This window comes from Streptomyces sp. NPDC001868 (assembly GCF_040297125.1).
Classification (GTDB): domain Bacteria; phylum Actinomycetota; class Actinomycetes; order Streptomycetales; family Streptomycetaceae; genus Streptomyces.
The window spans coordinates 1-113,738 of record NZ_JBEOYO010000022.1 but is presented as its reverse complement, the minus strand read 5'-3'; the positions used below and the strand labels follow the sequence as shown (position 1 = coordinate 113,738).

The window sequence follows — 113,738 nt, the reverse complement described above, 5'->3', positions numbered from 1 at the left end:
CACCGTCGGCCGTCCCCCTGCGGGCATCGCATCCCCTCTCGGTCTGAACCACCCCAACTCTAGGGGCCGCGCGACTCCCTCAGAAAGCAAAAACTGCATGCATGAGGTTGATTCAGTTGCAGAAAACTCAAATTGAGCCCTAGCCTCATCGTGCACGCACCGCTACTGGGCGTGAACTTGGCTGTATGTCAGGGGGTTTATTCGTCATGCCCGCACTCACCCCGCGTCGCGACTCCTTCCGCATCCCCAAGCGCAGAAGACACGTCCCCGAAGCCCGAGCCCACGTGCGGCGGATCCTCAAGGACTGGGCCCTTGACGCCGAACTCGCCCACGACATCGCCACCGTGGCGACGGAACTGGTCACCAACGCCGTCCGGCACTGCCGGGTGACGCTCGCCGAGGTCGAGGTGGTCGTGTCGGTCCGGGGCTGCGGCGTACTGGTGGAGGTGTCGGACCCGGACAAGGGGAAGGCGCCGGCGCTACGGCCGGACCCGGACCCCGAGCAGGGCGGCGGACGCGGCCTCGTGCTGGTGGCAGCCCTCGCCGAGCGGTGGGGCCATGAGTCGCGGCCGTTCACGAAGTGCGTGTGGGCCTACTTCGTCATTCCGGAGAGGCCGTGCTGAGCCCGTACCGGGGGCGATGGCGGCGTTGGGCGGCGCGGGCGGCACGGTACCGGGCCACGTACGGCCGGTGGTTGCCGTTCCCGCGCAGCGAACCCTGCTGGGAACCACCGCCGAAACCCGACCACGTAGACGACGAGGCGGCTGAGCGAGACCTCGTACGGGCGTACGTCACGGCGTACCTGGGTGAGAGGCGTACGGCGTGAGTGACGAACCGGGGCGGCCGGACGGCACCGTACCCCCCGACCCGGTCATGGCGACGTTCAGCGAGTGGCTGGACCATGCCGTGGCCTGCAAGGACGCCTGTCGCAGGGAGGGCGTTTCGTGCCTGCACTCGATGCGGCTGGCCAGACGGCACCGCGCGGCGAGGAAGGCGGCGGGCGCGGCACGGCGGAACCCCTCCGACTGAGCCGGGGACAGGGCCGCACGAGTTCCCGCGCGACCAGCACGGGCGGTGCGTAAGAGGCGCCCTGCTACGCGGTGGGGGCGTCGAGCTCGACGGGCGGGGCCTGGGCGGCGAGCGCCTTGAGGGGACCGCCGCTGAGCCGGCAGACCGTCCACTCCTCCAGGAGTTCCACCCCGAGCGACTTGTAGAAGTCGATCGTCGGCTCGTTCCAGGCAAGGACCCACCACTCGAAGCGCTCGTAACCGCTCCGCTCGCAGAGCGCGGCGAGGGCGGCGAGCAGGGCCTTGCCGTGTCCGGCGCCGCGCGCGTCCGGGCGTACGTAGAGGTCCTCCAGGTGCATGCCGCGCGTGCCGGTCCAGGTCGAGAACCGCGGGAACCACAGGGCGTAACCCACGGTCCCGGCCGTGTCGTCGTCCTCGGCGATCAGCGCGTACGCCGCCGGACGCTCACCGAACAGCGCTTCGCGAAGCTGCTCGTCTGTGGCTCGGGCCTGCTCGACGGCCTTCTCATAAGCGGCCAGTTCGCGGATCATCGCGCCGATCTCGGCGACGTCGTTCAGGGTGGCGGCACGGATCATGCGGGGATCATGTGACACCGCGCCGAGCCGTGTCCACCGAGAAAGTCCTTTGAGGGACCGCCCGGTGTCGGAGAGGCTTCGGGCATGGAGTTCTTCTGCTACCACCGAGACCGTCCCAACTCCCTTGCTTTGCGGGAGGAGTTGACGGAGGCGCACTGGTCGTACATGGACGGGTACGAGAAGGAGCTGATCGCGCGCGGCCCGGCCTTCGCGGAGGACGGCGAGACGCCCACCGGGAGCGTGCACATCGTCGACCTGCCGGACGCCACCGCGGCACGTGCCTTCGCCTTCGACGAGCCCAACTACCAGGCCGGCGCGTTCCGGGACGTCCTGCTGCGCCGGTGGCGCAATCTGCTGGGCCGCACGATGTGGGAGTTCCCGGGCGGGCGGAGCGGCGACCCCCGCTATCTGGTGCTCGGCCTGGCCCCCGACACGGGCGCGGGTACGGGGGACGCCGCCGACCTCGTCGTACCGGCCGCCTGGCGGGACGAGCTGATCGCGTACGGCCCGCTGCTGTCCGACGACGGCACGGCCTGGCTGGGCACGGCGGCCCTGCTCCGCGCCCCGGACCGGGCCACGGCCCGCACCGTACTGGCCGCGCACCGGTACGCCGATGTCGAGGTGCACGAATGGGAGTTCGGCGGGCGGCGGTGACACGGGGAGGGCGAGACGCCCCCACCCGACATCAAGTCGCCCATGAACCAAATAATCCGTTGACAACAAAGTGTTTGCATCACACGATGAACGTATGACGTCACCCACGGACCCCTTCACACCCCCGAGCGCGGACGAGGCGCGGGCACAACGCGTCTACACGTCCCTGTTCCGCATCGCCGAGCGGCACGCGGCCACGGACGGGCAGCGTCGCCGCCAGGTCCACCCCCATGTCCTCGGCCCGCACGAGGCGATCAGGCTGGTCTCGTTCCTGCTCAGCGGCGCCGCCCTCCTCGACGACGGTGAAGCCGAGGTCGACCGCGCCGACATCACCGCCGCCCTGACCCTGATCCCCCTCGCGCGCGGCGAGATGGACGAACTGGAGCTCGGCCTCCTCGACATGGCCCGGGGCCGCGGCATGACCTGGCCGGAGATCGCCTTCGGCCTCGGCCTCCAGACCCCCCAGGCGGCACGGCAGCGCCACGAACGCCTGACGAGCCGGACGGAGAGAACGGACGGGCAGTAGCGTCGCCTTCGGGGTCGGCCACAGCACCAGGAAGAAACGCCTATTCACGAAAGGGAAACCTGACCCAGCCCTTCCGCCGGCGATATCTCCTTTAAAGAGGGCCCGGCCTGCCGTTGGCGACGGTCTCGGTCTCGGCCTTGTCAGCGCTGGTGAGCGGGGCCACCGCGAGCACGACCGCCAGTGCCACGAACAAGCCGAATACGACCTTACGCATGTGCTTCTCCTTGCCGAAAGGGAACATTGGCCAGACCGGCCACCACCCCTGCTCCGATCTTCCGAACCGAGGTGACGTCGGACTGATCAAGTGACGTCGTCAACTATCACATGACAGAACAGAGCTGTCGTCGAATCAGGAATACATGACGCCTGCCGATCGATAACCCGTTTTCTATGGCAGCAGGTTGGAGAGCGAAAGGGAGGCTGTCCGTGGGCAGGGCTCCGGCGCAGTCGCGTGATGTCCGGTTCGACGGGCCGTCACTCTGCCGGGGCCGAGCGAGGATCAGAGCCAGATGCGGACGGCTTCCAGGTTGCGGGTCTCACCTGTGGTACCCAGGGTGATGATGGCATCGGATTGCGGGGCCAACCAGCCGATGTTCTGGACGTGGGCCCGACCCTTCACCGCTCCGGAGCTCACGCCGATCATCATGGCTTCCATGGGGCGGGCCTGGCCCACGGTTCCCACCCGGACCGCGCCGCCGTCGTTCGCGCAGTCCGCCTCGGCCTGCCAGCCGACATTGCGCAGATGGGCGTTGACGCAGAACCCGCCCGCTCCGCCCACCGCCACGTCCAGGGCTTCTATCGCCCTGTTCTGCCCCTCCGTCCCTGCCACACCTCCGTTGCAGACCACTGCCTGCCAGCCGAGACCGGCCACGTGAGCGCTGTAGCACACCGAGCGAGCGGCGGCCGTCGTCTTCCCTCGCTTGGCCATCTCGGCCTTGAGGGCTTCGGCCAGTGACACGTCCTTGCCATACCTCGTGGACCCGTCTGCCTGCTGTTCGCCGTCGGGCACGGCTCGGGTGATCGTCGTGGTTCCCGTCTGTGTGGGCTCGGCGGCCTGAGCCATGGGCGCGGTGAACGCGGCGGCCGTCAGGGCAGCCGCGCCGGCCAGTGATGCGAGCTTGTACACGTCCTGTTCCCCTCGTTGTCTTCCATCGGATCGACCAATCGCGGCGGACGACGCCCCGGATACGGTCGAGCGCCCGGTGCTCCAGTAGTGCGTCGCTCGATTCCGGCGGGAACCGGTGCTGCGGAAACCGTCTCTGACTTTCTGACGGAGGCGCTGTTTTCGGTGGGCCATCGGACTGATCACCTGGCCGCCCGTCGACTATCACACGGTCGACTCAGGAATGTCATCGAATCCGGAGCGCATGATGCCTGGTGATCGATAAGGCGCCTGTTATGGCAGCGAGTTGGAGAGTGAAAGGGAGGCTTCTCCGTGGGGGCATCCATATCGAAGGAACCGAGCATTCATCAGCTTCGGCTCTATCTCACGCTGAGTGAGGAACTCCATTTCGGGCGTGCTGCCGCGCGCCTGTTCATCACGCAGCCGGCGCTGAGTCAGCAGATCAGAGAGCTGGAGAAACGTTTGGGGGTGCGCGTGGTGGAGCGCACGAGCCGGACGATCACTCTCACCGAGGCAGGGCAGGCGTTGCTCTGCGAAGCCCGGGCGGCGGTCGCGGCCGTCGACCGGCTGCGGCGCGTCGCCGACGCACAGCTGCGGCAGACATCAGGACGGCTCGTCGTGGGAACCATGGGAGCCGAGGCGTCCATGGCGCACACCCGTGCCGTACTCGGCCTGCTGCGAGACCGTCACCCCGGGACGACCGTGCGACTGGTCAACCTCGGCTTCGTCGATCACATGGCCGCGCTGGCCCAGCAGGAGGCCGACGTGGTCTTCCTCCGCCCTCCGGTGACGGACGACATCGAACTGCACCACCTGGCCACCGAGCCACGAGTGGCCTGCCTCTCCGCCGGGCATCCCCTGGCGGCCCTGCCGCGGCTCACGCTGGCTCAGCTCTCCGGCGTCCCCGTGGTCGACATGCCCGAGCAGGTTCCGCGGCTGTGGTGGGACTTCTGGGCGGTCGTTCCCCGCCCCGACGGCAGCCGCGTTCGCTACGGGCCGGTCGTCACCGACATGGAATCACTGCTGCACACGGTGGCCGCCGGGGAAGCGATGTGCTTCCTGCCGGCAGCCGCCCGCGAGTACTTTCCACGACCGGGCATCAGATACATCGACGTCGTCGATCTCGTCCCCTCCACCTCCGCCCTCGCCTGGTTGCGGCGAAGACGTTCCGAATTCACCATCAGAGCCATTCGGCAAGCCGCGCAAGAAGCCACGAGCCGCGGTTTCGTCGAAGCCGTATGACGTCGGTCGACGCCATATGACGCGAGGGAGGCGGACGTACCGCCTCGCCGCGTATGTGGCAGTGTCCGGAGTGCGGTCATGGCCGCGGGGAAGCCCCAGGCGCTCCGGAAGGTTCCTGTCCCTTCCCGACCCGGAAGGCAACCGGTCCTGCGTCGAGGGGCAACGGGCCGCGTCGGGACCGCCGTAGAGAGCCCCGCGTCCCTCAAGGTGGAGCTTGGCAACGGCCGGCGACCGCCGTCGCTCCCACGGGGCGACCGGAGATCACCTTGAGTCTCGGCCGAACATCTCGTCGCGGTGGACGCGCCAGCGGCCCATCATCGCCTCGACCTCGGACTCGATGAACTCGAAGAAGGCGAGGGTCTCGGAGAGGCGGCGCCCCGCCGGGGTGTCGGCGCCCAGGCTGGTGACGCCCTCGCGCAGCGCCTCCTCCCAACGCTTGATGATGGCCTCGCGGTTGGTGAGGGCCTCGTACCACTGGTCGCTGTGGACGCGGTAGCGCTCGCGGCGCGAACCGGGCTCGCGTTCGCGTGACACCAGGTGCACCTGGGCGAGATAGCGGACCGCGCCGGAGACGGCCGCGGGGCTGATCCGCAGCTGTTCGCCCAGCTCGACGGAGGTCAGCGCGCCGGTGTCGGAGGCCAGCAGCGCGGCGAAGACCCGGGCCGGCATACGCGGCACCCCGGCCTCCACGAGCTGCGCCGCGAAGCCCTCGACGAAACGGGAGACCGACTCGGGGTCACGCCCCACGGCTTCCGCCCCGGCCTTCGCTGCGGCTTCCGCTCCGGCCGCCGTCGCGGCTTCCGCTTCGGCCTTCGAATCCGCCATCCCTGGTCAGCTCCCTCGCCATCCCCTTGATAGTCCCTGGTCAGACACCACTGGCCAGCCTACCCGCGATTCACACCCTTCCTTAACTTCACAAATTTCTGAAGTAAGCGTACGTTCGGAAACATGACGAAGGCCATCACCGTCTCCGGGCTGCACAAGTCCTTCGGACGGACCCATGCGCTGGACGGCCTCGACCTGACCGTCGAGACCGGCGAGGTCCACGGCTTCCTCGGCCCCAACGGCGCCGGGAAGTCCACCACCATCCGCGTCCTGCTCGGCCTGCTGCGCGCCGACTCGGGTGCCGCGCAGGTGCTGGGCCGCGACCCGTGGACGGACGCGGTGGAGGTGCACCGCCGGATCGCGTACGTCCCCGGCGACGTGACCCTGTGGCGGAACCTGTCCGGCGGCGAGGTCATCGACCTCTACGGACGGCTGCGGGGCGGGCTGGACACCGGGCGCCGCGCGGAGTTGATCGAGCGCTTCGAACTTGACCCCACCAAGAAGGGCCGCACCTACTCGAAGGGCAACCGCCAGAAGGTCGCCCTCGTCGCCGCCTTCGCCTCCGACGTGGACCTCCTCATCCTGGACGAACCGACCTCGGGCCTGGACCCGCTCATGGAGGAGGTCTTCCAGCGCTGCGTACGGGAGGAGCGCGACCGGGGCCGTACGGTGCTGCTGTCGTCCCACATCCTCAGCGAGGTCGAGGAGCTGTGCGACCGGGTGAGCATCATCCGCAAGGGTGTCACCGTCGAGAGCGGCTCCCTCGCCGACCTGCGCCATCTGACCCGGACCACCGTCACCGCCGAACTCGCCGGCCCGCCGAACGGTCTCACCCGTCTCCCCGGCGTCCACGACCTCGACGTCCAGGGCCACCGCGTCCACCTCCAGGTCGACACCGACAAACTCAACGCCGTACTCCGCTCCCTGACCGAGTCCGGCGTACGGTCCCTGACGTCGACGCCGCCGACGCTGGAGGAACTGTTCCTGCGGCACTACCAGGCGGAGAAGGCAGGAGAGGCAGGGGACGCGGGAGAGGCAGCTGGGGTGGTCGCGCGATGACCGCCGGGACGGCCGCCGAGACGGTCGACCCGTTCGCCGTACGGTCCGGTGGGGCGCGTCAACTGGCCGGTACGGGAACGCTGTTGAGGTTCGCCCTGCGCCGCGACCGGGTGATGGTGCCGGTCTGGGTCGCGGTGACCGGGCTGATGGTCCTCTCCATGCCGAACAGCCTGAAGAGCCTGTACGGCACCGCCGCCGAACGCGCCGACCTCATGCGCCAGATGACCACCAACTCGTCCCTGCGCGCCCTGGTCGGCCCCGTCTTCGACGACTCCCTCGGCGCCCTGACCGCCTGGCGCGTCGGCGTCTACGCCGGTCTCCTCGCCGCCGTCATGAGCCTCCTCGTCGTCATCCGCCACACCCGCGACGAGGAGGAGAGCGGCCGGCAGGAACTGGTCGCGTCGGGGATGGTGGGGCGCCGGGCGTCCTTGACCGCCGCCCTGCTCACGGCGGCCGTCGCGAACGGCGGACTGGCGCTCCTCGTCGCCCTCGGGCTGGCCGGGCAGGGGGCGGCGGGCGCGCTGGCCTTCGGGCTGGGGATCGCGGGCGTCGGGATGGTGTTCGCGACGATGGCGGCTGTCGTGGCGCAACTGACGGAGAGCGCGCGGCTGGCGCGGGGGCTGACTGCGGGGGTGCTGGGCGGGGCGTTCGTGCTGCGGGCGGCGGGTGACGCTTCCGCGAACGAAGGTTCGTCTTTTTTGACGTGGGTGTCGCCGCTGGGGTGGCTGGAAAACGAGCGTTCGTTCGCGGATGAGCGGTGGTGGGTGCTGCTGCTGTTCGTGGCGGCGACGGCCCTTCAGGGCGCGGTGGCCTACGCACTCGCCGGGCGGCGGGACGTCGGCATGAGCTTCCTGCCGACCCGGCCGGGACCGGCGGCCGGACGGCTGGCCACGGCCGGTGCGCTGGCCTGGCGGTTGCAACGCGGCGGTGTCCTCGGCTGGAGCATCGGCTTCTTCCTCACCGGGCTCGTCTACGGCGGACTGACCGAGGGCACGGCCGAGTTCGTCGGCGACAACGAGGGCGCCCGGGAGATCTTCGAACGCATGGGAGGCCAGTCCGGTCTGACCAACGCCTTCCTCGCCTCCATGATCGGCATGCTCGGTCTGATCGCCGCGCTGTACATCGTCGGCTCGGTGCTGCGCCTGCACGGCGAGGAGACCTCCGGGCGCGCCGAACCCCTCCTCGCCAACGCGGTGGGCCGACTGCGCTGGGCCGCCGGACACCTGGCCGTCGCCTTCGGCGGAACCGTATGGATCATGCTCCTCGCCGGCCTCGGTTTCGCCCTCGGCTACGGCAAGGAGGCCGGTCCCATCCTGGGCGCCTGTCTCGTCCAGGTCGCCGGGGTGTGGGTGATCGGCGGCGCCGCCGTCCTGCTCCACGGGTTCGCGCCCCGAGCGGCACCGGCGGCCTGGGGCCTCGCCGGCGCCGTCCTCCTCATCGGCTGGATCGGGCCCGCCCTCGACGCCCCTCAGGCCTTCCTCGACCTCTCCCCCTTCGGCCACCTCCCGAAGCTGCCGGGCGGCGAGATGGAGTGGACACCGGTGCTGGTACTGGCCGGGCTCGCGGTGGTGCTCGTGGCGGGAGGTCTGGCGGGGCTGCGGCGGCGGGATCTGAGCAGCTGAGGGCCGGGCGCCCGGGAGAACCACGGCCGACCGGGGCGCGTCCCTTCTCTCATGTCCGCCATGGATCAACCGGAGCAGCCCGAAGCAGCGGGGCGAGCGGGACAATCGGCGCCAGGGGAACTGGGGACGCGAGGGGGCCGGGGGGTGAATCGGCAGAGTGCCTTGGGATGTGGGGGATGTGCGCTGTCCGCGGTGGGCATGCTGGCCGCGACACTCGCCTGGAGCACCTCGGACCGCACGCGCCGCCATCTACGGGGCGGCTTCGAGGGCGAGGACATGGACTACACCGTCCTCGCCACCGAACTCCCCTTCGTCGCCCTGGCCGGAGCCGCCCTCCCGGCCGCCGTCTGCCTGGTGATCGCACTGCTGGCCCGGCGACGGAGGTCAGGATCAGGATCGGGATCGGGCGGTGGGGGCTTCTCAGATCTCGACGGATAGGCCGTCCAGGCCCCGGATCACGAAGTTGGGCTTCCGGGTCGGCTCGGTGGTGAGGGCGAGGGTCGGGGCCTTCTCCAGGAGGGCCGTCATCGAGGCCGCCAGTTCGATACGGGCGAGGGGCGCGCCGATGCAGTAGTGGATGCCCGCGCTGAAGGAGATGTGCGGGTTCTCCTTGCGGGTGAGGTCCAGCTTTCCGGGGTCGGTGAACACGGCCGGGTCATGGTTCGCCGAGCCGAACAGCATCGCGATCTCCGCGCCCCGGGGAACCGTCGTCCCGTCGATCTCGATGTCGTCCAGCACCCACCGCTCGAACAGCTGCAACGGTGTGTCGTACCGCATCAGCTCCTCCACCGCCCCCGGCACCAGCGAGTGGTCCGCACGCAGGGCCGCCAGCTGGTCCGGGTTCCGGAACAGCGCCCACCAGCCGTTCACCGTGGCGTTCACCGTCGCCTCGTGGCCCGCGTTCAGCAGGAGCACACAGGTCGAGATCATCTCCTGCTCGGTGAGACGGTCGCCCTCGTCGTACGCGGCGATCAGGCCCGAGATCAGGTCCTCGCCCGGCTCCGCCCTACGGTGCGCGATCAGACCCCGGAGATACTCCGAGAACTCCACCGACGCCCGCACCGCCCGCTTCGCCGTCTCCTCCGACGGGCTCAGCTCGTACATCCCGCAGATGTCCGCCGACCAGGGCCTCAGCTGCGCCCGGTCCGACTCGGGGACACCCAGCATCTCGGCGATCACCGCCACCGGCAGCGGCTCCGCGACATCCGTCAGCAGGTCACCGCCGCCGGCCTCGACCAGCCCGCCCACCAGCTCTCCGGCCAGCTCCTCCACATACGGCTTCAACCGCTCCACCGTGCGCGGCGTGAACGCCTTCGACACCAGCCGCCGGATCCGCGTGTGGTCCGGGGGCTCCAGGTCGAGCATCCCGTGGTCGTTCAGCGTGTGGAACGGCTCGTGCTCCGCCGGCGGCGCCCCGCGACCGAAGTCCTCGTGCGTGAACCTGTGCTGGTACGTCCGCCCGAGCCGCCGGTCCCGCAGCAACGCCGAGACGTCCGCGTGGTGCGCGACGAGCCACTGGTTCGTCGGCTCGAAGTACCGCACCCTGCCCTTGGCCCGCAGCTCCGCGTACGCCGGGTACGGGTCGGCCACGAAGTCGGGGTCCCACGGGTCGAAAGCGAGGTCGGAAGCAGCTGCCATGACCGGACGCTAACCCGCGGGAGGGTCGGCTGACCAGGGGGATCACCCTATGACCGGCCTCGTCAGCCCGGCGTCACCAGTCTCGCCTCGTAGGCGAACACCGCCGCCTGGGTGCGGTCGCGCAGGCCCAGCTTGACCAGGACCCGGCTCACATGGGTCTTGATCGTGGACTCGGCCACCACCAGACGCCCGGCTATCTCCGAGTTCGACAGGCCCTGGGCGATGAGGACCAGGACCTCCGTCTCACGGTCGGTGAGTTCGCCGTATGCCAGCTGGGTGGCCGCCGAGGGGCGGGGGGACTGGGCCAGCTTGGAGAACTCCGTGATCAGCCGCTTGGTGACGGACGGGGCGAGCAGTGCCTCTCCGGCGGCCACCACCCTTACCCCGTCGGCCAGTTGGCGGGCGGAGGCGTCCTTGAGGAGGAACCCGGAGGCTCCGGCGCGCAGCGCCTGGTACACATACTCGTCCAGGTCGAACGTGGTCAGCACCAGCACCTTCGCCCCGCCGTCCGACGCCACGATCTCCCGGGTGGCCTCGATGCCGTTCAGCTCGGGCATCCGGATGTCCATCAGGACGACGTCCGGCGACAGCTCCCGGACCCGGTCGACCGCGTCCCGGCCGTTCACCGCCTCGCCGACCACCTCGATGTCCGGCATCGCGCCGAGCAGTACGGAGAAGCCCTCGCGGACCATCATCTGGTCGTCGGCGATCAGCACACGGATCGTCATGCGTCGGCCTCGCTCGCGCCGGCCACCGGCAGGAACACCGTCACCTCGTAGCCTCCGTCCTCCGTCTCGCCCGTCGTCATCTCGCCGTTCAGCATCGTGACCCGCTCGCGCATGCCGGTGAGGCCGTGGCCCGTGCCGTGGGTGGACTTCACCAGGCTGATCTCCGGCGAGGGGCCGTTGACTATGCGCAGGCCCAGCCCGCCCAGGACATAGCCGATCTCCACGCGGGCCGTCGCGCCCGGAGCATGCCGCAGGGTGTTGCTGAGGGCCTCCTGCACGATGCGGTACGCCGACAGCTCCACTCCCTGCGGGAGTTCACGGACCGCTCCGGTGACCACCTTGTCGACCGTGAGGCCCGCCTCCCGCACATTGGCGAGCAGACCGTCGAGGTCGGCGAGGGTGGGCTGCGGGGCGTCCGGGGCCTCGTAGTCCTCGGCGCGGACCACGCCGAGGACGCGGCGCAGCTCGGTGAGCGCGGCCACCGCGTTCTCCCGGATCGTGGCGAAGGCCTGCTCCAGCTCCGGCGGCGTGTTCTCCACGCGGTAGGGCGCGGCCTCGGCCTGGATGGCGACCACCGACATGTGGTGGGCGACCACGTCGTGCAGCTCACGGGCGATCGTGGTGCGCTCCTCCAGGAGGGTGCGCTTGGAACGCTCGTGGGCCGTCACCGTCTGCTGGGCGGTCACCTCGCGCTGGGCCGTGCGGCGTATGGTCAGGGCGGAGACGGCCAGCAAGGACATGGCGGAGACGACGAGCAGCGGGACCGTGTTGTTCGCCGCGTAGTGGTTGTTGCCGAGGGTGCCCTCCAGGAACGCCCCGTACACCGCGGTCAGGCCCCACATCCAGGCGGCTATGCGCGGCCGCGTGCGCAGGGCCACGACCGTCATCACCACGAGGTGGGCCGCGAAGCTGCCGGCCGTCCACGGCCAGTCCTCCCACAGACCGCTGCCCATCGCGGTCAACGGAGCCGCGATCATGGACACCCAGAAGGCCGCCACGGGTCTGATCATGGTCAGCAGGACCGGAATCAGTGCGAAGGCGGCAGCCACCAGCGCGGTGAGCCCGCTTCCGTCGCTGGCGGAGGCGGCGATGGCCATCGAGAGCAGGCCGGCCGCCACCACGGCCGCGTGCGGCGCCCAGGCCACGTACTCGCGCCGGCGACCGGAGAGCCTGCTGGTGAACGGGCCGTCCATCTTCATCGGCGCCATCGGCCGGTAGGCGAACCCGTCGTGGAACAGGTCCTGGCGCAGCCTGTGCCATGCGTCCATCGCCACGCGGAACTCCGGGCTGCTCGGCTTGCCCCCGCCGCGCAAGGGCATCGTCTGGGTCTGGGTCGTCTCGGTCACGTTGAAAACGGTAGGCGGAGGGCGAGCTCGACGTCGTCACCAGTGAGGAGGGTCTGTCCGGGTCCGTCTCAGGTACTACGGGTACGAGTGCGGGTAGTGCCTGGTCTGCGTCCGTGCCTGTGCCTGTGGCTGTGCCTGTGCTTGTGGCCGTGGCCTTCGGCGGCGGCCGTTCAGTAACCCGTGGGGCGGACCAGGCCCGATTCGTAGGCGAAGACGGCCGCCTGGGTGCGGTCGCGCAGGCCCAGTTTGACCAGGATGCGGCCCACATGGGTCTTCACGGTCTGTTCGGCGACGACGAGGCGTTGGGCGATCTCGGCGTTGGACAGGCCCTGGGCGATCAGGGTGAGGACCTCGGTCTCCCGCTCGGTCAGGTCACCGACGCGGTCCTTGAGAGGGGCGCGGGGTGTGGTGCCGAGGCGGGAGAACTCGGCGATGAGACGGCGGGTGATACCGGGCGCCAGCAGGGCGTCGCCCGCCGCGACGACCCGTACCGCCTCGGCGAGTTGGTCGGCGGAGGCGTCCTTGAGGAGGAACCCGGACGCGCCGGCGCGCAGCGCCTCGTACACGTACTCGTCGAGATCGAAGGTGGTGAGGACGAGGACTCTGATGTGGGGGTGCTCGGTGGTGATGCGCCGGGTGGCCTCGATGCCGCCCAGCTCGGGCATGCGGATGTCCATCAGGACGACGTCCGGGGCGAGTTCGGTGACCTTGTCGATGGCGTCGAGGCCGTGCACCGCCTGGGCGACGACGTCGATGTCGGGCTGGGTGTTGAGCAGCACCGAGAAGCCCTGGCGGACCATCTGCTGGTCGTCGGCGATCAGTACGCGGATGGTGCTGCTCGTCATGGAGTCGTTTCTCCTGTCGTGTCCGGTGCGAGCGCCGAGGGCTCGCCGCCGGGGTCGCCGTCGCGGGGAAGGAAGGCCACGACGGCGAAGCCGCCGTGGGAGGTCTCGGTCGCCATGAGGGTGCCACCGAGCATCGCGGCGCGCTCACGCATACCGAGGAGACCATGGCCGGCGCCGGGGGACGGTGGGGCCCGGTGGGCGGGGCGGGAGTTGATCACCCGTACCTGCAGGCCGCGTGGGAAATGGGTCAGCTCCACCCGAACGGTCGACCCGGGCGCGTGCCGCAGGGCGTTGCTGAGGGCCTCCTGCACTATCCGGTACGCCGACAGCTCCACGCCCGGTGGCAGCGGGGTCGCCTCGCCGTGGATCTCGGTGACGACCGCCAGGCCGGCCGCGCGGGTGTTGTCGATGAGCGCGTCGAGCCGGTCCAGGGTGGGCTGCGGCGCGTGCGGGGCAGTGCCCTCGGCGACGGCCGCCATGCCGTGCGGGTCGTCGGGGCCGCCGTCCGGTGGGTTCTCCGAGCGCAGGACGCCGAGGACGCGGCGGAGTTCGGTGAGGGCCTCCAGCGCGTTCTGCCGGATGCCGTGGAGGTTCTCCTTCAGCTCCTCGGAGGGGTTCTCCACCAGGTGCGGGGCGACCTGGGCCTGGATCGAGATCACCGACATGTGGTGCGCGACCACGTCGTGCAGTTCGCGCGCGATACGGCTGCGCTCCTCCAGGAGGGTGCGGCGGGCGCGCTCCTCGGCGGTGATGCTGGTCTGCTCGACGAGTTGGGTACGGGCCTCGCGGCGCCCGCGCATGGCACTGCCGAGGAGAACGGCACCGACGAACAGGGCGAGGGCCAGCGGGGTCGTCGACGCGTACTCGTGGGAGCCGGCGAGGCCCTGGAGGGCGAAGGTGCCCAACGTGGTCAGCACCAGCACCTCGATCACCACGCGGTTGGGCAGGCGCAACGCGAGGAGGAAGAGGATGATCGCGTGGGCCACCAGCCCCATCGGGCTCCAGGGCCACGGCACGTCGTTGTCGATCGTGCCGTGGGGAAGCGGGGTGCCGAGGCCGGCCGTGACGTCGGTGGCGTCCAAGCGCTGGGAACGGGAGCCGGCATCGGTCTGCTCGGTGAAGAGCTGGGCCCGGACGCCGAGGGCCACCACGGTGGTGACGACCATGGAGCCCCACCACGCCGGTACCGGCCACCAGAGAGCGAGCGCCACGGCCGCCGCCTGCGCGAGCGAGCACAACAGCGTGTACTCCCCGCCCAGTTGATAGCGGTCGTCCATCTGGTCGATGTTGCCGAGCATGGTGACGAACGCGAGGACGACCACCAGGCCGTGCGGAAGTCGGCGCAGCCGGGCGGAGGGTGGCAACGGGTGGGCCTTGGCGCTCCACAGGTCCTCGCGCAGCAGCCGTAGCCCGCCGGTCAGCCGCTTCTCCACCGCACTCATCCGCAACACCCTAGGCATGGCGCACCGCTTGGGCCGGGGTGTTCCGCGGTTGGGGGGGTGGTTCGGGGCTGTCCCGCCCGGGAGGTCCCGCGCGGGCGGCGGTTCTCGTAGCCGTGGAACGCCGAGCGGCAGAGCAGGAGGGCGAGAGTGAAGACCGGGAGCCAGGCGAGGCGGGCCGCCACCCAGGTCAGGTTGTCGGGGAGGGTGTGCAGGCCGGGGAGGCGGCCCGCCGTCAGGCCGGTGGCGGTCGTCGCCATCATCGCCGTCTGGTGCCACAGGAACACGGTCATCGCCGAGAGGTTGACGACGGCCACCGCCGCCCAGGCCAGGGGCCGACGGCGCAAAGCGCGGCGGAGGGGGGCGCGCAGCAGGAGGGCCAGGCCGCACTGGGCCAGGCCGAAGGTGACGGCGGCCAGGGTGGGTGGGTTCAGGTTGGAGACCTGGGCGCCGGGAACGCCGACCATCGACGCCGGGTAGCCGGCCCAGAGGATCAGGGCCGCCGTGGCCGCCGTGCCGGACACCAGCAGGGTCCAGCCCGCGCGCGGGCGTTCCAGTTCGCCTCGGGTCCAGGCCGCGCCCAGGGTGTACGGGACCAGCCAGCCCGCCGCCAGGTTGATCCAGCCGAGGCTCTGGGGGCCGCCGAGGCCGAAGCGGATGAGGTCCACGTGGAGGACCACGGCCAGGGACCAGAGCGGGTTGAGGCGGGTCAGCAGGGGTGTGGCCGCCGTCAGGGCCGCGAAGACCAGGAGGAACCACAGCGGGGACAGGGCCAGTTTCAGCAGGGTGTGGACCGTGTCCACGCGGGTGCCGGTGGCCAGGAGGGTGAGCGTGATCGCCGTCCAGAGGGTCAGGAGGGCGGCGACCGGGAGGAACAGGCGGGTCAGGCGGGTGCGGAGCCAGTGGGTGTACGGGGTGCCGTGGGCCTGGGCCGAGGTGTGGCTCTTCGTGGCCACGTGGCCGCCGACCAGGAAGAAGACGGCGAGGGTCTGGAAGAGCCAGGAGATGGGGGCCAGGTGGGGCATGTACTGGAGGGGGCTGGTGGTGTGGAGGGTGTTGCCGTCCGCGACGAGGGCGGTGACCAGCCAGTGGCCCAGGATTATGCCGAGTATGGCGAGGGCGCGGAGGGCGTCCACGGCGCGGTCCCGGTGGGGTGGGGTGGCGGTGTGGATGTGGTGGGCGGCTTGGCGGATGGCTTGCAGGGGCGTTCGGAGGGGCCTTCGGGGGGCGGTGGCTAGAGGGGATCGGGGGCGGTCGGGTGGTGTGGGGCGTGCGGGTCGTCGGGGTGGTGTGAGTGGTGCGGGTGGTGTGAGTGGTGCGGGTGCGTTGGGGTGCGCCCCGCCTTCGGCCGGGTTTGGGTTCCCGCCCGCACCGCCCGTGCGGGAATCGTTGTCGGGTGCGGGTGGCCCCTTTGGGGGTTGAGCGCCGTCGGCGGCTGCGGCTTCTACTCCGTTGACCGCTGCGGGTCGTGGGCAGCCAGTGGCCGTCGGCGTCGGTACGCCGTGGTCACGCATGGGTTACCTCCAGCGGGGTGCCTTCGGCTATGTGGGCCAGGTTTTTGAGGGAGGTGGAGTGGGGGGTGAAGTAGTCGCTGTGGCCGGCGGGGCCCGCGGTGAAGACGTGGGCGCCGAAGGAGGGGGATGTGGGGTCGGGGCCGAAGCCGAGGGTGGCGCCGAAGAGGTCGGCCCGGGTGTGGGGGACCATGCCGATCCAGTCGTCCGTGCCCCGGGCCGCCCATACGCGTGCCGAGGTGTGCAGGGCGGCCGCGCTGTCCGCGCCTGTGCCCGGGCTGCCGATCAGGGCCAGGTCGTCGATGTCGTCGAGATCTGTGGCGGCGCGGGCGCAGACGACCGAGCCGTAGGAGTGGCAGAGGAGCGCGATGCCGGTGGAGTCGCCCACCAGGCCCCGTAGTTCACGGATGAACCCGCGCAGGTGCGGGGCCGCCCTGTCGGCTCGGGTGGGGGTGAGGACCGTCGTGCTGACGGTGCCGGGCGTTTCGTAGCCGAGCCAGGCGATCACCGCTGTGTCCGGGCCCGTGCGGTCGTACAGGGCCTGCGCGGCTCTGTGGAAGCGGTCGTAGGTGTCCAGGCTGGTGTCCGAGCCCGGGACCAGAACCGCTATGTGGTCGGCCTTCAGCAGATCGCCCAGCACTTCCACGGCCCGGCCGGGGCCTCGGCCGTCGAACGTCAGGAGCTGCCGGGCGGGCGCCGCCAGCCGACGGTCGGTCGCGGCTCGGCTCCGGTCGCCGTGGGCCTCCGCCATACGGGCCGCCTCCGCGGCGTTCGCCCGGTTGGCCTCGTAAGTCGACCGGAGTGTCGTCGGGGTCGGCGGGGCGAGCGATGCCGGGGACGGAGCCGGGATCCGGGGCCTGGCCGCGGCGGAGAGGGGGGCTATCAGTGCCGTCGCCACCAGGAGGGCGAGGAGTGTGCGGCGCAGGCGGGACGGCCAGAGGGTTCGGAACGAGGAGGTTCGGAACGGAGAGGTGCGGAACCGGGAGGTTCGGACCCCTGTGGTGGGGGTGCGGGAGGGGCGGGGTTCCGTGGGTGGGCGGAGGTCTGCCTCCGGCCATGTCGTGACCCCCATGTCATCCGCCCCTTCCCATTCGGGCCGCCCGTCCATCGGGCCGCGCTGGGAAGGAAGTTATGGATCGGGGGGCCTCGTCGGCGTCCCGCCAGGGAGCTCACCTGGGAGGTAGCTCTCAGGTACTACGGGTATCAGCGGGGGCGTGAAGGAGGGAGTGCGAGAGGGAGGGATGAGAGGGAGGGGGTGGGGCCAGGTCTTGGCCCCGGTGAGCCCCGTTCCGCTCCGTTCACCAGGCCAGTTGCGCGATTTCCTCTACCACCACCGCGCACGCGTCCGCCGCCGGGTCGATGAGGGGGAAGTGGCCCACGTCCTCCAGCAGGGTCAGGCCCACGACCTCGCCCGCCTTGGCCGCGGCGTCGGCGTACGCCTCGGCGACGGCCTGGGGGACGACGATGTCGGAGCGGCCCTGTACGAGGGTGGTGGCGATGCCGGTCGGGAGGAGGAGCGCGGGGTCCGCGTACGGGCGGCGGTCGGTGAACTTGTCCTGGCCGCCCAGGAGTTGGGTGGTCGCGCCGCCGCAGACGTCCAGTTTCTCGGCCACGGCGAAGTCGGCGATGGGGGCCAGGGCGACGACGCCTCGCAGGGGGGCGGGGCGGGGGGTGCGCCACGGGGTGTCGGGCGGGAGTACGTGGCGGGCTGCGGCCCACAGCGCGAGGTGGCCGCCGGCGGAGTGGCCGGTGAGGACCGTGCGGCGGGGGTCGGCCTGGGGCAGGGCCCGGCGTACGAGGTCCGGCAGGGCGTCGAGGGCGGCGGCGATGTCGTCGAACGTCTCCGGCCAGCGGCCCGCGGTCGGGGTGGGGGTGCCGGTGGGGCCGGTCTGGGCGGGGAGGGAGCTTCCCCTTCGGTACTCGACGTTGGCCACCGCGAAGCCGTGGCGGGTGAGGAAGTCGGCGAAGGGGGTGATGTGGTGGCGGTCGTACGGGGCTCGCCAGGCGCCGCCGTGCAGGACTACGACCAAGGGGGCGGTGGCTGTGGCCGTGTCGGGCTCGGGTGCGGCTGCGGGCGTGCCTGTGGCTGTGGCTGTGCCCGCGTCTTCGTTCGCCTCGGGGGTGCGGGGGGCGTAGAAGTCGATCACCTGGTCGGGGTGGTCGCCGTACGCGGCCGTGGTGTGGGGGGCGACCGGCGGGTGTGAGAAGGCGGATGCCTCTTCGGCGGCATCGCGGGCTGCGGCGTCGTCGTCCGGCATGCGGCAACCTCTCGGGTGAAACGGATTTGGAAGGGTTTGGGTGGGCGGGTGCCTGGGAATAGGGCGCCTGCCGTTGGCGGGGACGGTATCAGGCCGGTGACGTGCGGCGACACGCGGATGTGACGCCGGGTCAGGGGGTGGGCCGGGTAGCGGGGTGGGGTGGCTGGGTGGGGGTGGGGCGGGGTGGACGTGGAGCCGTCCGCTGGGGCTGGGCGAGGTGGAAGCGGAGCCGTCCGCTGGGGCTGGGCTCGGGCGGAGTTTCGCTCACCGGCGCTTGCCGGGTGCCGCCTGCGCCCACCCGTGCCGCCCCAGCGGCACGATTGCCCGCAGTTGGGGCGGAAGGGGGGTGGGCAGTCGCCCGGCAGCGCGGTTGCCCGCAGCTGGGGTGAGGGGGGCAGCCGTCCGGCAGTGCGGTTGCCCTCGACTGTCGAGGGCGGCCCATGGATGTGTCGGGGCGCCGTAGGCGTCGTACGGCGCCCCGTTCGCCGGTGCGGCTGTCCGTGGGGGGCGGGGGCCTTTCCGGCAGGGTCTAACCCAGTGCCCCCACCGTCTCCCCCAGTACCCGGGCCGCTCGTTCCGCGTCCGTGAAGCTGACGTAGAGGGGGGTGAAGCCGAAGCGGAGGACGTCGGGGTGGCGGAAGTCGCCTATGACGCCCTGGTGGATGAGGCGTTTCATGATGTCGCCGGCGTCGTCGCAGCGCAGGGCGACCTGGCTGCCGCGTTCGGCGTGGGCGGTCGGGGTGAGGGACTCGACGCGGCCTTCGGGGACGTACGCCGCTACGCAGCGCAGGAAGAAGTCCGTCAGGGCGAGGGACTTGGCGCGGACCGACTCGATCGTCACCCCGACCCCGGACCCGACCCGGGCCCCGGCTTCCTCGGCGGTGCCGCCTCCCCTCCCCCCGTGCCATACGTCGAGTGCCGCCTCCAGGGCCAGCATCGACAGGATGTCGGGGGTGCCGACTCGGCCGCGTGGTGCGCCTGTGGCCGGTTCGTACGACGGGTCCATGGCGAAGGGGGTGGCGTGGGAGGTCCAGCCGGGGAGGGGGGAGTCGAAGCGGGGCTGGAGGTCTTGGCGGACGTAGAGGTAGGCCGGGGAGCCCGGGCCGCCGTTGAGGTACTTGTACGTGCAGCCGACCGCCAGGTCCACGCCGTGTGCGTCGAGGCCGACCGGGAGGGCGCCCGCGCTGTGGCAGAGGTCCCAGACGGCGTAGGCGCCGGCCTCGTGGATCGCCGCCGTCAGGGCCGGGAGGTCGTGGAGGCGGCCGGTGCGGTAGTCGACGTGGTTGAGGAGCACGGCGGCCGTACGGTCGCCGAGGGCGGCCGGGACCTCCGCCGGGGTCACCGGACGCAGGGTGCGGCCGGTCATACGGGCCGCCGACTCGGCGATGTAGCCGTCCGTGGGGAACGTCGTCGCGTCGACCAGGATCTCGTCGCGGCGGCCGCCACCGTCGCCGTCCGCCATGCGTACCGCCGCCACGACCGCCTTGAAGACGTTGACGCTCGTGGAGTCCCCGACGACGATCTGGCCGGGCGCCGCGCCCACCAGCGGGGCGATGCGGTCGCCGATCCGCTCGGGCGCGGTCCACCAGCCGCTCTCGTCCCAGGAACGGATGCGCAGCTCGCCCCACTCGCGGTACACGACGTCCGCGAGCCGGCCGGGGACCGACACCGGGAGGGCGCCGAGCGAGTTGCCGTCGAGGTACACGGCGTCGTCGAGGACGAAGCGGGCGCGCAGGCCTGACAGTTCGTCGGCCGCGTCCAACTCCCTTGCCAGGGAGGTCAGTTCAGTGCCGAGTGCGGTGGGTTCAGACATGGGAGCGCGCCGTCCACAGTTCGGGGAAGACGTTCTTGCGGGCGCGCTTCTCCAGCCAGGCCACACCGGCGGAGCCGCCCGTGCCGGCCTTGGAGCCCATCGCGCGGCGGGTGGCGACAAGGTGGTCGTTGCGCCAGCGCCAGACGAGTTCGGCGACGTCGGTCAACGCCTCGCCGAGGCGGGCGAGTTCGTGGTCCGGGTCGCCGGAGTACAGCTCGGTCCACACCTGCTCGACCTCGGGGGACGGCTCGTAGCGCTGGGAGACGTCACGCTCGACGACGGAGTCGGGGATCGCGTGGCCGCGGCGGGCCAGGAGCCTCAGCACCTCGTCGTAGAGGCTCGGCTCGTGCAGCGCCTTCTCCAGTTCGGCGTGGACGCGGGGGGCGCCCCGGTGCGGGACGAGCATGGAGGCGGACTTCTCGCCGAGCAGGAACTCCATCCGCCGGTACATCGCCGACTGGAAGCCGGAGCCCTCGCCGAGGGCGGCCCGGTAGGAGTTGAACTGGCCGGGAGTGAGCTGGCCGAGGGGCTTCCAGGAGGCGTTCAGCGCCTCCAGTTCGCGTACGGAACGCTTCAGCGCGTCCTTCGCGGTCGCCACGTCGTCGCCTCGGACCGCGTTGGTCGCGGTCTCCCACTCGTGCACGATGACGGTGAACCACAGCTCCATGACCTGGGTCGTCACCAGGAAGACCATCTCTCCGGGGTCGTCGGAGAGGGGGTGCTGGAGGTGGGTGAGGACGTCCGCCTGGACGTAGTCCTCGTACGGGGTCGTTCCCTGGAAGTCGAGATGCGGGGTCTCGGGCTCCGAAGCCTCGTGGGGCTGAGCCGGATGGGACATCGCTGTCTCCTGCTGTGTACTCCGGGTAGCGGTCCGCCCCTGCCGATTCCGACACGGGGGCCCCGGTCCCCACCCGCATGTTCGGCCATACCCTCCGGTATCGCAAGGTCCGCCTGGTCACACCGGCGGCGCACCGAGTGGTCGCACCGGCTGGTAGCACCAGACGGACCTGTACGAACGTCCCTTCGATCAGCTGAGCGTCTGCGCCGCCGTCGGGGAGGAGTCCTTCAGGAACTGGGAGCAGCGCTCGTACTCCTCCTGCTCGCCGATGTCTCCCGCGGCGCGGGCGAGGGCGTGCAGGGCGCGCAGGAAGCCGCGGTTCGGCTCGTGCTCCCAGGGGACCGGGCCGTGGCCCTTCCAGCCGTTGCGGCGCAGGGAGTCCAGGCCGCGGTGGTAGCCCGTGCGGGCGTAGGCGTACGACTCCACGACGCTGCCTCGCTCGTAGGCCTCGTCGGCGAGTTGGGCCCAGGCGAGGGAGGAGGTGGGGTACTTGGCGGCGACGTCGGTGGGGGCGGTGCCGTTCGCGAGGAGTTCGCGGGGTTCCGGGTCGTCGGGGAGGTGTGTCGGGGGTGGGCCGCCGAGGAGGTTCTCGTGAATCGTCATGGGTTCCAGTCTGGCCCATGTGGGGGGTTGGGGCGGTCGGGTGGGGTGGGGATTCGTGGGGGCGGGGGTTGACGGGCTTTTTTCGCCCCCGCCGCCCCTACCCGTCCCATCCACCAGGGGCTGCGCCCCTTCGACCCCCTGGGTGGGGAGGGGTGGGTGGGTCAGTGCGGGTTCGGTGGGGGCTTGTCGCGCAGTTCCCCGCGCCCCTGAAAGATTCAGGCCCCTGCGGGCCTGAAATGCGCGGGGCGCAGCCCCGGCATTTCAGGGGCGCGGGGAACTGCGCGAGAAGCCCCACCGGACCCGCACCCGCCAACGCACCCTGCTACTCCCTCGCCGTCTCCCCCTCCAGCGGCGGAGCCGTCACGCAGGCGTGGGTGCGGCATTCGGGGTGGAGGCAGTCGGGGGCGGGGCGGCGGACCGTGGTGTAGGCGAGAGCGGAGGCGGCGAGGAGGGCGAGGGCGCAGGCGAGCATGGCGGTGTCGAAGGCGCTGTCGAACTGGGTGGGCGAGCGGTACGCCTCGGGGCCCATCCCCGCGATGAGCGGCAGCGCCGCCACGGCCAGGAGGCCCGCCGCTCGGGCGGCGGCGTTGTTGATGCCGCTGGCCAGGCCCGCGTGGTCGGTGGTGACGGAGGCGAGGACCGTGGCGGTCAGGGGTGCCACGAGGGTGACCATGCCCAGGCCCATGACCAGGAGGGCCGGGAGCACATCGGTGACGTACGAGGCGTCGGGGCCCACGCGGAGCATCAGCAGAACGCCCCCGGTGCACAGCAGGGGGCCGACGGTCAGGGGGACGCGGGGGCCGATGCGTTCGCCGAGGGCGCCCGCGCGGGCCGAGAGGAGCAGCATCAGCGCCGTGATGGGGAGGAGGGCCGTACCGGCGCCGAGGGCCGAGTAGCCGGAGACCACCTGGAGCTGGAGGGCGGCCAGGAAGAAGAAGCCGCTGAAGGCCGCGTACACGAACAGGGTGACGATGTTGACCGCCGTGAACTGGCGGGACGCGAAGATCCCCGGCGGCATCATGGGGTCGGGGCGGTGGCGCTCGACCTGGACGAAGGCGACGGCCGTCGCCACGCCGGCGATCGCGGTGACGACCACCGCGACCGTGCCCGCTCTGGCCTCGATCAGCGCGTACGTGATGAACGCGAGGGACGCGGCGCCGAGCACCGCGCCCAGGATGTCGAAGCCCCGGTCGTGGCTGCGGCCGTCCGCCGACTCAGGTACGTGGCGGGCGGCGATGGGGACGCAGAGAAGGGCCAGGGGGACGTTCAGGAGGAAGACCCAGCGCCAGCCGGGGCCGTCGACCAGCCAGCCGCCGAGGAAGGGGCCGACGGCCGCTCCTACGCCGCCGAAGCCGGACCAGAGGCCCACCGCCCTCGCCCGGTCGTCGGGGTGGAACGACGCCTGGATCAGGGCGAGGGAGCCGGGGGTGAGGAGGGCGCCGCCGACGCCCTGCAGGGCTCGGGCGGCGATCAGTACGCCACCGTTCGGGGCAATGCCGCACAGGAGTGAGGCCGCGGCGAACCACACCACGCCCACGACGAACACCTTGCGGCGGCCGAAGCGGTCGCCCAGGGCGCCGCCGAGGAGGATCAGGCCGGCGAGGGTGAGGGTGTAGGCGTTGACGATCCACTGGAGGCTCGCGAGGTCGGCGTCGAGGTCCAGGCCGATGCGGGGGAGGGCGACGTTGACGACCGTCGAGTCCAGCATCGCCATGCTGGAGCCGAGCACCGTGGTGAGCAGGATCCACTTGCCCTGGGGCGAGGCGAGGCGTACGTCGGCCATGGACGGATCATCCCGCGCCGGGGGCGATCGGGCCAGGTGTGCGGAGTACTGATGACCGTGGGGCGCGTGGGGCCGCCCCGACGCGCTCGGCGAGCCCGAGGCCGCAGGCGTCCCAGCGCAGTCGCGCGACCCGGCGCTTACGGGGTGCCGCCCGCGCCCACCCGTGCCGCCCCTAGCGACACGACTGCCCGCAGTCGAGTGGGGACAGGGGCAGCGCGCCCACAGACACGACTGCCCGCAGTCACGACTGCCCGCAGCCGAACAGTGGCGGCTGCGGGCAGTTGCGGTGGTGCGGCCAAGCCGACCAGGTCGGCAGGGCCGGCCGGGACGGCCGGGGCGGTTACTTGATCTTCGTGCCCGCCGAGCGGAGGTTGCCGCAGGCCTCGACGACGCGGGCGGCCATGGAGGCCTCCGCGAGCTTGCCCCAGGTGCGGGGGTCGTAGGTCTTCTTGTTGCCGACCTCGCCGTCGACCTTCAGGACGCCGTCGTAGTTCTGGAACATGTGGGCGGCGACGGGGCGCGTGAAGGCGTACTGGGTGTCGGTGTCGATGTTCATCTTGACGACGCCGTTCTCCAGGGCCGTGCGGATCTCGTCCTCCGTCGAACCCGAGCCGCCGTGGAAGACGAAGTCGAACGGGGACTCCTTGCCGAAGCGGGCGGCGACGCCCTCGTTCAGCTGCTTCAGGAGGTCGGGGCGCAGGACGACGTTGCCCGGCTTGTACACACCGTGGACGTTGCCGAAGGACGCGGCCAGCAGGTAGCGGCCCTTCTCGCCCAGGCCCAGCGCCTCGGCGGTGCGGATCGCGTCGTCGACCGTCGTGTAGAGGGAGTCGTTGATCTCGTGGGAGACGCCGTCCTCCTCGCCACCGGTCGGGGTGATCTCGACCTCCAGGATGATCTTCGCGGCGGCGGCGCGGGCGAGGAGTTCCTGGGCGATGGAGAGGTTGTCGGCGAGGGTCTCGGCCGAGCCGTCCCACATGTGGGACTGGAAGAGCGGGTTCCGGCCGGCCTTGACGCGCTCCTCGGAGACCGCGATCAGCGGACGTACGTAGCCGTCCAGCTTGTCCTTCGGGCAGTGGTCCGTGTGGAGGGCGACCGTGACGGGGTACTTCTCGGCCACGATGTGCGCGAACTCGGCCAGGGCGACGGAGCCCGTCACCATGTCCTTGCTGTACTGGCCGCCCAGGAACTCGGCACCGCCGGTCGAGATCTGGACGATGCCGTCGCTCTCCGCCTCCGCGAAGCCCCGCAGCGCGGCGTGCAGCGTCTGGGTCGAGGTCACATTGATGGCCGGGTAGGCGAACTTGCCTGCCTTCGCCCGGTCGAGCATCTCGTTGTAGACCTCGGGGGTTGCGATGGGCATGGTCCGCTCCTTGTATGTGCGGGTGGCGTTGTGCTTACGAGCCCTGACCTAGGGTTGCGACATCATCGTCGGCCCCATCCTTCCAGACGGGACCCGATGCTCCGGCCAGGGTGTCCGGAACTGTTCGGTAACCCCTGACCTTGGTGTTTCCGCCCGGCGAGTCGACCTCAGTCGAGGCCCAGCTCGTCCTTCGAGAACGCGAAGCGGTACGGGACCCCGGCGCCCTGCTCGATCTTCTCGGCGGCGCCGGTCGCCCGGTCGACGATGGTGACGACGGCGACGACCTCGGCCCCGGCCTCGCGCACGGCCTCGACGGCGGTCAGCGGGGAGCCGCCGGTGGTGGACGTGTCCTCGACGACGAGGACCCGGCGGCCCGCGATCTCCGGCCCCTCGACCCGACGCTGCATCCCGTGCGCCTTGGCCGCCTTGCGGACGACGAACGCGTCCAGGCGGCGGCCCCGCGCGGCGGCGGCGTGCAGCATCGCGCCGGCGACCGGGTCGGCGCCCATCGTGAGACCGCCGACCGCGTCGAAGTCGAGGTCGGCGGTCAGGTCGAGCAGTACCTGCCCGACGAGCGGGGCGGCCTCGCCGTCGAGGGTGACGCGGCGCAGGTCGACGTAGTAGTCCGCCTCCAGACCCGACGACAGGGTCACCTTGCCGTGCACCACGGCCTTGTCCTTGATCTGCCGCAGCAGAGATCCACGTACGTCCACGTCAGTCATGGCAGCCAGCTTAAGGGGGCCCTTATGTCCGCTTACAGGCGACGCCAGCTCCAGGTCGTGGTCGCCTCCAGCGGGTCGATGGGGGTGACGAGGCGGGGGTGGGTGTTGAGGCCGTTGGGCGGCCCGGTCTGCGGCTCCACGCACACGGCCTCGGCCTGCTCGTCGTAGATCACGACCCACTCCTCCCGCGAGGCCACCTTCAGCTCCAGCCGTTCCGGCCAGGTGAGGGTGACGTCGACACCGTCGGGCATGCCGAAGCAGTCGTCCCAGGGGCCGGGCCCGGGGTTGAGGCGCTTGCCGGTGGGGAGATGGTCCGCGCCGCGCTCCTCCTGCCAGACGGGCGTGAAGTCGATCCGTACGTCCTCGCTGTCACCGTCACCGTCGCCGACGCCGACGCCCGCCAGCTTCCGGTTGAACCAGGGGTGCCAGCCGATCTGGGCCGGGAAGGAGGAGTCGTACGCCTCCACGGACATGGTGAGGGTGAGGGTGTCCGGGGTGAGGGTGACGACCTGGGTGACGCGGCCGGGGTAGGGCCAGGGCTCGACGAGGTCGTACGTGAGGACGGCCTCGGTGGCGCTGTGGCTCGCGACGCGCCAGGCTCCCTCGCGGGCCGTGCCGTGGATGGCGTTGGGCGGGGCGTTGAGGGGCATCTGCTGTACGGCGAGGCCGCTGAGGAAGCGGCCGTCGCGGATGCGGCCGCACCACGGCACCATCGGGAAGCAGCCGAAGCGCTCGCCCTGCCGCAGCAGTTCGACCCCACCGACCCGCAGGCCCGCCACCCGGCCGCCGTTCCCCGGCGCCAGCGCCACCTCCGCGTCACCCGCGGCCAACGTGATCTCTTCGCTACTCACCCCTCGACCCTACTGGGCCCACGGATCGGGGAGTTGCCGCCCCGCGCCTCGGGGCCGGCGCCCGCGGCGCGGTGCCGTCAGCGGCGTTTGCGCAGGGCGCGGCTCACGATGATGGCGGAGGCGACGGCGAGGGCCGCCGCCGGGGCCGCCCAGCGCAGGGCGGCGCTCGCGGAGACTGCCTCGGGGGCGGGGACGGGGGCGTACCGGCCGCGTGGCGGCGCGTGGTCGACCTCCTCCGCGCTACGGCCGATCATCGTCCGCCGCGCGTGCGCGGCCTCCGCCGGCGGCTCCCCTCCGGCCACGAAGTCCCCCTCGGTGAAGGGGTCCAGCGCGGAGGGCGGGACGTCGGTGTCGAAGACGGGGGTGGGGGGTTCGTCCTCGATGGGGGCGGCGGGCTCGGCATCGGCGGGGGTGGGCGGCTCGTCCTCGGCGGGGGCGGCTTCGGAAACCTCGGTCTCGGAAACCTCGGCCTCGGAAACCTTGGCTGCGGAGCCTTCACGCTCCGGCTCCGGCTCGGACTCCGATTCCGATTCCGGTTCCGGCGTCGCCCCCAGGTTCTCCGCGAACTTCCCCAGCAGTCGTGTCACCGCCGAGGAGACCGAGTCGGCCGGGAGTTCGGTGATGCGGCCGTCGGCGGTGGCGGTGCCGGCGCAGGTGAGGGTGGTGCCCTCCGTGGCCGGGGTGAGGCGGAGGGCGAGACCGAGTTTCACGGTGCCGGTGCCCCGGACCTCGGCGGCGTCGCCCTCGACGGTGTACGAACCGTCGTCCTGGGCGGTGACGCGGAGGGTGCCGCGGTAGGTGATGGTGTGGCCGGCGACGCGTACCTTCAGCCGGCCGGCGACGGGTGGGGTGCCCGCGTCCTGCTGGAGCCCGGGGACCGCTCGGGCCACCCGCTCGGGGTCGGACAGCGCCTCCCGGAGGCGGCCGACGGGAACCGGAACGAACACCTCATGCTCCATGGAAACCGAGCCTACCCAGGTGGCAGCGCCCCGCACCCGTACATACGCGATATCGCTCGTATTCCGCCCCACGCGGTCCCACGCGCCTCAGCCGCCTCACCCACCTCACCCCCTCACCCGCCCCCGGCGGCTCAGTCGGTGTATCTCGGGTGCACCAGTGTCGACGGTCGCAGGCCCGGTACGCGGTCGGTGGCGTCGAGGCGGGCGGCGTCGGTGCCGAGGTCCGGGGGAGGGCGTCGGCCGGCGTCGGGGCGGGTCGCGAGGACGAAGCCCCAGTCGTGGGGGGCGCGGGAGGTGTGGGCCGTGCGGTCGGGGCCGGTGACGAAGCCGGGGTCGGCGGCGGCGACCCGGTAGGGCGTGGTGCGCAGGCCGGTGGCGCGGACGGTGGCGTCGACCGTCCAGAAGACCTGCCGCCGGGACGCCACCGGGCCCGCGTGCACGACGATGCGGCCGTCGCGGGCCAGGACCGCGCGGGCCAGGCCGTAGAACTCCTGCGAGTAGAGCTTGGTGCTCGCCGTGATGCCGGGGTCGGGGAGGTCCGAGATCACGACGTCGTACGTACGGGCCGGGCGCGCGCCGCGCAGCCAGGCGAAGGAGTCCTCCGTGAAGACGCGGACGCGGTCGTCGTCGTGGGCGTGGCCGTTGAGGGCGGAGAGGGCGGGGTCCGTGCGGGCCAGCCGCACCACGCCCGGGTCGATCTCGACGATGTCCACCGCGCGTACGCCGTCGTGGCGGAGCACTTCGCGGGCGGCGAGGCCGTCGCCGCCGCCGAGGACGAGGACGCGGGCGTGCGGGCCGGCGTCCATGGCGGGGTGGACGAGGGCACGGTGGTAGCGGTGTTCGTCGGGGCCGCTGATGCGCAGGCGGCCGTCGAGGTAGAGGGAGAGCGGGCTGCCGTCCCGGCCACCGGTGAGGACGACCTCCTGGACACCGGTCTGCATCGCGACCCGTACGTCCTTGCCGTAGACCGCGCGCCGGGCGGCGCGTTCGAAGTCGTCGACGTGTACGGCGGCGGTGGCGAGGAGGCCGAGGACGCCGAGGTTGGTGATCACCAGCAGCCGGCGGGCGCGGCGGCTGAGGTCGTGGCGGAACAGGCCGAGGACGAGGGCGCCGCCGACGAGGGCGTTGACCGTGCCGGTGAGCAGGGCGCCGGTCAACTGGCCGAGCCAGGGCAGCAGGAGGAAGGGGAAGGCGAGGCCGCCGACCAGGGCGCCCACGTAGTCGGCGGCGAACAGGTCGGCGACCGCGCCGCCCGCGTCCTGGCGGCGGATGCGCTGGATCAGCTCCATCAGCAGGGGGACCTCGGCGCCGATGAGCAGGCCGATGGCCAGGGAGAACGCGACGAGGAGGTAGCGGGAGCCGTTCGCCCACATGCCGCCCCAGTCGCCGGTCCAGGCGAACGCCGCGTACAGCGCGAGGGCGCTACTGCCGCCGACCAGGGCGAGGGCGGCCTCGATGGCGCCGAAGCCGAGGGCGGCGTGGGGGCGGAGGCGTTTGGCGGCGAGGGAGCCGAGGCCCATGGCGAAGACCATGACGGAGAGGACGACCGAGGCCTGGGTGACGGAGTCGCCGATCAAGTACGCGGCGAGGGCGACGAGTTCGAGTTCGTACACGAGTCCGCAGGCGGCGCAGACGAAGACGCCGGCGAGGACGAGGAAGCGGCCGATTCCCGGGCGGACCGGTAACCACGCCTGGGCGCCCGGGCTTCCGGGGCCGCGCCAGGGGGGAGGGGCGCCGGGGGGTGCGGGGGCGTGCGGTTCGATCACTCCTCGCACGCTACCGTCACGGTCGCGCTCCGCTGGGTCACCCACACGGGTGGTCTGCGACGCTGGGCCGGGTGCCTAATAGCTCGGGAGTTCGGGTGCGTTGGCGGGTGCGGGTGCGTCGTGGTTGCTCGCGCAGTTCCCCGCGCCCCTGAAAAGCAGGGGCTGCGCCCCGTGCTTTTCACCCCGCAGCCCCGCCGCCCTTCAGGCCCGCGGGGCCGTGGTCCTTCAGGCCCGCAGGGGCCTGAATCCTTTAGGGGCGCGGGGAACTGCGCGAGAAGCCCCACGCACCCGCACCCGCCGAACCACCCGAACCCCCGAGCTACTAGGCGCTCTTCACAACGTCACCGACACTCTGACCCCAACCCTCGTTCTCGTGGCGACCAGTTGCCCGTCCTGGGGGTACGCGTGCCAGGTGCGCCAATGCACTTGGCCCTCGTGCCGCTGCGCGAGCATCGCCGTGAAGGCGTGGGGGCTGCCGGGGAAGACGCCGGCGAGACCCTGCGGGTGGTCGGAGACGAGGGCGAGGAGTTCCTGGGCGCGGCCGGCGAAGGACCCGGGGGACAGCACCTCGACGCGGGCGGCGAATTCGTACTCCCAGTCGCCCACACGTTTGGCCACGCCGAGGGGAAGGGGCGTGCTGGACCCCGGGATGCACGCGACCGTCTCCGAACAGTGGCTGCCCCGCTCCTCCTCAAGGAGCACCTGGTGGGACGCGCCGAGCAGTCTCAACTGCAGTTTCGCCCCGGTGAGTTCGAGGTCGAGCGTGGCGAGCGCGGGCAGCGGTTCGCGCCCCAGGGCCCAGGCGAGGTCTGCCGCGCGCGTGTCGGTGTAGGCGGTGTTCAGGGTCGTGAGCATGGGTCGGCTCCGCAGCGACGCAACGAGAAGAGGAGTGGGTCCGGCGCGCACCCCGGTCGGCACCGGGAGATGGGTCCGGTCAGCCAGGTCGGGTGAGGACGACGTCCCAGTCGGTCCGGTCAGCCGTGTCAGGCCTGCCGGGAGGGACGTCCGGGGGCTGCGTTGGCGATTTATAGGGAATCATGAACTGTGGCGCCACCACAGCGTTTTTACCCAACTTGACGTGCTTTCCATCCCCCCGAGGGCAGCCCAGCTCAACTGTTCAACCAGGCGTACGCCCCATCGGCCGACGCGCTCCCCGCGCGCCCACCGGCCCGGGCGCGCGAACCCCCGGGAGCGCCCACCGGACAACCGGGCCCACCCGGCGTACTCAGGCGTGAACAGCAACCCCACCCATGCGCTCGCCCATTCGTGGAGCGGACGTGCGACGGACAGGGTGCGGGCCGTGGCATGTCCGTGGCGCGGGCCCGCTCCTTCGGGCCATCGAGGCGCCTGCCCCGTCCGCGCGGCCCTACACACACCGCACACGCGAGCGCCCGCCGGGAGGTTCGTCCCGGCGGGCGCTCGTGTCGTGGAGCTCGGCTGCCCCGTGTCAGCTGCCTCCACCGCATCCGCCCCCGCCACCGCAGGAGGACCCGCCGCCGCACGACGAGCTGCTGCTGCCGCACGACGACGAGCTGCCGCTGCCGCAGGACGAGCCACCGCCCCCGGACGACGAGCCCCGGTCGTCGTTCGACGAGGAGTGCGACGACCCCGTGTCGCCGACGCCCGCCGCTCCGAGCACCCACCAGCTGTTGTCGGAGCCGCTGTTGTCGGAGTTGCTGCCGCCCCGGGTGCTCCGGTGCGCGCTGCCGCCCCGGCCGGACGACTGACGGCGCCGTGCCGCCGCCCGCGCCGCGTTCGCCCTGCTGCGGCTGACGGACACGACGATCACCGTCACCACGAAGAGCACCGCCAGGATGATGCCGATCACCGCGATCGCGTTCATGGCGTCACCCTCCCCTCTTTCTTCCGAGTCCCCCGAAGCGGCCCCCCGTGGGCGCCTCGCTCACTTACGTGTCGCGGGGATGCCCCCGCCGCCGACCGCTCAAAGCAGAGTTGAGCAAGTCCAGAGCTTGTGTCTCACACGGTCATCCGCTGCCGCCTCCGCAGGAGGAAGAGGACGAGGAGGCCGAGGAGGAGGACGAGCCGCCTCCGCAGAGCGACCCTCCGCCTCCGCAGGACGCCCCTCCACCGCCGCTGCCGCACGACGACGAGTCGCCATAGCCAGAGCCATGGCCGTCACCGCGCCCGTCACCGCGCCCGTGGCCGTCGCCCTCGGGCCACGGCGCCCGTGCCGCGTTCGCCCACCAGCTGTCAGTCCCCTCCACCGCCACCGCAGCCACCGCCGCAGGAGGACCCGCCCCCGCACGACGAGCCACGGTCCCCGTGCGACGACCCGCCGTCCGCCCACCAGCTACGACGCCGCCCCCCGCGCCCGGAGCTCCTGACCACTCCGATCACGATGGCCACGCCGATGACGACGAGCACCAGGACAACGCCGAGTTCCACCACGCCCATCCGTCCCATGTCGCTCTCCCCTCTCCCTCTTCCTCTCCGAACCGCGCCCGGTCAGCTTCCGCCACCGCAGCCGCCACCGCCGCCGCAGGAGGACCCGCCGCCGCAGGACGAGCTGCCCCCGCACGCGGTTCCGCCGCCCCCGTGCGACGACCCGCCGTCCGCCCACCAGCTGCGCGAGCGGCGACGGGCCTGCCGCGAGCCGCGGCTGAGCCCCGACAGAATGCTGACCAGTGCGACCACGCCTATGAAGATGAGGAAGACCTCCATGACGGCACCTGCCTTTCGTTCCCCCCGTTGCAGGCCCCCCGTGGGCCGTGCGTGACGTGGGGATGCCCTGCCGTCTCACCGGCCAAAGCGGAGTTGAGGAAGTCCAGAGGTTCGGCGCAGGATGACGGCCATGACCTCCAGCTCAAGCCCCGCCCCCACCCCTCGCCCCGCGCTCAACCGGCGGCTCGCCGAGTTCGGGACGACGATCTTCGCCGAGATGTCGGCGCTCGCCCTGCGGACCGGGTCGATCAACCTGGGCCAGGGTTTCCCGGACACCGACGGCCCCGAGGAGATCCGCGAGGCCGCCGTACGGGCGCTGCGCGACGGCCGGGGCAACCAGTACCCGCCCGGCCCCGGCGTCCCCGAGCTGCGCACCGCGATCGTCGACCACCAGCGGCGGCGGTACGGGCTGACGTTCGACCCGGACACGGAGGTGCTGGTCACGGCGGGGGCCACGGAGGCCATCGCGGCCGCGCTGCTGGGGCTGCTGGAGCCCGGCGACGAGGTCGTCGCCCTGGAGCCGTACTACGACTCGTACGCGGCCTGTATCGCGATGGCGGGCGGGACGCGCGTACCGGTGACGCTACGGCCGTCCGAGGGATTCCGTGACGGAGTCGCGGACCGGCGTTTCCGGCTGGACCTCGACGAGCTGCGGGCCGCCGTCACCGACCGGACGCGGCTGCTGCTGATCAACACGCCGCACAACCCGACCGGCACCGTCCTCACCCGTGAGGAGCTGACGGCGATCGCCGAGCTGGCCGTGGAACGGGATCTGCTGGTGGTGACGGACGAGGTGTACGAGCACCTGGTCTTCGACGACGCCGAGCACCTGCCGCTGGCGTCCTTCCCCGGGATGCGGGAGCGGACCGTCACCATCGGGTCCGCGGGCAAGACGTTCTCGTTCACGGGGTGGAAGGTGGGCTGGGTGACGGCCGCGCCCGAGCTGGTGACGGCGGTGCGCTCGGCGAAGCAGTACCTCACCTATGTGGCGTCCGGGCCGTTCCAGTACGCCGTCGCCGAGGCGCTCGCGCTGCCGGACAGCTACTTCGACGGGTTCCGCGCGGACATGCGGGCCAAGCGGGACGTGCTGGCGGCGGGGCTGGCGGACGCCGGGTTCGAGGTGTTCCGGACGGCGGGCACGTACTTCATCACCACCGACATCCGTCCCCTCGGCGAGAGCGACGGCTTCGCCTTCTGCCGCGCGCTGCCCGAGCGGGCGGGCGTGGTGGCCATCCCGAACGCCGTGTTCTACGACCACCGCGAGGCCGGCGCGCCGTTCGTACGGTTCGCGTTCTGCAAGCGGGCGGAGGTGCTGGAGGAGGCGGCGAAGCGGCTGAAGGCGGCGTTCTGAGGCCGCTGCCGCTCGGCGTGGCCACCGGGGGCGGATGACCGCCGGTGGCCACGGAGGGGTGCGAGGGGGTGCCGGGGGGCGGTGCGGGGCGGTTACGCGTCGCCCTTGTCGCCCGTGGCGCCCCCGTCGCCCTCGTCGTCCTTGGGCTTGTCGGCCTCGTCGACGTCCTCGGCCAGGCCGAGCTGCTCGACGAGCCACTTGTCGAACTCGATGGCGGCGCGCACCCAGCTGACCGTCGACGAGACGAAGTGCTCCAGGCTGACGCCGGTGCCGATCAGCAGCTGGGCCTCGCCGATGAGGCGGACCGTGCCGTCGTCGTGGGTGTGGCTGTAGACCTTGGGCCACAGGGTGCGGCGGTTCCAGTCGTCGATGGTCTCCAGCAGCTGGGGCTTCTCGTCGATCTGGTGCGGGCGGTCGTAGAACGTGCGCACCGAGAAGACCTGCTGGTCACCCTCGCCACGGAACATGAAGTACGTACGGAATTCCTCCCACGGCGCCGCGAGGTCACCCTCGTCGTCGACGACGTACTTCAGCTCCATCTGGTCCAGGAGCTGCTTCACGAGGTCCTGATCCGGAACGACGGGGCCCGCCGGCCCTTGGGGCTGCGGCTCGGGCTGGCCCCCGAAGTTCGGAATCGAGGACGGGTCGATGCTCACCGTGATTTTCCCTTCGTACGGATTCCGCCATCCTCCCCCATGCGGGGCGGGGGGTGGCAACCCCCGCCCCGCGTGGTTCGTCGCCCTTGGCCGGATCCTCCGGGGGATTCAGCTACGAGCGTGGGCGGGAACCTTTCGGGTACCCCCGATCACGGCGTCTGCGCGCGGTGGGGCGGCCGGGCGCGGGAGAGCTCGGGGGTTCGGGTGCGTTGGCGGGTGCGGGTCCGTCGTGGTTGCTCGCGCAGTTCCCCGCGCCCCTGAAAAGCATGGGGCTGCGCCCCCTGCTTCTCAGGCCCGCAGGGGCCTGATCTTTTAGGGGCGCGGGGAACTGCGCGGCCAGCCCCCACGCACCCGCACCCGAAGTCACAGCCTCTTGCCGGAGGCCTCCGTCGGGGCGGGCCCCACGATCAGGCCCTCGGCCTCTCCGAACGTGTCCACCCGGACCGTGTCGCCGTCCTTGATCTCGCCGGAGAGGATCTCCTTGGCGAGGCGGTCGCCGATGGCGGTCTGGACGAGGCGGCGCAGGGGGCGCGCGCCGTAGGCCGGGTCGTTGCCCTCGTCGGCGAGCCAGGCCAGGGCCTCGGGGGTGATCTCCAGGGTGAGGCGGCGCTCGGCGAGCCGCTTGGCGAGCCGGTCGATCTGGAGCTTGGCGATGCGCTCCAGCTCCGCCTTGTCCAGCGCGGAGAAGACCACCAGGTCGTCCAGGCGGTTCAGGAACTCCGGCTTGAAGGAGGCCCGCACCACGTCCATGACCTGCCGCTTCTTCTCCTCCTCGGTGGTGACCGGGTCGACCAGGTACTGGCTGCCCAGGTTCGAGGTGAGGATCAGGATCGTGTTGCGGAAGTCGACCGTACGGCCCTGTCCGTCGGTGAGCCGGCCGTCGTCCAACACCTGGAGGAGGATGTCGAAGACCTCCGGGTGCGCCTTCTCCACCTCGTCCAGCAACACCACCGAGTAGGGACGACGTCGCACGGACTCCGTCAGCTGGCCGCCCTCCTCGTAGCCGATGTATCCGGGGGGCGCGCCGACGAGCCGGGCCACGCTGTGCTTCTCGCTGTACTCCGACATGTCGATGCGGATCATGGCCCGCTCGTCGTCGAAGAGGAAGTCGGCCAACGCCTTCGCGAGCTCCGTCTTGCCGACGCCCGTCGGGCCCAGGAAGACGAAGGAGCCGGTGGGGCGGTCCGGGTCGGCGATGCCCGCGCGGGAGCGTCGTACGGCGTCGCTGACCGCCCGTACGGCCTGGGTCTGGCCGATGAGGCGGCGGCCCAGCTCGTCCTCCATGCGGAGCAGCTTCTGGGTCTCGCCCTCCAGGAGGCGGCCCGCGGGGATGCCGGTCCAGGAGGCGACGACGTCGGCGATGTCGTCGGCGCCGACCTCGTCCTTGACCATGGTGTTCTTGGACGCGGCGGCCTCCTCCTCGGCCTCGGAGGCCTCCTCCAGCGCCCGCTCCAGTGTGGGGATCTCGCCGTAGAGGAGCTTGGAGGCGGTGTCGAAGTCGCCGTCGCGCTGGGCGCGTTCGGCCTGGCCGCGCAGCTCGTCGAGCTTCTCCTTGAGTTCACCGACGGCGTTGAGGGACTGCTTCTCCTTCTCCCAGCGGGCGGTGAGGCCCCGCAGCTCCTCCTCCTTGTCGGCGAGGTCGCGGCGCAGCTTCTCCAGGCGCTCGCGGGAGGCGGCGTCGGTCTCCTTGACGAGGGCCATCTCCTCCATGCGGAGCCGGTCCACGGACCGCTGGAGCTCGTCGATCTCGACGGGCGAGGAGTCGATCTCCATACGGAGCCGGGAGGCGGACTCGTCGACGAGGTCGATGGCCTTGTCGGGCAGGAAGCGGGAGGTGATGTACCGGTCGGAGAGGGTGGCGGCGGCGACCAGCGCCGCGTCCGCGATCACGACCTTGTGGTGGGCCTCGTAGCGGCCCTTGAGTCCGCGCAGGATCGCGATGGTGTCCTCGACGGTCGGCTCGGCGACCAGCACCTGCTGGAAGCGGCGCTCCAGCGCCGGGTCCTTCTCGATGCGCTCGCGGTACTCGTCGAGGGTGGTGGCGCCCACCATGCGCAGCTCGCCGCGGGCCAGCATCGGCTTCAGCATGTTGCCGGCGTCCATCGCGGAGTCGCCGCCGGCGCCCGCGCCGACGACCGTGTGCAGCTCGTCGATGAAGGTGATGATCTGGCCGTCGGAGTCCTTGATCTCCGCGAGGACCGTCTTCAGCCGCTCCTCGAACTCGCCCCGGTACTTCGCCCCGGCGACCATGGCGCCGAGGTCGAGCGAGACCAGCCGCTTGTTCTTGAGGGACTCCGGGACGTCGCCCTTGACGATCCGCTGGGCGAGCCCTTCGACGACGGCGGTCTTGCCGACACCCGGCTCACCGATCAGCACCGGGTTGTTCTTGGTCCGGCGGGACAGCACCTGCACCACGCGCCGAATTTCCTGGTCCCGGCCGATGACGGGATCGAGCTTCCCCTCCCGCGCGGCGGCGGTGAAGTCGGTCCCGAACTTCTCCAGGGCCTTGTACTGCCCCTCCGGATCGGCTGTGGTCACCCGGCGTCCTCCCCTTGCCTTCTGGAACGCCTCCTGCAACTTCCTGGCGTCCGCCCCCTGCCGGGAGAGTACGTCCCCGGCCTGGCCGCCCTTCTCGGCGATGCCGATCAGGAGGTGCTCGGTGGAGACGTACTCGTCGCCCAGCTCCTTCGCCTTGGCCTGGGCCTCGGCGACCACGCTCAGCAGCTCGCGGTTGGGCTGGGGCGGCGACACGGTGGCGCCGGTCACGCTGGGCAGGCCGGCCAGGATCCTCTCCGCGCCGGCGCGGACGGCGGCCTGGTCGGCGTCGACCGCGGCGAGCAGATCGGTGATGTTCTCGTTGTCCTGGCCCTGGAGCAGAGCCAGCAGCAGGTGGGCGGGGGTGAAGTCGGCGTGTCCCTCGGACACGGCCCGGTTGCTGGCCGCGTTGATCGCGTCCCGGCTCCTGTTGGTCAGCTCGGCGTCCACGTTCGCGTTTCCCTCCTTGCGTTCAGCCCTTGCGTCGGCCGTTGCGTCAGCCGTACGTCAGCCGTCGGTAACAGTGACTTTGGCAACGTGCACAAAGTTGAGTCTATTCCACTCAAGGTGGCGTCGGGAGGCTTCCCGGAGACCCGGGGACCGGGTAACCCGATTCCCCGCTAGATTCCAGGACCGTGAGCACCTATCGAGTGGACCCCGGAGCCCCCGACGCCGCGTACCTCGCCTTCTGGCGGGAGCGCCACCTCTGCACCCTGACCACCCTGCGCGCCGACGGCAGCCCCCATGTGGTGCCCGTCGGAGTCACATACGATCCCGAGGCCCGTCTCGCTCGGGTGATCACCCGTACGGGGAGCGCGAAGGCACGCCATGTGCGCGCCGCGGGGGACGCGGGCGCCCGGGTCGCGGTGTGCCAGCTGGAGGGCCCGCGCTGGGCCACGCTGGAGGGGCTCGCCCGGATCCACGAGGACCGGGAGCGGGTCGCGGAGGCGGAGCGGCGGTACGCGGAGCGCTACGGCAGACAGCCGCGGCCCAATCCGCTGCGCGTCGTGATCGAGATCGAACTGACGGGGGCGCTGGGGCGCGGCTGACGGGCGAGGGGGCCGGGCCGACGAAGGCCGAGGGGAGTCAATGCGGGCTGACGGTGACCGTCCGCTTCCGGTTGACCTTTTTTCAGACAGATGAGCGGGCGGGTCGGCCCGTGCCGATACCGGTGGACATCGGGAAATGTCCCCGTAAACCTGCAGCGGCGTCACCGTGTTCAGGTCACGGTGACGCCGCTGCCGGGGGGAAGCGCCTGAGCGATTTGAAACGACGGGGGAATCGCTTCAGGCACTGCGGGGGGTGGCTGATACGGCCGTGGAGGCCGGGGTCTCCGGCTCGGCGAGCCGGTGGTCGCGCTGGTCGAGATTGACGAAGACCATCCCGTACCGAACGGCACACCGCACTGGCTGCGGCGCGCCGCGCGGTCGCCGCAGACACCGGTACGCCCGGATGTCCTCGTCCTCGTCCCGGGTCACCACCACCGGTTCGCCGAACACGGTCACCATCAACGAGTCACCGCTGTGGGGGATGGCGGTGGCCAGGTCGATGAAGTGCCAACCGGAGCGGTAGGCGGTGGCCATCTCGCGCCGGAAAGAACGGTCGTCGGGAGGAGTGGTCATCGGTCAGCCCCAGCTACTGTCGGCCGGCAGCGCGGGCGTCACACCCCAGCTGCTGTCGTGTTCGTCGCTGGCAGCAGCGGAAATGTGCACCGAACCCCGGCTACCGTCGGTCCGGTCATCACCCTTCGCACCAGCAAGGCCACTCAGAGTCCCGAAGGCCACAACGGCGGAGAAGGCGGCGACAAGCACCGAGCGAAGCATTCTGTTACGCATAGTCGGCTTCGTCCTCACTTGAAGGTCCCCTCTTCCCCCGTCGAATACGACGATGGCGCATTCGGGCACGTCATGGCCACACAATCGATGCATCATGTTCCTGCATGTTCAGGACCCTGGGGGGTGGAGATTTGGTGATAAGTGGGACTAATACGACACATCCCCATGCGGTGACCGAACTGTGCGAGGAGGGCAGTCGTGTCTACGCCGCCGCCCTGCGGACAGGTCGCATCGCCCGTGCGGAGGTCGGGTCCGCCCCCTGCCTGGTGGAGTTCGGTCTGCTGCATCCTGACCTCGACGACGCGAGCTGGCTGCGTCCGGTACCCCCGTCGGTCGCCCTGGCTCAGCGGCTCAACCCGATCGAGCAGGAAATCACCGATCGAAGACAACTCTCCATTCAACTGGCCAATGTGTTCGAGCCGTTCATGGCCATGAGCGCCCAGGCCACCGCGGCCGACCATGCGATCACGGTGCTGGAGGGGCTCGACCGCATCAACGCGGCGCTCGATCTGGCCACGGTCCAGTGCCAGGTGGAGATGCTCACGGTGCAGCCGAGCGGCCGCCGCCTCGAGCACATTCTCAAGCAGGGCCTGGAACGCGACAGGGCCCTGACCGACCGGGGAGTGCGGATCCGGACCCTTTACCAGCACACGGCTCGGTACAGCCCCGAGACACAGGCGTACGTCGATCAGTTCTCCAACGACAAGGTGGAGTACCGCACCATCGATGAACTCGTCGAGCGGCTGATCATCTGCGACGAGACCGTGGCGTTCATCCCGACGCGCGATGACCGGCAGGTGGCACTGGAGCTTCGCCATCCCGGCCTCGTCCGCTATCTGATCAAGGTGTTCGAGTTCATGTGGGGGCGCTCGGTCCCCCTGAACGCCGGTGCCCGCTACGAGACGGCCCCCGACGGCATCACGGAGATCCAGCACTCCATCGCCAAGCTCCTCGTCGAAGGCCACGTCGACGAGGCCATAGCGCGCCGCCTCGGCATGAACGTCCGCACGTGCCGCGCCCACATCGCCAAGCTGGCCACGGCGCTGGGCAGCGGCAGCAGGGCTCAGCTGGGCTACCTCATCGCCCAGTCGGGGATGCTGGAGCAGGAGAGCTGACGGTCGGGGGAAGGGAGCCGCAGGTGACCGCGGACGCCCACGGGCACGGCCCCGACCAACTGGGCCGGGCCGGCACCGAGTCGTACGCGCGGGCGCTGAAGGAGGGGGACGTACCCGCCGAGGACGCCGCAGCGGCACCGTGCCTGATCGCAGCGGTCCACATCGCCAAGCTCGCCGCGCTGCCGGGCAGTGGGAGCAGGGCGCAGTTGGGCTGTCTCATCGGGCGGTCGGGGATTCTGGAGCGGGAACCGGGACCGTAGGGGAGGGCAGGGCGGGGAGGTCGTCCGGTGGGGTGGCGCGGGGCGGGCCGTCGAGGCCGGCCTCGGCGATGCGGACGCCCAGCTGCGTACGGCTGGCCGCGCCGAGCCGTTCGGAGAGGCGGGCGATGTGGGCCCGGCAGGTGCGGACGCTGATGCCGAGGCGCTCGGCGACGACGGCGTCCTGGTGCCCCTCCGCCAGCAGTGCCGCGATGGACCGCTCCCGGTGGGTGATGCCCGCGACCCCGGTCGAGGGGAGGGACACGGCCAGGGGGACGGCGAGCCGCCAGAGCCGTTCGAAGACGGTGACCAGGTACTCCACCAGCGCCGGGTGACGGATCTCCAGGGCCATGGTCCGGTCGGGGTTCGCGGGGATGAAGGCCACCGTGCGGTCGAAGACGATGAGGCGCTCCACGACCTCGTCCAGGGTGCGGGCCTCCGCCGACTCCCCCATCATCTCCATGTAGTTGTGCAGGCCCTGCCCGTGCCGGGCCACATGCGTGTACAGGTCCCGCATCCGCACACCCCGCCGGCACATCGCCAGCGCCCGGTGCAGTCCCTCGCGCAGCTCGTCCTCGCGCCGGATGCCGCCCGGCTGCACGGTCAGCACCTCGGTCGTACAGCGGTCGGTGGCCTCGTCGATCGCCGCCCGGATCCGGGCCAGCCCGTCGAGCACCCGGATCGCCGTGCTCTCCGCCGGATGCGGCGCCCGGGAGCTGCCGAGCCCGGCATACCACTCGACGGCGTCGACCGCCGCGCCCATCCGGGCCTGACTGGCGCTGACCTCCGCGTGGACGCCGCGCAGCAGCCGCGTCATGACCTCTTGCGGGGAGGTGGGCACCAGCCAGCCCATGTCGTCGGGGTCGGGGTGCAGCAGGGCGAGTTCGAGCAGGCAGGGCACGGCGTCGGCGTCCGCGCGCGGGACGCGGCCCCGCCGTACGGCTCTGGAGTACACGCGGTCCCCTGCGGCGCAGAGCCGGTCGGCACCGTGTGGGTGTTCCTCGGTCGCGTACCCGGCCATCACCCAATTCACCCCCGGTTCCAGCCTCTTCGGAGCGCAACTATGCGCGGCCCGCACCGGCACCGCAACACGGCTCCGCCATGTTTCCGTCCCGATGACTCCCGCTTCGCCCGCCTTTCTCCACCCCTCAGGCAGTGCGCTCTGCAACAAGCTGAAGTCGGCGCGGACGGCGGGCGCGCGGACGGCGGGCGCCCGCACCCGTCACGGGGCGGGACTCCCGGGGCGGATACGGCACCGTCGGACACCGTCTGGACGGGGAACCGTCGACTCCCCCGCCCGGCCGTACTTCAAACCCTCCGTTTCCGCAGGTCGCGATCGCCCCCGCAAGGCGCCGGAAACGCACCGGTGATCGGTGTGTTACGCAGCGCACTTACCGTCGGGCCATGGCGGACATATTTGACGCGTACGCGTTGGCCGACGCGTGGGACGAGATGTTTGAGCGGCCGGGTGAGGTCAGGACCGCCTATGAGCCGGTACTGGCGGCGCTCCAGCCCATCGAGCCGGGTGAACTGCGCTTCAGGGCCGACCAGATGGCCCGCGCGTTCACCGACCGGGGTGTGACGTACGCCTTCGCGGGCGAGGAGAGACCCTGGCCGCTGGACCTGGTGCCGCGCATCCTGGACGCCCTGGAGTGGGATCTCATCCAGCGCGGGGTGGCCCAGCGGGTACGGGCGCTGGAGGCGTACCTCGCGGACGCGTACGGGCCGTGCCGGGCCTTCGAGGACGGGGTCGTGCCCTGGCGCCTGCTCCTCAACTCGCCCCACTTCCACCGCGCCGCGCACGGGGTGGAGCCGCCGGGCGGGGTCCGTATCCATGTCGCCGGCATCGACCTCGTGCGGGACGAGGTGGGTGACTTCCGGGTGCTGGAGGACAACGTCCGGGTGCCGTCCGGGGTGTCGTACGTCATCGAGAACCGGCGTGCCATGACCCGGGTGTTCCCCTCCCTCTTCGCCGAGCAGCACGTGGTGCCGGTGGACGGGTACGCGCAGAAGCTGCTCGCCGCGCTACGGGCCGCCGCGCCCGGCGGCATCGGCGACCCGCGCGTCGTCGTGCTCACCCCCGGCCCCAGCAACGCCGCCTACTTCGAACACGCCCTGCTGGCCCGGCTGATGGGTGTGCAGCTGGTCGAGGGGCACGACCTGGTGTGCCGGGGCAACCGGGTGTGGATGCGGACGACACGCGGCGAGATGCCCGTCCACGTCGTATACCGGCGCCTCGACGACGACTTCCTCGATCCGCTCCACTTCCGGCCCGACTCGGTGATCGGCTGCCCGGGAATCATGGGCGCCGCGATGGCGGGGAACGTGACGCTCGCCAACGCGGTGGGCAACGGCATCGCGGACGACAAGCTGCTGTACACGTACGTCCCGGATCTCATCCGCTACTACCTCTCCGAAGAACCGATTCTCCCGAATGTCGAGTCCTTCCGGCCCGACGAACCCGGGCAGTTGGAGGCCGTCCTCGACCAGATCGACCAGCTGGTGATCAAGCCGGTCGACGGGGCCGGCGGGCAGGGCATCGTCATCGGGCCGAAGGCCGACCGGGAGACGCTGGAGCGCACCCGGGAGGCGGTGGCGGCCGATCCGCGCGGCTGGATCGCGCAGCGGCCGGTGGCGCTGTCCACCTCCCCCACCCTCGCGGGCGAACGGATGGCCCCGCGCCACATCGACCTGCGGCCCTTCGCCGTGAACGACGGCAGCGGGGTGTGGGTGCTGCCCGGCGGACTGACCCGGGTCGCCCTCCAGGAGGGCAACCTCATCGTCAACTCCAGCCAGGGCGGCGGCTCCAAGGACACCTGGGTACTCGCCGAGGGGCCCGCCGAGCAGCGGTACGAGGAGCCCGGCGGCCCGCTGCCGGAGAAGGCACCGCGCCAGCTCGGACCCGACGGCACCCGCACGGTCGTACAGGAAGGGGCGCAGCAGCAGTGAACGACGTGATCCTCTCCCGGATAGCCGAGGCCCTGACCTGGACGGGCCGCTACGTGGAGCGGGCCGACGCCACCGGCCGCATCCTCGACGCCTACCTGCACCGCCTCCTCGAAGACCCCTGGCGCGACGAGGACGCGGCCTGCCGCTCGCTGTACGCGATCCTCGGCGTCGACGCGGGCGACCAGCACTGCGACATGCAGCAGGTGCTGGACCAGCTGGCCTTCGACGCCCGCTCGACGGGGTCGATCGAGGGCGCGCTCGGGGCGGCCCGGCTCAACGCCCGCAGCGCCCGCGAGGCCGTCTCCTCCGAGATGTGGGAGTGCCTCAACTCCACCTGGCACGCGCTCGCCGACCAGCGCACGGCCGCGCGCCGCACGGGCGGCCCGTACGCCTATCTGGAGCTCGTACGCCGGCGCGCGGCCCTCTTCTTCGGGCTCGCGGACTCCACCATGAGCCGGGACGACAGCTGGCGTTTCGTGGTGCTGGGCCGCAGCCTGGAGCGGGTGGACATGACCGTACGGCTGCTGTCGGTACGGGTGCTGGACGCGGCGCACGCGCCCGACTGGCCGACCCTGCTGAGCGCGAGCGGCGCCGACGAGGCGTACGCGCGGGTGTACGGCGGCTTCGGCGACAGCCCCAGGGTCGCCGAGTTCCTGCTCCTGGACCGGGACTTCCCGCGCTCGGCGCTGCACGCGCTGACCACGGCGGAGGAGTGCCTGGCCGCGCTCGGCCGCCCCCGCCAGGACCCGGCCCGCCGGCCGATCGGCGCCCTGCGCACCCATCTCGAATACCTCGACTCCGAGTCCCTGGAAGCCGGACTGCCCACGCTGCTGCGCGATCTGCAGCAGGCGTGCATGGCCTCGGCGGAGGCGGTCGCCGAGAAGTTCTTCCCGTACCAAGGCCCCGTCGAGTGGGCCCAGGAAGGCGCGTGAGCAGTCCCATGACACCCCTGACACCCCCGATCCCCGTCGCGAAGGCGACCCGGCGCCTACGCATCCGGCACACCACCCGCGTCGCGTACGCGCAGCCCGCGGCCTCGTCCCACAACGAGGTCCGGATGACCCCGCTGACGCTCCCGGGCCAGACGACCCTGGACGCCCGCGTCCTGGTGAACCCGTCCACCCCCACCTGGTCGTACTGGGACTACTGGGGCACCCAGGTCACCGGCTTCGACCTGATCGAGCCCCACTCCGACCTGACGATCACCGCGACCAGCCTGGTGGAGACGGCTCCGCCGGAGCCGCCCCCGGCCGCCCCGGACTGGGCGGACGTCCACCGCGCGACCGCCGACTCCCGCCTCCTGGAGTACCTGGGCGCGACCGGCCGTACGACGCTGCCGGCCGCGCTCCTCGACCGGGCCCGGGAGGCGTCCGCCGGGCTCGATGTGCACGGGACGGCGGTCGCGGTGTCGTCGATGGTCGCCGACCATGTCGCGTACGTGCCGGGCGCGACCGGCGTCCACACCAGCGCGGCGGAGGCGTGGGACCAGGGCGCCGGCGTCTGCCAGGACATCGCCCACCTCACCCTCGGCATGCTCCGCGGCCTCGGTCTGCCCGCCCGCTATGTCTCCGGCTACCTCCACCCCGAACGCGAGGCCGAACTCCACCGCCCCGTCGCCGGCCAGAGCCACGCCTGGATCGAGTACTGGGCCGGCGACTGGACCGGCTACGACCCCACCAACCGCGTCCCCGCCGACGAGTCCCACGTCGTCGTCGGCCGAGGCCGCGACTACGACGACGTGACCCCGCACAAGGGCATCTACCGGGGGGTGGCCGGGGGGCCGCCGGAGGTGACGATCGAGTTCACGCGGGTGGGCTGAGGGATCGGGACGGACGTCGGGCCGAGAAAGCCGAGAAAGCCGAGAAAGGCGGGGCCGTGCCGCTCGCGCGGTACGGCCCCGAGGGGTTGCGGGATGGCCGAGGGCTGGTCCGGCCAGAGGACCGTGGGACAGGCGGGGGCTGGGGTCGGCTAGTTCAGCTTGGCCGCGGCGCAGGCGGACTTGAAGGACGAGGTGCAGATCTGCTTGACGGTGTAGATGCCGTCGGCGACGACCGTGTCCTCGATGTTGGCCTTGGTCAGCGCGACCGGGGGCACCAGCTGGGCCGGGATCTTCTTGGTGGTCGGGGAGTCGACGCTGTCCTTGGCGAGAGCGTCGAACTCGATGGAGCGGCCCTGGACCTTGGCGACGGCCATCTCGGCGGCGGCGCTCGCCTGCAGCGGGAACGACTTGTACACGGTCATGTACTGATCGCCCACGAGGATGCGCTGCACGGCGTCCAGGTCGGCGTCCTGCCCGGTGACCGGCGGCACCTTGGAGACACCGGCGGTCTTCAGCACGTCGATGACGGCACCGGCGATACCGTCGTTCGCGGCGTAGACGGCGTCGATGTTGTCGACGCCGAGCTTCTCGACGGCCTGCTCCATGTTCGCCTTGGCGACGACCGGGTCCCAGTCCTTGGTGTCGAACGACTCGGAGATCGTCACCTTGTCCTGGAGCTCGGAGAGCGCGCCGTCCTTGAACATGGCGGCGTTCGGGTCGGCGGGGGACCCGTTCATCATGACGATCTTGTTGGCGGCGCTGTCGCCCAGGTCCTCCACCAGCGAGCGGCCCTGCACCTGGCCGACCAGCTCGTTGTCGAAGGAGACATAGCCGTCGATCGGGCCCTCGGCCAGCCGGTCGTAGGCGATGACCGGGATGCCCGCGTCGTCCGCCGTCTGCACGGCGGGCGCGATCTTCTTGGAGTCCACGGCGTCGACGATGATGATGTCGACCTTGTCGGCCACCATCTGTTCCAGCTGGGTGTTCTGGGTCTCCGGGTCCTTCTCCGCGTTGGCGTACTTGGTGACGCCCTTGTTGTCCGTGAGCTCGGCGATCTTCTTCTTGATGTTCGGGTAGTCGAACTGCTCGTACCGCTTGGTGTCCTTGTCGGGGAACAGCACGCCCACCGTGATGTCGTCACCCTTCGTAGGGCTCGCCTCCGCGCTGTCGCCGACGTCCACGACCCCGCAGGCGGCGAGGGAGACGGCCGCGGCCGAGGCGGCGAGGGCGGTGGCGGTACGGCGCAGAGCGGTGGTGCGACGACGTATACGAATGCCGGGGATATTGCGAGGGGTGTTGCTGGTGGTACGGGCGTTCACATCAAGGGCCTTCCGGGCGTGGGTGCAGCAACTGCGACCCAGGTGGCTGAAAGCCAACGCGGTGATCACCTCAGCGTCAAGGACTAATCACTTAACGAGATGACAACAGCCTTGTGTGGTCTCGGTGTGAAGAGGGTAAAGCAAAGGGCCCCCGCTGTCGCCGCTCGGCCTTCACGTGACACGAGCCAACGGCTGCCGCCGAACACCGTCCGTGACCAACGGGCGCCGTGCCGCCGGGTGTTGGGGAGGTGGGCGGGTTTCTGGCGGTGTCTGGCGGTGGTGGCCGGGGGCGGCTGGGCGGGGTCGCCGAGGGTGGCAGTGGGCGGCAGGTCAGGGGGGTGACCGCCGCCTCGCCCAGCGGCGCCCTCGGGCGGCTTTCGACGAGGGCGGCCGGGTCGGCGGGGGTCGGGGGTGTCTCCGTACGCGGGGTGCCGGCCTTCTGGTTCGGTCGGTGGGAGGGGTGGGGGTGGGTGGTGGACCTCACGTGTGGGGGGCGACTGACGGGGACGGCCAGGGGGGCGGGCGAGGGGGCAGCCGGGGTGGGCGGAAGGGTGCCTGTGGTGCCGGTGGTGCCGGTGGTGCCGGTGGTGCCGGTGGTGCCGGTGGTGCCGGTGGTGCCGGTGGTGTCAGCCGCCCGCCGTGGGCCGTCCGCCACCGCTGTCTGCCACCCGCCACCCGCCGTCTGCCGTCCGCCACCACCGTCTGCCGTCTGCCGTCCGCTATCTGCCGCGCCGGTGGGGGTCGGGGGTGCTCGGCCCCGGCGGAGGGGTTGCCCGGCCGGGGGCGGGGCGCGGTCCCTGTGCCTGGCTCTGTGTCTGTCCCCGTGTCTGTCCCTGCCCCGGGATCTGTCGTGGGGTCTGTGGCGGGGGCTGTGACGGTGTCTGTGGCGAGGTGGTGGGCCCGCTGGAGCGTGGGGTGCTGCGGGAGCGTGCGGCTGCGGCCGAGGGGGACGGTGAGGGGGACGCAGAGGCGGAGGGCGACGCCGAGGGGGCTGTCGGTGGTGAGGGCGAGGTCGCGGTGGGGGGCAGCTGGGCCGCCGCGGTCGGGGTCAGCAGGGGGCGGGCCTGGTCCTCGATGCGGGTGAGGCGGCCCGGCCACTCGGGGCCCAGTGTCCGGGCGGTCTCGCGCAGACGCAGCTGGGTGGTGACGAAGGAGTCGCTCTCGACCGGCGTCCAGGGGCGGGCGCGCTCCGTGGCGAGGGCCCGGCGCAGGTCGGGCGGGCCGGTCCAGTGGCCGGTGTCGTCGAGGGAGTTGCTGTAGCGGGGCTTGCTCTCGCCCCGGCGGTAGACGCTCACGAGGTCGGCGAGGGCGCCCCGGTCGACGCGGTCGGCGAGTTCGAGGATGCCGGCGTAGGACTCGTCGGCGTTGGACTGCACGGTCAGCCGCCCCTGGCCCCGGTCGGCGAGCTGCTCGAAGTACCGGTTGACGATGCCCTGGTCGCTCATCGCCTGTGGCACGCCCATGAACAGGGCCTCGACACGGGCGCCGGAGTCCCGGTAGGCCCGCATCTTCTCCTCCACGGCCGCCGCGTTCTGCGAGGTCTCCTGGATGATCGCGTGCAGCCCGTGCTCACGGACGTACGCCTCCGCCTGCGCCATCCAGGCCCGTCCGTCGGCCCGGGTGTAGGCGGCCATCAGGGTGTCGTCCTCGGCCATCAGCCGGGCGTACGCGGGGTGGTAGGGCTTGTAGAGGTCGCTGTCGACGTCCGCGAAGCCGCCGTGCCGGTCGAGCACCCCGGCCACCATTTCGGTGACCCGGCTCTTGCCGGCGCCGGGCTGGCCGATCAGGAAGACCACGGTGGGCGTCTCCTGCCCGAAGCGGCCCTCCAGGAGGTCGGGGACGATCCGCTCGCGGAAGATCCGCCGGTTCTCGACGTCGGAGAGACGGTGCCGCTCGACCTCGGCGGGGTCGATGACACGGGAGGGGCCGGGGGCGCTGACAGGGGCGGGTGGGGTGGGCGCGTGCGCGGGTGCGGTGGGCCCGGGTGGAGCCGGGCGGGGCTGGTGTTCGGCCGGGTCGGTCATGTGAGGTCCGCCAGGACCTCACGGGCGAGCCGGGCGTAGTGCGCGCGGGCCTCGGCGATCTGCTCCCGGTCGGCCGAGCGCAGCCGCTCGCGCTCCTTCGCCAGCCGCCCCTGCGCGGCGCGCGCGGCCCCGATGACGGCGGCGTCGGGGGCGTCCTTGGCCTCCTCCGCCGCGATCAGCGCGCTGTAGGCGCCGACCGCGCCGTTCACGGCCTCGATGGCCGCCTCGTACGCCGCGGTCTCCTCGTTCGACCAGTCGTGCGACTCCAGATCATGGGTCACCGAGATGCCGCTGCCGCGCGCGACGTTCCGCGGAGCACCCTGCGCGGTGTCCTGTGGAGCGTCATGTGGAGCGCCCTGCGGAATGTTCCGTGGAGCGCCGTATGGGTCGCCCTGCGGGGTGTCCCGTGCGGTCATGTGTCCCTCCGGTGTCCCGGTTCCAGTGGTCATTGTGGGGGACGGTGGAGGAGGGGAACGGGGTTCCCGCGAAGTCGGGAGGCCGGCGGCGTGAGGGGCCGGCGGCTCAGCCCCCGGTCGCCCACGTCCGCAGCAGGGCCTCCCGCTCCTCGCGTCGCGGGGTTCCCCCGGCGGCGTGGGCGCGGCCCCACTCCGCGAGGGTGTCGACCTCCGCCGTACCCGCCACCAGGCGCTCCAGCAGGGCGACGGAGAGGTCGTACTCGGACTGGACGTAGCCGCCGAGGGAGGCGGCCAGCTGTGCGTTCAGTTCGACGGTCCTGTCGGCGGTCTCCAGGTGCACCTCGAACGCGGCAGCGGCATCACCGCCCCCCGCGACGGCGCTGAGGGCGAGGTCGACGGCCGTGGTGGCGAGCAGTCGGGCGCCGGACCGGATCCGTACGTACCGCACGGCGACCGACCGGATCTCCGACCAGCCCCACACGGCGCTCTGTTCGGTCCCGAGCCCCTCCACCCAGTCCCGCGTCAGACGCACCCCACACCCGTACCCCTCCGGCCGCGCCCCGACGTACACCCCACCGTCCTCGGCGATCCAGAACAGCCCGACCATGGCCATGAGTGCCTCCCCAACCGGCGACCTACGCGTTTCCCCTGGTGAGACGCGGCACGAACGCCGATGGTTCAGCGGCCCAGCGCCGTCCGCGGGGTCATCCCGTGCCGGACGCGCAGGCGCCGTATCTCCCACAGGGGAGAGGGGAGGGCGAGACGATCTCGCCGCGCAGTGCCTCGACCATGAGCCGGGGCACCCCCCTTTCCAGAGCGATGAGAACGGCACGGCCGATCAGGAGGCTCTCCAGTTTGTCGAGAAGGGGATGGGGGCGGGATGGGATGGGATCAAGGACGTCGAGTCGCCTTCGGCTTTCGCTCCATGCTCACCGAACAACCTGCTCGCACCGATTCCGCCTTCACCGGTTCCCTAAAGCGTGGTGTGAGAATGTGAGTTACTTGATCAGTCGTGAAGGGGAGCCGGGATGAGCGGCCAGATGCAGCTAGCCGACGCTTACGACATCGTGTACTCGGCGGCGGCACGGATGATGTGGATGCAGAAGAGCCGTGTATGGCGCCTGGAGAGCCCCGGGGGCGGGTGGCCGGAGGAACGCCGGGAGGCGTGGCGGGAGTTGGAGGCGGCACTGACCGTCTCCGAGGGGCCCGCGCCACAGGCCGGCGAACCGTCCGACCCCGTACGTCATTTGATCTCCCGTCGGGCCGCGGGCCCTGTCGACCGGCCGATCACCTTCGCGGAGGCGGTCGCCGAGTGGACGGCCCGGATGGTCGAGGATCCGGGTCCTTACGAGTCCCGGACGGAGCCCTATCCGGACGACTACCTGGTGCCGGGGCAGGCGGTGGTCGTTCCGGAGAGCCACATGGTGGTGCTGACGGGCCCGCTCGATGACTTGGTCCACCGACTGGCGCCGGGGCGGCCGCCGGTGACGATCACCGGGGACACGGCGGAGTTGAGTCGCCTTCTGCACAACGCGGCCGACGAACTGCGGGAGGCGACCGGCGCGGCCGTGCCGACCCCGCAGCCGGTCGGTACGGTCAGCGTGGCGCGGGTGCCGCACCGACCCTCCGATGTCGACGACTTGCAGGCACGATACGAAGCCATGTCCCGGGCGGCCTGGCGGGCGTCGGAGAACATTCCCACCGTGGAGGAAATGCGGGAATCCATGGATTTCGCGGTGAATCCCGAAATGGCCAAAGCCGCCCAGGTGCTTCAGAGCCTCCTGGCCGGAAGGTCCGGTGAGTTCTGGCGGGAACGGCACGAGTTGATCGATCCGCGCGTGCACTCGGTCGCAGGAGTGGACTGGCCTGAGGGCCGACCGGTTGCCGAGCCGGTCGCGGCGGAGGCCGACGGTTTCGCCCACAGTGTGGCGCTGGGGCGGAAGCCGAGGCCTCCACAGCCCGGCGAGCGCCGCGTCTTCCGCGAGAAGGGAAACCCGGATCACGTCGTCATCTCCGCCGTTCGCGCGGGAATCCTGGCGGAGATTCTGGACGAGTACTCCGCGAGAGTCCACCCGGGCGCCCAGTCCGGCTGGATGCACTTCTCCGCCTACGACCTGACGGACTTCATCTCCGAGGGAATCGGCCGCGAGTTGCGAGAAACCTACGGCTTCTGACACGGACAACGTGATGGCTGAGGAATTCGGGGGAACCGATGTCTGAAGAGCGGTACAACATTCTCGTCGTGTCCGACAACAGCGGCAGAGGCGAAGGGGGTGCGGAGGTATTCAATCAGGAGTTGTCCGAGGCTCTCGCTCGTCGGCACAATGTCACGCTGTTCACGGCCAACTCCCAAATGCCCCAGCATGACGGCATACAGAGGGTGGTGCAGACAGACCCGCCCCTGATCGATCCCGGGCCCGAGGCCGAAGGCGAACCGAAGCCGATGGAGCGGCGGGACTGGCTGACACAGCTCGCCGGCCAGGACCCGGAGCAATACGGACTGGAAGACCCGGCGACCAGGCCGTACGACATCATCATCGGGCACTCGCGCTTCTCCGGGCCGGCCGCTGCCGGGCTGCGCGAGAACTGGTACCAGGACGCACGTCTGGTGCACTTCCTGCATACAAGCCCCGAGCGACTTCCGTTCGTGAGGGACCTGACTCCCGAAGAGGCTGAAGCCAAGGCGGCCAGGGACTCCGCGATCGAACGTGGTCTGATGGAGCGTTCGGACGTGGTGGCCGGAGTCGGCCCGCTCCTGGCAGAGGCGAGCAGGGACCTTTCCGCGCAGGGCGTGAGTATGCCGCACTCCCACGAATTCGTTCCGGGCACCAAGATCTACGACCCGGTCCAGCACGACCCCGCACCGGACAGGCTGAACCTCTTGGTCATGGGGAGGGTGAACGACCCCCTCAAGGGTGTGAGGGACGCCGCAGAGGCAGTGGCCCAACTGAATGCGGCGGGTGTTCCCGTCCATCTCACCGTCCGCGGTGTTCCGGACGATGTGCTGGAACACGAGACGGCGCAGCTCATGAAGTTCAGCGGTGGAAACGTCACGGTGAAGGGCCGTACGAGCAATCTGGACGAGCTCAACGAAGACATCAGAGCCGCCCACGCGATGATCATGCCCTCGAAGCACGAGGGCTTCGGCATGGTGGCGTCCGAGGGCTTGGGCCACGGCGTCCCGGTTCTGGTCAACGAGGAGAGCGGCGCCGCGCGGTTCCTCCAGGATCCCGATCGGTTCCCGCCGGAGATCGGCGGGGCGTGCGTCGTGGCCGAGCCGACGGATGGCAGTACCCGTGCCGACACGTGGATGAAGGCGATCGCCAGACTGAGCCAGGACCTCCCCCAGCGCCAGGCCGGCGCACTCCGCATACGCGAGATCTTGCAGCAGTACACCTGGGAGCACGCCGCCGAGGCCACCGTCCAGGCCGCGATGGAGCAGACACCTCTGCCGCAGCGGGACCCCAGGAATCTGCTCACCGCGCAGGAGCGGGACCTGGTCCGCACCGTACAGGGGCCGAACGGGCAGTTGCTCAGGCCCGACGCGCCGGAACAGGCGCCGCCGACGCCGGAGCGGCCGGGCCCCGAGATCGGTGCGTGGCGTGACGGGCCCGGGCAGGAGAATCAGCCACCCGGGGCTCCCACGCCCGTGTGGCAGGCGGGCCTGGCACAGAACCGGACCGGCGTCGAGAGCCCCCGAGGCGCCGCCCCGCCGGACAGCCAGGTGCCCCTGTGGCAGGTGGGCCTGCCACAGCAGCAGGCCGGCGTCGAGAGCCCCCGAGGCGCCGCTCCGTCCGACAGCCAGACCCCCTTGTGGCAGGTGGGCGTGTCCCAGGATCCGCCCGCCCCGGCCCGCGGTACGGGAGAGAGCGAACCGGGACGAACAGGCGGAGCGCAGCAGGCGCCGCCCGACCTCTCGGGTCCCCGGGGCGGCGGAATCGAGGTATGAGAGGCACGACAGGTGAGGCCGGGGCAGCATGACCGCCCCGCCCCGCCCTCACCCGTAGCCGGGCGGCGGATCTTCAGGGCACGCATGGTCGGACGAAACGGTCCGGGCCGGGAACACCAGGTCGGCGTTCCCGGCCCGGACCGCTCGGCGCGCACCGGAGTCGTGCTCAGCGCGCCCCGGGGTCGTACTTGCGCAGTGACTCCTGGACCTCGCGGGCGTGCGGGCCCTCCCACCACGGGATGGTCTCGACGAGGACCGGCTTGGTGCCGGAGGCGAGGACGAGGGCGCGGCCCGGGGGCATGGCGCCGAGGTCGGAGACGCCGAGGACGCGTTGGCGGCTGACGGACTCGCTGACCGTGCGGTTGCCGCTCCAGCCACCGAACTCCGACTCACGGCTCGCCTGGTACTCGCGCTGGTCGTACTCGCCGGCCAGCTCGCTGAGGTCGCCCAGGAAGCGGGTGTCGGAGACGCCGCCGCCGTAGACCCGGATGTTCGCGGCGGACCACAGCTTCTCCATGCCGCGCTCGCCCCACACCTCGATGCCCTGGGCCCAGGACTGGAGGATGGTCATGAGGATGATGCCGCGCGAGCCGTAGTGGGAGTACAGGTCGGGCAGGGTGCGCCAGCGGCAGACGTTCGCGGCCTCGTCGAGGACGCCGACGAGCGGGAGTGCGAGACGGCCGCCGCGCTGCGTGGTGGCGTACTCCTCGGCCGCCTCGACGACGGCGACGGTGAGCGCGGTGACGAGCGGTCCGGCGGAGTCCCGGCCCTCGCGGGAGAGGGAGTACAGGGTGCCGCCGGTGCGGACGAACGCGTGCGGGTCGAACTCGGGCGCGTTCGGGTCGGCGGGCGGGGTCACCCAGCGGTTGACCTCGGGGTTGATCAGGCAGGACGCCATCTGCTGGGCGACGCCGTAGATGCCGCTGCGCTGCTTGTCGGGGGCGGTGAGGACACCGTTGAGGCCGTCGGCGGCCATGGTGTGCCCGGAGCCGCGCAGGATCCGCTCCGGGGTGTCGTCCTTGGGGTTGGACAGCCAGGTGTAGATCTGCGTGATCGGCATCTTGCCGCAGGCGGCGGCGAGGAGGAGGTTGGCGAGCAGGTCCTGGCCGGCCGGGTCGAAGAAGGCGTCCGTGGAGGCGTTGGCGTCCCGCGATCCGCTGGCGAAGTGGTCGGCCATCTTGCGGGCCTTGGCGACATCGGTGACGTACGACAGCGGGTTCCACCACCAGCTGGGTGTCTCGGCGGCGACCTGCTGCGGGTCGAAGACCCAGACGGGGCCGCGGGCGGAGCGGGGGCCCCGGGTGGAGTCGACGATGTCCCGTTTGTTGGAGGTGACGAGGACGGCGCCGGGTCCGTCGAGGATGGCGGGGACGGCCCGGCGGGTCGTCTTTCCGGTCCTGGGGCCCCAGATGTCGACGTGCATGTCCTCGTACGAACCGAACAGCGGCTGGCGGCCCTTGACGGACCGTCCGATGAAGACGCCCGGGGTCTGCGCCTTCACCCCGAGCCGCTCGGCCGTGGCCGCCGCGCCCTTCATCGTCAGCTTGCCCAACTCCTCACCCTTGGCGAGGTGTTGGGCCGCCCCGTCCACCTTGGGCTTCTTCCTGAACCGCTGGACCACCCGGTACGCGCCGGTCCCCAGGATGCCGAGCACTACGGCCTCAGCTGCGGCGACGGCACTGGCCGGGGAGCCCGGCCAGCTGTAGTCGCCCTTGACCAGGTCGACGACGAACGTCAGCGGGTTCGACGCCGGGGCCGGCGCGTCCGCGAACGGCGCGCCGATCTTCGCCGCGAGCCAGGCCCCGACGACACCCAGGAGCACGATCGCGACCACGATGACGATCTCGATCGTCCAGTCGTCCTCGGCGCGGGGCTTCTTCTGCTGTTCTGCGGTCACCCGCGGGTCCGTCCTTTCTGGGGGTGGGGGTCGGGGCTGCGGTCGCCCCGGCGCCTGCGGCGTCTACGGCTTCTCTTCCGCGACTACTGCCTGTCTTCCGGGGCGAAGACGAAGAGGTCCGTCTGCGCCAGCACCGCGTAGCCGTCAGTCGTGAACTGGAGGGGTTCGGCGTCCGCGGTCAGGTTGGCGACAGGATCCGGGGCGAGGTCGGAGGCCAGGACCTTCTTGGTCTTCAGCTCCAACGCGGTGATCCCCATGGTGTCGACGGAGGCGTAGAGGACGCCCCCGGCGGTCAGCCCCAGGGGCGTGATGATGTGCTCGTCCTCCTCCTGCCGCCACAGCTCGGCGCCCGTCTCCGTGTTCCAGGCGACCGCACCGCCACCGAACTGGGTGACCACGGTGCCGCCGTCCGGCGACAGGACGGTGCTGCCCCAGCCACGGGACTTCTGGTCGAGATCCTGCGCCGGCCCTTCGGCGATCAGCCGACCGGTCCTGAGTTCGACGACGGTCAGGATCTCGTCGTCCGCGTCGTCGCCCGGCTGCTCCCAGGCGAGGATGCCCTTGTCGTCGGTGAGCGGGAGGAGTCGCACCTTCAGATCGTCGGAGTCCTCGACATCGGTGAGGGCGGCCGGGCGGTCGACATCCTCCAGGTTCCACAGTTCCTTGCCGGTGAGGCGGTCGCTGACGGACAGCCGGCTGCCGCTCCCGTCGACCACGGACCAGGTCGAGACGGCGCGGTAGCCGAACCCGGCACCCAGCGGCGCCTGATCGAGGCCGCGGTCGCGGACCTCGACGGGGGCACCGCCGCCGATGGGGGTGTACGTGTCGCTCTTGTACGCCTCCTTCGTCAGCAGATGGCCCGCCTCGACGGTCAGAACGGAGCCGTCCTCACCGCTGAGGGTGGAGCTGCCCAGTTCCTTCCCGGACGGCGCGTACATGGTGTACGTCGTGGTGATCGAGGCCTTCTTCAGACCGTCGCCCTCGACCACGTCACCGGAGACGACCAGGAGGGCCGGGGAGCCGTCCTTCCACTCGGAGATCTGCATGAACTGGTCCAGGGAACGGTCGCGACCGCCCTGCCACTCGGCCGGGACCGTGACATCGACGGTCCGGCGGACCTCGCCGGTCGCCGGGTCGTAGAGGCGGGCTCGGAAGCGGCTCTCCGTCGCCTCCGCCTGGGACGACTCCGACAGGTCCTCCGTCAGGACCACGGCGTCCCCGAGCACACAGGTCTGCGCGTCGAAGTTGACGACCTCGGTGGCGGCGGCCTCGGCCGGGTCGTCGGCGCAACCCTTGAGACCTCGGCCGTTCACACTCCATGCCGGTTCCGCGGACAGGCCGGGCAGTTCGGCGCCCTCGTAGGCCGGGCCCGTCCCCTTCTTCGCGGAGGAGGACGCCTTGGGCTTCGCCTCGCCGGTGGCGTCCGCGTCCTCCGGATCGGTGTTCCCGCCACAGGCGGTGACGAGCCCGAGGGACAGGATCGTCCCGGCGACAAGGAACGTACGGGTCTTCGTCAACTTGCCGGCTCCGTGGGGTCCTTGATGTCTGTGCGGGGATGCGTACGGCTTGTACGGAGTGCGCCTCACGCGTCCTCCGTACCGGTCTTGCCGTCGCCCTCGACCACGTTGGTGCCGGCCGGGATCGGCACGCGGTAGACGCCGGTGATCTCGTCCTGGACGTCCCAGGTGCTGAAGGAGACGGACTTGCCGGGACGCGGCGCGTGGATGATCTTCTTGGTCTTCGGATCCCAGACGATGCCCACATGCCCGGAGAAGCCGCCGCCCTCGGGCCGGAAGAAGATCAGGTCACCGGGCTGTGCCTCGGACAGCGACACCTCGTACTTGCGGAGCCGGGGTTCCTGATCACGGGTCGTGGCACCGATGTTGATCTTCCCGTCGCTGGCCATGTAGTACGCCCACTGCGTGAGGCTGGAGCAGTCGAAGCTGGTCGGGTTCCGGCCCTGGAGGCGCGGCGCGCCGTACACGTACGGGACGCCGATGCCGCGCTGCGCCCAGCCGAGGACCGCCCGGATCACCGGGTCGTCGGAGTCGGGGAGGACACCGGAGGCTCCTGCGCCGTCGGGGGCGACGGCGGCGCCGCCGTTGTCCTCGGCGCACTCCTCGTACTGCGCGTTCCGGCCCTCGCTGCCGCTGTCCCCGGGGACGGTGCCGTAGTCGGGGTTGGCGGTGACCCGGCCCGCCATCCACGCCGCGGGGTCGACCATGCCGGGGCCCTGGTCCTGGCCGCCGACGAACGGGTTGTCGACGCCCGGGACGAGGACCTCCCAGTGCAGATGTGGCCCGGTGACGTTGCCGGTCGCGCCGACCGTGCCGATCTGATCACCGCGCTTGACGGACTGACCGGCGGACACCTTGATCGAGGTCTGGTGCGCGAAGAGCGTGATCACGCCGCCTGCGTGCTGCAGCTTCGTCATGTTCCCGTACGACCCGCCGGGGCCCGCGGCCACGACCTTGCCGTCGGCCGGGGCGTAGATCGGGGTGCCGCTGGAGGCCACCAGGTCGAGGCCGGTGTGGTAGCCGAGGCTCCACATGTTGCCCTGCTTGTGGTATGGCGTACCCATTTGGTACGTGCCCTGCTTCATGGGCCACTGCCAGTCCTTGCCACCGGGGATGGGCTTGGCGACAGGGAGGGCGAGGGTCGTCGTGTCGGTGGAGTACGCGGCCAGCGACATCGCGGTGGTGGTGTCGTCGCCCGCGTCGTCCAGCGGCGGTGTCGACCAGGAGCGGGCCGGGGTCGCGGCGATGCTGAGGGCCCGGCTGGGCTGGGCGCTGTTGCCGACCGGCTCCGGGATGTCCGACTGCTTGCCCAGGGTGGGGAAGTCCGGGTTCTTCTCGATCGTCTCCTTCAGATGGGCGTACCAGCGCTTGATGAGGTCCTTGTCGCCGGTCAGCACCCCTCGGTAGCGGGCGGACTGGGTGAGGACGACGCGCGGGTAGATGCTGTTGGAGGAGGACGAACCGGAGTAGATCTGCAGGGCCTTGAAGGGCTGGGTCTCCGCCTTCTTGGCGTGCAGGAAGTTGGCCGCGGCGTAGGCCGCGTCGTCGATGTTGTACAGGTCCTTCTTGCCGTCGCCGTTGCCGTCGTCCCCGTAGTCCGTCCAGGCCGGCTTGCCGAACTGCAGGATGCCCATGTAGCCGAGGGAGTTGGCACCGCCGGGAGCGGCCGAGGGGTCCTGGCCGTACTTGGTCTCCTGGTACATCTGCCCGGCGATCATCGTCCAGTCGAGGCCGTCGTAGCGTGCGGCTGCGCGCATGGAGGCGAGGATCATCTTCGGCGGGATCTCGTTGCGCGCGGTCGTGCTCGGCATGTACATCTTGCCCGCCGGCATCACCGGGTTGGTGGCCGCCGCGTCGTCGGTGTTGCCGGCCTCGGCGTTGTCGGCGTAGTCGTCACAGGCCGCCGCGGCGGCTCCCGCGCCCATCCCGCCGAGGAGCGACCCCAGCAGGACCAGGACGAGGGTGCCGATCCCGGCCAGGGGCAGGAAACCGACACCGGCGGCTATCCACAGCCACTTCTTGTTGTTCTTCTTCTTGTCGCCGCCGCCCGAGCCGTTCTTGGCCTGGGCCACCGCCTTGGCCGCCTTGGCGACCTTCGCCGCCTTGGCGGCGGCGGCCAGTACCGCCGGAGCAACCATCGCGCGTCACGCCCCCGAGTCGTCGGAGGCGCCCACGTCACCGAGCCCGAAGATGTCGAATCCCGAGACGACCCACTTGCCGTTGACCTCTTGAACGCTCACCAGCCACTGATTCGACTCGGTGGTGGTCTCGCCGCCCTCGGTGCGCGTGGCCTTCACCGCGACCAGGCTGGAGATGGAACGGCCGCTGTCGCGCACCAGGTCGTCCGAGATCACCGCGTCGCGCTCCACGACGGCGGTGCCCTTGGACGTGCACTGCCCGGCCTGGCAGGTGGCCCACGCCTTGCCGGTGGGCAGCGCGGTCAGCTCCTTCATCCGCGCGTCGTTCACGGTGAGTTCCAGGAGCGGGGCCCGCCAGGCCGCCGACTCGGCCGTGTGGTCGTAGGTGTTGATGCCGGCCATGTACCGCGTCATGATCTCGTGGGCCTCGGTGGCTTCGGCGACCGAGACGATCGGGACGGTCGCCGCGTTTCCGCCCCCGTCCTCGGTGTCCTCGTCGGCGTCGGAGGTCTCCTGTCCGCCTGAACCCGTCCCGCCGCTCTGACTCGCGGTGGAGGCCGCGGAGCCACCGTTCTCGTCGCTTCCGCCGGCTCCGTCGTCTCCGTCGAACACCGTGAAGACAGTGAGGACGGCGATCAGGAGAACACCGAGCACTCCCAGGGCCAGCAGCCCCGTGCGCTTGTTCTCCTCAGGCAACTCCACGCTCTCGCGCCTCCCTTGTGGTGAGCCGGTACGGCGGTCGACGGGTGACCGGGACACGGTAGGGGGAGGTGTGGTGCGGAGAGTCGGGGGAATTCCCGGCGGGAAAGGTGCGGGGCGACATCGGGAAAGAGCGGGACATCCGGGCGGAGGCCCGAACGGACGCGCCCGCCTCTGCGGACACCCCGTATCACTCCTCCTCGGCGGGCCGGGCCCACATCACGGCGGTTCCGTGGGCGAGGTAACCGGGCGCTCTCCGATGGGCCAGGTCACCGGGCACATCGAGACGCCCGGCACTCCGTCGACGCCGAGGGCATGCGCGTCCGTCCGCCCGGATGCGCTGTGCGTGCTCTGCGGCTTCCTACTTGGCCCCGTGCTCCGAGTGGTTCACCGCGCCCGTCCTCGCGTACGGGTCGACGTGCCGTACCCGTCACACGTGCCGTACCTGTCGCACGTGTCCACGGCCCTCATTCCGGCCGCGGATCCACCGGCAGCGGATCGAAGGGGTACGCCGTATGCCCGTCCTTGGGCGAACACGCCGCGAACGGGCCCGAGTCGGCGTCCATCAGCACCCTCAGATGTGGGTCGGCATGGTGCAGCCACCACGTCGACATGCCGAGCGCCGGGTCTTGGCGCAGGTGCTCCCAGGCCAGCCAGAGCGCGGAGAGCCGGGCGCCGGCCTCGGGGTGCTCCCACCACCGGGGGCACCAGGTCGCCGACGAGCCGTTGACCCGGCGGCGGACCATCTGGGCGAGATAGTCGGAGACGAAGACGTAGACGTCCGCGAAGTAGAACTCCGGCTGCTCGGACGGGACTTCGGTACCGCTCATCGCTCCACTCCTACGGGCTGCCGGTTCGGGGACCGGGGGCGGTGGTCGGTCAGGTCAGGACGATGCCGAGGAGCAGCAGGACGACCACCACCGCGCCCATCACGATCCGGGCCGTCGGATCCTCGCGTTCCCACAGATCGTGGACGAGGGCCCAGCCGGTCAGCCGGGCGGCACGGCCACCGTGGAGGCCGGGGGCCTGACCCTGCTGGTCCTCATCGACGCCCTCGCCGCCCTCGGGGAGCGCCCCCGTCTCGGGGTCGGCGTCGAAACCGACCGGGAGGCCCTGCTGCTCCTGGGCCACCAGGACCATCTGCTCCAGGAGTTCGGGAATCGTGTGCGGGGTGAGGGGATAGGTGAAAGTCCCGTACGGCGTCTCCACGCACAACCGTGCCTGCCAGGGATTGCCGGGTTCGTAGCCGTCGACCCAGGCATGGTCGGCCTGGAAGACCTGCGGGGCCTGCGGGACCTGGGGAGCCGGTACTGCGGCGGAAACCGGAGCCTCGACGGGAGCGGGAGCCGGGACCGCGGCGGGGACCGGGGCAGGCGCCTGCTCGGCCGGCGGGGTCTGCTCGGTCGGCCAGGCCTGCTGGACCGGCGGCGTCCGCTGGACCGGTGCGGGCTGCTGGGGAGCACCCCAGGTGCGCGGGTCGGGCTGGGGTTGCTGCTGCGGGTGCCCGCTCTGGTCGGTCAACTCTCGTCCTTCGCCGGGTCCGTCGGGTGCAGGGTGTTCCGGGCATCGTGCGTACGGCGGACGTGCCCCGCGCATTGTGGGCCCAAGGCGGGTCAGGACAGCGAGCCCACTTTCCCGGCGTGTCCCTGACACATTTCCCGGCCGGTTTCCCGAAACCGGCCTCAACGGGAATCCCCGGTCTCCCGGCGAGGAAAGTGGCGGCGGTCCCGTGACAGGTCTTTGTCACACTGCCAACGCACCTGGCTGGGCCAGGGCCCGTCGTGCGGCGCGGTCGTGACCCGCCCAGGCGGACGGGGAACCGACTCGCTGGAGTAACCGACTCGATGACAGACCACAACAGCCCTGCTGGCGCGGTCGGCGGAGGCCAGCCTTCCGGGCAGCCAGGGTCCTTCGGTCCTCCCCAACAGCCCCAGCAACCGCAGCAGCAGGCGTGGCAGGCGCAGGGCCAAGGGCAGCACCCCGCTGCCCCGCACCAGGCCCAGTCGCCGGCCCCGCAGTCCTCGCACCCCCAGCCACAGCAGCTTCCCTCCGACGCGGCCCGCGCCCAGGTCGCCGCCGCCTGGGTGCGCAACACGCCCCAGGCCGGACAGGCCGCCGTACCGGCGCTCCCGCCTCGCGAGACGCGCCCCGCGAGTGAGTCGAAGAAGGAGAAGCGCGAGCGGGAGCGGGCGGCCCGCAAGGCCGCGTACGAGCAGAAGAAGGCGGCGAAGGAGCAGCGCAAGAAGGGCGGTTCGGCGCCGGCCCCCGCCACGGCCGCCCACTCCGCGCCCCCGGCCGCCGGCACCCCGGTCGCGTCCCCCGGCACCGCCGCCGCGCCCCAGGCTCCAGCTCCCGCCGGCTCCGCATTCACGCACGGGACCCGGCCCACCGGCACGGCAGGCACCCCCGTCTCGGCCCGGCCCACCCCGGCGGGCGGGCCCGCCGCCTCCGCCCAGGGCGCCGCCAGGCCCACCCCCGCCCGCGACTTCGGCGTCCCCAAGCCCGGCGGCCGTGTCCCCGCCGGTGGCCGCAAGACGCATGTCGCCCTCCGCGCCACCCTGTTGATCACCACCTGTGTGTTCGCGTTGGGCTCCTGCGGTGTGATGGGGCTGGTGATCGGCAAGTCGTCGACGCCCGCGACCGCCGGGCTCGACCCCGCCGACGCGGCCAAGTACCGGCTCACCGAGTTCCCGACCCGGCAGGCGGCGACCTTCGCCGAGCAGTACGCGATGCTGTGCATGACGTACTCCCCGGAGACCGCCTCCACGCGCCGTGACGACCTCGCGCGCTACGCCTCCGCCGGCGTCGACGGCGAGTGCGGCTGGGACGGCAAGGGGACGAGCAAGGCCGTCTCCGCAACCTGGGACGGTACCGCCGAGACACTGTCCGAGTACGGCGACCACGGCCGCTACCTGGGCGTCCAGGTCCGCAGCGAGGGCGGCAAGCTGACGACCCTCACCGTGCCCGTCTATGTGAAGGACCTCGCGACCGGCGAGGGCATGCGCGTCGCGGGCGACGTCGGCCAGATGCCGCTGCCGCCCCGCGCGGATGTGCCGCCGGTCGACCAGGACGCCGAGGTCGTCGACGACACCCTGTCCGACCAGCTGCGGGAGCAGGTGCTGCCGGGCTACTTCGAGGCATGGGGCGCGTCCGACACCACGGCTATGGCCCGCTTCACCACGTCCGACGCCACACAGGCCGCGACCACCGGTCTGTCCGGCGAACTGTCCGACCCCACCGTCAGCGAGGTCGACGCGCTGGTGCCGCCGAAGGTCCAGGGCACCGACCCGTACACCTACGCCGACGGGCAGGCCGTACAGCTCCGGGTGGTGGTCGCGTGGACCGACCCGGCGGGCGGGGCCGTGAACCGCTCGTACCGGATGACCGTGGTGAGCACGGCGCAGGGCTGGTTCATCAAGGACGTCCGCGGCGGTGTGCTGGACGCGGAGGGCGGCCGGGCCGACACCGACGAGGAGACCGCCGCGCCCGGTGAGGAGGACGCCGAGTCCGACGAGGGCGACGCGGTCACTCCGTCCCAGTCCCCGTCCACCTCCAAGTCCCCCCAGTCACCGAAGGACAAGCAGTCCTCGAAGGACAAGCAGTCCGACAAGTCCTGAGCCAAGTAACTGAGCGGGACCCCGGCGTCCGTCTTCACCACGCTCTTCACCACGCTTTTCACTTTTGATCGAGAGGAACCACCCGTGTACCTGGCAGCCACCCTGGATTCGATGTTCGGAGAGATCCAGGACATCCTCACCAATGTGGGCACGATGGTCGCCGTCATCGCCCTCCTCGTCCTCGGCATCCGCATGCTGCTGTCGATGAAGCGCGGCGACGGTATGCGCGAGGCCTTCCAGGGCTTCGGCATGATCGCGCTCGCCGCCCTCATCATCGGTGGTGCCAGCGGCCTCGCCGGTGTGCTCATCGACCTCGGCAGCCAGATCGGCGGCGGCGAGGGCGGCCAGGGCAACTGACGACTGACGACTCATCGGACGCCTGAGGAACGAGGGGAGTCAGCCGCGATGGCCCAGGAGGCCCCGGAGCCGCTGGTCGCGTACGACCACACCGATCTGGTCAACCGCCCCAAGCGGATCTGGAACTGGGGCAACATCCCGCTGCCCGGACTGCTGCTGCCCGCGCTGGGCGCGGCTTTCGGCTTCGGCCTGGTCTGGCTCATCGCGCTGTTCACGCTGTCGGCGTTCCTGCCGTTCCTCGGCATGTCGATGTGGACGTCGATCCTCTACTTCGGGCCGCCGTTCGCCGTCTACTTCGTCTGGGGCCGGCCCCTGCCCTCGGCGCTCACCCTCAGCCAGCAACTGGTGGTGTGGACCGACTGGTGGTTCCAGCCCAAGCGGCTGCAGGGGCTCTCCGCCGACCAGGAACCGGAGGAACTGCACTGGCAGGTCATCCTCTGGAACCCCGGTTCACCCCGCTGGCAGGAGCGTTACGAGACCGCGCGCCGGACCGCGGCCGAACGCGGCAGCGCGTTCTCCGCACACCGCTGAACCACCGTTCGGCCCGGCAGCGGCCGTCCCGACGGTCCACCACCGCAGCAACACCGCCCCACCGCCAACCGACCTCGATTTACCGCAGGTGACTCCTCCATGTTCATGATGATCCTTCTGGGCGGGGCGGCCGCCTTCTTCGTGGTCGCCATGATCATGGCCGCCTCGTCGGGCAAGAAGCAGGGCCAGGGCGGGGGCGGCACTCGCTCGTCCTCGTCCCGCTCCAAGCCGTCCGGCTCCTCGGCCTCCGCCCGCCGCGAGGACCTCCGCCTCCCGTACCGCTACGCCGACGACATGATCTTCGTCCACGGCGACTCGGTGTGGACGGGCCTCGTCCTGCCCACCGCCATCGACGAGTACCTGAACGCCGCCGAACTGCAGGCGATGGCCGAGGGTCCGCCCCGCGGTCTGCTCAACCTCGCCCGCGGCGACCGCAACGTCGAGTGCCACTACCGCAAGGTGTACCAGCCGATCACGGCGCTGACCTGGGCCGAGGACCTCAACGCGATCGCCTGGGACCCGACCGACAACTACAAGGCGTACAACCTGCGCAAGGCCGAGTACCAGGAGCGCATCGGCGCCAAGCGGGAGCGCAACATCCTGCTGGTGAAGCTGGGTTCGGTGAAGCGCACCGGCGGCGGTACGGGCGTGATGTCCCAGGACGACGAGCCGCACGACGACGCCGGGCTGCTCAGCGGCGTGAGTGGTGCCGCCGACCAGGTCGCCGCCGCCGCGACGGGCGTCGCTGACGAGTACCTGTCCCCGTCCGTGGTCGCGGAGTGGACGCAGGTGGCGTCCGAGGTACACGAGAGCCTGGAGAACCTCCGCGGCACCCCCCTCACCCGCGAAGAGCTCGTCTGGCTGATCCGCAAGCCGCTCCACGGCGACCTGCCCGTCCCGCCCGAGCCGGTGCTCGGCTCGCGCGCCTGGGGCCCCAACGCCTTCGACCTGGTCGTCGACTTCTCCGGCGAGAACCGCAAGACGCACATCGTCCTCAATCAGTACGACGAGGTCACCGGCGAACAGCAGACCAGCTACACCACCACCCTGGTCGCCGCCAACTGGCCGGCGGAGACCCGCTTCCGCCAGTCGACGGCGTGGGCGCGGTACGCGGCCCAGCACGTGGAGTTCCCCGTCGAGATCGACATGCGGTTCACGCTCATCCCGTACCTGAAGTTCAAGGACCGCGCCGACAAGATCCGCGGCAACCTCGTCGACGAGATGAACGACATGGCCAACTCGGGCCGCAGCCCCGACACCAAGCTGGCCACCCAGGTCACCCGCGCCCAGGAGCTCGTCGACGACATCGAGGAACACAAGATGCCGGGGATGGAGGCGCAGATCCGCTTCACCATCTCGGCTCCGGACGTCAAGGAACTGGAGCGCCGCCGCCGGGTCCTGGAGATGCAGTTCAAGCAGGACCTGAAGGTCACCCTGCTGCGTCCGACCCGTCAGCAGTGGCGTCTGCTCCAGTCCCAGCTCCCGGGTGACGCGCCCAAGCTCCCCATCGCCCCGTACATCCGCCTCCAGGAGGTCGAGCAGCTCGGCGCCGGACTGCCCACCGCCGGAACGGAGTTGGGCGACAACCCCGAGCAGCGCTCCGGCAAGCGTCTCGGCTGGGTGGGCAACCTGGTCGGCTGGGCGGGCAAGATGCCGGTCCACTACTCGCTGCACGTGGGCCCGGCCCGCAACGACGGCGGTGGCCTCGCCATCGTCGGCGCGTCCGGCGGTGGCAAGTCCTCCCTGGCCCTGCAGAAGTTCTACGAGGAGTCGGAGTCGGGCGTCCGCTGCCTGGTCATCGACCCCAAGACCGACTTCGCCCAGCTCTGCTACTACCTGGCCTTCGGCTCCCAGGTGAACGACCCGGAGTTCGCCGGCGACGCGGAGACGGGTCTCCTGGGCACCCCGGCCAGCAAGTTCCAGCCGGTCAACCCGGAGTTCTGGGCGGAGACCGAGGTCGTCGACCTCCTCAAGGGTCAGGCGGGCGTCCTGGACCCCTGGGTCATCGCCCGTGACGTCCCGGCGGGCCGTCTGCTGGCCGAGTCCATGCTGCGCGGCTTCCTCGGCGACGAGGACTACCAGCGCGTACGCCTCCCCGTCATCGAGGGGATGGCCACGGTCATCGGCCGCTACAACTCCGCGATCCGCCAGGCGGTCGACCAGGGCCTGACGGCCCGCGACGCCGACGCGCAGGTGCCGCGGCCGACGCTGTGGCAGGTGGTCGACGAGGTCGTGGCGGCGTACGACCACGCCATCGCGACGAACGACCGGGAGGCGGCGAAGGACCTGAAGCTCGCGCAGATGCTCCTCACCGAGCTGCGCACGCTCCCCTACGCCCGTCTCGCCTTCGCCGAGCGTCCGCAGCCGCTCTCCGCGATGCGCAAGCGCCGTACGGTCATCACCCTGCGCGGCTTCCAGTCTCCCGCGGCCTCCGACCCGCGCAGCTGGAACCCGGCGGAACGCCTCGCGGCGACGGCCCTGATGGCGGTCGTGGAACTGGGCAGCCAGATGCTCGACGTCGGCTACGAGAAGAACCCGGTCACGGGCGAGATCGGCCTGCGCCCCAAGGCGCTGTTCGTGGACGAGGCGTACGTCGTCACTGCCACGGAGTCGGGCCGCGACCTGATGCGCCGAGCCCTGAAGCAGGGCCGCTCGTATCTCGCGGTCACTGTCCTGATCACCCAGCAGGCCATCGACCTCGTCCAGATCGAGGACTCCGAGGCCCGCAGCGGTGGCGCCAACCAGATCCACACGGTCTTCGCCTTCAAGCAGAAGTCCGCGCAGGAGGCGTCCCTGGTGGCCCCGCTGCTCGGCCGCCCCGAGAACGACCCCAAGGTCATCGCCGCCCTCCAGGAGCTCCGCACCGGTGTCTGCCTCCAGCGGGACGCCGACAAACGCGTCGGCACGGTCGCCGTCGACCTCGTCTTCAAGGAGATCCTCGCGGCGACGGACACCAACGGCACGACCCGCCCCGCCCGGCAGGGCATCAACCCGCCGCTGAGCGTGTGGGACTGGACGTTCCTGCAGGAGATGAAGGAGGACCCGGCACGGCCGGCCGCCCCGGAGACGGCCGCTGTGTGACCTCGCCCTCCCGGGCTTGCCGATCCCCCCACCCGATGCCCCACAGGCGAAGAAGGACCATGCGAATCAAACGAGCACTCACCATCGGCGCCCTCCTCCTCGTGTCGGCGTCGGTCACCGCATGCGACGGCGACGACGACAAGAGCAAGGCCTCCGAGAAGGCGAGCGCCGAGGCGGGCAACAAGGAGGGCGGCGGGAAGACGAGCGGCGGCGAGGCGAGCGGCGGTCTGCCTTCGGCTTCGGACATGGCGTCCATCGAGTACTTCCTCAACCAGCACGCCGCTTGCCTGGACCTGCAGACGGGCAAGGAGTACGACGCTTCCACCCAGGCGGAGAGGTATTCCGCCTGGCTCGAGGAGGACCAGTCGACCGACCCCGTCTGGGCGATCAAGGACCGTGCCGTCTGCATGGACCAGTACGACCACCCCAACACACTGCTGCTGATATCGGACATGAAGCAGTTCCAGACGACCATGAAGGACAAGGGCTACAGCGGCATCCTCATCGGCAAGGACTTCGCGGTGTATCCGCAGGACGACCAGACAGCCCTGGCACTGAGGACGTCCGGCCTCAACTACCTGGCGTGCGATCCCGAGTTCAAGGTCCCCAGTGGCTACGAGCAGAAGCCCGCGCAGGTCGACGGATGTGTAGTGACCACTTACATCCCCACCGACGTCTGATCCGCTCCGAAGGACTTCTCATGCTGACCCTCAGCCGGCCCCGCGCCGACCGCCCGGCACGGCGCCGGCCGAGGCGCCCCCTCCTCAAAACGCTGATCAATGCCGGTGTCGCGGCTCGCGCCGCACTGTTCGTGGCACTCGGCGTGATCGCGCTCTCGCTCTCCACGCCACAGTCGGCGAACGCCATCTTCGACACCTGTGACTGGACGTCCGACAGCATCAACCAAAAGGCCGACATGCCGGGCGCCGCGGAGAACATCTTCCCCTCGGTGCAGCAGTGGAGCGGCAAGCGTGAGCTCGTCTCCGGCGCCGTACGTCTGCCGGGCGACCCGGGGGACTACACCGTCTACGAACTCGGCGCCATGCGGGGTCTCAACTGGGCCTCGACCCAGCAGAGTCAGGACCAGGCGAAGCAGGGCGAGCGCGGCGAGAACGCGGACGACGACGACTGCAGCGTCCAGAACGAGATCTACAACTCCATCGCCCAGATGGTGTTCGACCTCAGCAAGTTCATCACCCGCGCCTCCATCAGCATCAAGGAGATCTCCTCCAACCCCAGCCCTCTCGCCGCGCTGTACGAGGGCACCGTCGAGGGCAAGAACAGTGTCGTCGACCGCCTGAACAGGAACGTGTTCCAGGTGGCCGTGCCCACCATGATCCTGCTCACCGGGATCTGGGTGTTCGGCAAGTGGCGCAAGGGCGATATGCGTGAGGTCTGGGCGGGTGTGGGATGGGCCGCGTTCGTCGTGATCGCGGTGTCGGCGTTCCTCGTCGACAACAACTACACGCGCGTGGTCGAGACCGCCGACTCCGGAATCGCCCAAGGAAACGCCGCATTGACCGAGGCGGTACTGGGCGGCGCGGTGGACGAGATCGATCCGCCGTGCGACCTGGCCGCCAACGCTCCGCAGCGCGGCATGCGGATATCCAGCTGCGCCATGTACGACACCCTGGCGTTCCGCCCATGGGCCATCGGCCAGTTCGGCGATCCGGGCAAGAAGCGCATGGAGTACAAGGGTTCCGACACATGTGATTTCGGAAACAAGGCGCGGTGCACCGATCTGCGGGCCAAGCAGGTCAACGTCCAGTCGGTGACCAACTTCGACTACTACAAGGACTGGTCGGGGGTGGAGGGCGGTGTCATGAAGCACAAGGAGAACCAGTACGGGGAGCTGCGCAACTACATCGCCAAGAACGAGAAGTCCCGCGTGTACGAGCAGTGGAGCGGTCACAAACCCGGTAACCGCATCACCATGGGGATCTACGCGCTCATCGCCTCCCTCATCGTCGGCATCATGGTGGTCGTGCTCAGCGCGCTGACGCTGCTGTGGCACTCGGTCACGCTCATCATGATCATCCTGCTGCCGCTCGTCGCGATCATCTCGATCCACCCGACCCAGCAGAAGCTGCTCAGGGGCTGGTGGCAGACCTTCGTGCACAGCTTCGTCCTGCGCGCCGGATTCGGTGTGATCCTGACCATCCTGCTGCTCTTCTACCAGCTGATCCTGCCGCTGTCGGTCCCGCTGGGCATGCAACTGCTGATGCTGTTGCTGGTCACGATCTCCGTCGTCATGCTGCTGAAGAACCTGCTGTCCGGGAAGTTCTCGCCGCAGGTCGCGGGCGCGGACGATGCCCTGGGTGTCGGGGACGCGGCCTCGGCGAGCAGCCTCAAGCTGGCCGACAAGACAGCCGGTGTGATGAAGCCCAAGGATGGTGCCGCCGGCCGGGTCACCGGACGTGTCGCGGGCGGCGCCGCCAGGCGCTTCGACGACAAGGTCCTCGGAGGAAAGCTGCAGAAGGGCGGCTATCTGGAGATGGGCCAGCGCGAAAAGAACAGGACCGCGTACGAGAGCGCCCAGACGACGCACGAGAGCTACAAGAAACTCGACAAGAAGAAGGAGACGGACCCCGGGACGAGGAAGGAAGACGGACCAAGGACGAAGGTGGAGGAGGGATCCGGTACCCGGAGCAGCGGTCGAGTCAGCGCAGCGACCTCGTCCAACCGGACAGGTGACTCCTCCGGCCAGGCACAGCCACAGCCACAACCGCAGTCACGGCCAGTGACTCCGCGGCCTGCGGCTTCCGAACCCACCGCGCCCGTAGCCCAGCCGTCCGTCCCACAGCCGTCCGTCCCACAGCCGTCCGTCCCACGGCCGCCCTCCGCGCCCCAGCAGCCCACACCCCCGAGGGACCCCCGTGGCCCGAGCGGTCGCGTCTAGCAAGCCGCAGCCGACCATCTGACGCACCGCCCCACCCCGAGGAGCCGCCCATGCCCGCCCTGACCGCCGACCGCACCCCCGACCAGTTGGTCGGGGACATGCAGCGGCTCATCGGCGGGGACCGGCCCACGGTGTGGGCGGGCGTCCCCGAGGGCGCGGACAAGCGCGCCCACTGGTGTGCGGGCTTCGGTGGGCGCCCGCTGTGGTTCGAGGCAGGGCCGCGGATACGTACGGCCCCGGGAAGCCGCCCGCATCCGGCCTCGACCGCGCCGGGGCAGCCAGGGACCCGGGTCGAGCACACGGATCCGTACGGGAACGGCACGTGGGACGCCCTGCCCCGCGTCACCCCGCCGACGAAGCAGGTCGCCGCCCTTGACGGGTACGACACTCCCGCGGCGCCCCCGCAGACCCGCCCCGCCGTCGCGCAGTCGCGCGATGCGGGCATGGAGGCGTGACCCGACCCATGAGCCACACCCCGCTCCCTCCCCGTCCCGAGGCCAGTGCCACCCGACAGGCTCGGACATCCGCCACCGGCACCACCTCCAGGACGCAGTCCCTCCTCCGTCTCCTCCACCAGGACAGGAACGACCCCTGGGCCGTCCGCATGCTCCCCCGCATCGTGTTCGGCCTGGCCGCCGCCTACACCCTGTTCATGATCGCCTCGCAGAGCGGCTCGTCCTTCGTGATGGTCTGCGCGGTGCTGCTCCTCGGCGGAGCCGTCTGGCTGCTCCGCCGCCGCGCCCAACTCCTCCTCGCCCTCGCCTCGACCATCCTCGCCACCGCCTTCACCGGCTACTTCTCGGCGGTGGGTGACGCGGCGCGGATGAGTACCAACGCGGCCGTGACCGGGACAGCCGCGTTCGGATACTGGGCGCTGGCCGGAATGGCGCTGCTGGGTGCGTGGATGGTCAAGGAGCATCCGGGGAGGCGCGGCGTGACCGTCGTGATCGCCGATGTGATCCTGGTCATCGGAGCGGCCGCCGGCATGTTCGTCCCGGAGGCGGGCGTGCCGATCGGATTCGTGGGAGTGCTCGGCGTCCTGGCAGTACGCGGCGCATCCGCGAAGACCATGACGGCCCGGGTCAGAAAGGCCCTCGGGGCCCTCGGGCGGCTGCGTCGGCGCGACACCCGCAAAACGGCGGACAGTTGAGGCTCTTGTGAATGGTTCGTCGCGTCACTGTTCGTTTCCGGCCAGTACTTTGCACATGCGTTGCATGGGTTTGACAATTTGTTCTAGAGTCCCCCGCGATCACAGATCATCACGGGGGATATTACTCATGCGTATGGCAAGCCATACGACGCTGGCCAGGCTGCCCGCCCGACCTGCCCGCAAGGCGGTCGACCGGGACGCCCACATACCCGACGCGGCGCTGCCGTGCCGGCGTAGGCCGGACGTCTTCCAGCACCCGCTTCTGGACAACTCGGAGCACCCTCACGGAACTTACGGCCTGGACACTACGACGGCCACCGCCGCCGGCGTCTCCCCCGACCAGCGCCGCCAGCACCTCGTCCTCCTCCGCACCGCGCGCGACCTGTGCGCCTCCTGCCCGCTCTGGGCGGAATGTCTGCAGGACGCCGTCGCGTACGCGGAACCGTACGGCTACACGGCGGCCACCACCCGGGAGGACCGGCGCGCGCTGCGCCGCATGCTCGACATCGGCGACGAGAACGGCGACCTGCCGGCCCACGCCGCCGTCCGCTTCGACTCCGGCTCCGTACCCCGGCGCTTGACCCGCCTGAGGTCCCGCGCCGACGAGTCGTCGGCGACGCACTCCGGAAACCGGCGCACGACCGCACCGGATCTTCCCGAACTGGAGCGGATCCTCGACGCGTTCGACCAGCTCCAGGGCCAACTGGCCCATGATCAACGCCTGTTGAGGGAACGTCCGCCGCGCGCCGCGTTGACATCGCTGTTGCAATCGCACACCACCACACAGCCGACTCACAGACAGACGCCCCCTCAGGGCGGGCCGTCGCACACATCCGGACCGTCTAACGGCAGGAGCGAGGAACCCATGGCAGCGGCCGAGGCCGGGCAACGGATCACCTTCTCGTACGAGGATCCCGCCCTGGCCGTACGGCAGGCCGTGCTAGGCCCGCTGGTGCGCTCCGCACTGCCCGCGCTCACCAGCCTCGAACAGCTCGTCGCCCTGCTGACGTGCATGCCCGGCGGCGCGGACACGGCCCCCGAATCCCCGCGGAACCTTCCGGCCGTACGGGAGGCCGTCGAGTCGCTGCTCCCGGACGGCGCCGACGCCCCCGAGGACGCGGACGGCGCCCCTCTCCCTCCCCGGCGCCCCCTCACCGGTTCCGTCTCCGTCGAACTCGCCACCACCGACCCGGTGGCCGCCCTGCGCCGCGACTTCCTGGAGCCGCTGCTGCGCGAACTGGCCGCCACCCTCGCGAACATAGAGAAGGTCGCGACCATGCTCGCGGCCACGTCGGACGACACCGACGACACCTCGCTGGAGACGATCCGCACGGCCCTGCGCGAGCTCCACGACCGCCTCCCGCACCCGGCGGCCGCCCCCACGCCCCACCCGGCGGCACACCCCCTGCACGGCGCCCACCCGGCCGTCGGGACGGGAGCGGGACCCGCCCGCCGTACGCCCTCCGCCCCCAGCATCCGCGCCGCCGTCGAGAAGGCGGTCGCCGGCTTCCCCGGCGCCTTCTCCGCCCGCGACGTGCTCCGCGCGCTCCCCGCTGGCGTCTACGGCGACCCGTCGAAGACCATCAGCAACGTCCTGTCGGCACTGGTCAAGTCGGGCCGCCTGCAACGCCTCTCACGCGGCACGTACGCTCGCGTCCTGGACGTGCTCGACGTCGAGAACATCGACGTCGAGGACATCGACGTCGACCGCTCCCTCCTCCCCGAGCGGGGAGAGGCGAAGAGCGCCTGAGCCGGAAGGAACCCCAGCCCCCGATGACCGAACCGACGCCGTACCCGAGCCAGAGTCCCACGTCCCCGCCCGCCGCCAACCCCGGCGCGGCGGACGCCCAGGTGCACGTCTTCTCCCCCAACGCCGGCCTCATCGACGGCGTCCCGGTCACCGCGCCGCCGTACGGCGACATCCAGGACGTCGTCCTGGCGATCCTCCAGCAACGCGCCCAACAACTCGGCGCCCCCACCCCGGCCACCATCACCGACAACCGCTACGGCGGCGCGATCCGCCTCCTGATCCACCCGAACGGGACGACGGAGCAGCTGGACTGAGGCCAGGACGTCGGACGATCACCGGGGCGGGAATCAGCTCGCCCTGGCCTCCAGCGCCTCCAAGCTCTGAGCACCTTCCTCGGTACCGGAAACCGCCCCTGCCTTGGGATCCTCTTCGGCGCCGACCCAGTGCCGAAGGGCCTGCAGTGGGGTGAGCCCGTTCGCCTTGGCCCACCTCAGGCGCCGCGTCCACTCCAGATCCGCAACGAGCGCTGCGCGCCCGGCCGCCCCACGCGCGACGAACCCCGCCGCGTCGTCGGTGACCGCTGCCCACAGGTAGCCGATCTGCACGCCATCCAGCTGAACCGGGACGAACCGAACCTCCGACTGAGTCTTCCAAGGGAATTCGTCGGGTGCCGAAACAGTCCGGAACTGCGGGTCCTCCGACATCGGTCCTCGACTCATCACTGTTCTCCTTGTTCCTTCGACGTGGGCAGGATCGCCCCGTACACATGCCACCGACCGTCGTCGCCTGGCGGATCCACCTGGGAGACTTCGTATTCGAGGCCACGCCCCAGGAGCAACTCACGTTCCGGGAAGTACGCGAGCTGTTCCATATACATGGCGGGCGTTCCTTCAGGGACCTCCAGATGGAGCACGATATCCTTCTCCGAGTTGAAGGTGGCATCGGAGCCCAAAGCCGTGGAAAAGAAGGCGGGGTCGGTCTGCGTGGACCCCTCAAGCTTGCTCACCGGTCGGTCGAACGCTTCCGGGCCTGTCTCGCGAAGCACCATGACCGATTCTGGGAGCGGCCTCAGTTCCATCGCCTCGTCAATGCGGGAAATGCTCTCCTCGACCTCGGCCGTACTGTCGGCGTAACCGCGCAGCGCCCCGTTGATCTCCTTGTAGTCAGGCGGCCCCGGGTCTCCCGGGCCCTTTTCGTCGGAATATCCACGTAGGGCTTCGTACTGCTCCGGCGTCAGCTGCTCGTAAGCCTCCTTCCACGTTTCTCTCCCGTACTCTGCTCCCTCTTCATTGCTGGAGAACTCGCGGGGAGAAGTAGCTTCCCGAGCAGTGTCGGCGGAATCGGTGGCCTCGAAAGGATCACCGGATTCGGCGGAGTCGGCAGGCTCCACAGCTTCCAGAGGCTCGGCCTCCTCTGTCCTGTCTTCCGCGCGCTCGACGGCATCAGTGCCGTCGAAGGCATCCACCTCGTCTCGCGACTCGGCCCCATCCTGCTGCTCGTACGCCCTCGTAGGCTCATCCGGCTCATCCGGCTCATCCGGCTCATCCGGCTCATCCGGCTCCTCGGGCTCTTCCGACTCCTCGGGTCCTTCCGACTCCTCGGGTCCTTCCGGCTCCTCGGGTCCTTCCGGCTCCACAGGTTCATCGGGCTCCCGTGTGAGATCCCCGCGGTGCCGCACTTCTGAGTCCATGGCCAGATCGGCGGCGGTCGTGTCCGGTCTCGTCTCGGTCGCGTGCAGTTCGCTCATGTCTCGACTCCCGTGGACGGCGTGGACGTGACGGGCTTGCGTGGCCTTCGTCGGAAGCAGGAGAGAGCACGGGAGAAGCTCGTGGCCCACTCCTCCGACGGATCCACGCTCCCCACGACCCGCTCCAGCACGGACGGTGTGGACCGGCCGTGGTAGTACTCCCGCGTCTTCGTCCCCTTCCGCGCCCTGAACCGAGGCTCCCCCACCGGGCACGGATCCTGCCCGTCGAGCTGCCCGCGCATCATCGCGGCCACATGCTCGGCCAGCGCTTCCGGGGCCGACGGCGCGCCGACCCGGCTGTGGACCGCGCGGTCGACGGCCTGGCCGATGGCGCAGTGCAGGAGGCGGCGGTCGTGATCGTTGGACAGGTGCGGGTCGAGGGCCTTCCGCATCGCCTCGCCCGGCAAGGGCGTAGTCCACCCCAGCAGATGCGCCGCCACAGCCATCTCCGCCCACAACGCGATCCGCAACTCCGGCTGGTCCATCAGCCGTTGTGCCCTGCGCAGGTCCCGCAGGGTGCATGGCTCCGGAGTGCAGCAGGGGCCGCACGCCCGACTGCGATCGCCCGTCAGCGCGGCCGCCGATGCCGCCCGTATCTCCCCCGCGTCCTCGCGGTCCGTTCCATCACGCATGCGGACAAGCAGCGGGTAGTCCATACCGTCCGTGAAGACGGCGGCCTCTCCCGGCCGCAGGGTGACCAGGTACTCGGACTGGGCCGCCGTGATGTTCATGGTCGCGCCGACCGCCTCGCGGTCGTCCTGGGCGGGGAGTCGGTGGACGACCTTGGCGGCGGTGTTCTTGATGACGTCGGGGAGGAGCTTGGAGGGGATCTGGTCGGCGATGATCAGGCCCTCGCCGTACGCCCGGATCTCGGCCAGCAGACCGGCGAACATCTCCACCGCGTGGGCGCTCGCGCCGCCCTCCTCCGCGCGGCGGAGCAGCCGGTGTGCCTCCTCGAAGACGCTCAAGTGCCGCAAGGGGAAGGACAGTCGGCGGGTCACGCGCTGTTCCATGCGCAGGTACTCGACGAGGCGGATGAGGATCGTGCCCATCAGGAACGCCTTGTCCTTGTCGTCGCCGACGTCCTCGATCTCGAAGACGACGTTGCGGCGAAGGAGTTCACCGAAGTCGAGCGGGCGACCGCCCTCCAGGAAGCGGCCGGTCGTGCCGAGCCGCAGGCTGGCGAGGCGGATCTTGATGAAGCCCTGGACGTTGTCGGCGACCTCTTTGCCGTAGCCGATGTCGGTCACGACCTTGAGGGCCGTGTGCTCCAGGTCCTCCAGGGTGGGGTAGCGCGGCTCGGTGCCGGGGACGAGCGGTTCGCCGAGGGTGAGGTCCCAGCCCAGGTCCTCGTAGCAGCGGGTCAGCGCGGCACTCAGCACCTGCGGGAACGGTTCCTGGGGGTCGAAGGAGGCGAGGAAGAGGGCGCGCACCATGTCGAGATGCGTCTGGAGGGGGAAGCGCTCGCCGCTCGCGTACGCCGAGGGCTCCAGGGGGTTCAGGCCGGCCGGGAGCGCGTCGGGGTCGCCGGGTTTGATGACGACGACCTCGCTCGTGTCGCCGAGCCGCGCCGACATGAACCGGTACTCAGCCTTGGCCGGCTCCACCACCAGCCACGGGATGCCCGCATGGGTCGCCGCCTCCAGCAGGCCGCGCACGGTCTGGGACTTGCCGCCGCCGGTCGCCCCGCACACGAAGGTGTGCCGGTTGAGGGTGGAGCGGGTCAGTTCCAGGTCACCCACGGGGCTGCGGTTGCGGTCGAGCACCGAACCGAGCCGGACCGGAGACGGGGTGTCGGCTGTGACTGGTCGGCCGGTGGTCTCGGGGGTGACATCGAACTCCGGGCGCAGCGCGAACCGTACGCCCGGTATCTCCTGCGCGGGCGGCCGCGCCAGGGATGCCAGCAGGTCGGATCCGGCGTGGAAGGGATACGAATCAGGGGCGGGAAGAACTCCGCCGAGCGCCGTGGGCAGGTCCCCGACCCGCCCGGTCGGCCGGAGCGCGTAGGGCAGCCCCTCCAGGTCCGCCGACGCGCAGACGAGCGCGGCGACGCGGGTCGCGTCCTCCGACGTACGGCCGCCCGCCAGCAGGCGTATTCGCCACAGTCCGGTGGCCACCGCCTTGGCCAGGTCCTTGTGCCGTCGCTCCAGCCGGGCCGCAGCGATGGCGTACTCGGGCGAACCGTCCGCCTTTGACATGGCGCGGCGCTGTTCGTCGGCGATGTCGCCGGTGAGGTCGTCGAGTTCGGTGGCGGGCACCGGTTCGGCGAACACCATCCAGGCGAAGGGCTCCTGCCACACCGCGAGGAGGCAGTCCTCCAGGCTGGGCCGCTGCCGTGCGGCGCCGGTCCCGGTGGCGTTCGGTTCCGCGTCGACGAGCAGCCCGTCGGTCACACCGGCGACGGCGCTCCAGTACGGGAAGTCGGCGAACAGGGATGCCGCGGTTCCCGTCGGCTGGGCCAGCCCACGTGCGCCGGCGGGGAGTCGTAGCAGAGTGGTGCCGCCATCCGCGTCCGCGCGACCGCCGAGCAAAGTGCTCCCCCCGACCACCACGTCGATGGGCCGGTCCGCCGCCCGGCGTGCCCAACCGACGAACACCGCTCCGCCCGCCGGATCGTCGGGGCGCCGTGCGTGATGCGCGGAGACCAGGGCGGCGAGCCGTTGGGCGTGCAGGTCGTCGCCGGGACCGCCCGGCCGGTCGTCCGTGAGGCGTTGGCGCGGGACCTCGCGCAGCAGACATGCCTCCATGCCGACGAAGCGCTGCCATGTGCCGCCGTACGGCGTGGTGTCCATGGGGTTCAGACCGCTCCTGCTCGCCGGCCGACGTCGCCGTCGGCCGAAGGGGACTGGATTGCGTGACAGCGATTCCGAGCCGGGCTCACAAGATGCGGACAGGCGGGCCCTTTGCCGTACGGCTCACAGGTGTTGCCAGGAATGGCCGCTCCACCGACTTCACTCTGGCGAACGGGCGAACCACCCCAGATGCCGGAGATGTCCGACAGAGTGAAGAAAGGGGCGTCATCCTTCAGTTGACCAGAATCGTGCGCAAGCAGTGCGGTTGGCAACGTCTCCCCCGTTGTCGATCTTGCGCCTACACCCTAGGGCCGGTCGGGTCCCAGGCCAAGCCTTGCAACTGTGACTTCGTTTCCCGTGGTTCCAACTAGACTCGAAGGGCGAATTCGTGCAGCATGTTTCGGCTGCGAATCAATGACTGGCTGCCGCTTCGGCGGTCACGGGGGCGAGTTCAATCACCAGAGGCGTACGTGCTGCCGCCCTCGGGACGGTCATTTCTCAACTGTCCATATGTGGCTGCCTCTTCGGCACACATTCTCCCCAGGGCGGACCCCTTACGTGACCCATCCTGTCGATCCGCACCAACCGGGCCAGCCGCACCATCCGGGCCCGCCGGTCGGCCCCGGCCACACTCCCCACGGCCAGCCGCACCAGATGCCGCCCGCGTACCCGACTCCCGGTGCGCCCCCGACCGTGCCGCCGTACGGTGCCCCGGTCCAGCCTCCGCAGGCGTACGCGCAGGGACCCGCCCAGCCGCCTCCGGGGCAGCCGCCCTACCAGCCGGTTCCACCCCAGCAGTTCGCGCCGCCGCCGCAGTATCCGCAACAGCAGCATCCCCAGCAGCACTACCCGGCGCCCCCACAGGCGCCTCAACCCCCCTACGCCACGCCTCAGATGCCGCCTCAGGCCCCCCACCACCCGCTGTACGCGGCTCCGCAGGCCCCGGCGTACGCCCAGCCGCAGGCGCCCTACGCGCCGCCCACACAACCCACACAGCCCCAACAGGGCTACCCGCCGCCCCCTCAGCCGCAGTCAGCCCTTCCGCAGACGACGCAGTACGCGCAGTACGCACCGCCTCCCGCCGCCCCCACCGCCGCCATCGGTGCCGCGAACGCCCCTGCGTACGCCCCGCCGGGGACCCCCGAGGTCCGCCGGGGTGCCGACTCCTCGTCCGTGACCACCCTGCTGCTCAACATCCCCCTCTTCCTGGGCAGCCTGCTGGTGATGATCCTGATATCGCTGTCCATGCCGAGCGGCGTGGACGTGGCGTTCGTCGTCGCCTGGCTGGCATCGGGTGCCCTGGTGTTCAACCGCCCGACCGAACGGGGCCTCGCGAAGCTGTACTTCAAGATGCGCGAGCCCCTGGCCAGCGAACTCGCCGTGCTCCAGCCGCTCTGGGACGAGGTGACCCAGCGGGCCGGCGTCGACGGGTCCAAGTACGACCTGTGGATGGAGGACACAGACGAGCTCAACGCCTCGGCCGCGGCGGGCCACATCGTCGGTGTGACGCGCGGTGCCATGCGCAACCTCCCGCCCCAGCATCTGGCAGCCGTACTCGCCCACGAGCTGGGCCACCACGTCGGCGGCCACGCGTGGGCCGGACTGCTCGGCCACTGGTACGCCCTGCCCGCCCGGCTCGTCATGAGTGCCCTGAGGCTGGTGATCCGCGTCATCGCCGCGATCTCCGAGTTTCTCGCGGGGCTCTTCGTGCTGTTCCTCGGCGTACTGGCCATCGGTCTGCTGTTCACCTTCCCGGCCGCGCTCGCCCTCTACGCCGTACCGTTCCTGCTCGCCTGGTCCGGGCGTCAGAGCGAACTGCGGGCCGACCGGTTCGCGGGCCTGATCGGCTACGGCCCCCTCCTGGTCACCGTGTTCACCGCGTGGCACGCGGAGGGGGCCGACGACGCCCGCCGAAAGCAGCGAACGATGGCACGCCTCATGTCCACGCACCCGCCGTTCCACAAGCGCATACGCGCGATCGAGACCTTCGTCGCCTGACCGGCCTGGAGCCCTCCCATGACGATCGAGAACACCGAGGCCGGGCCGCTCGGCCCGTATCTGAGACTCTTCGACCCCGGCCAGCGCGTCGGTTGGGTCTACCGCGACCCGGAGTCGCTGCGTCAGCCCTTCGTCGAAGCCGAGCCACAACGCCAGGAGCTGGACGGCAGCTACGAGAACCGCATACAGGCCGCCCGACTGGACCGCAAGGATCGCATCAGCTCCGCGCTGAGGATCGGTACCACCGTCGCGGTGGTCTTCTACCTGCTGAGCCTCCTCTTCACGGTGATGCTCACCATCGGTGGTGTCATCGTCGGCATCCTGGTGGTACGTGCCCTCTATGCCTCGGTGCGGCTCTCCGTCGCCACCCGTGCCCGCACCGCCCAGGAGAAGGCGCTGGAGGAAAGGTTCCAGCACGACTGGCAGTCATGGCACCAGCGCTGGACTCATCACGAGGCACAGCAGACGCAGTGGGTCTCCGGCCTGGACGCCTGGGGCGCGCTGCCTTTCGGAGCGGACACCCGGCGGCTGGACGTCTTCGGCGGCAGCCAGCGTGGGCGCGAGGGCTTCCTCACGGTGTTCGGTGCCTCGACACTGCGCGAACGGCCGCTGATCGTGCTGGACCTGACCCAGGCCATGGTGTGCCGCGAGTTGTCCGTGCTCGCCGAGGCGGGCGGCGTGCCCGTGGACGTGCAACTGCTGCCCAGCCGTATGACGGAGAGCGGCATCGTGGGCGGGCTCGCGCCCCACGAACTGGTGCAGGCCCTGGTCGAGGCCATGCACGGGGACAGCCCCGAGTCGGACCGGGCCGAGCGTGCCGTGTACACCCGGATCCTCACCCAACTGTGCGGCGCGTTGGGCTCAGATGTGTCCCTGGCGCGGCTCGGTGCCGGGTTGCGGGTCCTGGTGGGTGAGGCCGACGACGCCAAGGCGCTGAGCAGGGAGGAGCGCAACCGCATCGCGGACGATCTGTTCAGCGACAAGAACAAGGACCAGATCCGGGACAGCCTCTTCCGGCTGGCCTCCTTCGTGCACCCGCTGGAGCAGCTGGGAACGGCCCGCGAGGGGCGCGGACCCGGCTATCTGACATGCGTCGCCCTCGACTTCGGGGCGGGTTCGGCGAGTACGGAGCTGCTGGCCGACCTCGCCGTGCAGAGCGTGATGCGGCGGCTCTCCTCCTTCCAGGAGGAGGCCCCGTGCGTCGTCGTGATGCTCGGCGACCAGGGCCTCCAGCGACGCCACCTCGAACAACTGGCCCAGCTCTGCGAACGGCGGGGCGCCCAACTCACGCTGGTGCACTCGCATCTGAGGGAAGCCGGCGAGGAACTCATCGGCGGCGGAACGGTCGCCTTCATGCGGCTCGGCAACCACCAGGAAGCCACGGTCGCCGCCGACTTCCTGGGCCGCCACCACTCCTTCGTCCTGCACTCGCTGACGGACACCGAGGGCCGGACCGTCAACACGTCCGTCGCCAAGACGATCGGCTCCTCCACCAGCCGCGGCACCACCACCAGCCACTCGGAGACGTACGGCCGGAACTGGGGCAGCAGCAGCTCCACGACCTACCAGGGCTGGTTCAACCCGCTCTCGACATCGGACTCCACCAACTCGGGCGGCAGCTACAGCGAGACGTACGGCACCTCCACGAGCGTCACCCACACCACGAACGAGTCCACCACTCACACGACCGGCGACAGTGACAGCACGAGCCTGGCGACCGGGCGGCAGCGCGTCTACGAGTACGCCCTCGAACCCACCCAGCTCCAGTCGCTCGCCGAGTTCAACCTGCTGGTGGTGGAACGGCAGCCCGGCGGTGCCGTGCAGGTGCACGCCGCCGACTGCAACCCCAACGTCGTCTTGCTGGACCGGGTGAGCACGCAGCCGTTGCCCCGCTTCGACACCCTGCCGCACCACACCCCCGCCGCCGCCATCACCGCCGAGCAGGCGCCTCCGGAGCCCCAGCAGCAGTACTACCCGCCGGTGCAGCAGCCCGAGGCACCGCAACAGCCGTACGCCGGAGCGCCCCAGCAGCCGTACGCCACCGCTCCTCAGGCCATGCCGCCCCATCAGCCGTATGCCCAGGCCCCGGCCCCCCAGTGGTCGTCGTCACCTGGTCAGGCGGCAGACCCCCGCGCCTGGGGCATGCCCCAGCAGCCGGCCCCGCCGCAGCAGCCCCCGAGCGGCTGGACCCAGGGGCCGCCGCCGAACTGGCCGGGCCGGCAGTAGCCGCGGATTCGCGACGGACACAGCAACCCAGGAGACGAGGCGCGTTCCATGGCCCACCTGATCGCCGGCCGCAGCCCACGGCAGGTGCTCGACGAGCTGCTCGCGCTCAAGATCATCGGCTGGCCGGGGCGCTGGTCCGCGATGCCGGAGGACGAGGAAGACCTGAAGCAGTGGTACGGGGGCCTCAGCTGGGAGCCTCTCTGGCACCAAAACCCCCTGCAGTACGTGCGTACGGCGCCCGGCGGACGCTTTCGCTTCCTCCGGCACGGGAAGGCCAGACAGCCGGTCACGTCCATCAGTTCGACCGTCTGGGCGGTCCGCGGGGAGACGCTCGACGAGAACCCACGACTGCGCGATGTGGCCTTCGAGCGTTCGCAGGCCTACGCGGACGCCATCACCGCGGAGTTGGGAACGCCTTCGCGGCAGGGCGCACTGGACTCCCGCGACTTCCCCGTGGTGCCGCGGCACGCTCCCCGAGGCGGCGCACCACGACCCCAACGCCTGGCGCTGTGGCACCTCGACGGCCCGGGATCACCGCTGATCGAACTCACCGTGTCGCTCGGCATGGGCTCCGAGGAACGGGCTTGTCTCGCGAGCATGCGGATCGAACTGCACTGCCACCGCGCAGAGGATCACCGTTGACACAGTCTTCGAAAAACGTCTGCGAGAAAGGTCTTCGAGAAAGGTGACAGGTAGTGGCGGCCGCGAGAAGTAGCCGGACTCCCACCCAACTGGCCGACGACATCCGGGCACTCGAGCGGGTGCACTGGCCCACGGTGTGGGCGGGACCGCCCGCTCCGGGCCGTCCGCTGGAGGACTGGTGCGCCCAGTTCGGCTGGAAGCCGCGGTCCGCCGAGTGGGTTCTGGATGTCACCGGTTCCACCGGGCAGGGCATGGTGCTCTACCCCGTCCAGGAGCGTGGCTGGGCGCCGGTGCAGCTCGTCAGCTGGACCCCTTGGGGGCTGAGCGCCGACAACACCTCCGAGAACGACGCCGTCCTCGACCGGGCGGCCGACGCCTGGAGCGCCTACGAAGCGGCCCTCCGGCCCCTCCTCGGTGAACCGGAGTACTCGGGCGCCTGGGACGACCCGGACTTCCCCGAGCCCTGGCACGAGCACCACTGGCTCATGCCCCGCGATCTTCGGCTGGAGGACATGAGCCCGTACCGGATCACGATCTGGCGGGAGCGCCATCCCGAGGACCGCGTCACCGTGCTCAAGGTGAACCTGGGCACCGCACTCGAACCGGGCGAACTGCGAAGGCCTTTGATCAACATCAACTGCCGCCCGCCCGAGATCTGATCCGCACGACATCGCGGCGCCGTGGTCAGATGGCGCGGGGTGTGGCCGGGCGCCAGATCCGCAGGTCGAGCTGTGCGGCTTCGCCTTCGTAACCCCGCTCCAAGAATCCGCCTTGCATGAAGAGCCCGATGGCGGGAGCGGGCTCGCCCGCCGAGGGCCATATCGCCACGCAGTGGGTGTCGATCTTGAAGTACAGGCCCTGGCTCCGGCTCTTCCACTCTTTCGGGTACCCCGATCCGTAGGGGTGACCGCAGTACCCGGGTTCGCCCAGGATCTCGGTGGCGGCCGCCACGCAGTCCGTCCACAGGGCGTCCGCGGGGTCGAGCACGTTCCTGTGGTGGCGCGAGGAGGGCCTGGAGCTGATCCTCCAGAGCTTGGCCTCCAGCCAGTTCACGCGTGCGGGGTATCGGAGCACCGGAGGCAGCCACAAGGGGAGGCCCTCCCGCGTGGTGACGGAGACGCATTCGGACCTGTCGATGCCTGACACGGTCCAGTCGAGTCGCCGCGCCCAGCGCTCCAGTTCGTCGACCGAGGCGAATGCCCGGTTCCACTGGTGGGCGCCGAAGATCGCGTCCCAGTCCCAGGTCGAGACCGCTCTCAGCTGTGTGGCCACGTCCTGCCAGGTCGTGTCGGGCTTGTCCACCGGGTCCGGATCGCCGAAGAATCGCCGGGTCCCTGGGGCTTCTCCCTTGGTGGTGACGTGGATGACCTTCTCCACCTCTGCGTCGCTGTCGTCCAGGACGATGCGTGCGGGGTCGTGCAGGTTCAGGTCGACAGAGTGTCCGCCGTAGGCGTCGGCGTAAACCTTGAGGGCGATCACGGCGGACCCGGGCTCCGACGGATTCCACACGGCCAACCGGTAAGGGTTGTACCGCCGCCGCTTGTCAGGGGATCCGCCCCTCCTGCCGAAGCTGACGGGAAACCCGGCGTCGTCCCAGGCGCCGTCCCATGTCGGCGCGCCGAGAACACTCCGAGCGGCCGCCAGGTACTCGCCCCACGCCGTGGCCGCCTCAGCCGCTTCCCTGTCGTGCACCCCCCTGTGCCGGTCTGGATCGCCGCCGGTCCAGAGTCGGTGGGAGGCCCGGGCGTAATCCTGCGAATGGGACGCCGCGGTCTCCAGGTGATGCCGCTTCCCGGTGCGCGTCTGCACTGTTATCGGCCCCCAGTCGTTGGTGCGCCACCGGAAGTCGATCACCTTCCAGTCGAACTGGGCGAGCCACGCGGGGTCGGGCTCGTAGCCTCCGCCCGCTCCTGGCCAGACCTTCCGCCAGTCGACTTCGGTCAGCACGGCGAGCTCCGTCGCCAACTCCTGCGGTGTCGTGTGGACCTTTGGGCCGGATACCGGCTCGCTGTTCACAACCGACAAGGAAATCAACTCCCTCGGTACGGAGGCCGAACTTCGACGACCGATCCTCACGCTCGCCGACCCCCGTCGCCATTATCGTCTCTATGACGATAAAGTCTAGATCATGTACAGCCCGGAACCGCAAGCACCGTCCGGCCCCTGCCGGGTGACGGATGACCAACTGGTTCAGCATGCGGCGGACCTGGCCGTCGGCTGGGTCTCCGCCGGCCCCCTCCTTGTCCAGGGACCGACAGGACCGAGGGTGGCAGTTGGTCGCTCTGCAGCACTCCGGCTCCGGACACATGGAGATGCACGCCTGGGAAGCAGTCGAGACCTGGGAAGTTCGACTGGCCGAGACGCTCGCGACGGCCGACGACTCCGGCGAAGGCCGCGCCCGAATCGGCAGGGCGAAGGGTGAGGCGGCTTCCCAGATGCGCGACATGCTCCTCGCCGGCATCCGCACAGCGGAACACCTCAACCCCCAACGGGAGGAAGCACGCCGCGCCGACCCCCGCGCCGACCTACGCCGCTTCATCAGTCGCAACGAATGAACTTGGAACGGGCTCCCAGACCGAGCCGACACCCGCCGATGCGAGGGGCAGGCTCAGCTGTCACGCGCCGCAGGGCAGGGGGAATCCCGGGCCGGCCTGACAGCACCGACACACGAGAAACAGACGCAGACGCACACATGCCGACGATCGCCGCACCCCGCGACCAACACGCCGCCGCCCAGGCGGTGCTGGGCACGCCCGTCTGGGCGGGGGGCTGGGGCACCGACGGCTCCCGGAGGCCCCTGGCCGCGCGTACCGGCGCGACGAGGAACTGGCCGCCTCGGCGCGTGGATGGCCCGGCACCGGGCTGATTGTCAGGGCCACTCACGCCTGCCTGGCGTCGTCACCAGAACCGGCCGCCGATCTGGCGCCACGCCGGCGACTTGCCGTTCTCGTAGGGCTCGATCACGCCATCCTCACCCCCGGTGTCACCCCAGTAGCGAAGATGACCGTGGAACTCATGGTCCGCACCACCCACCCCCGCCGACAAGCCCCGAAGTCGCTCGTCGACCTCGAACGACTCGACCCCGGGATCGCTCACACGCAAGTACTTGATGGCCCACGGACGCCCCTGGTCGTCAGTGCCCGCGTCAGCGTCCGGAACGAGCACCCAGTGGGCCCGGGTGACCAGTTCGGCCAGCTCCGGCTCGTCCAGTCCGTACGGCGCGACCTGGAACCCTCCCGGGAAAGCGTCCTGGTCGATCAGTTCCCACAGTTGTGCGAGGGGGACTGGTGGGCGCAGTTCGATGGTCCCCGCGACGTAGAAGTCAAAGGCCATCGGTGCTCCCTTCGTTGAGGCATTTCGGTGGTGTCGGTCGGAATCCCTGCCCCGTCCGCCCGGGCTACTGGCTTCGGCTGATGAAGGCACGCAGCTCGGCGCGGGGGTCGATGGAGTTGATCCAGGTCCTGTTGAGCTGTTCAGCCGAGCGGGTGCCGGAGAGAAGCATGTCGCGCATCTGCGAGACCGCCTCGCTCCTCGCCACAGCGACGCGGCCGCGCGCCTCCTCGGAGTCGTCATCGGCCGCCAGTACCTGAACCAGATGTTGCTCCCAGGCCCCGACGCGGCGCCAGGCGTGCATCTCGCCCTGCGCGGACCCGGCGTACTGCAGACCGACCAGATCCCATCCTTGGTTCTGCGACAAGGGGGTGCCGGCGGAGACCCAGCTCGTGGCCATTTCCGCTGCCAGCTGGGCCAGTTCCTCGTCGGTCGTCTCCGAGGCCTGAGCGGTGGGTCGTGAAGGCACATGGTTCACGATCTCGAGATTATCGTCGATACGACGATAATGGCAAGGTGCGATTTTCTGCGCCCGCACGGCGCCACGCCTCCCTCAAGCGGCACGCACCCCGGCGGCCTCTCGGCACGACGACCGGACAGCGCACCCGGTTCGCACCTGTGGCAGTTGGGCGTATCCCAGGGCCACACAAGCCGCCTGCAGCAACCACAGCAACTGCCGCCGGGCCACCAGCATCCGGAGCCAGGGCTCGGCATGGGCGGCTGACGGACCAAGGCCGCCTTCTGCGGTGAGCGCGGTCGGCCCTGGTTCAGGCCCGCTTCGGCCCCGTGGCCGTCTCTCCGATCACGAACCCCTTGGCCGGGCCCTCGGGAATGACGACCTCGGTGCCGTAGGGGACGCGATGAACGTCCTCCCAGTCGGCCTTGTCGGGGCGAGGCCCGGTGAAGAGCGTGACGGCGCCCTCGCCGTCGCAGTCGTCGATGGTGACGTACACCGGGATACCTGCGCGGGCGTACTCGCGCCGCGTGCGCGGCGAGCCGCAGCCGTCCCACCCCCCTTCTTCACCCGGTCCCGGTCTATCTGGTGCAACAACGCCAACTGGGCGAGTACGACGCCCTGTTCGACCGCCTCGCGGAAATGGCCCTCGCCCCTGTCGACGTATCGTTGGCCCGAAGCACGCTCCGTGAAGGACTCGCTGGCCCTCATCCAGCATGTGCTCTACACCCTCTGAGGAGGCACGGATGCCCGAACTGACCTGGCAGAAGTCGTCGTACAGCGGCGGGCCGGAAGGCAACCGCCTCTACGTAGCCACCGCCCCCGACGGCACCCTCCGCCTCCGCGAGAGCGACACCCCCCACATCACCCTCGGGACCGACCCCCACGGCCTGTCGCAGCTCCTCCTGCACATCAGGTCCAGGGCGACCTGAGCCGTTCCCTCCGTGGCGTGCGGCCCCACGGCCGCACAAGCCTTCTCAACATCCGGGACGCTCCCACATTCAACAACCCATGGCTTATCCTCACGCCTACGCGCACAACTCCCCCTCCAGCCCCACCTGCGTTGTAGCGCCCCTCCTCCCCCATGCCGACACCGTTCGTACCGTCCCCATGGGCCGCCGAAAGGGCCGCAACCATGACCGAGGGTTCCTCTGCCCGGCGGGCAAGAGCGATCAGACTCCGCCGCAGACGTGGCCGCACGCGCACCACAGCCCTCGCCACCGCGCTCACCGCCGCCACCGGCACCGTCTACGCGCTGACCGCCGAAGCGGCCTCGACCTGCGCTTCCCCCACCTTCAAGCGGCAGATGTACGCGAACACCACCTTCTCCGGTACGCCGAAGAAGACGGACTGCGACGCGACGATCAGCGAGAACTGGGGGACGGCGGCGCCCGCCAAGAAGCTGCCGAAGGACGGATTCGCCGTCCGCTGGACCCTCACCCGGGACTTCGGCTCCGGCGGCCCCTTCACCCTCACCGCCACCGCCCGCGACGGCATCCGCGTCCACGTGGACGGCGAACGCGAGGTGAACATCTGGAAGAACGTCTCCTCCACCCAGCGGAAGACCGTCGACATCACCCTCCCGCCCGGCGAGCACACCCTCCGCGTCGACTACGTGAACTGGACCGGCGCCGCCGACATCACCTTCACCTACACCCCCCGCACTCCCACGCGACACCCGCGCACCCACCACCCGTACAGCCATCACCCGTACAACCAAATCCCCATTCCAGCAGTCTGATCGTCGGCGGCGACGTCCCCGGCCGCCGACGATCAGAGACACACGCTTCCAGCACCCCAGGACCCCAGGACCCCCGAGGACCTCAGTGACCCCACCCAGACGTACGACGGCCGCCACCGCGGCCGTCGTCGTGCTCGCGACCGCCGGCGGTCTGCTCGCCGCGACCGTCGCCCCCGCGTCCGCAGCCGTGACGTGCGCCTCGCCCGTCTTCAAGCGGCAGTTCTTCGCCAACACCTCCTTCTCCGGCACCCCGAAGAAGACGGACTGCGACAGCGCCGTGGACGAGAACTGGAAGACGGGCGCCCCGGCGTCCGGCCTGCCGAAGGACAACTTCGGTGTCCGCTGGTCCGTGACCCGCGACTTCGGCTCCGGCGGCCCCTTCGCGTTCTCCGTCTCCGGCCTGGACGGCATCCGCGTCTACCTCGACGGCAAGCGGAAGATCGACCTCTGGAAGAACGGCACGACGGCCGTCTCCAAGACCGTCAACCTGACGATCCCGTCCGGCAAGCACACCATCCGCGTCGACCACGTCCACTGGACCGGTTCCGCCAAGGTCAAGTTCACCTACACGCCCCGTACCTCGGCCGACATCGACAAGGTCAAGCCGCTCGCCCCCGCCGGCTTCACGGCCGCCTACTCCGACACCACCCAGCAGGCCCGGCTGAGCTGGCGGAAGAACGCCGAGGCGGACCTGGCCGGATACCGGGTGTACCGGCGTGTGGCAGGCACCGCCACCGGCTGGCAGATCCTGCGCACCCTCGGTGCCACCACCACCTCGTACACCGACACCCCTGCCGCGACCGGGGAGACGTACGAGTACCTGGTCAGGGCGTACGACAAGGCCGGCAACCACTCCGCCGAGACCTCGACCGCCTCCGTGACCAGCGTCGCCGTCGTCACGCCGACCGGCCTCACCGCCACCGGCACCGACACCGGGATCAACCTGACCTGGGACGCCGTGCCCGGGGCGGTGAAGTATCGGGTGGTCCGGTCGTATTCCTCGATCGACGGGGGCCCCAGCAGCTGGCAACCCACCGGCAACTCCCTGACCGACACCGGTGTGACCCGATCCGCCCGGCACGAGTACCGGGTCGCCGCGATCGACGCGAGCGGCCGGGTCACCGCCTACAGCACGGCCAAGGCCGCCCGCCGTCTGGTGGCCGCGCCCACCATCGGCAAGGCGTTCCCGGGCGCCCGTGCGGTCACCGTGACCTGGGACGCGGACTCCAGGACCGGCGGCTCCTACATGGGCTACCGCGTCTACCGCGCCACGGGCACGAGCACCACATGGGTCGAGGTGACCGACCGCTGCCGCTGGACCGAGCGCGACCTCGCCGACGGCACCGACCAGTACCTGTGCACCGACTCGTCCGCGGCCATCAGGACCTCCTACCGCTACGCCGTCAGCGGCTTCGACAGCAACGACAAGGAGGGCCCGCGCAGCGGCGAGGTGGCGGCCACCACCGGCAGCGACAAGCAGGCGCCCGCGGCTCCGGCGTCCGTGACCGCGACCGTCGAGGACTGGGGCACGACCCTGACCTGGTCGCAGGTGGCCGACGCCGATCTCGACGAGTACACCGTGTGGCGGGGCACGACCGTCGACGGCGTCTGCACGGGTACCGAGAGGCTCGACTCCACCCGCGTCACCGAGACGACGTGGCGGGACGTCGATGTCGCGGACGGTGAGAACCTCTGCTACGTCGTCCGCCCGGTCGACTTCGCCGAGAACCTCGGCGCGGGCACCACGGTCCAGGTCACCGAGCACGATCTGCGGCCCACCGTGGAAACGCCGGCCGGGGCCACGCACGCGGCCTACGCGTCGCTCTCCGCCCTCGGCAATGTGCAGGTGAGCGGCTGGTCGCCCGCGGGCACCGAGGACTACGCGTCCTTCCGGGCCGCCCGCTGGAACCCGGGGACCGCCACGTTCGACGCGCTGCCGGACTCCGAACCGCTCCACGACGAGAACGTCCCGACCGGCACCTCCCTGTGGTACCAGGTCGTCGGCGTCCGCGAGGACGGGAGCACCTCACTGCCGGTACTGGTGAGCGTGGCCGTACCACCGGCCTCCTGACGGAACGCCGAAGGGCCCGGAGGGTTCGACATGAACCTCCGGGCCCTCACGCGTACTTGGGCCGGTCAGTCGGCGGACGTCTGCCGCCCCTTCGGCCGCCACACCACCAACGCGCTGCTCTGCTGCATCTCCTGATACGGAACCAGATCGCGCCGGTACGAGGCGTGGACCGCGGCCTCGCGCTGGCGCATGGTCGCGGCGGCGCCGTCGAGGGCGGCCTCCATCTCGGCGACCCTCGACTGGAGGGCGGCGACCTGGTTCTCCAGCTCGATGATGCGCTTGATGCCGGCCAGGTTGATGCCCTCGTCCTGCGACAACTGCTGGACGGTACGCAGCAGTTCGATGTCACGGGCCGAGTAGCGACGGCCGCGCCCGGCGGTGCGGTCCGGGGAGACCAGGCCGAGACGGTCGTACTGACGCAGGGTCTGCGGGTGCAGACCGGAGAGCTGGGCGGCCACCGAGATGACGTACACCGGTGTCTCTTCCGTCAGCTCATAAGGGTTTCGACGGCGGCCGTCCATCACATTCATGCTCCCTTCGCGGCCTGGAACAGCTCCGCCCGCGGGTCCTCGCCCGCGGTCGCCTCGCGATACGCCTCCAGCGCGTCACGAGCCTTCCCCGACAGGTCCTTCGGGACACTCACCTCGACGGTGATCAGCAGGTCCCCACGGGTGCCGTCCTTGCGGAAGGCGCCCTTGCCCCGGGCCCGCATCGTACGGCCGTTGGGGGTGCCCGGGGGCAGTTTCAGGGTGACCGGCGGTCCGCCCAGGGTCGGGACCCGGACCTCGCCGCCGAGCGCCGCCTCGGTGAAGGTCACCGGGACGGTCACCGTGAGGTTGTCGTCCTTGCGGCCGAACACCGGGTGCGGGTCGACATGCACGACCACGTACAGGTCGCCTGCCGGGCCGCCCCGTTCACCGGGCGCGCCCTTGCCGCGCAGCCGGATCCGCTGGCCGTCGGAGACGCCCGCCGGGATCCTGACCTGCATGGTGCGGGACGACTTGGCGCGGCCCGACCCCTTGCAGATGTCGCAGGGGTCCTCGGCGATCAGGCCCCGGCCCTTGCAGTCCGGGCAGGGGTCGGTCAGGGAGAAGCCGCCGCCGGAGCCCCGCGCGACCTGGCCGGTGCCGACGCACGTCGGGCACACCCGGGGGGTGCCGTTGGCGTCGCCGGTGCCCGAACAGGCCTTGCAGGGCGACTGCGAGGACATCCTGAGCGGTACGGTCGCGCCCTCGATGGCCTCGGTGAAGCTCAGCGTGACCTCGGACTCGATGTCCTGACCGCGCCGGGGCTGCACCCGTGTGGTGCCGGAGCTGCCCCGGTTGAACAGGCCGCCGAAGACATCGCCGATGCCCCCGCCGAAGCCGCCCGCCTGTCCCCCGCCCTGGGCGCCGCCTCCGAAGAGGTCGCCCAGGTCGAAGTTGAACGAGCCGCCGCCGGCGCCGGGCCCCGGGCGGAAGCCGCCGTTGCCGAAGAGGGCGCGGGCCTCGTCGTACTCCTTGCGCTTCTTGGGGTCACCGAGGATGTCGTTGGCCTCGGAGATCTCCTTGAAGCGCTCCTCGGCCCTGGTGTTCCCCTTGTTGGCGTCCGGGTGGAACTCGCGGGCGAGCTTGCGGTACGCCTTCTTGATCTCGGCCTCGGTGGCGTCCTTGGGGACGCCGAGGACCTTGTAGTAGTCCTTCTCGATGAAGTCCTTGGTACTCATCCGCGACGTCCCTCCTTCCACTCACCGTGCATGCCGCTCGCGCCTGTGGCGTCAGCCCTCGTCCGGGCCACCGCTCTCCTTGTCGTCGGCACCGGAGGCGCCCTCCGCGGTCTCCGAGGAGTCCGCCTTGGCGGCCTGCGCCCCCGGCTGGGGCTCGGCCACGGCCACCCGCGCGGGGCGGATGGTGCGCTCGCCGATGCGATACCCCGGCTGGAGAATCGCCACGCACGTCGTCTCGGTGACGTCGGGCGCGTAGCTGTGCATCAGGGCCTCGTGGATCGTCGGGTCGAAGGGCTCGCCCTCCTTGCCGAACTGCATGAGTCCCATCTTCGCCGCGACGGTCTCCAGCGATTCGGCGACGGACTTGAAGCCGCCGACGAGTTCGCTGTGTTCACGTGCGCGGCCGATGTCGTCGAGCACGGGCAGGAGCTCGGTCAGGAGGTTCGCGATGGCGATCTCCTTGACCGTGATCCGGTCGCGCTCGACCCGGCGGCGGTAGTTCTGGTACTCGGCCTGGAGCCGCTGGAGGTCCGTCGTGCGCTCACCGAGCGCCGTACGCACCTGGTCCAGCTGTGCCGTCAGACCGGCCACCTGGGCCGTCGCTGCCGCGTCCCCGGCCGGGGCCGCCCCCTCCTGGGGGGCGGCCTTCGGCTCGGCGTCGTCAGAGCCGGAGGGGACGTCGGGCTGCTGCGGCTGACCTTGCGGCTGCTGCTCGTCGAAGCCCGGGGTCTCCTCCGTCACGCGGCACCGTCCTTGCGCTCACGGTCCTCGTCGACGATCTCGGCGTCGACGACGTCGTCGTCCGCCTTGGCGTCACCGGCACCGGCCTCGGGGCCACCCGCCGCCTGCGCGGCCTGGGCGTCCGCGTACAGGGCCTGGCCGAGCTTCTGCGAGACGGCGGCGACCTTCTCGGTGGCCGTACGGATCTCGGCGGTGTCCTCGCCCTTGAGCGCGGCCTTCAGCTCCTCGACGGAGGCCTCGACCTCGGTCTTGATGTCGCCGGGGACCTTGTCCTCGTTGTCCTTGAGGAACTTCTCGGTCTGGTAGACGAGCTGCTCGCCCTGGTTGCGGGACTCGGCGGCCTCGCGGCGGGCGTGGTCCTCCTCCGCGTACTTCTCGGCCTCCTGGCGCATGCGGTCGACCTCGTCCTTCGGCAGCGAGGAGCCGCCGGTGACGGTCATCTTCTGCTCCTTGCCCGTGCCGAGGTCCTTCGCGGTCACGTGCATGATGCCGTTGGCGTCGATGTCGAAGGCGACCTCGATCTGCGGGACACCGCGCGGGGCCGGCGGCAGACCGGTCAGCTCGAACATCCCGAGCTTCTTGTTGTACGCCGCGATCTCGCGCTCGCCCTGGTAGACCTGGATCTGCACGGAGGGCTGGTTGTCCTCGGCGGTGGTGAAGATCTCGGACCGCTTGGTCGGGATCGTCGTGTTCCGCTCGATGAGCTTGGTCATGATGCCGCCCTTGGTCTCGATACCGAGGGACAGCGGGGTCACGTCAAGGAGCAGGACGTCCTTGACCTCGCCCTTGAGGACACCGGCCTGGAGGGCGGCGCCGATGGCGACGACCTCGTCCGGGTTCACACCCTTGTTGGCCTCGTTGCCGCCGGTCAGCTCCTTGACGAGCTCGGCGACGGCGGGCATACGGGTGGAACCGCCGACGAGAACGACGTGGTCGATCTCGGAGAGGGCGATGCCGGCGTCCTTGATGACGTTGTGGAACGGCGTCTTGCAGCGCTCCAGCAGGTCGGCCGTCAGCTGCTGGAACTGGGCCCGGGTGAGCTTCTCGTCCAGGTGCAGCGGGCCCTCGGCGGACGCCGTGATGTAGGGCAGGTTGATCGAGGTCTCGGTGGACGAGGACAGCTCGATCTTGGCCTTCTCGGCGGCCTCGCGCAGACGCTGCAGGGCCATCTTGTCCTTGGCGAGGTCCACGCCGTGGCCGGCGCGGAACTGCTGCACCAGGTAGTCGACGACACGCTGGTCCCAGTCGTCACCACCGAGGTGGTTGTCGCCGTTGGTGGCCTTCACCTCGACGACGCCGTCACCGATCTCCAGGAGCGACACGTCGAAGGTGCCGCCACCGAGGTCGAAGACGAGGATCGTCTGGTCGTCCTTGTCCAGGCCGTAGGCGAGGGCGGCGGCGGTGGGCTCGTTGACGATGCGCAGGACGTTCAGGCCCGCGATCTCACCGGCCTCCTTCGTCGCCTGCCGCTCGGAGTCGTTGAAGTACGCCGGGACGGTGATGACCGCGTCCGCGACCTTCTCGCCCAGGTAGGCCTCGGCGTCGCGCTTCAGCTTCTGCAGGATGAAGGCGCTCATCTGCTGCGGGTTGAAGTGCTTCCCGTCGAGCTCGATCTTCCAGTCCGTGCCCATGTGACGCTTGACGGACCGGATCGTCCGGTCCACGTTCGTGACCGCCTGGCGCTTGGCGACCTCGCCGACGAGCACCTCGCCGTTCTTGGCGAAGGCGACGACGGACGGCGTGGTCCTGGCGCCCTCTGCGTTGGTGATGACGGTGGGCTCGCCGCCTTCAAGAACGCTGACGACGGAGTTAGTCGTGCCCAGGTCGATGCCGACCGCACGTGCCATTTCAATTCCTCCAGCAATGACTTGAGTGGAACGGACTCAAGTGTGCACGACACCCACCGATGGGTCAACAGACCTGAGTCGAGGAGGCTCAAGTCTTATGTTTTCCTTATACGCAACCGGGCGCTGACCTGGAGATATACGACCACACGAGCGCCCCAAAGGGGCGCGGAGAACTGCGCGACCAGCCCCCACCGACCCGCGCGTACCCAACGACCCGAAGGCCCCACCCCCCCTATCCCACCCACCCACGCCTACCCAGCTCCGCCGCCTCCTGCCGACGAAGCCGTTGCGGCCGGGACGAGACGCTGGGGGCGCGCCCTCCCGGGATGGGCCGGACGGCCGGGGCACGGTGGACGCCCGTGGAGACGGGCCGCGCGGCGGCCGGAATCGAGCGCGTGGCGGTACGGGTGGCATGGCCGGAGGCCTGCGCGGAGGTGAGCGCACCCCGGGGCGGACCCACCGGCACGAAGAGCATCCCCAGGACCACCACCCCGGTCGCCCCCGCCACCCACCACGCGAAGTGCGGCTCCGTCCACAGCATGTGGATGGCGAGGCCGACACCGGTGGAGCCCGCGGCGCACACCCCCAGCACGATCACCACCCCCGGCGGCGTGAGCCCGATCCGCCGCAGCCGGTGGGCGAGATGATCGGGCCCGCCGCGCCACAGCTCCCGCCCCGCCCGCTTCCGCGAGACCAGGACGAGGACGGCGTCGGCGGTCGCGAGGGCCGTGAGGGCGAAGGGCGCCCCGACACCGGCCCCGTACCCGACGGCGTACACATGCAGCACACCCCCCGCGAGCACGAAGCCCACGAACAGGGCCCCGCAGGTGCCGAGCACCACGCGCGCGGGAGGCCAGTTGTGCATCAGGAACCCGGTGAGCGCGGCGGCCAGCACGCTGAACAGTGTCGCCAGACCGTCCATGACCTCGGCCGCCGCGCACCCGCTCAACGCGAACGCGGTGACCGCCCCGACCACCCCGAGCACCCCGTCGGACCGCCCCATCCCCTTGAACCCGTGCACCACCAGCGCGATCCAGACGATCCCCATCAGGCCGCCCAGTACGCCCAGTTCGCGGTACGGCACGACCAGCGCGGCGGCGACGACCACGCCCGCCGCCCCCACCACCGCCGGCAGCCGCCACACGTCACCGACCAGCCCGAGCACCCCGAGCCCGGCCCCCACGACGATCAGCCACCCCGCCTCGTCCCCCAGCGGAGCGACCCCGCTCCACTCCCCCACCCATGCCACGGCCCCCACCCCGGCCATCACCGCGAGGCCCCCGAGCAACGGCACCCGCCGCCCCCGCCGCCGCTCCACGACCCCCAGCCGCAGCGCGGGCACGCGTACGGCCGCCGAGAGGACGGCGGTCAGCAACAGGGCGGAGGCAGCGGCAAGGATTCCGTACAGCACGGATCCAAGTTAGGGGTGAATGTCACAATTTCTGATGAGTAACACGATTATTTTGAAATGGCACGTTCGTCCAGAGATGGACGGGACCGCACTCAGGCAACCCTCAGCGACGCAGATCACCGCCCCCCTGGCTACAGTGCGGCAGAAGAACTGGGTAGTCTCAGACGGACTGCATAAGTTACTGCTTAGTAATGATCTTGGTAAGGATCTTCGAGGCGCCCGGCAGGCACCCCGGAGGAAAACCCTCGCAGGCCCGAGGAGCCCTCAATGCAACTCGCCGCGATCATCGTGTCGCTGGTCCTGACCGTGGTCGGCGTGGCGCTCATCACCCGAGCCGTGGCGCAGATCTACCGGTTCGTGAAGCTCGGTCAGCCGGTACCGGCGGGCAGCCGCACCGACGATCCGAAGGCGCGCACGATCACCCTGGTCAAGGAGTTCCTCGGCCACACCCGGATGAACCGGTGGGGGATCGTCGGCTTCGCGCACTGGTTCGTCGCGATCGGCTTCCTGACGCTGCCGCCGACCCTCGCGCAGGCGTACGGCCAGCTGTTCCAGGCGGACTGGACGCTGCCGGTGATCGGCGGCTTCCTGCCCTTCGAGATGTACATCGAGTTCATCGGTGTGATGACGATCCTCGGCATCCTCGTGCTGATCGCCATCCGGCTGCTGAACCTGCCCTCCCGGGCCGGCCGCAAGTCGCGTTTCGCGGGCTCCAAGGCCTGGCAGGCGTACTTCGTCGAGTACGTCATCCTCACCATCGGCCTCGCGATCTACACGCTGCGCGGCCTCGAGGGCGCCATCCACCACGTGGACCACTACGAGGCCGGGTACTTCGCCTCGTACCCGCTGGTCCTCGCCTTCAAGGACCTGGACCCGAGCACCCTCCAGACCCTGATCTACTTCACCGCGATGATCAAGATCGGCACCTCGCTGATCTGGATGATCACGGTCTCGCTGAACACCAACATGGGTGTCGCCTGGCACCGCTTCCTCGGCTTCCCGAACATCTGGTTCAAGCGGAACGCCGATGGTGCGACGGCGCTGGGCGGTCTCCAGCCGATGACCTCCGGCGGCAAGCCGATCGACTTCACCGACCCCGGTGACGACGACGTCTTCGGTGTCTCCCAGGTCGAGCAGTTCTCCTGGAAGGGCATCCTTGACTTCTCGACCTGCACCGAGTGCGGTCGCTGTCAGTCGCAGTGCCCCGCCTGGAACACCGGCAAGCCGCTCTCCCCCAAGCTGCTGATCATGTCGCTGCGGGACCACGCGCACGCCAAGGCGCCGTACCTGCTCGCGGGTGGCGGCAAGACCATGGAGGGCGAGGAGAAGGCCTCCGAGGAACAGCTCAAGGACGTGCCCGCCGCCGCGCTCGCCGAGGCCGAGCGCCCGCTGATCGGGACCGTCGAGGAGAACGGCGTCATCGACCCGGACGTCCTGTGGTCCTGCACCACCTGCGGCGCCTGTGTCGAGCAGTGCCCGGTCGACATCGAGCACGTCGACCACATCGTCGACATGCGCCGCTACCAGGTGATGATCGAGTCCTCGTTCCCGTCCGAGGCGGGCACGATGCTCAAGAACCTGGAGAAGAAGGGCAACCCCTGGGGCCTGGCGAAGAAGCAGCGCCTGGAGTGGCTCAAGGAGGTCGAGTTCGAGGTCCCGGTCGTCGGCAAGGACATCGAGGACCTCTCCGAGGTCGAGTACCTGTACTGGGTCGGCTGCGCCGGCGCCCTGGAGGACCGCGCCAAGAAGACCACCAAGGCCTTCGCGGAGCTGCTCCACATGGCGGGCGTCAAGTTCGCCATCATGGGCGGCGACGAGAAGTGCACCGGCGACTCCGCCCGCCGCCTCGGCAACGAGCCCCTCTTCCAGGAGCTCGGCATGGAGAACGTCGCCGCGCTGAACATGGCCTTCGGCGAGGACGACGAGGACGAGTCGACGAAGAAGCCCAAGTCGGCCAAGAAGATCGTCGCGACCTGCCCGCACTGCCTCAACACCCTCGGCAACGAGTACCCGCAGCTCGGCGGCGACTACGAGGTCATCCACCACACCCAGCTGCTCCAGCACCTCATCGACGAGGGCAAGCTGATCCCGGTGACCCCGGTCGAGGGCCTGATCACCTACCACGACCCCTGCTACCTGGGCCGGCACAACAAGATCTACACGCCCCCGCGCGAGATCATGTCCGCCGTCCCGGGCCTGCGCCAGCAGGAGATGCACCGCCACAAGGAACGCGGCTTCTGCTGCGGCGCCGGCGGCGCGCGGATGTGGATGGAGGAGCGGATCGGCAAGCGCATCAACAACGAGCGTGTGGACGAGGCGCTGTCGCTGAACCCCGACATCGTCTCCACGGCCTGCCCGTTCTGCCTGGTCATGCTCACGGACTCCGTGAACGGCAAGAAGAACGACGGCAAGGCCAAGGAGTCCATCACGGTCGTCGACGTCGCCCAGCTCCTCCTGGAGTCCGTCAAGACGCCCGTTCCGGACGAGGACGAGCCCCCGGCGGGCACGGCGGAGCCGGAGAACGAGCCGGAGCCCCAGCCGGTGAAGTAGCCGGCCAGGACTCACCCGTACGTACGACCGACACCCCCGGACCTCACCGCGAGTCCTCCGGGGGTGTCTCCCGTCTCCCGGCGATCTCCATCACCTCGGGAGGCAGGTCGCCCTCGCCGTGCACCATCATGAACGGCTCCTCCTCGAAGTCGGGGTGGAGCGAGAACGCGTCCTCGATGTCGACGCCCTCGATCTCGTACACGTCGTACCGGGTCGGTTCCTCGGTCCGGGTCTCGTCCCAGCCGTCCCCGCCGGTGTCGTCACAGGGTGCGTCGGTGACCGTGCCCACCTTGGCGCCGACCGTGAACTCCCCGCTGCCCATGGCGTGGTACTGACGGCCCTCGTACTCCACCACGAACGCGCACGACGCCGAGCCCTCCCCACCCCCGCTCACCGCCGTACAGCCGACGGCCAGCGGGGTCGTCACCAGAGCGGCCAGCGCGGCCCGTACCCGGGAACCGATCATCGTCAGGTCTCCATGTCAGCTCGGTCAGCTCGTCCGCGGTCCTGCGCACCTCGGACGCACGACCCCCGCCGAACGTTCGGCCCGCCTGTCGGTCACTCGCACCCACCAGGGCGTATCGGAGTAAGAGTGGCTCGGCGCCTCACGCGTTCCACCAGCCTCGGAAAATCTTCAGAATCCCAGAAGTCCCGTACAACCCTCCCCCACCTCCATCGGTCTCCTGTTCGCCAACTTCCCCGTGAACACCCGGAAAACTCCGGGCAAACGCGGACAGGAAGGGCACCCCATTGACTGCGGACGCCTGCCAGGTGTCCGCATGCAGCAGGAGATTCCCGCATGCACAAGCACCTGCGACTCGCCCTCGCGACGGCCTCCGCGGCCGCGCTGACCGGCGGTCTGCTCACCTTCTCGGCCGTGACGGCGACGGCGGCCGACTCGGTCCACCACCCGGTGGCCGACTTCAACGGCGACGGCTACGGCGATGTCGCGTACTCGGCCGGCAACGCCACCGTCGGCGGTGCGACGGGCGCCGGCCAGATCGTCGCCCTCTACGGCTCGGCGAGCGGTGTGACCTCGTCGAAGCGCGCCACGATCAGCCAGAACACCACCGGCGTGCCCGGCAGCGCGGAGAAGAACGACGGCTTCGGCTGGGTCAGCGCGTACGGCGACTACAACGGCGACGGCTTCGACGACCTGGCCGTGTCCGCGCAGACCGAGGACGTCGACGGCGACACCGACGGCGGCACGGTCCTCATCGTCTGGGGCTCGGCGAACGGCCTGTCCGGCGCCACCACCGTGAAGGACCCGGCGGTCTCCTCCCACGACTACTGGGGCACCGCGCTCGCCTCCGGCGACTTCGACGGCGACGGCACGGAGGACCTCGCGGTCGGCTCCTCGTCCAACCGCGTCTACGTCTTCAAGGGCGGCATCAGCAAGTCCGGCACGGCCGCCGGCCGCTACAGCTTCACCACCGACATCCTCTCCGGCAACGGCACCGGCACGCTGGTGCTCTCCGCGGGCGACGTCAACGGCGACAAGCGGACCGACCTCGTCGTCAACGGCTACGAGACCGACGGCACCTACCACTACAACACCAACTGGTACGTGCCCGGCACCGCCTCCGGCCTCAGCGCGTCCGGGGCCCAGGAGCTGAAGCGCGGCATCATCACCGGCATCGGCGACATCAACGGCGACGGCTTCGGCGACATCGTCACCGGCCAGGACTGGGACCCGTCGAAGGACGGCAGCCAGCCCTCCGTGCCCGAGTCCTCCACCGGCGGCAAGGTGCACGTCGTCTACGGCACCTCCGACGGTCCGGGCACCACGGTCGCCGTGACGCAGAACAGCGGCAACGTGCCCGGCTCCTCCGAGCGCGGCGACTGGTTCGGCAGCGAGCTGTCCCTCGGCGACATCAACGGCGACGGCAAGACCGACCTGGTGGCCGGCGCCCCCGGCGAGAACCTCGGCGGTGTCGTCAACGCGGGCGCCCTGACCGTCCTGTACGGCTCGGAGTCGGGCCTGAACACGACCTCCGGCTACCAGTACTTCGCCCAGTCCACGGCCGGCGTCCCCGGCTCGGACGAGACGGACGACCTGTTCGGCAGCGACGTCAAGCTCACCGACGTCACCGGCGACGGCAAGGCGGACGTGACGGTCGGCGCGTACGGCGAGAACGACTTCAACGGCTCCCTGGTCTACCTGCCCTCCGACGGCACGAAGATCACCACGACCGGCTCGCGCTCCCTCGCCCCGTCCGCGGTCGGCGTCTCGACGTCCGGCCAGCCGGTCTTCGGCGCGAACGCGGCGAACTGACGACGGCCACCGACGAAGGCCGAGGCTGACGGCGGCCGACCGCCTCACGCACACCCCGGGCCTGCGTACACCCGGATCGGGCCCGCATCCACACCTACCGGATGCGGGCCCTCCGCACGACGAGGACGCGACGCCCGCCCGCCCGCCGAACACGCGGACGACGGCGACACGGTCCGGGGGATGCCGCAGTCACCCGGGCATCTCTCACACACCCACCGCATCAGCCCCCCGCACCCTGTCCGGCCCATCCGCCCCGCCCAGCCGCCCCCACGCGCTCACCATCGGGTAGGAGTTGACGACGAACGCGGGGTCGTCCAACAGCTCCAGGAACCGGCGCAGTTCGCTGTCCCCGAACCACGTCTCGCCGATGCGCGTGGCACCGACGCGGGCCTCCACCTCGCCCGTCCGCTCGGCCGCCTGCTCGATGTTGGCGCGGTGGAGCCGGATGCCCTCGCCGCCCCCGGCCCAGGTCTCGGCGTACGTCTTCGCTGTCACCCCCTCCAGCCCCGCCCGCATCATCGCGCCGACGACCTGCCGCCCCCACGACGGCTCCGCGCCCACCATCTCCAGCGCCCGCAGCAGCGCCGTGTGCACCCGCTCGAAGAGCACCCCCGCCTCGTCCTCCGGCGCGGCCAGCACCGGGGTCCACCCGCAGTCGAACTCCTCCAGCACCAGCCACCCGCCCGGCCGCAGCGCCCCGACGAGCCGCTCCAACACCCGCAGCCGCTCCGGCAGATGCAGCAGCACCAGCCGGGCGTGCACGAGGTCGAACCCGTCCCCGGGGAGGGGGTCGCGCGTGATGTCATGCGCCAACAGGCGTACCTGCGCGGGGAGTTTCCTTCGTACGGCCCACCGGGGATCGAGGTCCGTCACGACGACCTCCCCGCCCGGCCCCACCCGCTCCCCCAGCCAGCGCCCCAGCGAGCCCCCGCCGCCCCCGACCTCCAGGCACCTCCACCCCGGCCCCACGCCGGTGTTCTCCAACGCCGTCCGCGACCAGTGGTCGTACCGGGCCTCCAGGACGGAGAACCGCTCCTGCGCCTGGCTGTCCGCGTTGTCGAACAGATAGCGCGACATGACACCTCCCCTTCCTCGCGCTCGTCGCGAAAGGACACGAAAGAACACGAAAGACACACGGGAAATACTCACAGCAGGCACTCGATCTTCAACAGAGCGTAGTGATTCGCTTGCCGCGACAGAGAGGTGCGCCCCCGCGCGCACGCCAGCGCTCGGTGAGCGCTCGCGTAGGCGCACGGGCGCGCGGATAATTCCATTACGTACAGGACACAACCGCCACGAACGCCACGAACCAACCGGTACGAACGCCACGAACCAACCGTCACGTCACGAACGCCACGAACAGCGGAAAGCCGGCGATCCCCATGGCCGAACACCCGAACGCAGCGCTCGTCCGCAAGGGCTACGACGCCTTCACCCGCGGCGACATGGACACCCTCCGCGGCCTGTTCGCCTCGGACTGCACGCACCACGTCCCCGGCAGCCACCTGCTGTCGGGCGACTACAAGGGCCAGGACTCGATGATCGGCCTGTACGAGCGGCTCTTCGCGGAGACCGCCGGCACGTTCAGCGTCGAGCTGAGCCATATCTGCGTGGACGGCCGGGGCCACGCGGTCTCCGTACACCGCTACACGGCCGAGCGGGGCGGCAGGCGGATCGGACAGAACGGCTGCCTCGTCTTCCGGATCGTCGGAGACCGGATCACGGACATCGACGAATGCCAGGAGGACCTGGACAAGGAGAGCGAGTTCTGGGCGTAGTCCCGGGCGCGTACCGGGCGTAGCCCCGCCGGGCCGAGGCCTTCCGGTTTCGCCCGCCCGACCCACGCAACCCTCACACCCCCGCACAACCCCATACGGCTTCCAGGTGTCACACAGGTGAACCAGCCACACCCCCGACATCCGGCCACCCACCTGGAGCCTCCCGTGCACAGACGGACGTACGCCCTGGCCGCCGCCACCGTGGCGACCGCCACGGCCACCACGGCGGCCCTCGCCCTGACCCTCGCCCCGGCCGCGACCGCCGCCCCGCACACCGAACCCGCCCCGACGCCGACCCCCGTGACCAGCGACTTCAACGGCGACGGCTACGCGGACCTCGCCGTCGGCGTCCCCGACGCGACCGTGAGCGGCAAGGCGAAGGCCGGCTATGTGAACGTCGTCTGGGGCGGCGCGAAGGGCCTGGGCAGGAACGGCGGTATCCGGGTCAGCCAGGCCACGGCCGAGGTCCCCGGCGCCCCCGAGGCGGGTGACCGCTTCGGCGCGTCCGTCCTGCTGCGGGACCTGAGCGGCGACGGCCTCGCGGAGCTGATCGTCGGCGCGCCCGGTGAGGACGTCGACGGGCGCGGCGCGGACGCGGGCGTGGTCACCGTCGTCGGCGGCGCGCGAAGCGGCACCGGTCCGGGGTCCACGGGTCTGACCGGCCCGTCGGCGAAGTCGGCGTACGGCTGGTCGGTCGCGGCGGCGGACCTGACCGGCGACGGCGGCCGGGACCTCGTGGTCGGCGGCCGGGACAAGGTCGTGGTGCGTGCCGTCGTCGACGACGGCGAGGACCTGGTCATCACCACCGTGCTCGCCGCCCCGATGGGCGGCCGCGCCCCGGTCCTCGCCACCGGCGACTTCACCGCCGACGGCACGGACGACCTCGCCCTCGCCTATCACACGGTCGACGCCCCCTCCACCCAGTCGCACGTCCGCCTCTGGTCCTGGGACCCGGCCGAGCGGCACATGGCGAACACCTGGAACTCCGACAACGGCGCCGCCTCCGCCCTCGCCACCGGCGACTTCGACGGCGACGGCCTGGACGACCTGGCCCTCGGCGAGTGCCGCGAGGTGGCCGACGAGAACATCGACGACCCGTGCGGCCCCGAGTCGTACGCCAAGGGCGGCGGCATCCACCTGCTCTACGGCGACGAGAACTCCTTCGGCCGCCGCTCCCAGACCCTCAACCAGGACACGGTCGGCGTCTACGGTGTCGCCGAGGACGGCGACCGCTTCGGCGCCTCCCTCGCCGTACTGGACTGGAACCGCGACGGCCGGGACGACCTGATCGCGGGCGCCCCCGGCGAGGCCATCGGCACCCGCGCCCGCGCCGGCGCGGCCACCCTGCTGCTGGGCCACGCCGACGGCATCGTCGACCGGTTCGGCGAGGCGACGTCCGTCCAGTACCACCAGGACCGTCCCCGGGTCCCCGGCGTAGCGGAGACGAACGACGCCTTCGGCACGGCGGTCGCGACCGGCGACTACGACAAGGACGGCACCCCGGACACCGCCGTCGGCGCCCCGGGCGAGAACGCGAACTCCGGCGGCGTCTGGATCTTCCCGAAGACCTCCGTGACGAACGCCCAGGCCCTCACCCCGAAGAACCTCGGCCTCCCGTCCCCGACGACGGCACTGTCGTACGGCAGGTACCTGAGCAGCCACTGAACCGGCGAGCGGGACGGCAGGGAGCGGCCGGTGGGACGGCCGGGGAGACCGCCGGTGAGACCGCCGGCGACACGGCCCGTGACACGGGCGCCCGGGGCCGTGGACAGCCCCTGGTCGTCCCTCATGTGCTTGCTGACCATCCCTGACGATCCCTGACATGCTCCCTGACGGCCCCTTAGGGGATGTCACAGCTCGGCAGCAAAGCCGGGCCGGTTGGCCCCGGCCCGGCACACGGCCGCCCGGGACCAGGTACGTTCGATGACGTGGCTGGATTCAGGATCGGACGCGGCCGGGACAACGGCGCTCCTCAAGCGCGACCGCAAAACCCTCCGTACGGACAGCAGGCCCCGCAGGCCGGCGGCCCGTCGTACGGCTACCCCCAGACGCCCCCCGGGCCGCCGTACGGCGGCGGCCGGAGCGGCGGTCAGGGCGGCTGGCCCCAGACGCACGGCGGCGGGCAGCGCGGCGGCTACGGGACGCACGGCAACCAGGGGGGCCACGGCAACCACGGCGAGCCGGAGTACTTCGGCGACGACGGCGGGCACCCCCAAGGCGGCGTGGACCCGTACGCCGCCAACAACCCGGGGCACACGCAGACGTTCTCCGTCGGCGAGGACCCGTACCAGCAGGGCGACACCTACCGCGCGGGCAACGCCCCGGCGGCCCCGCTCGGCCCGCGGCTGCCCTGGAAGGCGCTCCTCAAGGGCATCGTCACCAGCCCGAACCAGACGTTCCTGGTGATGCGCGACTACCCGGTGTGGGGCCCCGCGCTGATCGTGTCGTTCCTGTACGGCCTGCTGGCCGTCTTCGGCTTCGACGGCGCCCGTGAGGACGCGATCAACGCGACGCTCTCGAACGCCGTGCCGATCGTCCTCGTCACGGCCGTGACGATGGTGGTGAGCACCTTCGTCCTGGGCGTGGTCACCCACACCCTGGCCCGCCAGCTCGGCGGCGACGGCGCCTGGCAGCCCACGGTCGGCCTCTCCATGCTGATCATGGCCCTCACGGACGCGCCGCGCCTGGTCGTCGCGATGTTCGCGGGCGGCGACGCCTCCTTCGTCCAGATCCTCGGCTGGATCACCTGGGTCGCCGCCGGCGCCCTCCTGACCCTGATGGTCTCCAAGTCCCACGACCTCCCGTGGCCGAAGGCGCTGGGCGCGTCGGCGATCCAGCTGGTGGCGATCCTGTCGCTGATCAAGCTGGGCACGTTCTAGTGTCTTAGGTCTGAACGGGCAGGCGGGACGCCCCTTCCGTACGACAGGGCCCCGGTGCAGGCAGTCGCCGCGCCGGGGCCCTGTCGTGTTCTCGGGCCCGCGCCCACGAGCGACCCACGAATGACCCAGGAGTGACCCAGGAGCGATCCACGAGTTCACGAAACACCCACATAGGCCACAAACCATCACCATTTAATTACATATCGTCAGATAACGTGAGCGCGTCCTCAACCTTGAACACCTCCACAAGGAGTGCGTGTGAAAGCTCGCGTTGGCGTCCGCCGGGGAACGGTGCTCCTGGCCACACTGCTCGTCGCCCTGTCCGCCGCGGTCCTCCCCGCAACCGCGACCGCGTCCGCCGACGGGGACGGAAACGGGAACGGGAACGGGGAGGGCCACCAGGACCACCCGGGCCGCTCGGACCACTGGGGTGTGATCGCCCGCAACACGATCGGCTCCCCCGTGGCCGAACTGCGCAACGGCCCCTTCGGCTCGTTCGGTGTACTGGGCCCGGAGGGGAGACCGCCGTACGGCCGGGGCAGCCTCGGCATCGAGGTGGCGAACGACTCCACCACCCTCAACCCCCGCAGTGAGAAGGTCGACTTCGGCAATGAGGTCGACTTCTTCAGCAAGCCGGTGTCGGGCCTGACAGAGGTCGGCTTCCATGTGTTCCAGACGGGCGAGAACGTCACCTACGGCGGCGGCACGACGAACATGCCGAACATCAGGTTCGAGATCGACCCCAACCTGGCCGCGCCGAACAACGGCATCACCTACTCCACTCTGGTGTGGATGCCGCCCAACTCCCCGGTGACGAACCGCTGGAGCCCGTACCTCGACGCCACCGAGACCGGCACCTGGTACCTCACGGGCGGCGCGGGCACCGCGACCGGCTGCACCCTCGCGGCTCCGTGCACCTTCGCCGCGGTGAAGACCGCGCTCGACCAGGACGGCGGCGACCCGGCGACCATCCTCACCGCCGCGGTCGGCAAGGGCCGCGACTTCATGTGGATCGGCGCCGTCGACGGCTTCCGCGTCAACGAGACCATCTACGACTTCGAACGCTGGGGCGTCCGGCCCCGCCCGGCCGACTGACGAAGCGGGCGCCGGCGGCGCCGGCCGGGGACAGGGCCCGGCGCCGAGGCCGGGCCCTTGTCCTCAGCGTGCTTCGGCAGCGTGCTTCGGCGCTCGGCGCAACCGTCGGCGCGCGCGGAGAGTCGTACCCGCCATGACCGAACCGGGTACGCGGCACAGCGTGATGTGGCACAGGGCGATGTGGCACAGGGTGACGCGGCACAGGGTGAGGTTGTCGCCGTCCGTCTCCACGGCGACCGGCATCGGGTGTCTGGCCCTCGCCGCCGCGGCGAGCTGGAGCAGCCTCCTGCTGGTCGTGCGGGGGCGGGTGATCCCCGGCTGGGGCGTGAGCGCGGCTCTCCTTGCCCTGTCGCTCGTTCTCCGCTGGGCCCTCACCCGGGTGGGCCGCCCGCCGGGCGCTCCGGAGCTCTCGCAGAAGACCGCCGCGTGGGCCCGGCTGGGGAGCCGCCTGCTGATCGTCACGGCCGTGCTCGGCACCGCGTGGGGCGCCGTGGACGACCTGATCTCCGACGCGGAGTACCGCGTGCTGCGCCCCGCCGGCCCGGAGGACTGCACGGCCGTGGTCCGGGAGACCTCCTTCCTCGTGATCGGCGAGGGCGAGGTGTACGCGGTGGGACACACCGGCCTGGCCCTGAGCGAGGCCGGGTCCTGGACGGTCGACGACGGCTACCGCCCCATCGACGCGGGAACCTACGAACTGACCTGGGGCCGGGACAGCGGCCGACTACGCGTCGACGGCACGAGCACCGACCCGGTCGTCCACGGGGGATCGGCCGACATCGACTGCGGGTGAAGCCCGCCGCAGGAACCACGGGAAGCGCAGGAACCACGGGCGCCACGGGAACCCCAGGTGCCACAGGAACCTCGGGTCAAAGCGCTTCCTTGTTCTCCTTCTGCGCCTCGCCCGACCGGTGAACCGGAGGCAGCACACTCCACGGGAAGTTGATCCAGTCGTCCGTCCGCTTCCACACGTACTCGCACTTCACGAGGGAGTGGGACTTCTCATAGATCACGGCGGACCGCACCTCCGCGACGGCGTCGAGGCAGAAGTCGTGGACGAGCTTGAGCGTCTTGCCCGTGTCGGCGACGTCGTCCGTGATCAGGACCTTCTTGTCGGAGAAGTCGATCCTGTTCGGGACGGGCGCGAGCATGACGGGCATGTCGAGGGTGGTGCCCACGCCCGTGTAGAACTCCACGTTCACGAGGTGGATGTTCTTGCAGTCCAGCGCATAGGCGAGCCCACCGGCGACGAAGACACCGCCCCGGGCGATGGACAGCACTATGTCGGGCTCGTACCCGTCGTCGGCGATGGTCTGCGCGAGTTCGCGTACGGCGGTGCCGAACGCCTCGTAGGTGAGGTTCTCGCGGACGGTCGCGTCGCCACTCGCCCCGGCGGGCGCCTGCTCGGCGCTCACACCTGGGTCCGGTGGAAGTTGAGGAAGGACCGGGAGGCGGTCGGCCCACGCTGTCCCTGGTAGCGGGAGCCGTACCGCTCACTGCCGTACGGGAACTCGGCCGGCGAACTGAGCCGGAACAGACACAACTGCCCGATCTTCATGCCCGGCCAGAGCTTGATGGGAAGCGTGGCGAGATTCGACAGCTCAAGGGTCACGTGCCCGGAGAAACCGGGGTCGATGAACCCGGCGGTGGAGTGAGTGACGAGACCGAGCCGCCCCAGGGAACTCTTCCCCTCCAGCCGCGAGGCGAGATCGTCGGGGAGGCTGATGACCTCGTACGTACTCGCGAGCACGAACTCGCCCGGATGCAGGATGAACGGCTCGTCCCCCTCGGGCTCGACGAGCCGTGTGAGATCGGCCTGTTCGATGGAGGGATCGATGTGGGGGTAGCGGTGGTTCTCGAACACCCGGAAAAAGCGGTCGAGACGCACGTCGACACTCGACGGCTGCACCATGGATTCGTCGTACGGATCGATCCGCACCCGTCCGGCGTCGATCTCGGCCCGGATGTCCTTGTCTGAGAGAAGCACGCCCCGAGGATACGCAAGACGCGCGGACCGCCCCTAACCAGCCGGACGAACCGCGCGCCATGGTCGCTGCTACTGCCTACTGTGCCTACCGCTACCGCTACCGCTTCTCGAACGCCACCGGTACGACACTGCGCAACCGGGCGCAGCGCGGGCAGCGCATGAGCCGACCGGGGCCGAGGCGTTCGGCCTGCTGCATCGGGAACGAAGCGGTGCTGAACACGTGCCCATCGGCACAACGGACGACGGTGCGTTCCATCAAGTCCAAGAGTCCCTTCCCCAAGAGCCGCGTCTGGCTGTCGACCTACGCCGACCTGACGACGAAGCGCCACATTACGGGATGATTGGGACGGCCCTCCAGGCGGCACTCCGATCCCGCCGAAGCCCCACCCAGACCCTCTTCCGCGCCTCCACCGTACGCCCCAACTCCCGCGCCCCGCAGCCCCGTCCCCACCCCGGAAACACATCCGGGCCCCACGCCTTCAGCGCGCGGGGCCCGACATGAGGTAAAGTAACGACGCGTTCCGACACCGGCACCGACCGGCGTCTTACGCGGGTGTAGTTTAATGGTAGAACATCAGCTTCCCAAGCTGAGAGCGCGAGTTCGATTCTCGTCACCCGCTCCATGATGAAACCCCAGGTCAGCGGCCTGGGGATTACTTGTTGTCTAGTCGTTGCGTGCCCTCTGCGTGCCCTAAGTCGGGGCGAGCAGCCATCCCCAGGGTCTCCGGGCATCACTTTGCGCCACTTCAGACCGGTGAGCGGGTGCCGCACCACAAGGGCGGCATCCTTGCGATGCCGTTCGTGGTCGCGGCGTTGGCAGATCATCGCGGCGTTCTCACGGGCTGGCGCGCCGCTATGGCCTTGGACGGCGCCCGATGGGGCCTGGCGGGTTTTGCGACCCCGCGAGCGAGGTGGCGTGCCCGAAACGACGGGAGGGTGCTCGATCAGTCGTCTACCGCACCAGGCAGGGACGCTTGCTGTCGAACTGCCAGTCAGGGATGAGGCGTTGCATGGTGACAGCATCGTCGCGTGCCCCCAACGCCTTCTCCTGGTAGAGGTCGTGGGCCGCGAGGAGCCGGTCCATGTCGAGGCGGACGCCCAGCCCCGGGCCGTCCGGGACGGCGATCTCACCACCGACGATGCGCGGTGGGGCGGTGGTGAGCCGTTCCAGCCCTTCCTGCCAGATCCAGTGGGTGTCCAGGGCGTTGTACTCGCCCGGGGCCGCGGCGCCACAGTGGGTCACCATGGCCAGGGAGATGTCGAAGTGGTTGTTGGAGTGGCAGCCCCAGGTCAGGCCCATCGCGTTGCACAGCTGCGCCACACGCACAGAGCCTTGCATCGTCCAGAAGTGGGGGTCGGCCAGCGGGATGGAGACCGACTGGAGGGCCAGGGCGTGGGTCATCTGGCGCCAGTCGGTGGCGATCATGTTTGTCGCGGTGGGAAGGCCGGTGGCGCGGCGGAACTCGGCGAGGATCTCCCGTCCGGAGTAGCTACCCTCGGCTCCGCAGGGGTCCTCGGCGTAGGCGAGCGTGCCGACCAGGGGCCGGCACAGCTCGATCGCCTCGCTCAGTGACCACGCGCCGTTCGGGTCGAGGGTGATCCGGGCCTCCGGGAAGCGGTCCTTGAGGGCGCGTACGGCCACTACCTCCTCGGCACCCTCCAGGACTCCCCCCTTGAGCTTGAAGTCCCGGAACCCGTAGAGATCGAAGGCCGCCTCGGCCTGACGGACGATCGCCTCCGGCGACAGGGCCTCCTCGTGCCGGAGCCGGTACCACTCCACAGGCGAGTCCGGTTCGCGGACGTACTCCAGGTCGGTCCGGTCCGGGTCGCCGACGTAGAAGAGATAGCCCAACACCCTTACTGAATCCCGCTGTTGGCCGTCTCCCAGCAGCGCGGCGACGGGCACGTCAAGGTGCTGCCCGAGGAGGTCGAGCAGCGCCGACTCGACAGCGGTGACCGTGTGGACGGTGGTCCGCAGGTCGAAGGTCTGCGCGCCCCGTCCGCCTGCGTCGCGGTCGGCGAACCGGTCGCCGATCTCGCGCAGGACGCGCTTGTAGTCGCCCACCTTCGCACCGAGGACGAGGGGTTCGGCGTCGCGGAGCGTCTGGGTGATCTTCTCCCCTCCGGGCACCTCCCCCAGCCCGGTACGTCCCTCGGAGTCGGTGAGAACGACGACGTTGCGGGTGAAGTAGGGGCCGTGCGCGCCGGAGAGGTTCAGCTCCATGCTGTCCCGGCCGGCGACCGGGTAGACGGAGAACGCCGTGACGGTCGGCTGTCCGATGCTCATCGGGTGCCTTTCTGCGGTGAGGGGGTTCGGGAGTGCGGGGGTGCGAGGGTTCGGGGGTTTCCGAGATCGTGAGGTTTCCGGAGTAGGGAGGATTGCTGTTCAAGCGGTCCCTGTTCGGGAGCTTTCCGGGTTCAGAGGCTGAGGACGTCGAGGGCCCACTCGGCCACCAGGACGCCGCCCAGGCCAAGCACGGCGAGCACCGTCGTATAGGTGGTACGAACCTTGATCGCCTCGATGACGGAGAGGTTGAAGTACTCCTTGAACAGCCAGAATCCGGGGTCGTTGACGTGGGAGCACGCGATGGAACCGCAGGCGACGGCAAGCACCATCATCTCCGGGTGGGCCCCGCTGCCCGCCAGGAGCGGCAGCACCACGCCGGAGGCCGTGACGACGGCGACCGTCGCCGAGCCGAGCGCTATGCGGAGGATGACGGCGACGAGCCAGGCAAGGACGATCGGCGAGATGGACCAGCCGTCCGTGACGTCCTTGATGTAGTCGGAGATCCCGCCTTCGACGAGTACGTTCTTGAAGGCCCCGCCGGCGCCGATCACCAGGAGGATCATCGCCATCGCCTGGGCCGCCGAGGTGCAGGAGGCGCCGACGTCCTCCAGGCTCCGGCCGATCCGCGGCCCGAACGCCCAGACCGCCAGGCACAGGGTCAGCAGCAGCGCGATCGGGGCCGAACCGATGAAGGCGACGAAGTGCACCAGCGGGCTCTCGGTGGAGGTGGCCATCTCGGTCACGGCGGCGGCCACGATCAGTACCACGGGGAAGAGCGCCACGAACAGCGACCAGCCCAGTCCGGGCATCTCCTCGTCGGTGAACTCGCGCTCGCTGACCAGGCCCTTGGGGATGGAGGGGTTCATCGCCTTGATGAACGGAAGGCGCGGCCAGGTCAGGGCGATGAGCGCGCCGGCGGGAACGGCGATGAACAGACCGTAGAAAAGCGTCAGCCCGACGGAGGCGTGGAAGGTCGCGGCGACGGCGGTGGGGCCGGGGTGCGGCGGCAGGAAGCTGTGCATGGTGGACAGCGCGATGGACATCGGCAGACCGACCCACAGCAGCTTCGCCCCGGTGACCCTGACCAGGGTGAACGCGATCGGCACGATGATGATGAAAGCGACCTCGTAGAACATGGTCACGCCGATCAGCATGGCCGTGACCACCATGGCCACCTGGACCCACCGCGGGCCGAAGGCGTCCAGGAGCCTGCCGGCTATCCGCTGCGCGGCGCCGGAGTCGCCCATCACCCGCCCGACCATGGCGCCGAGTCCGATGGTGAGCATGGTGTCACCGATCTGGTCCCCGATGCCTTCGGAGAGGACGTCCGGGATGGTGGCCACCGGGATGCCCCGGACCAGTGCGACGCCGACCGCCACGAGCAGCAGGGCCGCGAAGCCGTTCAGCCTCAGCCTGGTCATGAGGAGAAGCAGGATCGCAACGCTGATCCCGACTACGAGGAGAGGCATGGCAGTTTCCCTTTGAACTGTTGAGTGAGCAGTGGGAGGCGCCGCCGAGTGTGGGGGCGGCCCGATCGGTGTACGGCGTGACGGACGCACGCTCCGGGGGAGCCATAGGGCGCTGTCGCGTGGCTCGCAGCAGGAGTGTGGTGCGGGCGACGCGGTACGGCGGCCGACGCGGCCGTACCCGCCCACGGAAGGAACGAGGAGAGTCGGTGAGGTGGGCGGCCGCCGGGCTCCTCGGGGCCACGGGCTCCTCGGGGCCGCAGGCTTCTCGGATCCGGTCCGGTTTGGTCCGGTCCGGGACACGGGTCATCCTCGGGCACGACGCTCATCCGCGGGCGGTCACGAGTGGTGCCCCGGTTCGTCAAGCGGTTCGTCGTACGGTGCCGACCAGGCTCAGGCCGTGGTCCAGCACCTTCTCCAGGTCGGCGAGGTCGATCGGGCCGGGGTCGATGAGCGGAGCCCGCACCGGGCCGACCGGGAAGCCGCGCAGCCGGGCGGCGGCCTTGACCAGGGAGACGGCGTAGCCCGGCACCCGGTCACGTAGTTCGACCAGCGGGACGTAGAACTCGCGCAGGAGCTTGGTCACGCCCGCGTCGTCTCCGTCCCGCAGCGCGGCGAAGAAGGCGTTCGCTATCTCGGGTGCGAAGGCGTGGACGGCGGAGGAGTAGGCGGGTACGCCGACGGTGGCGTAGGCGCGGGCCTGGATCTCGGCGGTGGCGGCGCCGTTGAAGAAGAGGAAGCCGTCGGGCGCGGCGAGCGTGAGGCGCTGGAGCCGGTCGAGGTCGCTGTGGCCGTCCTTCAGGCCGACGACGGTGGGGATCCGCGCGATCCGGCGCAGGCCGTCGGCGGTGAAGGCGACCTGGCCGCGCTGGTAGACGATGAGTGGCAGCCGGGTGCCTTCGGCGATCCGACGCAACTGTTCCACCAGGCCGTCCTGCGGGGCCCCGACCAGGTAGTGGGGCAATACCAGCGCGGCGTCCGCACCGGCTTCCTCCGCGATACGGGCGAAGCGCAGCGCCTGGGCCCAGCCGTAGCCGATGCCCGCCACCACCGGCAGCCGTCCGTCGGCGACCTCGACCGTGGTCCGTACGACCGCCCGGTACTCGTCCTCGTCCAGTGAGAAGAACTCTCCGGTCCCGCAGGCCGGGAACACCGCGCCCGGTGCGGTGGCCAACCGGTCGGCCAGGTAGGCCCGGTAGGCGTCCAGGTCGAGGCTGCCGTCGGTCCGGAAGCTCGTGAGGGGGAAGGACAGCACCCCACTCGCCATTCCGTCACGGAGTCGCTGGGCGACCCCTACGACCTCCGCGCTGATCCCTGCCATGTCTCATCCCTGTATGTAGATGGCGTCTATATATGCAGATGGAGGTTAGATGGATGAACAGGGTGGGTCAACGGGTTGGGCAGACTCGGAGTGACGCGGATTTACGATTGGGCCCGTGTCAGAGGCGAGAGGTATCCGTGGTGTGAAGTCGGCGGCCCGGACCGTCGCGCTGCTGGAACTGCTCGCCGCGCGGGGCGAGCAGCCCTCGCGCCTGGATCAGCTCGCGGAGGACCTGGGCGTGCCGCGCAGCAGCATGTACCAGCTGCTCCAGACGCTGGTCGACTGCGGTTGGGTCCGCACCGACGCCACCGGCTCCCTCTACGGCATCGGCATTCGCGCGCTACTCACCGGCACCAGCTATCTCGACGGCGACCGGCGCGTCCGCGCGGTCCGCCCGTATCTCGACGAGGCGTCGGACGCGCTCGGCGAGACGATCCACATGGCACGGCTCGACGGCCCGGACATCGTCTATCTCGCCACCCGCGAGTCCCACGAATACCTGCGCACCATCAGCCGGGTCGGCCGCCGTGTCCCGGCCCATGCCGGCGCCCTCGGCAAGGCGCTGCTCGCCGAGCGCCCCGACGACGAACTGCCGATCGCGGACGGGCCCTTGACTGCCCTCACGGAGAACACGCGTACCGACCGTGCCGCACTGCTCGCCGACTTGGCCGAGGTGCGCGAGCGCGGCTACTCCATCGACCGCGAGGAGACGGTGACCGGTATCGCCGGCTTCGGCTTCGCCCTGCGGTACGACGCACCGGCCACCGACGCCATAAGCTGCTCGGTCCCGGTGGCCAGGCTGACCCGGGAACACGAGGCCCGCATCGTCTCCGTGATGCGGGAGGTACGAGCGAAGATCGAAGCCCACCTGCCGCCCGTCGCGGGCATACCCGACTGGCGCTGAGGCTGCGGGTACGTTCGGGACCTCGTCGGCAAGAGCCGAGAAGCAGCAATCACGCTCCGCCGGCCCCAGACCGCCCACTTCGGGACCGATGCCGGCAAGCAGCTCTCCACCGGTTCCGATGGCGCCGCCGAACGACACAAGCGGAGGCCGTGCCCCATCCGTGCCCGTAAGAACGGCCAAGCACGGTCAACAGCGGTGCGATCAGGCCCCGGCAACGACGTAAGGACGTTGAATCACAGCAGGTCAGCGACCATGTGGCAGTGCAAGCGCCGTCGCTTCCCAAGCTGAGAGCGCGAGTTCGATTCTCGTCACCCGCTCCATGCGAAACCCCCAGGTCAATGACCCGGGGGTTCTTTGTTGTCTAGACCGGTGGGCGGGACTCTCGCAACCCGCGCCCATGGGCATCACTGGCCGCCGGTTGCCGCATGCGCACACTCGCCGGGAACCCAGGGTTGTGCACCTCGATCCGGAGCGACGTCTTCACGCGGTACCAAGCAACGCGCACCGTCCAGGTAGCCAGCCACTTTGGGGCGAGCCTCGAAGATCATGGCCCCAACGTCGTGCTTTGACGGGCAGGTCAACAGACTGCCCGACGCGCCGGAAGCTTACGGGGCCATGATCACTCGCCCCAAAGCAGCTCCCGGCCAAAGTCGTTCCGCCGACCTTTCGCGTCAGCAAGCCACCGCCACTGGGTCACGAATTAGCAAGGCTCTAGGTGAATGACCTCTAGCTACTTGGGTCTGCCGCACGATCGGGTGACATCTGAACTGGCTTGCCCTGTGGGGCAGGTGGGAAGGATGTCGCTGTGCCCAAGCCTTATCCGGAGGAGTT

Annotated in this window: 101 protein-coding genes, 1 tRNA gene and 1 pseudogene (1 of these 103 running past the window's edge); 44 read left to right on the top strand and 59 right to left on the bottom strand. The window is 70.5% G+C overall.

What is annotated here, in order from left to right; genetic code table 11:
• On the bottom strand, nt 1-27 hold the 5' portion of the coding sequence (locus ABT147_RS25185; protein WP_351409897.1) for a helix-turn-helix domain-containing protein. 843 nt of this gene lie to the left of the window's left edge; only the first 27 of its 870 coding nucleotides appear in the window; it begins with the start codon at nt 25-27; its stop codon lies off the left edge, out of view.
• Between the two features lie 179 nt (nt 28-206).
• On the opposite strand from ABT147_RS25185, the gene ABT147_RS25180 reads away from it, so the two are divergent.
• Together ABT147_RS25180 and ABT147_RS25175 are read left to right on the top strand one after the other, a co-directional pair.
• Entirely contained in the window at nt 207-623 is a 417-nt protein-coding gene (locus ABT147_RS25180; protein WP_351409895.1) for an ATP-binding protein, read from the top strand.
• Nucleotides 624-822: 199 nt separating this feature from the next.
• The gene (locus tag ABT147_RS25175; RefSeq protein WP_351409893.1) at nt 823-1,029 is read left to right on the top strand and encodes a hypothetical protein; all 207 of its coding nucleotides are present in this window, start codon (nt 823-825) and stop codon (nt 1,027-1,029) included.
• A 64-nt stretch (nt 1,030-1,093) separates the two neighbouring features.
• Here ABT147_RS25175 and ABT147_RS25170 read toward each other — a convergent pair whose 3' ends face one another.
• Complete coding sequence (locus ABT147_RS25170) at nt 1,094-1,603, bottom strand: GNAT family N-acetyltransferase (RefSeq protein WP_351409890.1); 510 nt, start codon at nt 1,601-1,603, stop codon at nt 1,094-1,096.
• Between the two features lie 84 nt (nt 1,604-1,687).
• Here ABT147_RS25170 and ABT147_RS25165 point away from each other — a divergent pair, with 84 nt between their 5' ends.
• Both ABT147_RS25165 and ABT147_RS25160 read left to right on the top strand, forming a co-directional pair.
• On the top strand, nt 1,688-2,257 hold the full coding sequence (locus ABT147_RS25165) for a YciI family protein (RefSeq protein WP_351409888.1): 570 nt from the start codon (nt 1,688-1,690) through the stop codon (nt 2,255-2,257).
• Nucleotides 2,258-2,351: 94 nt separating this feature from the next.
• Nucleotides 2,352-2,783 (top strand): DNA-binding protein, encoded by a 432-nt coding sequence (locus ABT147_RS25160; protein WP_351409886.1) that lies wholly within the window; start codon nt 2,352-2,354, stop codon nt 2,781-2,783.
• A 91-nt stretch (nt 2,784-2,874) separates the two neighbouring features.
• On the opposite strand, the gene ABT147_RS25155 is transcribed toward ABT147_RS25160, so the two are convergent.
• Together ABT147_RS25155 and ABT147_RS25150 are read right to left on the bottom strand one after the other, a co-directional pair.
• Complete coding sequence (locus ABT147_RS25155) at nt 2,875-2,997, bottom strand: hypothetical protein (protein ID WP_351409884.1); 123 nt, start codon at nt 2,995-2,997, stop codon at nt 2,875-2,877.
• 285 nt (nt 2,998-3,282) lie between these two features.
• A complete protein-coding gene (locus ABT147_RS25150) occupies nt 3,283-3,909 on the bottom strand; it encodes a hypothetical protein (RefSeq protein ID WP_351409882.1) in 627 nt (208 codons plus the stop codon).
• Nucleotides 3,910-4,218: 309 nt separating this feature from the next.
• Here ABT147_RS25150 and ABT147_RS25145 point away from each other — a divergent pair, with 309 nt between their 5' ends.
• The gene (locus ABT147_RS25145; RefSeq protein ID WP_351409880.1) at nt 4,219-5,148 is read left to right on the top strand and encodes a LysR family transcriptional regulator; all 930 of its coding nucleotides are present in this window, start codon (nt 4,219-4,221) and stop codon (nt 5,146-5,148) included.
• Between the two features lie 261 nt (nt 5,149-5,409).
• Here the strand turns inward: ABT147_RS25145 and ABT147_RS25140 are convergent, their stop codons facing one another.
• On the bottom strand, nt 5,410-5,973 hold the full coding sequence (locus ABT147_RS25140; RefSeq protein WP_351409878.1) for a GbsR/MarR family transcriptional regulator: 564 nt from the start codon (nt 5,971-5,973) through the stop codon (nt 5,410-5,412).
• Between the two features lie 123 nt (nt 5,974-6,096).
• Here ABT147_RS25140 and ABT147_RS25135 point away from each other — a divergent pair, with 123 nt between their 5' ends.
• The 3 genes from ABT147_RS25135 (at nt 6,097) to ABT147_RS25125 (ending at nt 9,092) form a co-directional block, all read left to right on the top strand.
• A complete protein-coding gene (locus ABT147_RS25135; protein WP_351409876.1) occupies nt 6,097-7,032 on the top strand; it encodes an ABC transporter ATP-binding protein in 936 nt (311 codons plus the stop codon).
• Entirely contained in the window at nt 7,029-8,654 is a 1,626-nt protein-coding gene (locus ABT147_RS25130) for an ABC transporter permease (RefSeq protein WP_351409874.1), read from the top strand. Before ABT147_RS25135 ends, ABT147_RS25130 begins: the two co-directional genes overlap by 4 nt.
• Before the next feature lie 198 nt (nt 8,655-8,852).
• Nucleotides 8,853-9,092, top strand: coding sequence for a hypothetical protein (locus tag ABT147_RS25125; protein WP_351409872.1), 240 nt, complete (start codon nt 8,853-8,855; stop codon nt 9,090-9,092).
• Here ABT147_RS25125 and ABT147_RS25120 read toward each other — a convergent pair.
• The 19 genes from ABT147_RS25120 to ABT147_RS25030 all read right to left on the bottom strand — a co-directional run bounded on the left by ABT147_RS25120 (nt 9,075) and on the right by ABT147_RS25030 (nt 30,960).
• Nucleotides 9,075-10,292: a cytochrome P450 gene (locus tag ABT147_RS25120; protein WP_351409870.1), complete on the bottom strand. Its 1,218-nt coding sequence runs from the start codon at nt 10,290-10,292 to the stop codon at nt 9,075-9,077. The genes ABT147_RS25125 and ABT147_RS25120 overlap by 18 nt on opposite strands.
• Before the next feature lie 62 nt (nt 10,293-10,354).
• Nucleotides 10,355-11,020 carry a response regulator gene (locus tag ABT147_RS25115; protein ID WP_351409867.1) on the bottom strand — a complete coding sequence of 222 codons (666 nt, stop codon included), beginning with the start codon at nt 11,018-11,020 and terminating at the stop codon, nt 10,355-10,357.
• Nucleotides 11,017-12,366 carry a sensor histidine kinase gene (locus ABT147_RS25110; protein ID WP_351409865.1) on the bottom strand — a complete coding sequence of 450 codons (1,350 nt, stop codon included), beginning with the start codon at nt 12,364-12,366 and terminating at the stop codon, nt 11,017-11,019. The genes ABT147_RS25115 and ABT147_RS25110 overlap by 4 nt, the downstream gene beginning before the upstream one ends.
• Before the next feature lie 170 nt (nt 12,367-12,536).
• Entirely contained in the window at nt 12,537-13,211 is a 675-nt protein-coding gene (locus ABT147_RS25105) for a response regulator (RefSeq protein ID WP_351409863.1), read from the bottom strand.
• Nucleotides 13,208-14,653, bottom strand: a complete 1,446-nt coding sequence (locus tag ABT147_RS25100) for a sensor histidine kinase (protein WP_351409861.1) — start codon at nt 14,651-14,653, stop codon at nt 13,208-13,210. The genes ABT147_RS25105 and ABT147_RS25100 overlap by 4 nt, the downstream gene beginning before the upstream one ends.
• Complete coding sequence (locus ABT147_RS25095; protein WP_351409969.1) at nt 14,650-15,852, bottom strand: acyltransferase family protein; 1,203 nt, start codon at nt 15,850-15,852, stop codon at nt 14,650-14,652. Before ABT147_RS25095 ends, ABT147_RS25100 begins: the two co-directional genes overlap by 4 nt.
• A 304-nt stretch (nt 15,853-16,156) precedes the next feature.
• On the bottom strand, nt 16,157-17,059 hold the full coding sequence (locus ABT147_RS25090; protein WP_502983153.1) for an alpha/beta hydrolase: 903 nt from the start codon (nt 17,057-17,059) through the stop codon (nt 16,157-16,159).
• Between the two features lie 400 nt (nt 17,060-17,459).
• Entirely contained in the window at nt 17,460-18,419 is a 960-nt protein-coding gene (locus tag ABT147_RS25085; protein ID WP_351409857.1) for an alpha/beta hydrolase, read from the bottom strand.
• A gap of 529 nt (nt 18,420-18,948) precedes the next feature.
• The gene (locus tag ABT147_RS25080; RefSeq protein WP_351409855.1) at nt 18,949-20,232 is read right to left on the bottom strand and encodes a kynureninase; all 1,284 of its coding nucleotides are present in this window, start codon (nt 20,230-20,232) and stop codon (nt 18,949-18,951) included.
• Nucleotides 20,225-21,070, bottom strand: a complete 846-nt coding sequence (locus ABT147_RS25075) for a tryptophan 2,3-dioxygenase family protein (RefSeq protein ID WP_351409852.1) — start codon at nt 21,068-21,070, stop codon at nt 20,225-20,227. The genes ABT147_RS25080 and ABT147_RS25075 overlap by 8 nt, the downstream gene beginning before the upstream one ends.
• A gap of 189 nt (nt 21,071-21,259) precedes the next feature.
• A complete protein-coding gene (locus ABT147_RS25070) occupies nt 21,260-21,673 on the bottom strand; it encodes a DUF3151 domain-containing protein (RefSeq protein ID WP_351409850.1) in 414 nt (137 codons plus the stop codon).
• A gap of 322 nt (nt 21,674-21,995) precedes the next feature.
• Nucleotides 21,996-23,456, bottom strand: coding sequence for an MFS transporter (locus ABT147_RS25065; RefSeq protein ID WP_351409848.1), 1,461 nt, complete (start codon nt 23,454-23,456; stop codon nt 21,996-21,998).
• Nucleotides 23,457-23,796: 340 nt separating this feature from the next.
• Nucleotides 23,797-24,819 (bottom strand): class II fructose-bisphosphate aldolase, encoded by a 1,023-nt coding sequence (gene fbaA / locus ABT147_RS25060; protein WP_351409845.1) that lies wholly within the window; start codon nt 24,817-24,819, stop codon nt 23,797-23,799.
• Nucleotides 24,820-24,986: 167 nt separating this feature from the next.
• A complete protein-coding gene (gene pyrE, locus ABT147_RS25055; RefSeq protein WP_351409843.1) occupies nt 24,987-25,541 on the bottom strand; it encodes an orotate phosphoribosyltransferase in 555 nt (184 codons plus the stop codon).
• Nucleotides 25,542-25,573: 32 nt separating this feature from the next.
• On the bottom strand, nt 25,574-26,392 hold the full coding sequence (locus ABT147_RS25050; protein WP_351409841.1) for an aldose epimerase family protein: 819 nt from the start codon (nt 26,390-26,392) through the stop codon (nt 25,574-25,576).
• A 77-nt stretch (nt 26,393-26,469) separates the two neighbouring features.
• Entirely contained in the window at nt 26,470-27,351 is an 882-nt protein-coding gene (locus ABT147_RS25045) for an SRPBCC family protein (protein ID WP_351409838.1), read from the bottom strand.
• Between the two features lie 131 nt (nt 27,352-27,482).
• A complete protein-coding gene (locus ABT147_RS25040) occupies nt 27,483-29,117 on the bottom strand; it encodes a polyamine aminopropyltransferase (protein ID WP_351409836.1) in 1,635 nt (544 codons plus the stop codon).
• Nucleotides 29,118-29,450: 333 nt separating this feature from the next.
• A complete protein-coding gene (locus ABT147_RS25035; protein ID WP_351409833.1) occupies nt 29,451-29,972 on the bottom strand; it encodes a DUF2617 family protein in 522 nt (173 codons plus the stop codon).
• A 592-nt stretch (nt 29,973-30,564) separates the two neighbouring features.
• On the bottom strand, nt 30,565-30,960 hold the full coding sequence (locus ABT147_RS25030; RefSeq protein ID WP_351409831.1) for a hypothetical protein: 396 nt from the start codon (nt 30,958-30,960) through the stop codon (nt 30,565-30,567).
• A gap of 960 nt (nt 30,961-31,920) precedes the next feature.
• Between ABT147_RS25030 and ABT147_RS25025 the strand changes: the two genes are divergently transcribed.
• The gene (locus ABT147_RS25025) at nt 31,921-33,150 is read left to right on the top strand and encodes a pyridoxal phosphate-dependent aminotransferase (RefSeq protein WP_351409829.1); all 1,230 of its coding nucleotides are present in this window, start codon (nt 31,921-31,923) and stop codon (nt 33,148-33,150) included.
• Between the two features lie 92 nt (nt 33,151-33,242).
• On the opposite strand, the gene ABT147_RS25020 is transcribed toward ABT147_RS25025, so the two are convergent.
• Both ABT147_RS25020 and clpB read right to left on the bottom strand, forming a co-directional pair.
• Nucleotides 33,243-33,806, bottom strand: coding sequence for a type III secretion system chaperone family protein (locus tag ABT147_RS25020; protein WP_351409827.1), 564 nt, complete (start codon nt 33,804-33,806; stop codon nt 33,243-33,245).
• 363 nt (nt 33,807-34,169) lie between these two features.
• On the bottom strand, nt 34,170-36,791 hold the full coding sequence (clpB, locus tag ABT147_RS25015; protein WP_351409824.1) for an ATP-dependent chaperone ClpB: 2,622 nt from the start codon (nt 36,789-36,791) through the stop codon (nt 34,170-34,172).
• Nucleotides 36,792-36,976: 185 nt separating this feature from the next.
• Between clpB and ABT147_RS25010 the strand changes: the two genes are divergently transcribed.
• Complete coding sequence (locus ABT147_RS25010) at nt 36,977-37,390, top strand: pyridoxamine 5'-phosphate oxidase family protein (protein WP_351409822.1); 414 nt, start codon at nt 36,977-36,979, stop codon at nt 37,388-37,390.
• 237 nt (nt 37,391-37,627) lie between these two features.
• Here the strand turns inward: ABT147_RS25010 and ABT147_RS25005 are convergent, their stop codons facing one another.
• On the bottom strand, nt 37,628-37,963 hold the full coding sequence (locus tag ABT147_RS25005) for a Rieske (2Fe-2S) protein (RefSeq protein ID WP_037702762.1): 336 nt from the start codon (nt 37,961-37,963) through the stop codon (nt 37,628-37,630).
• Between the two features lie 317 nt (nt 37,964-38,280).
• Here ABT147_RS25005 and ABT147_RS24995 point away from each other — a divergent pair, with 317 nt between their 5' ends.
• Both ABT147_RS24995 and ABT147_RS47380 read left to right on the top strand, forming a co-directional pair.
• Nucleotides 38,281-39,291 carry a helix-turn-helix transcriptional regulator gene (locus ABT147_RS24995; protein WP_351409819.1) on the top strand — a complete coding sequence of 337 codons (1,011 nt, stop codon included), beginning with the start codon at nt 38,281-38,283 and terminating at the stop codon, nt 39,289-39,291.
• Between the two features lie 23 nt (nt 39,292-39,314).
• A complete protein-coding gene (locus ABT147_RS47380) occupies nt 39,315-39,551 on the top strand; it encodes a hypothetical protein (RefSeq protein WP_502983152.1) in 237 nt (78 codons plus the stop codon).
• On the opposite strand, the gene ABT147_RS24985 is transcribed toward ABT147_RS47380, so the two are convergent.
• On the bottom strand, nt 39,508-40,569 hold the full coding sequence (locus tag ABT147_RS24985) for a helix-turn-helix transcriptional regulator (protein WP_351409816.1): 1,062 nt from the start codon (nt 40,567-40,569) through the stop codon (nt 39,508-39,510). The genes ABT147_RS47380 and ABT147_RS24985 overlap by 44 nt on opposite strands.
• A gap of 383 nt (nt 40,570-40,952) precedes the next feature.
• Here ABT147_RS24985 and ABT147_RS24980 point away from each other — a divergent pair, with 383 nt between their 5' ends.
• The 3 genes from ABT147_RS24980 to ABT147_RS24970 are packed head-to-tail and all read left to right on the top strand — an operon-like array spanning nt 40,953 to nt 44,316.
• Entirely contained in the window at nt 40,953-42,497 is a 1,545-nt protein-coding gene (locus ABT147_RS24980) for a circularly permuted type 2 ATP-grasp protein (protein WP_351409814.1), read from the top strand.
• Nucleotides 42,494-43,429, top strand: coding sequence for an alpha-E domain-containing protein (locus ABT147_RS24975; RefSeq protein ID WP_351409812.1), 936 nt, complete (start codon nt 42,494-42,496; stop codon nt 43,427-43,429). The genes ABT147_RS24980 and ABT147_RS24975 overlap by 4 nt, the downstream gene beginning before the upstream one ends.
• Before the next feature lie 8 nt (nt 43,430-43,437).
• Nucleotides 43,438-44,316 (top strand): transglutaminase family protein, encoded by an 879-nt coding sequence (locus ABT147_RS24970; RefSeq protein WP_351409966.1) that lies wholly within the window; start codon nt 43,438-43,440, stop codon nt 44,314-44,316.
• Between the two features lie 149 nt (nt 44,317-44,465).
• Here the strand turns inward: ABT147_RS24970 and ABT147_RS24965 are convergent, their stop codons facing one another.
• The 4 genes from ABT147_RS24965 to ABT147_RS24950 all read right to left on the bottom strand — a co-directional run bounded on the left by ABT147_RS24965 (nt 44,466) and on the right by ABT147_RS24950 (nt 48,688).
• A complete protein-coding gene (locus tag ABT147_RS24965) occupies nt 44,466-45,635 on the bottom strand; it encodes a sugar ABC transporter substrate-binding protein (RefSeq protein WP_351409810.1) in 1,170 nt (389 codons plus the stop codon).
• Nucleotides 45,636-46,354: 719 nt separating this feature from the next.
• A complete protein-coding gene (locus ABT147_RS24960; RefSeq protein WP_351409808.1) occupies nt 46,355-47,659 on the bottom strand; it encodes a zeta toxin family protein in 1,305 nt (434 codons plus the stop codon).
• Nucleotides 47,656-48,075: a hypothetical protein gene (locus tag ABT147_RS24955; RefSeq protein ID WP_351409806.1), complete on the bottom strand. Its 420-nt coding sequence runs from the start codon at nt 48,073-48,075 to the stop codon at nt 47,656-47,658. Before ABT147_RS24955 ends, ABT147_RS24960 begins: the two co-directional genes overlap by 4 nt.
• Nucleotides 48,076-48,181: 106 nt before the next feature.
• Entirely contained in the window at nt 48,182-48,688 is a 507-nt protein-coding gene (locus tag ABT147_RS24950; protein WP_351409803.1) for a hypothetical protein, read from the bottom strand.
• Between the two features lie 415 nt (nt 48,689-49,103).
• Between ABT147_RS24950 and ABT147_RS24945 the strand changes: the two genes are divergently transcribed.
• On the top strand, nt 49,104-50,249 hold the full coding sequence (locus ABT147_RS24945) for a hypothetical protein (RefSeq protein WP_351409801.1): 1,146 nt from the start codon (nt 49,104-49,106) through the stop codon (nt 50,247-50,249).
• 38 nt (nt 50,250-50,287) lie between these two features.
• Nucleotides 50,288-52,024, top strand: coding sequence for a glycosyltransferase (locus tag ABT147_RS24940; protein WP_351409799.1), 1,737 nt, complete (start codon nt 50,288-50,290; stop codon nt 52,022-52,024).
• Between the two features lie 166 nt (nt 52,025-52,190).
• Here ABT147_RS24940 and ABT147_RS24935 read toward each other — a convergent pair whose 3' ends face one another.
• From ABT147_RS24935 to ABT147_RS24910, 6 genes are all read right to left on the bottom strand, one after another.
• Entirely contained in the window at nt 52,191-53,921 is a 1,731-nt protein-coding gene (locus ABT147_RS24935) for a type IV secretory system conjugative DNA transfer family protein (protein ID WP_351409797.1), read from the bottom strand.
• An 83-nt stretch (nt 53,922-54,004) separates the two neighbouring features.
• A complete protein-coding gene (locus tag ABT147_RS24930) occupies nt 54,005-55,438 on the bottom strand; it encodes an outer membrane protein assembly factor BamB family protein (protein WP_351409794.1) in 1,434 nt (477 codons plus the stop codon).
• A gap of 65 nt (nt 55,439-55,503) precedes the next feature.
• Complete coding sequence (locus tag ABT147_RS24925) at nt 55,504-57,576, bottom strand: peptidoglycan DD-metalloendopeptidase family protein (protein WP_351409792.1); 2,073 nt, start codon at nt 57,574-57,576, stop codon at nt 55,504-55,506.
• Nucleotides 57,577-57,582: 6 nt separating this feature from the next.
• A complete protein-coding gene (locus ABT147_RS24920) occupies nt 57,583-58,278 on the bottom strand; it encodes a hypothetical protein (protein WP_351409790.1) in 696 nt (231 codons plus the stop codon).
• 464 nt (nt 58,279-58,742) lie between these two features.
• Nucleotides 58,743-59,105 (bottom strand): DUF4913 domain-containing protein, encoded by a 363-nt coding sequence (locus ABT147_RS24915; RefSeq protein ID WP_351409788.1) that lies wholly within the window; start codon nt 59,103-59,105, stop codon nt 58,743-58,745.
• Between the two features lie 49 nt (nt 59,106-59,154).
• Complete coding sequence (locus ABT147_RS24910; protein WP_351409786.1) at nt 59,155-59,796, bottom strand: hypothetical protein; 642 nt, start codon at nt 59,794-59,796, stop codon at nt 59,155-59,157.
• Between the two features lie 323 nt (nt 59,797-60,119).
• On the opposite strand from ABT147_RS24910, the gene ABT147_RS24905 reads away from it, so the two are divergent.
• The 10 genes from ABT147_RS24905 to ABT147_RS24860 all read left to right on the top strand — a co-directional run bounded on the left by ABT147_RS24905 (nt 60,120) and on the right by ABT147_RS24860 (nt 71,974).
• Complete coding sequence (locus ABT147_RS24905) at nt 60,120-61,892, top strand: conjugal transfer protein (protein WP_351409784.1); 1,773 nt, start codon at nt 60,120-60,122, stop codon at nt 61,890-61,892.
• A gap of 84 nt (nt 61,893-61,976) precedes the next feature.
• Nucleotides 61,977-62,249 carry a TrbC/VirB2 family protein gene (locus tag ABT147_RS24900; protein ID WP_327728498.1) on the top strand — a complete coding sequence of 91 codons (273 nt, stop codon included), beginning with the start codon at nt 61,977-61,979 and terminating at the stop codon, nt 62,247-62,249.
• A 48-nt stretch (nt 62,250-62,297) separates the two neighbouring features.
• On the top strand, nt 62,298-62,780 hold the full coding sequence (locus ABT147_RS24895; RefSeq protein ID WP_351409782.1) for a hypothetical protein: 483 nt from the start codon (nt 62,298-62,300) through the stop codon (nt 62,778-62,780).
• A gap of 99 nt (nt 62,781-62,879) precedes the next feature.
• On the top strand, nt 62,880-65,861 hold the full coding sequence (locus tag ABT147_RS24890) for an ATP-binding protein (RefSeq protein WP_351409779.1): 2,982 nt from the start codon (nt 62,880-62,882) through the stop codon (nt 65,859-65,861).
• 59 nt (nt 65,862-65,920) lie between these two features.
• Complete coding sequence (locus tag ABT147_RS24885) at nt 65,921-66,541, top strand: hypothetical protein (protein WP_351409777.1); 621 nt, start codon at nt 65,921-65,923, stop codon at nt 66,539-66,541.
• Between the two features lie 20 nt (nt 66,542-66,561).
• On the top strand, nt 66,562-68,760 hold the full coding sequence (locus ABT147_RS24880; RefSeq protein WP_351409775.1) for a hypothetical protein: 2,199 nt from the start codon (nt 66,562-66,564) through the stop codon (nt 68,758-68,760).
• A gap of 50 nt (nt 68,761-68,810) precedes the next feature.
• Nucleotides 68,811-69,215 (top strand): hypothetical protein, encoded by a 405-nt coding sequence (locus ABT147_RS24875; RefSeq protein WP_351409773.1) that lies wholly within the window; start codon nt 68,811-68,813, stop codon nt 69,213-69,215.
• 8 nt (nt 69,216-69,223) lie between these two features.
• Nucleotides 69,224-69,910, top strand: coding sequence for a hypothetical protein (locus ABT147_RS24870; protein WP_351409771.1), 687 nt, complete (start codon nt 69,224-69,226; stop codon nt 69,908-69,910).
• A gap of 127 nt (nt 69,911-70,037) precedes the next feature.
• A complete protein-coding gene (locus ABT147_RS24865) occupies nt 70,038-71,660 on the top strand; it encodes a WhiB family transcriptional regulator (protein ID WP_351409769.1) in 1,623 nt (540 codons plus the stop codon).
• Between the two features lie 23 nt (nt 71,661-71,683).
• The gene (locus tag ABT147_RS24860; protein WP_351409767.1) at nt 71,684-71,974 is read left to right on the top strand and encodes a hypothetical protein; all 291 of its coding nucleotides are present in this window, start codon (nt 71,684-71,686) and stop codon (nt 71,972-71,974) included.
• 33 nt (nt 71,975-72,007) lie between these two features.
• Here the strand turns inward: ABT147_RS24860 and ABT147_RS24855 are convergent, their stop codons facing one another.
• The 3 genes from ABT147_RS24855 to ABT147_RS24845 are packed head-to-tail and all read right to left on the bottom strand — an operon-like array spanning nt 72,008 to nt 76,199.
• Nucleotides 72,008-72,364, bottom strand: a complete 357-nt coding sequence (locus tag ABT147_RS24855; protein ID WP_351409765.1) for a hypothetical protein — start codon at nt 72,362-72,364, stop codon at nt 72,008-72,010.
• 14 nt (nt 72,365-72,378) lie between these two features.
• A complete protein-coding gene (locus ABT147_RS24850) occupies nt 72,379-73,407 on the bottom strand; it encodes an ADP-ribosyltransferase (RefSeq protein ID WP_351409763.1) in 1,029 nt (342 codons plus the stop codon).
• Entirely contained in the window at nt 73,404-76,199 is a 2,796-nt protein-coding gene (locus ABT147_RS24845) for an ATP-binding protein (protein ID WP_351409760.1), read from the bottom strand. The genes ABT147_RS24850 and ABT147_RS24845 overlap by 4 nt, the downstream gene beginning before the upstream one ends.
• Before the next feature lie 894 nt (nt 76,200-77,093).
• Here ABT147_RS24845 and ABT147_RS24840 point away from each other — a divergent pair.
• From ABT147_RS24840 to ABT147_RS24825, 4 genes are read left to right on the top strand one after another with little or no spacing between them, the layout of a single operon-like run.
• A complete protein-coding gene (locus tag ABT147_RS24840; RefSeq protein ID WP_351409758.1) occupies nt 77,094-78,197 on the top strand; it encodes a M48 family metalloprotease in 1,104 nt (367 codons plus the stop codon).
• An 18-nt stretch (nt 78,198-78,215) separates the two neighbouring features.
• Complete coding sequence (locus tag ABT147_RS24835) at nt 78,216-80,423, top strand: hypothetical protein (RefSeq protein WP_351409756.1); 2,208 nt, start codon at nt 78,216-78,218, stop codon at nt 80,421-80,423.
• A 48-nt stretch (nt 80,424-80,471) separates the two neighbouring features.
• Nucleotides 80,472-81,065 carry a hypothetical protein gene (locus ABT147_RS24830; RefSeq protein WP_351409754.1) on the top strand — a complete coding sequence of 198 codons (594 nt, stop codon included), beginning with the start codon at nt 80,472-80,474 and terminating at the stop codon, nt 81,063-81,065.
• Between the two features lie 53 nt (nt 81,066-81,118).
• A complete protein-coding gene (locus ABT147_RS24825; RefSeq protein ID WP_351409751.1) occupies nt 81,119-81,724 on the top strand; it encodes a hypothetical protein in 606 nt (201 codons plus the stop codon).
• Nucleotides 81,725-81,749: 25 nt separating this feature from the next.
• On the opposite strand, the gene ABT147_RS24820 is transcribed toward ABT147_RS24825, so the two are convergent.
• The gene (locus tag ABT147_RS24820) at nt 81,750-83,081 is read right to left on the bottom strand and encodes a hypothetical protein (RefSeq protein WP_351409964.1); all 1,332 of its coding nucleotides are present in this window, start codon (nt 83,079-83,081) and stop codon (nt 81,750-81,752) included.
• A 290-nt stretch (nt 83,082-83,371) separates the two neighbouring features.
• On the opposite strand from ABT147_RS24820, the gene ABT147_RS24815 reads away from it, so the two are divergent.
• Nucleotides 83,372-83,620 (top strand): hypothetical protein, encoded by a 249-nt coding sequence (locus tag ABT147_RS24815; RefSeq protein WP_351409750.1) that lies wholly within the window; start codon nt 83,372-83,374, stop codon nt 83,618-83,620.
• A gap of 343 nt (nt 83,621-83,963) precedes the next feature.
• Here ABT147_RS24815 and ABT147_RS24810 read toward each other — a convergent pair whose 3' ends face one another.
• The 3 genes from ABT147_RS24810 to ABT147_RS24800 all read right to left on the bottom strand — a co-directional run bounded on the left by ABT147_RS24810 (nt 83,964) and on the right by ABT147_RS24800 (nt 85,348).
• A complete protein-coding gene (locus tag ABT147_RS24810; RefSeq protein ID WP_351409747.1) occupies nt 83,964-84,398 on the bottom strand; it encodes a hypothetical protein in 435 nt (144 codons plus the stop codon).
• A gap of 64 nt (nt 84,399-84,462) precedes the next feature.
• Nucleotides 84,463-84,933 carry a hypothetical protein gene (locus ABT147_RS24805; protein WP_351409745.1) on the bottom strand — a complete coding sequence of 157 codons (471 nt, stop codon included), beginning with the start codon at nt 84,931-84,933 and terminating at the stop codon, nt 84,463-84,465.
• A 229-nt stretch (nt 84,934-85,162) separates the two neighbouring features.
• Nucleotides 85,163-85,348: a hypothetical protein gene (locus ABT147_RS24800; RefSeq protein ID WP_502983151.1), complete on the bottom strand. Its 186-nt coding sequence runs from the start codon at nt 85,346-85,348 to the stop codon at nt 85,163-85,165.
• A gap of 247 nt (nt 85,349-85,595) precedes the next feature.
• Between ABT147_RS24800 and ABT147_RS24795 the strand changes: the two genes are divergently transcribed.
• The 3 genes from ABT147_RS24795 to ABT147_RS24785 all read left to right on the top strand — a co-directional run bounded on the left by ABT147_RS24795 (nt 85,596) and on the right by ABT147_RS24785 (nt 88,661).
• Nucleotides 85,596-85,781: a DUF397 domain-containing protein gene (locus ABT147_RS24795; protein ID WP_351409742.1), complete on the top strand. Its 186-nt coding sequence runs from the start codon at nt 85,596-85,598 to the stop codon at nt 85,779-85,781.
• Nucleotides 85,782-85,984: 203 nt separating this feature from the next.
• Nucleotides 85,985-86,590 (top strand): PA14 domain-containing protein, encoded by a 606-nt coding sequence (locus tag ABT147_RS24790; protein ID WP_502983150.1) that lies wholly within the window; start codon nt 85,985-85,987, stop codon nt 86,588-86,590.
• Between the two features lie 85 nt (nt 86,591-86,675).
• Nucleotides 86,676-88,661: a fibronectin type III domain-containing protein gene (locus ABT147_RS24785; protein ID WP_351409740.1), complete on the top strand. Its 1,986-nt coding sequence runs from the start codon at nt 86,676-86,678 to the stop codon at nt 88,659-88,661.
• 65 nt (nt 88,662-88,726) lie between these two features.
• On the opposite strand, the gene ABT147_RS24780 is transcribed toward ABT147_RS24785, so the two are convergent.
• From ABT147_RS24780 to ABT147_RS24760, 5 genes are all read right to left on the bottom strand, one after another.
• Nucleotides 88,727-89,182: a heat shock protein transcriptional repressor HspR gene (locus ABT147_RS24780; RefSeq protein WP_351409962.1), complete on the bottom strand. Its 456-nt coding sequence runs from the start codon at nt 89,180-89,182 to the stop codon at nt 88,727-88,729.
• Between the two features lie 5 nt (nt 89,183-89,187).
• On the bottom strand, nt 89,188-90,366 hold the full coding sequence (gene dnaJ, locus ABT147_RS24775; RefSeq protein ID WP_351409737.1) for a molecular chaperone DnaJ: 1,179 nt from the start codon (nt 90,364-90,366) through the stop codon (nt 89,188-89,190).
• A 51-nt stretch (nt 90,367-90,417) separates the two neighbouring features.
• A complete protein-coding gene (gene grpE, locus ABT147_RS24770; protein WP_351409735.1) occupies nt 90,418-91,107 on the bottom strand; it encodes a nucleotide exchange factor GrpE in 690 nt (229 codons plus the stop codon).
• The gene (dnaK, locus tag ABT147_RS24765) at nt 91,104-92,954 is read right to left on the bottom strand and encodes a molecular chaperone DnaK (protein WP_351409732.1); all 1,851 of its coding nucleotides are present in this window, start codon (nt 92,952-92,954) and stop codon (nt 91,104-91,106) included. Before dnaK ends, grpE begins: the two co-directional genes overlap by 4 nt.
• Nucleotides 92,955-93,186: 232 nt before the next feature.
• A complete protein-coding gene (locus ABT147_RS24760; protein WP_351409730.1) occupies nt 93,187-94,365 on the bottom strand; it encodes an MraY family glycosyltransferase in 1,179 nt (392 codons plus the stop codon).
• A 267-nt stretch (nt 94,366-94,632) separates the two neighbouring features.
• Here ABT147_RS24760 and ABT147_RS24755 point away from each other — a divergent pair, with 267 nt between their 5' ends.
• Nucleotides 94,633-96,915 carry a heterodisulfide reductase-related iron-sulfur binding cluster gene (locus tag ABT147_RS24755; RefSeq protein WP_351409727.1) on the top strand — a complete coding sequence of 761 codons (2,283 nt, stop codon included), beginning with the start codon at nt 94,633-94,635 and terminating at the stop codon, nt 96,913-96,915.
• A gap of 43 nt (nt 96,916-96,958) precedes the next feature.
• On the opposite strand, the gene ABT147_RS24750 is transcribed toward ABT147_RS24755, so the two are convergent.
• On the bottom strand, nt 96,959-97,381 hold the full coding sequence (locus ABT147_RS24750) for a DUF6281 family protein (protein WP_351409725.1): 423 nt from the start codon (nt 97,379-97,381) through the stop codon (nt 96,959-96,961).
• A gap of 333 nt (nt 97,382-97,714) precedes the next feature.
• Here ABT147_RS24750 and ABT147_RS24745 point away from each other — a divergent pair, with 333 nt between their 5' ends.
• Nucleotides 97,715-99,190 carry an FG-GAP-like repeat-containing protein gene (locus tag ABT147_RS24745; protein ID WP_351409723.1) on the top strand — a complete coding sequence of 492 codons (1,476 nt, stop codon included), beginning with the start codon at nt 97,715-97,717 and terminating at the stop codon, nt 99,188-99,190.
• 204 nt (nt 99,191-99,394) lie between these two features.
• On the opposite strand, the gene ABT147_RS24740 is transcribed toward ABT147_RS24745, so the two are convergent.
• Nucleotides 99,395-100,267 (bottom strand): class I SAM-dependent methyltransferase, encoded by an 873-nt coding sequence (locus tag ABT147_RS24740; RefSeq protein ID WP_351409720.1) that lies wholly within the window; start codon nt 100,265-100,267, stop codon nt 99,395-99,397.
• Between the two features lie 305 nt (nt 100,268-100,572).
• Here ABT147_RS24740 and ABT147_RS24735 point away from each other — a divergent pair, with 305 nt between their 5' ends.
• The 5 genes from ABT147_RS24735 (at nt 100,573) to ABT147_RS24715 (ending at nt 105,735) form a co-directional block, all read left to right on the top strand.
• Complete coding sequence (locus tag ABT147_RS24735; RefSeq protein WP_351409718.1) at nt 100,573-100,968, top strand: nuclear transport factor 2 family protein; 396 nt, start codon at nt 100,573-100,575, stop codon at nt 100,966-100,968.
• 165 nt (nt 100,969-101,133) lie between these two features.
• On the top strand, nt 101,134-102,633 hold the full coding sequence (locus ABT147_RS24730; protein WP_351409716.1) for an integrin-like protein: 1,500 nt from the start codon (nt 101,134-101,136) through the stop codon (nt 102,631-102,633).
• Between the two features lie 182 nt (nt 102,634-102,815).
• Nucleotides 102,816-103,847, top strand: coding sequence for a Yip1 family protein (locus tag ABT147_RS24725; protein ID WP_351409714.1), 1,032 nt, complete (start codon nt 102,816-102,818; stop codon nt 103,845-103,847).
• Between the two features lie 258 nt (nt 103,848-104,105).
• Complete coding sequence (locus ABT147_RS24720; RefSeq protein WP_351409712.1) at nt 104,106-104,942, top strand: hypothetical protein; 837 nt, start codon at nt 104,106-104,108, stop codon at nt 104,940-104,942.
• A gap of 205 nt (nt 104,943-105,147) precedes the next feature.
• A complete protein-coding gene (locus ABT147_RS24715; protein WP_351409709.1) occupies nt 105,148-105,735 on the top strand; it encodes a hypothetical protein in 588 nt (195 codons plus the stop codon).
• 76 nt (nt 105,736-105,811) lie between these two features.
• On the opposite strand, the gene ABT147_RS24710 is transcribed toward ABT147_RS24715, so the two are convergent.
• From ABT147_RS24710 to ABT147_RS24700, 3 genes are all read right to left on the bottom strand, one after another.
• Complete coding sequence (locus ABT147_RS24710) at nt 105,812-106,357, bottom strand: phosphoribosyltransferase (protein ID WP_351409707.1); 546 nt, start codon at nt 106,355-106,357, stop codon at nt 105,812-105,814.
• Complete coding sequence (dcd, locus tag ABT147_RS24705) at nt 106,354-106,929, bottom strand: dCTP deaminase (protein WP_171141551.1); 576 nt, start codon at nt 106,927-106,929, stop codon at nt 106,354-106,356. The genes ABT147_RS24710 and dcd overlap by 4 nt, the downstream gene beginning before the upstream one ends.
• Before the next feature lie 97 nt (nt 106,930-107,026).
• Nucleotides 107,027-107,149: a hypothetical protein gene (locus ABT147_RS24700; RefSeq protein ID WP_351409974.1), complete on the bottom strand. Its 123-nt coding sequence runs from the start codon at nt 107,147-107,149 to the stop codon at nt 107,027-107,029.
• A 329-nt stretch (nt 107,150-107,478) separates the two neighbouring features.
• On the opposite strand from ABT147_RS24700, the gene ABT147_RS24695 reads away from it, so the two are divergent.
• Nucleotides 107,479-107,552 (top strand) — tRNA-Gly (locus tag ABT147_RS24695).
• Between the two features lie 329 nt (nt 107,553-107,881).
• Here the strand turns inward: ABT147_RS24695 and ABT147_RS24690 are convergent.
• The 3 genes from ABT147_RS24690 to ABT147_RS24680 form a co-directional block, all read right to left on the bottom strand.
• Nucleotides 107,882-109,210 (bottom strand): enolase C-terminal domain-like protein, encoded by a 1,329-nt coding sequence (locus ABT147_RS24690; protein ID WP_351409960.1) that lies wholly within the window; start codon nt 109,208-109,210, stop codon nt 107,882-107,884.
• 137 nt (nt 109,211-109,347) lie between these two features.
• Nucleotides 109,348-110,685: a gluconate:H+ symporter gene (locus tag ABT147_RS24685; RefSeq protein ID WP_351409705.1), complete on the bottom strand. Its 1,338-nt coding sequence runs from the start codon at nt 110,683-110,685 to the stop codon at nt 109,348-109,350.
• A gap of 358 nt (nt 110,686-111,043) precedes the next feature.
• A complete protein-coding gene (locus tag ABT147_RS24680; protein WP_351409703.1) occupies nt 111,044-112,003 on the bottom strand; it encodes a 5-dehydro-4-deoxyglucarate dehydratase in 960 nt (319 codons plus the stop codon).
• Nucleotides 112,004-112,118: 115 nt separating this feature from the next.
• Here ABT147_RS24680 and ABT147_RS24675 point away from each other — a divergent pair, with 115 nt between their 5' ends.
• Complete coding sequence (locus ABT147_RS24675; protein WP_351409701.1) at nt 112,119-112,907, top strand: IclR family transcriptional regulator; 789 nt, start codon at nt 112,119-112,121, stop codon at nt 112,905-112,907.
• Nucleotides 112,908-113,292: 385 nt separating this feature from the next.
• Here ABT147_RS24675 and ABT147_RS24670 read toward each other — a convergent pair.
• Nucleotides 113,293-113,418, bottom strand: a pseudogene (locus tag ABT147_RS24670) (ATP-binding protein); the annotation flags it as partial.
• Between the last annotated feature and the right edge of the window lie 320 nt (nt 113,419-113,738).

What these genes read in the sequence shown, in the direction of transcription:
- ABT147_RS25180 (WP_351409895.1), top strand. Translation starts at nt 207, where the DNA reads ATGCCCGCACTCACCCCGCGTCGCGACTCCTTCCGCATCCCCAAGCGC.
- ABT147_RS25170 (WP_351409890.1), bottom strand. Translation starts at nt 1,603, where the DNA reads ATGATCCGTGCCGCCACCCTGAACGACGTCGCCGAGATCGGCGCGATG.
- ABT147_RS25165 (WP_351409888.1), top strand. Translation starts at nt 1,688, where the DNA reads ATGGAGTTCTTCTGCTACCACCGAGACCGTCCCAACTCCCTTGCTTTG.
- ABT147_RS25160 (WP_351409886.1), top strand. Translation starts at nt 2,352, where the DNA reads ATGACGTCACCCACGGACCCCTTCACACCCCCGAGCGCGGACGAGGCG.
- ABT147_RS25155 (WP_351409884.1), bottom strand. Translation starts at nt 2,997, where the DNA reads ATGCGTAAGGTCGTATTCGGCTTGTTCGTGGCACTGGCGGTCGTGCTC.
- ABT147_RS25140 (WP_351409878.1), bottom strand. Translation starts at nt 5,973, where the DNA reads ATGGCGGATTCGAAGGCCGAAGCGGAAGCCGCGACGGCGGCCGGAGCG.
- ABT147_RS25135 (WP_351409876.1), top strand. Translation starts at nt 6,097, where the DNA reads ATGACGAAGGCCATCACCGTCTCCGGGCTGCACAAGTCCTTCGGACGG.
- ABT147_RS25130 (WP_351409874.1), top strand. Translation starts at nt 7,029, where the DNA reads ATGACCGCCGGGACGGCCGCCGAGACGGTCGACCCGTTCGCCGTACGG.
- ABT147_RS25125 (WP_351409872.1), top strand. Translation starts at nt 8,853, where the DNA reads ATGCTGGCCGCGACACTCGCCTGGAGCACCTCGGACCGCACGCGCCGC.
- ABT147_RS25120 (WP_351409870.1), bottom strand. Translation starts at nt 10,292, where the DNA reads ATGGCAGCTGCTTCCGACCTCGCTTTCGACCCGTGGGACCCCGACTTC.
- ABT147_RS25115 (WP_351409867.1), bottom strand. Translation starts at nt 11,020, where the DNA reads ATGACGATCCGTGTGCTGATCGCCGACGACCAGATGATGGTCCGCGAG.
- ABT147_RS25105 (WP_351409863.1), bottom strand. Translation starts at nt 13,211, where the DNA reads ATGACGAGCAGCACCATCCGCGTACTGATCGCCGACGACCAGCAGATG.
- ABT147_RS25100 (WP_351409861.1), bottom strand. Translation starts at nt 14,653, where the DNA reads ATGAGTGCGGTGGAGAAGCGGCTGACCGGCGGGCTACGGCTGCTGCGC.
- ABT147_RS25085 (WP_351409857.1), bottom strand. Translation starts at nt 18,419, where the DNA reads ATGCCGGACGACGACGCCGCAGCCCGCGATGCCGCCGAAGAGGCATCC.
- ABT147_RS25080 (WP_351409855.1), bottom strand. Translation starts at nt 20,232, where the DNA reads ATGTCTGAACCCACCGCACTCGGCACTGAACTGACCTCCCTGGCAAGG.
- ABT147_RS25075 (WP_351409852.1), bottom strand. Translation starts at nt 21,070, where the DNA reads ATGTCCCATCCGGCTCAGCCCCACGAGGCTTCGGAGCCCGAGACCCCG.
- ABT147_RS25070 (WP_351409850.1), bottom strand. Translation starts at nt 21,673, where the DNA reads ATGACGATTCACGAGAACCTCCTCGGCGGCCCACCCCCGACACACCTC.
- ABT147_RS25065 (WP_351409848.1), bottom strand. Translation starts at nt 23,456, where the DNA reads ATGGCCGACGTACGCCTCGCCTCGCCCCAGGGCAAGTGGATCCTGCTC.
- fbaA (WP_351409845.1), bottom strand. Translation starts at nt 24,819, where the DNA reads ATGCCCATCGCAACCCCCGAGGTCTACAACGAGATGCTCGACCGGGCG.
- pyrE (WP_351409843.1), bottom strand. Translation starts at nt 25,541, where the DNA reads ATGACTGACGTGGACGTACGTGGATCTCTGCTGCGGCAGATCAAGGAC.
- ABT147_RS25045 (WP_351409838.1), bottom strand. Translation starts at nt 27,351, where the DNA reads ATGGAGCATGAGGTGTTCGTTCCGGTTCCCGTCGGCCGCCTCCGGGAG.
- ABT147_RS25035 (WP_351409833.1), bottom strand. Translation starts at nt 29,972, where the DNA reads ATGCTCACGACCCTGAACACCGCCTACACCGACACGCGCGCGGCAGAC.
- ABT147_RS25030 (WP_351409831.1), bottom strand. Translation starts at nt 30,960, where the DNA reads ATGAACGCGATCGCGGTGATCGGCATCATCCTGGCGGTGCTCTTCGTG.
- ABT147_RS25025 (WP_351409829.1), top strand. Translation starts at nt 31,921, where the DNA reads ATGACGGCCATGACCTCCAGCTCAAGCCCCGCCCCCACCCCTCGCCCC.
- ABT147_RS25005 (WP_037702762.1), bottom strand. Translation starts at nt 37,963, where the DNA reads ATGACCACTCCTCCCGACGACCGTTCTTTCCGGCGCGAGATGGCCACC.
- ABT147_RS24995 (WP_351409819.1), top strand. Translation starts at nt 38,281, where the DNA reads ATGTTCAGGACCCTGGGGGGTGGAGATTTGGTGATAAGTGGGACTAAT.
- ABT147_RS24985 (WP_351409816.1), bottom strand. Translation starts at nt 40,569, where the DNA reads ATGGCCGGGTACGCGACCGAGGAACACCCACACGGTGCCGACCGGCTC.
- ABT147_RS24980 (WP_351409814.1), top strand. Translation starts at nt 40,953, where the DNA reads ATGGCGGACATATTTGACGCGTACGCGTTGGCCGACGCGTGGGACGAG.
- ABT147_RS24970 (WP_351409966.1), top strand. Translation starts at nt 43,438, where the DNA reads ATGACACCCCTGACACCCCCGATCCCCGTCGCGAAGGCGACCCGGCGC.
- ABT147_RS24960 (WP_351409808.1), bottom strand. Translation starts at nt 47,659, where the DNA reads ATGACCGACCCGGCCGAACACCAGCCCCGCCCGGCTCCACCCGGGCCC.
- ABT147_RS24955 (WP_351409806.1), bottom strand. Translation starts at nt 48,075, where the DNA reads ATGACCGCACGGGACACCCCGCAGGGCGACCCATACGGCGCTCCACGG.
- ABT147_RS24950 (WP_351409803.1), bottom strand. Translation starts at nt 48,688, where the DNA reads ATGGCCATGGTCGGGCTGTTCTGGATCGCCGAGGACGGTGGGGTGTAC.
- ABT147_RS24945 (WP_351409801.1), top strand. Translation starts at nt 49,104, where the DNA reads ATGAGCGGCCAGATGCAGCTAGCCGACGCTTACGACATCGTGTACTCG.
- ABT147_RS24940 (WP_351409799.1), top strand. Translation starts at nt 50,288, where the DNA reads ATGTCTGAAGAGCGGTACAACATTCTCGTCGTGTCCGACAACAGCGGC.
- ABT147_RS24925 (WP_351409792.1), bottom strand. Translation starts at nt 57,576, where the DNA reads ATGGTTGCTCCGGCGGTACTGGCCGCCGCCGCCAAGGCGGCGAAGGTC.
- ABT147_RS24915 (WP_351409788.1), bottom strand. Translation starts at nt 59,105, where the DNA reads ATGAGCGGTACCGAAGTCCCGTCCGAGCAGCCGGAGTTCTACTTCGCG.
- ABT147_RS24905 (WP_351409784.1), top strand. Translation starts at nt 60,120, where the DNA reads ATGACAGACCACAACAGCCCTGCTGGCGCGGTCGGCGGAGGCCAGCCT.
- ABT147_RS24895 (WP_351409782.1), top strand. Translation starts at nt 62,298, where the DNA reads ATGGCCCAGGAGGCCCCGGAGCCGCTGGTCGCGTACGACCACACCGAT.
- ABT147_RS24890 (WP_351409779.1), top strand. Translation starts at nt 62,880, where the DNA reads ATGTTCATGATGATCCTTCTGGGCGGGGCGGCCGCCTTCTTCGTGGTC.
- ABT147_RS24885 (WP_351409777.1), top strand. Translation starts at nt 65,921, where the DNA reads ATGCGAATCAAACGAGCACTCACCATCGGCGCCCTCCTCCTCGTGTCG.
- ABT147_RS24880 (WP_351409775.1), top strand. Translation starts at nt 66,562, where the DNA reads ATGCTGACCCTCAGCCGGCCCCGCGCCGACCGCCCGGCACGGCGCCGG.
- ABT147_RS24875 (WP_351409773.1), top strand. Translation starts at nt 68,811, where the DNA reads ATGCCCGCCCTGACCGCCGACCGCACCCCCGACCAGTTGGTCGGGGAC.
- ABT147_RS24870 (WP_351409771.1), top strand. Translation starts at nt 69,224, where the DNA reads ATGAGCCACACCCCGCTCCCTCCCCGTCCCGAGGCCAGTGCCACCCGA.
- ABT147_RS24865 (WP_351409769.1), top strand. Translation starts at nt 70,038, where the DNA reads ATGCGTATGGCAAGCCATACGACGCTGGCCAGGCTGCCCGCCCGACCT.
- ABT147_RS24860 (WP_351409767.1), top strand. Translation starts at nt 71,684, where the DNA reads ATGACCGAACCGACGCCGTACCCGAGCCAGAGTCCCACGTCCCCGCCC.
- ABT147_RS24855 (WP_351409765.1), bottom strand. Translation starts at nt 72,364, where the DNA reads ATGTCGGAGGACCCGCAGTTCCGGACTGTTTCGGCACCCGACGAATTC.
- ABT147_RS24850 (WP_351409763.1), bottom strand. Translation starts at nt 73,407, where the DNA reads ATGAGCGAACTGCACGCGACCGAGACGAGACCGGACACGACCGCCGCC.
- ABT147_RS24845 (WP_351409760.1), bottom strand. Translation starts at nt 76,199, where the DNA reads ATGGACACCACGCCGTACGGCGGCACATGGCAGCGCTTCGTCGGCATG.
- ABT147_RS24840 (WP_351409758.1), top strand. Translation starts at nt 77,094, where the DNA reads ATGCCGCCTCAGGCCCCCCACCACCCGCTGTACGCGGCTCCGCAGGCC.
- ABT147_RS24835 (WP_351409756.1), top strand. Translation starts at nt 78,216, where the DNA reads ATGACGATCGAGAACACCGAGGCCGGGCCGCTCGGCCCGTATCTGAGA.
- ABT147_RS24830 (WP_351409754.1), top strand. Translation starts at nt 80,472, where the DNA reads ATGGCCCACCTGATCGCCGGCCGCAGCCCACGGCAGGTGCTCGACGAG.
- ABT147_RS24815 (WP_351409750.1), top strand. Translation starts at nt 83,372, where the DNA reads ATGGAGATGCACGCCTGGGAAGCAGTCGAGACCTGGGAAGTTCGACTG.
- ABT147_RS24810 (WP_351409747.1), bottom strand. Translation starts at nt 84,398, where the DNA reads ATGGCCTTTGACTTCTACGTCGCGGGGACCATCGAACTGCGCCCACCA.
- ABT147_RS24795 (WP_351409742.1), top strand. Translation starts at nt 85,596, where the DNA reads ATGCCCGAACTGACCTGGCAGAAGTCGTCGTACAGCGGCGGGCCGGAA.
- ABT147_RS24790 (WP_502983150.1), top strand. Translation starts at nt 85,985, where the DNA reads ATGACCGAGGGTTCCTCTGCCCGGCGGGCAAGAGCGATCAGACTCCGC.
- ABT147_RS24780 (WP_351409962.1), bottom strand. Translation starts at nt 89,182, where the DNA reads ATGGACGGCCGCCGTCGAAACCCTTATGAGCTGACGGAAGAGACACCG.
- dnaJ (WP_351409737.1), bottom strand. Translation starts at nt 90,366, where the DNA reads ATGAGTACCAAGGACTTCATCGAGAAGGACTACTACAAGGTCCTCGGC.
- dnaK (WP_351409732.1), bottom strand. Translation starts at nt 92,954, where the DNA reads ATGGCACGTGCGGTCGGCATCGACCTGGGCACGACTAACTCCGTCGTC.
- ABT147_RS24755 (WP_351409727.1), top strand. Translation starts at nt 94,633, where the DNA reads ATGCAACTCGCCGCGATCATCGTGTCGCTGGTCCTGACCGTGGTCGGC.
- ABT147_RS24750 (WP_351409725.1), bottom strand. Translation starts at nt 97,381, where the DNA reads ATGATCGGTTCCCGGGTACGGGCCGCGCTGGCCGCTCTGGTGACGACC.
- ABT147_RS24745 (WP_351409723.1), top strand. Translation starts at nt 97,715, where the DNA reads ATGCACAAGCACCTGCGACTCGCCCTCGCGACGGCCTCCGCGGCCGCG.
- ABT147_RS24740 (WP_351409720.1), bottom strand. Translation starts at nt 100,267, where the DNA reads ATGTCGCGCTATCTGTTCGACAACGCGGACAGCCAGGCGCAGGAGCGG.
- ABT147_RS24735 (WP_351409718.1), top strand. Translation starts at nt 100,573, where the DNA reads ATGGCCGAACACCCGAACGCAGCGCTCGTCCGCAAGGGCTACGACGCC.
- ABT147_RS24725 (WP_351409714.1), top strand. Translation starts at nt 102,816, where the DNA reads ATGTCACAGCTCGGCAGCAAAGCCGGGCCGGTTGGCCCCGGCCCGGCA.
- ABT147_RS24685 (WP_351409705.1), bottom strand. Translation starts at nt 110,685, where the DNA reads ATGCCTCTCCTCGTAGTCGGGATCAGCGTTGCGATCCTGCTTCTCCTC.
- ABT147_RS24680 (WP_351409703.1), bottom strand. Translation starts at nt 112,003, where the DNA reads ATGGCAGGGATCAGCGCGGAGGTCGTAGGGGTCGCCCAGCGACTCCGT.